The 112,693-nt window shown below is 73.0% G+C and carries 107 protein-coding genes, 1 pseudogene and 1 riboswitch (2 of these 109 running past the window's edge); of the genes and pseudogenes, 73 read left to right on the top strand and 35 right to left on the bottom strand.

Going from position 1 to position 112,693, the window contains the following annotated elements; translation table 11 throughout:
• The 17 genes from rplF to truA all read left to right on the top strand — a co-directional run.
• Positions 1-393 carry the 3' portion of a 50S ribosomal protein L6 gene (gene rplF / locus ACFYOS_RS01890; protein WP_387134940.1) on the top strand. It extends 150 nt beyond the left edge of the window, so the window shows 393 of its 543 coding nt (coding positions 151-543); the start codon falls outside the window, past its left edge; it ends in the stop codon at positions 391-393.
• Positions 390-779 (top strand): 50S ribosomal protein L18, encoded by a 390-nt coding sequence (rplR, locus tag ACFYOS_RS01885; RefSeq protein WP_387134938.1) that lies wholly within the window; start codon positions 390-392, stop codon positions 777-779. The genes rplF and rplR overlap by 4 nt, the downstream gene beginning before the upstream one ends.
• 33 nt (positions 780-812) lie before the next feature.
• Complete coding sequence (gene rpsE, locus ACFYOS_RS01880) at positions 813-1,427, top strand: 30S ribosomal protein S5 (protein ID WP_073834922.1); 615 nt, start codon at positions 813-815, stop codon at positions 1,425-1,427.
• Positions 1,427-1,609: a 50S ribosomal protein L30 gene (rpmD, locus tag ACFYOS_RS01875; protein WP_013473693.1), complete on the top strand. Its 183-nt coding sequence runs from the start codon at positions 1,427-1,429 to the stop codon at positions 1,607-1,609. The genes rpsE and rpmD overlap by 1 nt, the downstream gene beginning before the upstream one ends.
• Complete coding sequence (gene rplO / locus ACFYOS_RS01870; protein WP_387134935.1) at positions 1,609-2,052, top strand: 50S ribosomal protein L15; 444 nt, start codon at positions 1,609-1,611, stop codon at positions 2,050-2,052. Before rpmD ends, rplO begins: the two co-directional genes overlap by 1 nt.
• Before the next feature lie 235 nt (positions 2,053-2,287).
• Positions 2,288-3,616, top strand: coding sequence for a preprotein translocase subunit SecY (secY, locus tag ACFYOS_RS01865; protein WP_387134932.1), 1,329 nt, complete (start codon positions 2,288-2,290; stop codon positions 3,614-3,616).
• Positions 3,617-4,270 (top strand): adenylate kinase, encoded by a 654-nt coding sequence (locus ACFYOS_RS01860; RefSeq protein ID WP_387134930.1) that lies wholly within the window; start codon positions 3,617-3,619, stop codon positions 4,268-4,270. It abuts the gene before it with no gap.
• 91 nt (positions 4,271-4,361) lie between these two features.
• Entirely contained in the window at positions 4,362-5,213 is an 852-nt protein-coding gene (gene map / locus ACFYOS_RS01855; RefSeq protein ID WP_387134927.1) for a type I methionyl aminopeptidase, read from the top strand.
• A 224-nt stretch (positions 5,214-5,437) separates the two neighbouring features.
• Positions 5,438-5,953 (top strand): DUF1707 domain-containing protein, encoded by a 516-nt coding sequence (locus ACFYOS_RS01850; RefSeq protein WP_387134925.1) that lies wholly within the window; start codon positions 5,438-5,440, stop codon positions 5,951-5,953.
• Between the two features lie 268 nt (positions 5,954-6,221).
• Positions 6,222-6,443 carry a translation initiation factor IF-1 gene (gene infA / locus ACFYOS_RS01845; protein WP_007073013.1) on the top strand — a complete coding sequence of 74 codons (222 nt, stop codon included), beginning with the start codon at positions 6,222-6,224 and terminating at the stop codon, positions 6,441-6,443.
• Positions 6,444-6,535: 92 nt separating this feature from the next.
• Positions 6,536-6,652 (top strand): 50S ribosomal protein L36, encoded by a 117-nt coding sequence (gene rpmJ, locus ACFYOS_RS01840; RefSeq protein ID WP_091262778.1) that lies wholly within the window; start codon positions 6,536-6,538, stop codon positions 6,650-6,652.
• Between the two features lie 260 nt (positions 6,653-6,912).
• Positions 6,913-7,293, top strand: a complete 381-nt coding sequence (gene rpsM, locus ACFYOS_RS01835) for a 30S ribosomal protein S13 (protein WP_091262776.1) — start codon at positions 6,913-6,915, stop codon at positions 7,291-7,293.
• 18 nt (positions 7,294-7,311) lie between these two features.
• Positions 7,312-7,719 carry a 30S ribosomal protein S11 gene (gene rpsK / locus ACFYOS_RS01830; protein WP_007073011.1) on the top strand — a complete coding sequence of 136 codons (408 nt, stop codon included), beginning with the start codon at positions 7,312-7,314 and terminating at the stop codon, positions 7,717-7,719.
• A 14-nt stretch (positions 7,720-7,733) separates the two neighbouring features.
• Positions 7,734-8,360, top strand: coding sequence for a 30S ribosomal protein S4 (gene rpsD, locus ACFYOS_RS01825; protein ID WP_387134921.1), 627 nt, complete (start codon positions 7,734-7,736; stop codon positions 8,358-8,360).
• Between the two features lie 96 nt (positions 8,361-8,456).
• A complete protein-coding gene (locus tag ACFYOS_RS01820; RefSeq protein ID WP_013735931.1) occupies positions 8,457-9,479 on the top strand; it encodes a DNA-directed RNA polymerase subunit alpha in 1,023 nt (340 codons plus the stop codon).
• 34 nt (positions 9,480-9,513) lie between these two features.
• Positions 9,514-10,077 (top strand): 50S ribosomal protein L17, encoded by a 564-nt coding sequence (gene rplQ / locus ACFYOS_RS01815; RefSeq protein WP_387134919.1) that lies wholly within the window; start codon positions 9,514-9,516, stop codon positions 10,075-10,077.
• A gap of 74 nt (positions 10,078-10,151) precedes the next feature.
• A complete protein-coding gene (gene truA, locus ACFYOS_RS01810) occupies positions 10,152-10,985 on the top strand; it encodes a tRNA pseudouridine(38-40) synthase TruA (protein WP_387134916.1) in 834 nt (277 codons plus the stop codon).
• A gap of 105 nt (positions 10,986-11,090) precedes the next feature.
• On the opposite strand, the gene ACFYOS_RS01805 is transcribed toward truA, so the two are convergent.
• Entirely contained in the window at positions 11,091-12,263 is a 1,173-nt protein-coding gene (locus ACFYOS_RS01805) for a hypothetical protein (RefSeq protein WP_387134914.1), read from the bottom strand.
• Positions 12,264-12,413: 150 nt separating this feature from the next.
• Between ACFYOS_RS01805 and ACFYOS_RS01800 the strand changes: the two genes are divergently transcribed.
• The 10 genes from ACFYOS_RS01800 (at position 12,414) to thiC (ending at position 21,905) form a co-directional block, all read left to right on the top strand.
• Positions 12,414-13,019: a class I SAM-dependent methyltransferase gene (locus ACFYOS_RS01800; RefSeq protein WP_387134911.1), complete on the top strand. Its 606-nt coding sequence runs from the start codon at positions 12,414-12,416 to the stop codon at positions 13,017-13,019.
• Between the two features lie 41 nt (positions 13,020-13,060).
• Complete coding sequence (locus ACFYOS_RS01795; protein WP_387134909.1) at positions 13,061-14,746, top strand: ABC-F family ATP-binding cassette domain-containing protein; 1,686 nt, start codon at positions 13,061-13,063, stop codon at positions 14,744-14,746.
• 40 nt (positions 14,747-14,786) lie between these two features.
• On the top strand, positions 14,787-15,749 hold the full coding sequence (locus ACFYOS_RS01790) for an aldo/keto reductase (RefSeq protein ID WP_387134907.1): 963 nt from the start codon (positions 14,787-14,789) through the stop codon (positions 15,747-15,749).
• Between the two features lie 235 nt (positions 15,750-15,984).
• A riboswitch (TPP riboswitch) is annotated at positions 15,985-16,094 on the top strand.
• Complete coding sequence (thiE, locus tag ACFYOS_RS01785) at positions 16,089-16,715, top strand: thiamine phosphate synthase (protein ID WP_387134904.1); 627 nt, start codon at positions 16,089-16,091, stop codon at positions 16,713-16,715. It overlaps the preceding riboswitch by 6 nt.
• Positions 16,709-17,803, top strand: a complete 1,095-nt coding sequence (gene thiO / locus ACFYOS_RS01780) for a glycine oxidase ThiO (RefSeq protein ID WP_387134903.1) — start codon at positions 16,709-16,711, stop codon at positions 17,801-17,803. Before thiE ends, thiO begins: the two co-directional genes overlap by 7 nt.
• Positions 17,794-17,994, top strand: coding sequence for a sulfur carrier protein ThiS (thiS, locus tag ACFYOS_RS01775; protein ID WP_387134902.1), 201 nt, complete (start codon positions 17,794-17,796; stop codon positions 17,992-17,994). The genes thiO and thiS overlap by 10 nt, the downstream gene beginning before the upstream one ends.
• A 5-nt stretch (positions 17,995-17,999) precedes the next feature.
• The gene (locus tag ACFYOS_RS01770) at positions 18,000-18,770 is read left to right on the top strand and encodes a thiazole synthase (protein WP_387134901.1); all 771 of its coding nucleotides are present in this window, start codon (positions 18,000-18,002) and stop codon (positions 18,768-18,770) included.
• Positions 18,771-18,871: 101 nt separating this feature from the next.
• Positions 18,872-19,510: a thiamine phosphate synthase gene (locus ACFYOS_RS01765; protein ID WP_387135238.1), complete on the top strand. Its 639-nt coding sequence runs from the start codon at positions 18,872-18,874 to the stop codon at positions 19,508-19,510.
• A complete protein-coding gene (gene thiD, locus ACFYOS_RS01760) occupies positions 19,507-20,295 on the top strand; it encodes a bifunctional hydroxymethylpyrimidine kinase/phosphomethylpyrimidine kinase (protein ID WP_387134899.1) in 789 nt (262 codons plus the stop codon). The genes ACFYOS_RS01765 and thiD overlap by 4 nt, the downstream gene beginning before the upstream one ends.
• 17 nt (positions 20,296-20,312) lie before the next feature.
• Entirely contained in the window at positions 20,313-21,905 is a 1,593-nt protein-coding gene (gene thiC, locus ACFYOS_RS01755; RefSeq protein ID WP_387134896.1) for a phosphomethylpyrimidine synthase ThiC, read from the top strand.
• Between the two features lie 45 nt (positions 21,906-21,950).
• Here thiC and ACFYOS_RS01750 read toward each other — a convergent pair whose 3' ends face one another.
• The 4 genes from ACFYOS_RS01750 to ACFYOS_RS01735 form a co-directional block, all read right to left on the bottom strand.
• On the bottom strand, positions 21,951-24,728 hold the full coding sequence (locus ACFYOS_RS01750) for a hypothetical protein (protein ID WP_387134894.1): 2,778 nt from the start codon (positions 24,726-24,728) through the stop codon (positions 21,951-21,953).
• 74 nt (positions 24,729-24,802) lie between these two features.
• Positions 24,803-25,111 carry a cupin gene (locus ACFYOS_RS01745; protein ID WP_387134892.1) on the bottom strand — a complete coding sequence of 103 codons (309 nt, stop codon included), beginning with the start codon at positions 25,109-25,111 and terminating at the stop codon, positions 24,803-24,805.
• Positions 25,108-26,058, bottom strand: a complete 951-nt coding sequence (locus ACFYOS_RS01740; protein WP_387134889.1) for an LLM class F420-dependent oxidoreductase — start codon at positions 26,056-26,058, stop codon at positions 25,108-25,110. Before ACFYOS_RS01740 ends, ACFYOS_RS01745 begins: the two co-directional genes overlap by 4 nt.
• Positions 26,059-26,060: 2 nt before the next feature.
• The gene (locus ACFYOS_RS01735) at positions 26,061-26,888 is read right to left on the bottom strand and encodes an ABC transporter ATP-binding protein (RefSeq protein ID WP_387134886.1); all 828 of its coding nucleotides are present in this window, start codon (positions 26,886-26,888) and stop codon (positions 26,061-26,063) included.
• Between the two features lie 284 nt (positions 26,889-27,172).
• Here ACFYOS_RS01735 and ACFYOS_RS01730 point away from each other — a divergent pair, with 284 nt between their 5' ends.
• The gene (locus ACFYOS_RS01730; protein WP_387134882.1) at positions 27,173-28,201 is read left to right on the top strand and encodes an ABC transporter substrate-binding protein; all 1,029 of its coding nucleotides are present in this window, start codon (positions 27,173-27,175) and stop codon (positions 28,199-28,201) included.
• A 101-nt stretch (positions 28,202-28,302) separates the two neighbouring features.
• A complete protein-coding gene (locus ACFYOS_RS01725) occupies positions 28,303-29,136 on the top strand; it encodes an ABC transporter permease (protein ID WP_387134879.1) in 834 nt (277 codons plus the stop codon).
• Positions 29,137-29,329: 193 nt separating this feature from the next.
• Here the strand turns inward: ACFYOS_RS01725 and ACFYOS_RS01720 are convergent, their stop codons facing one another.
• Complete coding sequence (locus tag ACFYOS_RS01720) at positions 29,330-30,511, bottom strand: ABC transporter substrate-binding protein (protein ID WP_387134877.1); 1,182 nt, start codon at positions 30,509-30,511, stop codon at positions 29,330-29,332.
• Between the two features lie 448 nt (positions 30,512-30,959).
• Between ACFYOS_RS01720 and ACFYOS_RS01715 the strand changes: the two genes are divergently transcribed.
• The 4 genes from ACFYOS_RS01715 (at position 30,960) to ACFYOS_RS01700 (ending at position 35,437) form a co-directional block, all read left to right on the top strand.
• On the top strand, positions 30,960-34,004 hold the full coding sequence (locus tag ACFYOS_RS01715; RefSeq protein WP_387134874.1) for a nitrate- and nitrite sensing domain-containing protein: 3,045 nt from the start codon (positions 30,960-30,962) through the stop codon (positions 34,002-34,004).
• Entirely contained in the window at positions 34,001-34,408 is a 408-nt protein-coding gene (locus tag ACFYOS_RS01710) for a roadblock/LC7 domain-containing protein (RefSeq protein ID WP_387134871.1), read from the top strand. Before ACFYOS_RS01715 ends, ACFYOS_RS01710 begins: the two co-directional genes overlap by 4 nt.
• A 68-nt stretch (positions 34,409-34,476) precedes the next feature.
• Complete coding sequence (locus tag ACFYOS_RS01705) at positions 34,477-34,839, top strand: DUF742 domain-containing protein (protein ID WP_387134868.1); 363 nt, start codon at positions 34,477-34,479, stop codon at positions 34,837-34,839.
• Positions 34,820-35,437 carry an ATP/GTP-binding protein gene (locus ACFYOS_RS01700; protein WP_387134865.1) on the top strand — a complete coding sequence of 206 codons (618 nt, stop codon included), beginning with the start codon at positions 34,820-34,822 and terminating at the stop codon, positions 35,435-35,437. The genes ACFYOS_RS01705 and ACFYOS_RS01700 overlap by 20 nt, the downstream gene beginning before the upstream one ends.
• Before the next feature lie 87 nt (positions 35,438-35,524).
• On the opposite strand, the gene ACFYOS_RS01695 is transcribed toward ACFYOS_RS01700, so the two are convergent.
• From ACFYOS_RS01695 to ACFYOS_RS01675, 5 genes are all read right to left on the bottom strand, one after another.
• Positions 35,525-36,613, bottom strand: coding sequence for a uroporphyrinogen-III synthase (locus tag ACFYOS_RS01695; protein WP_387134862.1), 1,089 nt, complete (start codon positions 36,611-36,613; stop codon positions 35,525-35,527).
• Positions 36,613-36,960, bottom strand: a complete 348-nt coding sequence (gene nirD / locus ACFYOS_RS01690; RefSeq protein WP_387134860.1) for a nitrite reductase small subunit NirD — start codon at positions 36,958-36,960, stop codon at positions 36,613-36,615. Before nirD ends, ACFYOS_RS01695 begins: the two co-directional genes overlap by 1 nt.
• Positions 36,957-39,488, bottom strand: coding sequence for a nitrite reductase large subunit NirB (gene nirB, locus ACFYOS_RS01685; protein WP_387134858.1), 2,532 nt, complete (start codon positions 39,486-39,488; stop codon positions 36,957-36,959). The genes nirD and nirB overlap by 4 nt, the downstream gene beginning before the upstream one ends.
• Positions 39,489-39,639: 151 nt before the next feature.
• A complete protein-coding gene (locus ACFYOS_RS01680) occupies positions 39,640-41,127 on the bottom strand; it encodes an FAD-dependent oxidoreductase (RefSeq protein WP_387134855.1) in 1,488 nt (495 codons plus the stop codon).
• Positions 41,124-43,283, bottom strand: a complete 2,160-nt coding sequence (locus tag ACFYOS_RS01675) for a molybdopterin oxidoreductase family protein (protein ID WP_387134852.1) — start codon at positions 43,281-43,283, stop codon at positions 41,124-41,126. The genes ACFYOS_RS01680 and ACFYOS_RS01675 overlap by 4 nt, the downstream gene beginning before the upstream one ends.
• A gap of 146 nt (positions 43,284-43,429) precedes the next feature.
• Here ACFYOS_RS01675 and ACFYOS_RS01670 point away from each other — a divergent pair, with 146 nt between their 5' ends.
• From ACFYOS_RS01670 to glmM, 7 genes are all read left to right on the top strand, one after another.
• The gene (locus ACFYOS_RS01670; RefSeq protein ID WP_387134849.1) at positions 43,430-44,125 is read left to right on the top strand and encodes a class I SAM-dependent methyltransferase; all 696 of its coding nucleotides are present in this window, start codon (positions 43,430-43,432) and stop codon (positions 44,123-44,125) included.
• 78 nt (positions 44,126-44,203) lie between these two features.
• Positions 44,204-44,464, top strand: a complete 261-nt coding sequence (locus ACFYOS_RS01665; protein ID WP_265007346.1) for a DUF6364 family protein — start codon at positions 44,204-44,206, stop codon at positions 44,462-44,464.
• Entirely contained in the window at positions 44,454-44,747 is a 294-nt protein-coding gene (locus ACFYOS_RS01660) for a hypothetical protein (RefSeq protein ID WP_387134846.1), read from the top strand. Before ACFYOS_RS01665 ends, ACFYOS_RS01660 begins: the two co-directional genes overlap by 11 nt.
• Positions 44,748-44,869: 122 nt before the next feature.
• Positions 44,870-46,243: an MFS transporter gene (locus ACFYOS_RS01655; RefSeq protein WP_387134843.1), complete on the top strand. Its 1,374-nt coding sequence runs from the start codon at positions 44,870-44,872 to the stop codon at positions 46,241-46,243.
• A 191-nt stretch (positions 46,244-46,434) separates the two neighbouring features.
• A complete protein-coding gene (rplM, locus tag ACFYOS_RS01650) occupies positions 46,435-46,878 on the top strand; it encodes a 50S ribosomal protein L13 (protein WP_387134841.1) in 444 nt (147 codons plus the stop codon).
• Between the two features lie 20 nt (positions 46,879-46,898).
• A complete protein-coding gene (rpsI, locus tag ACFYOS_RS01645; protein ID WP_030501567.1) occupies positions 46,899-47,363 on the top strand; it encodes a 30S ribosomal protein S9 in 465 nt (154 codons plus the stop codon).
• Between the two features lie 117 nt (positions 47,364-47,480).
• Positions 47,481-48,836 carry a phosphoglucosamine mutase gene (glmM, locus tag ACFYOS_RS01640; RefSeq protein ID WP_387134837.1) on the top strand — a complete coding sequence of 452 codons (1,356 nt, stop codon included), beginning with the start codon at positions 47,481-47,483 and terminating at the stop codon, positions 48,834-48,836.
• Between the two features lie 87 nt (positions 48,837-48,923).
• Here the strand turns inward: glmM and ACFYOS_RS01635 are convergent, their stop codons facing one another.
• The 3 genes from ACFYOS_RS01635 to ACFYOS_RS01625 all read right to left on the bottom strand — a co-directional run bounded on the left by ACFYOS_RS01635 (position 48,924) and on the right by ACFYOS_RS01625 (position 52,095).
• A complete protein-coding gene (locus tag ACFYOS_RS01635; RefSeq protein WP_387134835.1) occupies positions 48,924-50,030 on the bottom strand; it encodes a threonine aldolase family protein in 1,107 nt (368 codons plus the stop codon).
• Positions 50,027-51,214: a pyridoxal phosphate-dependent aminotransferase gene (locus tag ACFYOS_RS01630; RefSeq protein WP_387134833.1), complete on the bottom strand. Its 1,188-nt coding sequence runs from the start codon at positions 51,212-51,214 to the stop codon at positions 50,027-50,029. The genes ACFYOS_RS01635 and ACFYOS_RS01630 overlap by 4 nt, the downstream gene beginning before the upstream one ends.
• A 71-nt stretch (positions 51,215-51,285) precedes the next feature.
• Positions 51,286-52,095 (bottom strand): MmpS family transport accessory protein, encoded by an 810-nt coding sequence (locus ACFYOS_RS01625; RefSeq protein WP_387134830.1) that lies wholly within the window; start codon positions 52,093-52,095, stop codon positions 51,286-51,288.
• Between the two features lie 258 nt (positions 52,096-52,353).
• Here ACFYOS_RS01625 and glmS point away from each other — a divergent pair, with 258 nt between their 5' ends.
• Entirely contained in the window at positions 52,354-54,267 is a 1,914-nt protein-coding gene (glmS, locus tag ACFYOS_RS01620) for a glutamine--fructose-6-phosphate transaminase (isomerizing) (RefSeq protein WP_387134828.1), read from the top strand.
• A 65-nt stretch (positions 54,268-54,332) separates the two neighbouring features.
• On the opposite strand, the gene ACFYOS_RS01615 is transcribed toward glmS, so the two are convergent.
• Together ACFYOS_RS01615 and ACFYOS_RS01610 are read right to left on the bottom strand one after the other, a co-directional pair.
• On the bottom strand, positions 54,333-56,066 hold the full coding sequence (locus ACFYOS_RS01615; protein ID WP_387134825.1) for an alpha/beta hydrolase: 1,734 nt from the start codon (positions 56,064-56,066) through the stop codon (positions 54,333-54,335).
• Between the two features lie 76 nt (positions 56,067-56,142).
• Entirely contained in the window at positions 56,143-56,439 is a 297-nt protein-coding gene (locus ACFYOS_RS01610; protein WP_387134823.1) for a hypothetical protein, read from the bottom strand.
• 223 nt (positions 56,440-56,662) lie between these two features.
• Between ACFYOS_RS01610 and ACFYOS_RS01605 the strand changes: the two genes are divergently transcribed.
• The 6 genes from ACFYOS_RS01605 to ung all read left to right on the top strand — a co-directional run bounded on the left by ACFYOS_RS01605 (position 56,663) and on the right by ung (position 62,111).
• Entirely contained in the window at positions 56,663-57,031 is a 369-nt protein-coding gene (locus ACFYOS_RS01605; protein ID WP_387134820.1) for a holo-ACP synthase, read from the top strand.
• Between the two features lie 55 nt (positions 57,032-57,086).
• Positions 57,087-58,556, top strand: a complete 1,470-nt coding sequence (locus ACFYOS_RS01600) for an NAD(P)H-hydrate dehydratase (protein ID WP_387134818.1) — start codon at positions 57,087-57,089, stop codon at positions 58,554-58,556.
• Between the two features lie 90 nt (positions 58,557-58,646).
• Positions 58,647-59,765 (top strand): alanine racemase, encoded by a 1,119-nt coding sequence (gene alr / locus ACFYOS_RS01595; RefSeq protein WP_387134817.1) that lies wholly within the window; start codon positions 58,647-58,649, stop codon positions 59,763-59,765.
• Positions 59,762-60,853 (top strand): alpha/beta fold hydrolase, encoded by a 1,092-nt coding sequence (locus ACFYOS_RS01590; protein WP_387134814.1) that lies wholly within the window; start codon positions 59,762-59,764, stop codon positions 60,851-60,853. The genes alr and ACFYOS_RS01590 overlap by 4 nt, the downstream gene beginning before the upstream one ends.
• A gap of 13 nt (positions 60,854-60,866) precedes the next feature.
• Positions 60,867-61,349 carry a tRNA (adenosine(37)-N6)-threonylcarbamoyltransferase complex ATPase subunit type 1 TsaE gene (tsaE, locus tag ACFYOS_RS01585; protein ID WP_387134810.1) on the top strand — a complete coding sequence of 161 codons (483 nt, stop codon included), beginning with the start codon at positions 60,867-60,869 and terminating at the stop codon, positions 61,347-61,349.
• Positions 61,350-61,409: 60 nt separating this feature from the next.
• Positions 61,410-62,111: a uracil-DNA glycosylase gene (gene ung / locus ACFYOS_RS01580; protein WP_387134807.1), complete on the top strand. Its 702-nt coding sequence runs from the start codon at positions 61,410-61,412 to the stop codon at positions 62,109-62,111.
• Here ung and ACFYOS_RS01575 read toward each other — a convergent pair.
• Positions 62,100-62,822, bottom strand: a complete 723-nt coding sequence (locus ACFYOS_RS01575) for a helix-turn-helix transcriptional regulator (RefSeq protein ID WP_387134805.1) — start codon at positions 62,820-62,822, stop codon at positions 62,100-62,102. The two genes, ung and ACFYOS_RS01575, sit on opposite strands and share 12 nt — an antisense overlap.
• 255 nt (positions 62,823-63,077) lie before the next feature.
• On the opposite strand from ACFYOS_RS01575, the gene tsaB reads away from it, so the two are divergent.
• The 6 genes from tsaB to ACFYOS_RS01545 all read left to right on the top strand — a co-directional run bounded on the left by tsaB (position 63,078) and on the right by ACFYOS_RS01545 (position 69,064).
• On the top strand, positions 63,078-63,755 hold the full coding sequence (tsaB, locus tag ACFYOS_RS01570; RefSeq protein ID WP_387134802.1) for a tRNA (adenosine(37)-N6)-threonylcarbamoyltransferase complex dimerization subunit type 1 TsaB: 678 nt from the start codon (positions 63,078-63,080) through the stop codon (positions 63,753-63,755).
• Positions 63,752-64,204: a ribosomal protein S18-alanine N-acetyltransferase gene (rimI, locus tag ACFYOS_RS01565; protein WP_387134800.1), complete on the top strand. Its 453-nt coding sequence runs from the start codon at positions 63,752-63,754 to the stop codon at positions 64,202-64,204. Before tsaB ends, rimI begins: the two co-directional genes overlap by 4 nt.
• 5 nt (positions 64,205-64,209) lie before the next feature.
• Positions 64,210-65,256 carry a tRNA (adenosine(37)-N6)-threonylcarbamoyltransferase complex transferase subunit TsaD gene (tsaD, locus tag ACFYOS_RS01560; RefSeq protein ID WP_387134797.1) on the top strand — a complete coding sequence of 349 codons (1,047 nt, stop codon included), beginning with the start codon at positions 64,210-64,212 and terminating at the stop codon, positions 65,254-65,256.
• 16 nt (positions 65,257-65,272) lie between these two features.
• On the top strand, positions 65,273-65,527 hold the full coding sequence (locus tag ACFYOS_RS01555; protein ID WP_387134795.1) for a hypothetical protein: 255 nt from the start codon (positions 65,273-65,275) through the stop codon (positions 65,525-65,527).
• A gap of 70 nt (positions 65,528-65,597) precedes the next feature.
• Positions 65,598-67,304 carry an ABC transporter ATP-binding protein gene (locus ACFYOS_RS01550; RefSeq protein ID WP_387134791.1) on the top strand — a complete coding sequence of 569 codons (1,707 nt, stop codon included), beginning with the start codon at positions 65,598-65,600 and terminating at the stop codon, positions 67,302-67,304.
• Positions 67,301-69,064, top strand: coding sequence for an ABC transporter ATP-binding protein (locus ACFYOS_RS01545; RefSeq protein WP_387134787.1), 1,764 nt, complete (start codon positions 67,301-67,303; stop codon positions 69,062-69,064). The genes ACFYOS_RS01550 and ACFYOS_RS01545 overlap by 4 nt, the downstream gene beginning before the upstream one ends.
• 43 nt (positions 69,065-69,107) lie before the next feature.
• Here the strand turns inward: ACFYOS_RS01545 and ACFYOS_RS01540 are convergent, their stop codons facing one another.
• The 6 genes from ACFYOS_RS01540 to ACFYOS_RS01515 all read right to left on the bottom strand — a co-directional run bounded on the left by ACFYOS_RS01540 (position 69,108) and on the right by ACFYOS_RS01515 (position 76,241).
• Positions 69,108-69,839: a DUF4142 domain-containing protein gene (locus ACFYOS_RS01540; protein ID WP_387134784.1), complete on the bottom strand. Its 732-nt coding sequence runs from the start codon at positions 69,837-69,839 to the stop codon at positions 69,108-69,110.
• A gap of 197 nt (positions 69,840-70,036) precedes the next feature.
• Positions 70,037-71,137, bottom strand: a complete 1,101-nt coding sequence (locus tag ACFYOS_RS01535; RefSeq protein WP_387134781.1) for a substrate-binding domain-containing protein — start codon at positions 71,135-71,137, stop codon at positions 70,037-70,039.
• Between the two features lie 52 nt (positions 71,138-71,189).
• Positions 71,190-72,488 carry a multiple monosaccharide ABC transporter permease gene (gene mmsB / locus ACFYOS_RS01530; protein ID WP_387134778.1) on the bottom strand — a complete coding sequence of 433 codons (1,299 nt, stop codon included), beginning with the start codon at positions 72,486-72,488 and terminating at the stop codon, positions 71,190-71,192.
• Positions 72,485-74,005 (bottom strand): multiple monosaccharide ABC transporter ATP-binding protein, encoded by a 1,521-nt coding sequence (mmsA, locus tag ACFYOS_RS01525; protein ID WP_387134775.1) that lies wholly within the window; start codon positions 74,003-74,005, stop codon positions 72,485-72,487. The genes mmsB and mmsA overlap by 4 nt, the downstream gene beginning before the upstream one ends.
• Before the next feature lie 482 nt (positions 74,006-74,487).
• Positions 74,488-74,967: a Cys-tRNA(Pro) deacylase gene (gene ybaK, locus ACFYOS_RS01520; protein WP_387134773.1), complete on the bottom strand. Its 480-nt coding sequence runs from the start codon at positions 74,965-74,967 to the stop codon at positions 74,488-74,490.
• A 47-nt stretch (positions 74,968-75,014) separates the two neighbouring features.
• Positions 75,015-76,241, bottom strand: coding sequence for a methyltransferase domain-containing protein (locus tag ACFYOS_RS01515; RefSeq protein WP_387134770.1), 1,227 nt, complete (start codon positions 76,239-76,241; stop codon positions 75,015-75,017).
• Between the two features lie 250 nt (positions 76,242-76,491).
• Here ACFYOS_RS01515 and groES point away from each other — a divergent pair, with 250 nt between their 5' ends.
• The 4 genes from groES (at position 76,492) to ACFYOS_RS01495 (ending at position 81,553) form a co-directional block, all read left to right on the top strand.
• Positions 76,492-76,806: a co-chaperone GroES gene (gene groES, locus ACFYOS_RS01510; protein WP_109802944.1), complete on the top strand. Its 315-nt coding sequence runs from the start codon at positions 76,492-76,494 to the stop codon at positions 76,804-76,806.
• A gap of 70 nt (positions 76,807-76,876) precedes the next feature.
• Positions 76,877-78,526 carry a chaperonin GroEL gene (groL, locus tag ACFYOS_RS01505; protein WP_387134767.1) on the top strand — a complete coding sequence of 550 codons (1,650 nt, stop codon included), beginning with the start codon at positions 76,877-76,879 and terminating at the stop codon, positions 78,524-78,526.
• Positions 78,527-78,650: 124 nt separating this feature from the next.
• Entirely contained in the window at positions 78,651-80,324 is a 1,674-nt protein-coding gene (locus ACFYOS_RS01500; protein ID WP_387134764.1) for a molybdopterin-dependent oxidoreductase, read from the top strand.
• Between the two features lie 59 nt (positions 80,325-80,383).
• On the top strand, positions 80,384-81,553 hold the full coding sequence (locus ACFYOS_RS01495; RefSeq protein WP_387134761.1) for a low temperature requirement protein A: 1,170 nt from the start codon (positions 80,384-80,386) through the stop codon (positions 81,551-81,553).
• Positions 81,554-81,613: 60 nt separating this feature from the next.
• Here the strand turns inward: ACFYOS_RS01495 and ACFYOS_RS01490 are convergent, their stop codons facing one another.
• The 5 genes from ACFYOS_RS01490 to ACFYOS_RS01470 form a co-directional block, all read right to left on the bottom strand.
• Positions 81,614-81,751, bottom strand: a complete 138-nt coding sequence (locus tag ACFYOS_RS01490; protein WP_387134758.1) for a hypothetical protein — start codon at positions 81,749-81,751, stop codon at positions 81,614-81,616.
• A 12-nt stretch (positions 81,752-81,763) separates the two neighbouring features.
• Positions 81,764-82,858, bottom strand: coding sequence for an SDR family oxidoreductase (locus tag ACFYOS_RS01485; protein WP_387134755.1), 1,095 nt, complete (start codon positions 82,856-82,858; stop codon positions 81,764-81,766).
• A 150-nt stretch (positions 82,859-83,008) separates the two neighbouring features.
• Positions 83,009-83,773, bottom strand: coding sequence for an enoyl-CoA hydratase/isomerase family protein (locus ACFYOS_RS01480; protein WP_387134752.1), 765 nt, complete (start codon positions 83,771-83,773; stop codon positions 83,009-83,011).
• A 180-nt stretch (positions 83,774-83,953) separates the two neighbouring features.
• Positions 83,954-84,868, bottom strand: coding sequence for a LysR family transcriptional regulator (locus tag ACFYOS_RS01475; protein WP_387134750.1), 915 nt, complete (start codon positions 84,866-84,868; stop codon positions 83,954-83,956).
• A gap of 122 nt (positions 84,869-84,990) precedes the next feature.
• Positions 84,991-85,374 carry a WhiB family transcriptional regulator gene (locus tag ACFYOS_RS01470; protein ID WP_387134747.1) on the bottom strand — a complete coding sequence of 128 codons (384 nt, stop codon included), beginning with the start codon at positions 85,372-85,374 and terminating at the stop codon, positions 84,991-84,993.
• 253 nt (positions 85,375-85,627) lie between these two features.
• Here ACFYOS_RS01470 and ACFYOS_RS01465 point away from each other — a divergent pair, with 253 nt between their 5' ends.
• Entirely contained in the window at positions 85,628-86,452 is an 825-nt protein-coding gene (locus ACFYOS_RS01465) for a response regulator transcription factor (RefSeq protein WP_387134745.1), read from the top strand.
• A gap of 7 nt (positions 86,453-86,459) precedes the next feature.
• Here the strand turns inward: ACFYOS_RS01465 and ACFYOS_RS01460 are convergent, their stop codons facing one another.
• The gene (locus ACFYOS_RS01460) at positions 86,460-86,870 is read right to left on the bottom strand and encodes a DUF5319 domain-containing protein (RefSeq protein ID WP_387134742.1); all 411 of its coding nucleotides are present in this window, start codon (positions 86,868-86,870) and stop codon (positions 86,460-86,462) included.
• Between the two features lie 198 nt (positions 86,871-87,068).
• On the opposite strand from ACFYOS_RS01460, the gene guaB reads away from it, so the two are divergent.
• From guaB to ACFYOS_RS01440, 4 genes are all read left to right on the top strand, one after another.
• On the top strand, positions 87,069-88,631 hold the full coding sequence (guaB, locus tag ACFYOS_RS01455; protein ID WP_387134739.1) for an IMP dehydrogenase: 1,563 nt from the start codon (positions 87,069-87,071) through the stop codon (positions 88,629-88,631).
• Between the two features lie 27 nt (positions 88,632-88,658).
• Positions 88,659-89,777 carry a GuaB3 family IMP dehydrogenase-related protein gene (locus ACFYOS_RS01450; RefSeq protein ID WP_387134737.1) on the top strand — a complete coding sequence of 373 codons (1,119 nt, stop codon included), beginning with the start codon at positions 88,659-88,661 and terminating at the stop codon, positions 89,775-89,777.
• 74 nt (positions 89,778-89,851) lie between these two features.
• Positions 89,852-91,243 carry a M1 family metallopeptidase gene (locus ACFYOS_RS01445; RefSeq protein WP_387134735.1) on the top strand — a complete coding sequence of 464 codons (1,392 nt, stop codon included), beginning with the start codon at positions 89,852-89,854 and terminating at the stop codon, positions 91,241-91,243.
• 86 nt (positions 91,244-91,329) lie between these two features.
• On the top strand, positions 91,330-92,793 hold the full coding sequence (locus tag ACFYOS_RS01440; RefSeq protein ID WP_387134733.1) for a M1 family metallopeptidase: 1,464 nt from the start codon (positions 91,330-91,332) through the stop codon (positions 92,791-92,793).
• A 1-nt stretch (position 92,794) separates the two neighbouring features.
• Here ACFYOS_RS01440 and ACFYOS_RS01435 read toward each other — a convergent pair whose 3' ends face one another.
• Positions 92,795-93,892: an LCP family protein gene (locus ACFYOS_RS01435; RefSeq protein WP_387134730.1), complete on the bottom strand. Its 1,098-nt coding sequence runs from the start codon at positions 93,890-93,892 to the stop codon at positions 92,795-92,797.
• A 141-nt stretch (positions 93,893-94,033) separates the two neighbouring features.
• Here ACFYOS_RS01435 and ACFYOS_RS01430 point away from each other — a divergent pair, with 141 nt between their 5' ends.
• Both ACFYOS_RS01430 and guaA read left to right on the top strand, forming a co-directional pair.
• The gene (locus ACFYOS_RS01430; RefSeq protein WP_387134728.1) at positions 94,034-95,731 is read left to right on the top strand and encodes an FAD-dependent oxidoreductase; all 1,698 of its coding nucleotides are present in this window, start codon (positions 94,034-94,036) and stop codon (positions 95,729-95,731) included.
• 90 nt (positions 95,732-95,821) lie between these two features.
• Positions 95,822-97,375: a glutamine-hydrolyzing GMP synthase gene (gene guaA / locus ACFYOS_RS01425; RefSeq protein ID WP_387134725.1), complete on the top strand. Its 1,554-nt coding sequence runs from the start codon at positions 95,822-95,824 to the stop codon at positions 97,373-97,375.
• Between the two features lie 10 nt (positions 97,376-97,385).
• On the opposite strand, the gene ACFYOS_RS01420 is transcribed toward guaA, so the two are convergent.
• Positions 97,386-97,763: a PspC domain-containing protein gene (locus tag ACFYOS_RS01420; protein ID WP_387134723.1), complete on the bottom strand. Its 378-nt coding sequence runs from the start codon at positions 97,761-97,763 to the stop codon at positions 97,386-97,388.
• 144 nt (positions 97,764-97,907) lie between these two features.
• On the opposite strand from ACFYOS_RS01420, the gene ACFYOS_RS01415 reads away from it, so the two are divergent.
• The 3 genes from ACFYOS_RS01415 to ACFYOS_RS01405 all read left to right on the top strand — a co-directional run bounded on the left by ACFYOS_RS01415 (position 97,908) and on the right by ACFYOS_RS01405 (position 101,159).
• Positions 97,908-98,855 (top strand): NUDIX hydrolase, encoded by a 948-nt coding sequence (locus ACFYOS_RS01415; protein WP_387134720.1) that lies wholly within the window; start codon positions 97,908-97,910, stop codon positions 98,853-98,855.
• Positions 98,856-98,989: 134 nt separating this feature from the next.
• Positions 98,990-99,904, top strand: a complete 915-nt coding sequence (locus tag ACFYOS_RS01410; protein ID WP_387134717.1) for an NUDIX hydrolase — start codon at positions 98,990-98,992, stop codon at positions 99,902-99,904.
• Between the two features lie 346 nt (positions 99,905-100,250).
• Complete coding sequence (locus ACFYOS_RS01405) at positions 100,251-101,159, top strand: CDP-alcohol phosphatidyltransferase family protein (RefSeq protein ID WP_387134714.1); 909 nt, start codon at positions 100,251-100,253, stop codon at positions 101,157-101,159.
• Between the two features lie 58 nt (positions 101,160-101,217).
• Here the strand turns inward: ACFYOS_RS01405 and ACFYOS_RS01400 are convergent, their stop codons facing one another.
• From ACFYOS_RS01400 to ACFYOS_RS01390, 3 genes and pseudogenes are all read right to left on the bottom strand, one after another.
• Positions 101,218-102,465, bottom strand: a complete 1,248-nt coding sequence (locus tag ACFYOS_RS01400) for a phosphatidylserine decarboxylase (protein ID WP_387134712.1) — start codon at positions 102,463-102,465, stop codon at positions 101,218-101,220.
• A gap of 381 nt (positions 102,466-102,846) precedes the next feature.
• Positions 102,847-103,119 (bottom strand): annotated as a pseudogene (locus ACFYOS_RS01395) (hypothetical protein); the annotation flags it as partial.
• Positions 103,116-104,852: a PspC domain-containing protein gene (locus tag ACFYOS_RS01390; RefSeq protein WP_387134709.1), complete on the bottom strand. Its 1,737-nt coding sequence runs from the start codon at positions 104,850-104,852 to the stop codon at positions 103,116-103,118. The pseudogene ACFYOS_RS01395 and the gene ACFYOS_RS01390, both read right to left, overlap by 4 nt.
• A 198-nt stretch (positions 104,853-105,050) precedes the next feature.
• On the opposite strand from ACFYOS_RS01390, the gene ACFYOS_RS01385 reads away from it, so the two are divergent.
• On the top strand, positions 105,051-106,295 hold the full coding sequence (locus tag ACFYOS_RS01385; protein ID WP_387135235.1) for a PspC domain-containing protein: 1,245 nt from the start codon (positions 105,051-105,053) through the stop codon (positions 106,293-106,295).
• 2 nt (positions 106,296-106,297) lie between these two features.
• Positions 106,298-106,978 carry a response regulator gene (locus ACFYOS_RS01380; protein ID WP_387134707.1) on the top strand — a complete coding sequence of 227 codons (681 nt, stop codon included), beginning with the start codon at positions 106,298-106,300 and terminating at the stop codon, positions 106,976-106,978.
• 132 nt (positions 106,979-107,110) lie between these two features.
• Here ACFYOS_RS01380 and ACFYOS_RS01375 read toward each other — a convergent pair whose 3' ends face one another.
• A complete protein-coding gene (locus ACFYOS_RS01375; protein WP_387134705.1) occupies positions 107,111-107,845 on the bottom strand; it encodes a PIG-L deacetylase family protein in 735 nt (244 codons plus the stop codon).
• Positions 107,846-108,276: 431 nt separating this feature from the next.
• Here ACFYOS_RS01375 and ACFYOS_RS01370 point away from each other — a divergent pair, with 431 nt between their 5' ends.
• The 4 genes from ACFYOS_RS01370 to ACFYOS_RS01355 form a co-directional block, all read left to right on the top strand.
• Entirely contained in the window at positions 108,277-109,920 is a 1,644-nt protein-coding gene (locus ACFYOS_RS01370; RefSeq protein ID WP_387134702.1) for an ABC transporter substrate-binding protein, read from the top strand.
• 146 nt (positions 109,921-110,066) lie between these two features.
• Entirely contained in the window at positions 110,067-110,993 is a 927-nt protein-coding gene (locus ACFYOS_RS01365; RefSeq protein WP_387134699.1) for an ABC transporter permease, read from the top strand.
• Positions 110,986-111,957 carry an ABC transporter permease gene (locus ACFYOS_RS01360; RefSeq protein ID WP_387134696.1) on the top strand — a complete coding sequence of 324 codons (972 nt, stop codon included), beginning with the start codon at positions 110,986-110,988 and terminating at the stop codon, positions 111,955-111,957. Before ACFYOS_RS01365 ends, ACFYOS_RS01360 begins: the two co-directional genes overlap by 8 nt.
• Positions 111,958-111,982: 25 nt before the next feature.
• A protein-coding gene (locus ACFYOS_RS01355; protein WP_387135233.1) for an ABC transporter ATP-binding protein crosses the window boundary here: on the top strand, positions 111,983-112,693 show its 5' portion. The gene runs 318 nt beyond the window's last position; 711 of the gene's 1,029 nt are visible here — the first part of the coding sequence; it begins with the start codon at positions 111,983-111,985; its stop codon lies beyond the right edge, outside the window.

The following is a 112,693-nucleotide window of genomic DNA, read 5'->3' as shown; positions in this document are numbered from 1 at the left end:
GTGCACGTCAACCGGCCGAACGACGAGCGCAAGGCCAAGGAGCTGCACGGCCTGAGCCGTACCCTGGTCGCCAACATGATCGTCGGGGTCACCGAGGGCTACCGCAAGAGCCTCGAGATCGCCGGCACCGGTTACCGCGTCACCGCCAAGGGCAAGGACCTGGAGTTCGCGCTCGGGTTCTCGCACCCGGTGCTGGTGCCCGCCCCGAACGGCATCACCTTCACGGTGGAGAAGCCGACCCTGTTCCACGTGGCCGGCATCGACAAGCAGCAGGTCGGCGAGGTCGCCGCCAACATCCGGAAGATCCGCCCGCCGGAGCCCTACAAGGGCAAGGGTGTGAAGTACCAGGGCGAGGTCATCCGCCGCAAGGCTGGAAAGGCAGGTAAGAAGTGAGCGCCACGCTGCTCAAGCGCCGCCGCGGCGTCGCCGCCAAGCGCGCCGTCGGGCGTGCGCGCCGGCACTTCCGGGTCCGCAAGAACATCAGCGGCACCGGCGAGCGCCCCCGCCTGGTCGTCACCCGGTCCCTGCGGCACATCGTCGCCCAGATCGTGGACGACACCAAGGGTCACACCCTGGCGTCGGCCTCGACCATGGACGCCTCGCTGCGCGGCGCCGAGGGCGACAAGAGCGCCCTGGCCGGCAAGGTCGGCGCCCTGCTCGCCGAGCGCGCCAAGGCCGCCGGCGTCTCGAAGGTCGTCTTCGACCGCGGTGGCAACCGGTACGCGGGGCGGGTCGCCGCGCTTGCCGACGCTGCCCGCGAAGCCGGGCTCGAGTTCTAGAAACCCCGTCACGAGAGAGAAGGAAGGCTGCTGATGCCAGGTCAACAGCGCCGTGGCGGCGGGTCCGGTGGCAACGAGGGTGGTCGCCGCGACAACCGCCGTGAGGGCGGCCGCGGAAACGCGCCCGTCGAGAAGACCCCGCACCTCGAGCGGGTCGTCGCGATCAACCGCGTCGCCAAGGTCGTGAAGGGTGGTCGTCGCTTCAGCTTCACCGCCCTGGTGATCGTGGGCGACGGCGACGGCACCGTCGGTGTGGGCTACGGAAAGGCCAAGGAGGTGCCCGCGGCGATCGCCAAGGGTGTCGAGGAGGCCAAGAAGCACTTCTTCAAGGTGCCGCGGATCGGCGCCTCGATCCCTCACCCGGTGCAGGGCGAGGACGCGGCCGGCGTGGTGCTGCTCAAGCCGGCCTCGGCCGGTACGGGCGTCATCGCCGGTGGTCCGGTGCGTGCCGTGCTGGAGTGCGCGGGCATCCACGACGTGCTCTCCAAGAGCCTCGGCTCGTCCAACCCGATCAACATCGTGCACGCCACGGTGGCGGCCCTGAAGGCGCTCGAGTCGCCGGAGGCGGTCGCGGCCCGTCGTGGTCTGCCGGTCGAGGACGTCGCGCCGGCCGCCATGCTGGCGTCGCGGGCGGGGGTGGCGTCCTGATGGCGCGCCTGAAGGTCACCCAGGTCCGGTCCGAGATCGGGACCAAGAAGAACCAGCGTGACTCGCTGCGTTCGCTCGGTCTCAAGCGGATCAACGACGTGGTGGTCAAGGAGGATCGTCCGGAGATCCGCGGCATGATCTTCACGGTCAACCACCTCGTGAAGGTCGAGGAGGTCGAGTAATGACGATCAAGGTCCACCACCTGCGCCCGGCGCCCGGGGCCAAGACCGACAAGACCCGCGTGGGTCGCGGTGAGGGCTCGAAGGGCAAGACCGCCGGTCGCGGTACCAAGGGTTCCAAGGCCCGGAAGAACATCTCGCCGGCGTTCGAGGGTGGGCAGATGCCCATCCACATGCGCCTGCCGAAGCTGAAGGGCTTCAAGAACAAGTTCAAGGTCGTCTTCCAGGTGGTCAACCTGGACCGGCTCGCCGAGCTCTTCCCGAACGGCGGCCAGGTCGGCCCGATCGAGCTGGTCGAGGCCGGCGCGGTCCGCAAGGGCCAGCCGATCAAGGTGCTCGGCACCGGCGACCTCGGCGGTGTGGCACTCCAGGTGTCGGCGCACGCGTTCAGCGCGTCGGCCAAGGAGAAGATCGCTGCTGCCGGCGGTTCGGTCACCGAGCTGTAAGGCATGATTTGTGGCGCCCGCTCAGTTGTCCACAACTGGGCGGGCGCCATGGTCTCCACGGCGAATGTGCGCCGGGTAACATCGGATTCGTTTTATGTAGCCGGGCACGTCTGCCCGGACCGGGAGCGGGCTGTTAGAGTCCCTTCCCAGCTATGGATATCGGGCACTCGCCCGGCACCCACCCCGCCCCGCCAGGGATCATCACCGGCGGCCCGCCTCGCGCAGGAGGAAGAAGTTGCTGTCCGCCTTTCTCAGTGCGTTCCGTACGCCTGACCTGCGCAAGAAGCTGCTGTTCACAGTAGGCATCATTGCGGTCTACCGGCTCGGCGCCACGCTGCCCAGCCCGGGTGTCTCGTACGGCAACGTGCAGAAGTGCCTCGACACGATCCAGGGGAGCGGCACCGGTGTGCTGAACCTGCTGGACCTGTTCTCCGGTGGCGCGCTGCTCCAGCTCTCGGTCTTCGCGCTGGGCATCATGCCGTATATCACCGCGTCGATCATCCTGCAGCTGCTGACCGTGGTCATCCCGCGGTTGGAGCAGCTCCGCAAGGAGGGTCAGGCCGGCCAGGCGAAGATCACCCAGTACACCCGCTACCTGACGCTGGGTCTGGGCATCCTGCAGTCGTCGGCGTTCGTGGCGCTGGCCCGCTCCGGGCAGCTCTTCCAGAACCGCTGCGACCAGTTCCCGATCATCCCTAGGGGCACCGGCATCCCGGACTGGCTGACCCTGTCCATCCTGGTCATGACCATGACCGCGGGCACCGGTGTGGTGATGTGGCTCGGCGAGCTCATCACCGACCGCGGCGTCGGCAACGGCATGTCCGTGCTGATCTTCACCTCGATCGCGGCCCGGCTCCCCAGCGAGGGCTGGAAGATCAAGACTACCAAGGGCTGGGGGATGTTCTTCCTCGTCATCGCCCTGGTCCTGCTGGTCATCACCGCGGTCACCTTCATCGAGCAGGCCCAGCGCCGGATCCCGGTGCAGTACGCCAAGCGCATGATCGGCCGGCGGATGTACGGCGGCACCTCCACCTACATCCCGCTCAAGGTGAACCAGGCTGGTGTCATCCCGGTCATCTTCGCCTCGTCGCTGCTCTACCTGCCGACGCTCGCGCTCCAGTTCTTCGACCAGACCAACCCGGGCAAGACCCAGGCCTGGATCCAGAACCACATCGTGAAGGCGAGCGCGCCGGAGCACATCGCGATCTACTTCCTGCTGATCATCTTCTTCACGTACTTCTACGTGTCGATCACGTTCAACCCGACCGAGGTCGCGGACAACATGAAGAAGTACGGCGGTTTCGTGCCGGGCATCCGCCCCGGCAAGCCGACCGCCGAGTACCTCGACTTCATCCTCAGCCGGATCACCCTGCCGGGCGCGCTCTACCTTGGCGTCATCGCGATCCTGCCGAACTTCTTCTTCATCTGGCTCGACAACCAGCAGTTCCAGAACTTCCCGTTCGGCGGCACCGCTGTGCTCATCATGGTCGGCGTCGGTCTGGAGACCGTGAAGCAGATCGAGAGCCAACTCATGCAGCGGAACTACGAAGGGTTCCTGCGGTAGATGCGACTCGTTCTGGTTGGCCCGCCGGGCGCGGGCAAGGGGACACAGGCGGAGTTCATCGCCGCCCACCTCTCGGTGCCGAAGATCTCGACCGGTGACATCTTTCGGGCCAACGTCTCCCAGGGCACGGCCCTGGGGGTCGAGGCGAAGCGCTACATGGACGCCGGCAAGCTGGTTCCGGACGAGGTCACCATCAACATGGTGCGGGACCGGCTCGCCGAGCCGGACGCCGGCGAGGGCTTCCTCCTCGACGGCTTCCCGCGTACCACGCCGCAGGCCGCCGCGCTGGACAAGCTCCTCGCCGACCTCGGCACCGCGCTGGACCTGGTGCTGGAGCTGGTCGTCGACGACGACGAGGTGATCCGGCGGCTGTCCGGCCGGCGTACCTGCCGCGGCTGCGGCAAGATCTGGCACGTCGAGTTCGACGCGCCCACCCGGGAGGGCGTCTGCGACCGCTGCGGCGCGGAGCTGTTCCAGCGGGACGACGACAAGCCGGAGACCATCGCGGCCCGGCTCCGGGAGTACGCCGAGAAGACCGCGCCGCTGGTCGACTACTACGGCGCCCAGGGCAAGCTCGTCGGCATCGACGCGACCGGGCCGGTGGAGGACGTCACGGTCCGCGCCATCGACGCCCTGCGCTCGTACGGCGGCTGACGTCTCGCCGGCGATCCCGGCGGATAGAGTGCGAACAACGGGGTACGTCCGACGTGCCCCGTTGCTCCGCGCGACGAAAGGTAACGCCTCCATGCGTCGTCCCCAGCTGGATATCCAGCTGAAGACCCCCGACCAGATCGAGATGATGCGGGCCGCCGGTCTGGTGGTCGCCCGTGCGCTGCGGCTGATGCGGGAGGCGGTCGCTCCCGGGGTGAGCACCGCCGATCTGGATGCGATCGCCGAGTCCACCATCCGTGAGGCCGGCGCCACCCCGTCCTTCAAGGGCTACCACGGCTTCCCGGCGTCGATCTGCTCGTCGGTGAACGAGCAGGTGGTGCACGCGATCCCGGCGTCGAAGCAGGTGCTCCGCGAGGGTGACCTGATCTCGATCGACTGCGGTGCGGTGTTGAACGGCTGGCACGGCGACTCGGCGATCACGGTCGGCGTCGGCGAGGTCGACCCGGCCCTGCTGAGGATGGCGGCGGTGGCCGAGGACGCGATGTGGGCCGGGATCGCGGCCGCTGCCCGGGGCGCGGCCAGCGGGAAGGGCCGGCTCACCGACATCTCGCACGCGGTGGAGACCGCGGTCCGCAAGGGCGGCCGGTACGGCATCGTCGACGGCTACGGCGGCCACGGCATCGGCACGGAGATGCACCAGGACCCGCACGTGCTCAACCACGGGCGCCCGGGGAAGGGCCCGCGCCTGGTGCCCGGGATGGCGCTGGCGATCGAGCCGATGATCACCATGGGCTCCCCGCGCACGGTGGAGCTGGCGGACGGCTGGACCGTGGTGACCCGGGACGGGTCGATGGCGGTGCACGTCGAGCACTCGATGGCGCTGCTGGACGACGGGGTGTGGGTGCTGACCGCCGAGGACGGCGGCCGGGGCCGGCTCGGCGACCTGGTCACCTCCCGCCAGCCGGCGGACTCCCCGGCGGTCTGACCGGGCCGCCCGCGCCGCGGCGCCCGGTGGGATCGGCCGGGAGCCTCGGGCCGCGGGAAGGCCTGGTGCGCGTACCGAGGACGATTCGTCCGGGTCATCGGGTTCCTAGGCGACGTCGGGAACTTTCTGCCCATCTGGGCGCACCGTGCCGCTCGTCACCGCCGCGCCGGCCGGGCGGGAAGGGCGCTACCGTCCGGTGGCGCACCGGTGGCATGCTTGGCGTCATGGAGGGGCGAAGCGGGATGCGGGCGGCCGACGCCGACCGGGAGGCCACGGCGGAGCGGCTCCGGGTGGCCCTCGAAGAGGGCCGGCTCGGCCTGCACGAGTACGACGAACGACTGGTTCGGGCGTACCAGGCGAAGACGTACGACGAGCTGGACGAGGTCGTGGCCGACCTGCCCGGGACGACGCCCGCGCAGCGCGCCGCAGTGGCCCCGTCGGCGCCGTCGGCGCCGCCTGCGGCAACCGACGCGGGCGGGACGGTCGTGGACAGCGGGCGCGGCACCGGCTGGCTGCTCGCGATCTGGTCGCCCTGGCTGCGGGTCGCCGGGATCCTCACCGCGATCTGGTTGTTCGCCTCGCTCGGCTCCGGGCACCTCGGGCATTACTGGCCGGTCTGGGCGATCGGGCCGTGGGGCTTTTTCCTGCTGATGCGCACGGTGGGCGGCCACGACCAGGGGTGGCGGCACTCGACCGAGCGGCACCGCAAGGATCGGCGGGACCGGCGCCGGCGACGCTGACCGCCGAGGCGGTGGCCAGCGTCACAGCAGGCGAGCGGGGCTTGACGAATTTCCTTCGGCGGGGTGACCGGGCGGGCGGCCGGTTTGGCGACGACCCGCAGGCGGGCGTACACTTTCTGATCGGCGCACAGCGTCCACTCCGGCATGCCCACCCGCGCTTCGGTGGGAGCTGGAGCCGCGGCTGGCGCGGGTTGCCTGATCTTGATCAGTCACCCGTGTAAGACGTTGTGGGCCGTCCGGAGCAACCGACGTCAGGACAGCGGAGGACATGCCGAAAAAAGACGGAGCCATCGAGATCGAGGGTCGGGTCATCGAGCCCCTGCCGAACGCCATGTTCCGCGTGGAGCTCGCGAACGGCCACAAGGTGCTGGCTCACATCAGCGGCAAGATGCGGCAGCACTACATCCGCATCCTGCCGGAGGACCGGGTCGTCGTCGAACTCTCGCCGTACGACCTGACCCGCGGGCGCATCGTCTACCGCTACAAGTAAGCCTGACGACGGCCGGGACGTCCCCGTGTCCGTCTTCGACGTCCGGGTCGCGCTTCGTCGCGCCTCCGGGCCAGATGGGAAGTAAGGCAACCGTGAAGGTCAAGCCGAGCGTCAAGAGGATCTGCAACAACTGCCGGGTGATCCGGCGGCACGGCCGGGTCATGATCATCTGCTCCACCGACCCGCGCCACAAGCAGCGCCAGGGCTGAACCAGTCCCACCGGCCGTGACGGCCGGTCGGATCGGTCCGGGCCGCAGATCCCGACAACACATCATCAGCTCGTCCCAGCCGCGAGCGGTACGCAGCGCGTACTCCCTCGTGGTTGACCCCCGGTCGGAGGCCGGGGCCCGCTCGGGCAACGACCGATCCCGGTCGCCGGCGCGAAACGCGTCGGAAGGACGGGACGGCCGGTAGCGGGGTGGGACGGGTCCACACCTCCGCCACAACATCACGAGGAGTACGCCCGCACATGGCACGTCTAGTCGGCGTGGACCTCCCCCGCGACAAGCGGATGGAGATCGCGCTCACCTACATCTTCGGGGTCGGTCGCACCCGCGCCCTGGAGACGCTCGCCGCCACCGGCATCTCGCCGGACAAGCGCGCTCGGGACCTCACGGACGAGGAGCTCGTGCAGCTCCGCGACCACATCGAGGCCAACTACCAGGTTGAAGGTGACCTTCGCCGCGAGGTCGCCGCTGACATCCGCCGCAAGGTCGAGATCGGCTGCTACGCGGGTATCCGGCACCGCCGGGGCCTGCCCGTCCGTGGCCAGCGGACCAAGACCAACGCCCGGACCCGGAAGGGCCCGAAGCGGACCGTCGCCGGCAAGAAGAAGCCCGGCAAGAAGTAACTAGGAGCGCACAGACTTATGCCACCGAAGGCTCGTGCCGGAGCCGCCGTCAAGAAGGTCCGGCGCAAGGAACGCAAGAACGTCGCCCACGGGCAGGCGCACATCAAGAGCACCTTCAACAACACCATCGTGTCCATCACGGACCCGACCGGTGCGGTCATCTCCTGGGCCTCCGCCGGCCAGGTGGGCTTCAAGGGCTCCCGCAAGTCGACTCCGTTCGCCGCGCAGCTCGCCGCCGAGGCCGCCGCGCGTCGGGCCATGGAGCACGGCATGCGCAAGGTCGACGTGTTCGTCAAGGGACCCGGCTCCGGCCGGGAGACCGCCATCCGCTCGCTGCAGGCCGTGGGCCTCGAGGTCGGTCAGATCTCCGACGTCACCCCGCAGCCGCACAACGGATGCCGTCCGCCGAAGCGTCGCCGGGTCTGAGAGGTTAGAGAGAGATGGCTCGTTACACCGGTGCTGACTGCCGCCGTTGCCGGCGGGAGAAGATGAAGCTGTTCCTCAAGGGCAGCAAGTGCGATGGCCCGAAGTGCCCGTTCGAGTCCCGGCCGTTCCCGCCCGGGCAGCACGGCCGCGGCCGCACCAAGGAGACGGAGTACCTGCTCCAGCTCCGTGAGAAGCAGAAGGCCCGTCGTGTCTACGGCGTGCTGGAGAAGCAGTTCCGCGGTTACTACGAGGAGGCCGTGGGCAAGCAGGCCAAGACCGGTGAGGTCCTCCTGCAGATCCTCGAGTCGCGGCTGGACAACGTGGTCTACCGGGCCGGCTACGCCAAGTCCCGGGACATGGCCCGTCAGCTGGTCAAGCACGGTCACTTCACGGTGAACGGCAAGAAGGTCGACATCCCGTCGGCCCGCGTGAAGGAGCACGACATCATCGAGGTGCGTGCGAAGAGCCGGGAGCTGACCCCGTTCATCGTCGCGCAGGCCGAGGCCGGTTCGCGGACCGTGCCGGCGTGGCTGGAGGCGATCCCCAGCCAGATGAAGATCCTCGTGCACTCGCTCCCGGCCCGCCAGGTGATCGACACCCAGGTCCAGGAGCAGCTGATCGTCGAGCTCTACTCCAAGTAAGGGCTCATTGCGGTGGCCCGCCCTCCGGGGCGGGCCACCGGAACAGTTTGTGTCGTGGGCGTCATATAGCGGGCGCCCCGGAAGAGAAGAGAAAAGATGCTCATCAGCCAGCGACCGACCCTCTCCGAGGAGTCGATCAACGAGACCCGGTCCCGGTTCACCATCGAGCCGCTCGAGCCGGGCTTCGGTTACACCCTGGGCAACTCGCTGCGGCGCACGCTGCTGTCGTCCATCCCGGGTGCGGCCGTGACCTCGATCAAGATCGACGGTGTGCTGCACGAGTTCACCACGATCCCCGGGGTCAAGGAGGACGTGGTCGAGCTCGTCATGAACATCAAGGAGCTCTGCGTCAGCTCCGAGCACGACGAGCCGGTCAGCATGTACCTGCGCAAGCAGGGCCCGGGCGACGTGACCGCCGGTGACATCCAGCCCCCGGCCGGTGTCTCGGTGCACAACCCGGACCTGAAGCTCGCCACCCTCAACGGCAAGGGCCGGCTCGACATGGAGCTGACCGTCGAGCGGGGTCGGGGCTACGTCACGGCGGCGCAGAACAAGCAGGCGGGCGCCGAGATCGGCCGGATCCCGGTCGACTCGATCTACTCGCCGGTGCTCAAGGTGACCTACCGCGTCGAGGCGACCCGTGTCGAGCAGCGGACCGACTTCGACCGGCTGATCATCGACGTCGAGACCAAGCCGTCGATGGGCCCGCGTACCGCGCTGGCCTCGGCCGGCTCGACGCTGGTGGAGCTCTTCGGGCTGGCCCGGGAGCTGGACGAGACCGCCGAGGGCATCGACATCGGGCCGTCCCCGCAGGACGCTCAGCTGGCGGCCGACCTGGCTCTGCCGATCGAGGAGCTGGACCTCACCGTCCGCTCCTACAACTGCCTCAAGCGCGAGGGCATCAACTCCGTTGGTGAGCTGATCGGGCGTACCGAGGCGGACCTCCTCGACATCCGGAACTTCGGTCAGAAGTCGATCGACGAGGTCAAGATGAAGCTCGCCGGGATGGGCCTGGGGCTGAAGGACTCGGCTCCGAACTTCGACCCGGCGCACGTCGTGGACGCCTTCGGCGAGGCCGACTACGACACCGACGACTACCGCGAGACCGAGCAGCTCTAAGTCCGGCTGCCGCCACATCTGAGGAGCACCAAGAATGCCCACGCCCACCAAGGGCCCCCGCCTCGGCGGCAGCCCCGCGCACGAGCGGCTGATGCTGGCCAACCTGGCCATGTCGCTGTTCCAGCACGGCAAGATCCAGACCACCGAGACGAAGGCCCGGCGGCTGCGTCCGCTGGCCGAGCAGCTGATCACCAAGGCCAAGCGCGGCGACCTCGCCTCGCGTCGGCGGGTGCTGGCCGTCGTCAAGGACAAGGACGTGGTCTACACCCTGTTCGACCAGATCGCGCCCCGGTACGCCAACCGCAACGGTGGCTACACCCGGATCGTGAAGACCGGCCCGCGCAAGGGTGACGCCGCTCCGATGGCGATCATCGAGCTGGTGGAGGAGCTTCAGGTCGCCGAGCCGAAGGCGAACAAGAAGACCGCCGCCCGCAAGGCCGCCCAGCAGGACAAGGTCGAGGCCCTGGCCCCGGCCGAGGAGACCCGGCGCTCCATCGAGGCCACCGACCAGGACGCCGATGCCCCGGTCTCGGCCACGGGTGACACCGCCGCCGCCCGCGAGGACAGCGACGAGGCCACCGAGAACGAGAAGGCCTGAGCACAGGCAGCATCGTCGGGCCCGGCACCCCTGCGTGGGGAGCCGGGCCCGACGGCGTCAACGGGAGGTACGAGGTGGACGAGCGGACCCGGCTGCGGCTGGACGTCTCGTACGACGGCACCGACTTCTCCGGCTGGGCCGTCCAGCCGACCCGCCGTACCGTGGCCGGCGTCCTGATTGAGACGCTGGACCTGGTCCTCGGCGCGGGCACCGCGACCGGGCTGACCGTGGCCGGCCGGACCGACGCCGGCGTGCACGCCACCGGCCAGGTGTGCCACCTCGACCTGCCCACCGAGGTCTGGCGGCAGCACGAGGGGAGGCTGCTGCGGCGGTTGGCCCGGCTCCTCCCGACCGACGCGCGGGTACGCGCGATGACCGAGATGCCGGCCGACTTCGACGCCCGCTTCTCGGCCACCTTCCGCCGCTACGAGTACCGGGTCACCGACGCTCCCTGGGGTGCCGAGCCGCTGCGCCGCCGGGACACCCTCGCCTGGCCGAAGCCGCTCGACGTGGCGGCACTGAACGCCGCCGCGGCCGGCCTGGTGGGGGAGCACGACTTCGCCGCGTACTGCCGGCGCAAGGAGAACGCCACCACGCTGCGCGAGGTGACCCGGCTGGACTGGCGGCGCGACCCGGACGGGATCCTGGTCGCCACCGTGCAGGCCGACGCGTTCTGCCAGAACATGGTGCGCAGCCTGGTCGGCGCGATGCTGGTCGCCGGGGACGGCCGCCGCCCGGTCGACTGGCCGGCCGGTCTGCTGACCCGCCGGGAACGGTCCAGCGAGGTCACGGTGGCGCCGGCGCACGGGCTGGCCCTGGTCGAGGTCGGCTACCCGGACGATCCCGCCGGTTACGCCCGCCGCGCCGAACTCACCCGCCGGCTCCGCGTCCCGGTCGCCGAGGGCTGACCGCGTGCCCCGCGCCGGCCCGGGCGGCGGACAGCCTGACGCGCCGGCTCGGACGGGAGACGGCGCGCCGCCCCGGTCGGGACGACGGGCCGTCGCGTTTCGCCGTCAGTTGCCGGGCGAGTTCCGGTCGCCGCTGCCGTCCTGCCCGGTGTCGCCGTCCGTCGGGCTGTCGGTGAGCTGGCTGGTCACCCCGCCGTTCGCCCGGCGCTCCAGCACGCCACGGTTCAGGTAGACCTCGATCACGTCGTACAGGATCTCGCGTGTCCGCGTGTCGGTCGAGCTGATCCTCGCCCCGTCGGCCCGGGTGACCAGGCAGTACGCGATGTAGTGGCCGCGTACCTGCCAGCCGACCCGGGCGGCGGCCTCCTCCACGGCCTGGGTGTCGTTGCCCGCCGCCATGCCCCGGAACCGGCCCTGCCGCTCGTCGAGCATCTGTCGGATCCGGTCCCGGGCCCGTTGGGCGCTGGCCACGTCGGTCAGGTTGAACAGTCCGGCGGTGAGCAGGTGCTGGCCGTCGGGGGAGCGGAGGGTTGCCCGGACCACCTGGTTGCAGCCGAGGCGGACCAACAGGTCGGCGATCTCGCCGGTCGTCGCGACCGCGCAGCTGCCGCTGGAGTTCGTCCTGAGCACCTGGTAGGCCGGTTGGCCACTGTTGATCACCAGCGCCTTGCCCGGGAAGACCTCCTTGGCGGTGAGCGCCAGCTGGTCGGTGTCCCGGGAGTTCAGGCCGGTGTCGTCGGCGGCGCCGGACTGGTCGACCACGGGCTGACCCGTCGGCGTGCCGGCCTGCGGCGTGCCCTTCCGGTCCTGGAGCAGGGCGGCGACGGCCAGGCCGCAGAGCGCGAGCAGCACCAGGACGGCGGCCCCGCCGATCAGCGCCTGCCAGGCCCCTCCTGCGCGGCGTTTGCGCTCGCCCCGGCGGGTGCGGGGCAGGTCCAGCGGGTCGGTCGCGCGGAAGGACGGAGGCGGGGCTGTGGACACGGGTGGGCGCGGCGCGTCGCCGGGCACCGGGAGGGTGGCCCCGGCGAAGTCGGGCTCGGCCGGGGGCCGGGCCGGCGCGCGCGTGGGCCGGCCCGGTGCGGGCACGGGGGCCGGCGTCGGGGTGACGTCGACAGCCGGTCGGGTAGGCCGGACCGGCGGTGGCAGCGACGGGGTGGGGAAGCGGGACGGTGAGGGCCCCGTTGGTGGAGGCGCGGCAGCGCCGGGCACGGACGGGTCCGAACCGGGCCTCGGGTACTCCAGGAAGGCGTCCTCATCGGACTCGTACCGATACACCATGTCGGATACAGTAGGACCGATTATCCCTTTAGAGGGTAATATCGCGGAATCCCGACGTAGTGGCGTCATTCCGGGCGGGCCGCACGCCAGCTCGTCCGCTGCGCCGCACCGTCGCCGGAGCCCTCACGGGCCGGTGCGACAATGCCCGATGTGACCGGCGACCATTACTTCTCCGCTGAACCCACGAGCGCCGCCCAGCCGCGCGAGGTCGAGTTCTCCGTCGCCGGGCGCGACTACACCCTCGCCTCGGCCGGCGGGGTCTTCTCGGCCGACCGGCTCGACCCCGGCACCGCCGTGCTGCTGCGCAAGGCCGAGCTCCCGGGGACCGACGTCACGGGTGAGCTGCTCGACATCGGCTGCGGATTCGGTCCGATCACCTGCGTCCTGGCCAGCGTCGCACCGTCCACCACGGTGTGGGCGGTCGACGTCAACGAGCGCGCCCGCGAGCTCACCGCCGCCAACGCCGCCCGGGTGGGCGCCGCCGAGCGGGTGCGCGCGGTCGCGCCGGACGACGTACCGGCAGACGTCTCGTTCGCCCAGATCTGGTCCAACCCGCCGATCCGGATCGGCAAGGCGGAGCTGCACGAGCTGCTGCGGCGCTGGCTGCCCCGGCTCGCCCCGGACGGGGTGGCCTGGCTGGTCGTCGCGAAGCACCTGGGCGGCGACTCGCTGCACCGCTGGCTGGTCGAGCAGGGCTGGCAGGTGGAGCGGCACGCCAGCCAGAAGGGCTTCCGGGTGCTGCGGGTCACCCGGTAAACGAGTGTCGCCCGTCCCGGCACCTCGGGCAGGATGCCGGCGTGGGATACGTGGACGTAGCTGGTGCCGGGCACATCCTCCCGGACGGCCGGGAGCTCTTCGCCGAGGTGTCGTTCCGGGTTGGTGAGGGCGCCAAGGTGGCCCTGGTCGGGCCCAACGGCGCCGGCAAGACCACGCTGCTCCGGATGGTCGCCGGTGACCTGCCCGTGAAGACCGGCGCGATCGCCCGCTCCGGCGGCCTCGGCGTGATGCGCCAGTTCATCGGCATGATCGGGGACGACTCCACGCTCGCCGACCTGGCGCTCTCGCTCGCTCCGCCGGCGCTGCGCGACGCCGGCCGCCGGCTCACCCTGACCGAGACGGCCATGCGGGCGGCCGAGGTCCGCGGCAAGTACAGCACCGCCGCGAGCAAGGCGCAGCTGGCGTACGCGGACGCGCTGGCCGCCTGGGGCGAGGTCGGCGGGTACGACGCCGAGGTGCTCTTCGACACCGTCGCCACCATCGTCCTCGACCTGCCGTGGGACGCCGCTCGGGACCGTCCGGTGCGGACCCTCTCCGGCGGCCAGCAGAAGCGCTTCGCCCTGGAACTGCTGCTCCGCGGCACCGACGAGGTGCTCCTCCTCGACGAACCGGACAACTTCCTCGACGTACCGGGCAAGCGCTGGCTGGAGGCTCGGCTGCGCGAGTCCGGCAAGTCCGTGCTCTACGTCTCGCACGACCGGGAGCTGCTGGCCCAGACCGCCGACCGGGTGGTCGCCGTGGAGGGCGGCAGCGCCTGGGTGCACCCGGGCGGCTTCGCCAGCTGGCACGAGGCGCGGGTGGCCCGGCACGCCCGCCTCGACGAGTTGCGCCGCCGCTGGGACGAGGAACACCAGAAGCTGCGCGAGCTGATGCTGATGTACAAGCAGAAGGCCGCGTACAACGACGGGATGGCCTCCCGCTACCAGGCCGCGCAGACCCGGTTGCGCAAGTTCGAGGAGGCCGGGCCGCCGCCCGTACCGCCGAAGGACCAGGACATCCGGATGCGGCTGACCGGCGGGCGGACCGGCAAACGTGCCGTGATCGCCGAGCAGCTCGAGCTCGACGGCCTGACCTACCCCTTCGACCTGGAGCTCTGGTATGGCGACCGGGTCGCGGTGCTCGGCGCCAACGGGACGGGGAAGTCGCACTTCCTCCGCCTGCTGGCCCGCGGCGGCACCGACCCGGACCCGGCCAACACCCCGGTCGACGGCGCGGCCGCGCTCGCGCCGGTCGCCCACGGCGGGGTGGTCCGGCTCGGCGCGCGGGTTCGCCCCGGCCACTTCTCGCAGACCCACGACCGGCCGGAGCTGATGCAGAAGACGCTGGTCGACATCCTGTGGCGGGGCGACGAGCACCGGGCCGGGATGGACCGGCACGCGGCCATGGCGGCGCTCAGCCGGTACGAGCTGGCCGGTCAGGGCGACCAGCGGTTCGGCACCCTCTCCGGCGGGCAGCAGGCGCGCTTCCTGGTGCTGCTGCTGGAGCTCTCCGGCGCTACCCTCTTGCTGCTCGACGAGCCCACCGACAACCTCGACCTGGCCTCCGCCGAGGCGCTGGAGGCCGGCCTGAACGCCTTCGAGGGAACGGTGATCGCGGTGACCCACGACCGCTGGTTCACCCGCTCCTTCGACCGGTTCGTGCTGTTCCGGGGCGACGGCGAGGTGGTCGAGACCCCGGAGCCGGTCTGGGACGTGGCGGTGGGTTGAGCGGCGACTCGGCGGCTGGCCGTCCGGCGGCCAGCATAGGGTGGATCTCGTGACTGAGATGACCTACCGCCGGCTGGGCGACTCCGGGCTCGTGGTGTCCGTGGTCGGCATCGGCTGCAACAACTTCGGCCGCAAGCTCGACCTCGACGGCACCCGCGCGGTGGTCGACGCCGCGCTCGACGCCGGGATCAACTTCTTCGACACCGCCGACATCTACGGCGAGCCGCAGGGCGGCTCCGAGGAGCTGCTCGGCCAGGCCCTCAAGGGCCGCCGGGACGACGTGGTGGTCGCCACCAAGTTCGGCATGGACATGCACGGCCTGAACGGGCCGGACTTCGGTGCCCGGGGCGCCCGCCGGTACATCGCCCGCGCGGTCGAGGCGTCGCTGCGCCGGCTCGGCACCGACCACATCGACCTGTACCAGATGCACGAGCCCGACCCGGGCACCCCGATCGACGAGACCCTCGCCGCCCTGGACGACCTGGTCCGCGCCGGCAAGGTCCGCTACCTGGGCAACTCGAACTTCGCCGGCTGGCAGATCGCCGACGCCGACTGGACGGCGTCGACCCAGGGCCGCACCCGGTTCATTTCCGCGCAGAACCACTACTCCCTCCTGCAGCGGAGCGTGGAGGCCGAGGTCATCCCCGCCTGCGAGCGGTTCGGCCTGGGCATGCTGCCGTTCTTCCCGCTCGCCAACGGCCTGCTCACCGGCAAGTACAAGCGGGACGAGGCGCCACCCGCCGGCAGCCGGCTCTCCGGCGGCGGCCGGTACGCCGAGCGGCTGGCCGCGGCCGACTGGGACACCATCGAGGCGATCGACGCGTACGCGGCCGAGCGCGGGCTCACCATGCTCCAGGTGGCCATCGCCGGGCTGGCCGCCCGCCCGGCGGTGACCTCGGTGATCGCCGGCGCCACCACTCCCGAGCAGGTACGCGCCAACGCCGAGGCCGGCGCCTGGCAGCCGACCGACGAGGACCTTGACGCCCTCGACGCCATCCTCTGACCCACCCTTCGCTGCCCTGGTGCCACCCGACGGCCCCGGGGCAGCGTGCTTTCCGCCCCGGCTCGTGACCCCGACCGATCAGTGGAACGCCATGCAGGTCGTGCGGGTGAGGGCACCCGGACAGCATGGCGTGAGTGGATGGTCACGCATTGTCCCTGCCTCCACTCGCGACGGTGGGTGGGAAAAGTGTCACCCGCCCTTGGCGGATCCGGGGGAACGTCGTACGGTAGGCCGCAAGTGACCCACGGGAGCCCGGTGCAACCGGGCTGAGAGGGGGGCTGGAAGCCCCCGACCGTCGAACCTGATCCGGGTAATGCCGGCGCAGGGAGGAGTGTTGCCGTGCCGTCCCTGGGACGACTGCATCTGATCACCGACACCCGGCCGGGGCGGGACCCCCTCGGCGTGCTGCGGGCCGCCCTGCCGGTGGCCCACGCCGAGTTGGTCGTCCAGGTCCGGGTGGAGGACGACGCCACCGACCGCGAGGCCTACGAGCTGGCCCGCCGGGTCGTCACGCTGTGCCGGTCGTACGGGGCGACGTGCCTGGTCAACGACCGGCTGCACGTGGCGCTGGCGGTGGACGCCGACGGCGGGCACGTCGGGGCGGACGACCTGCCGGTGCCGGCCGCCCGCCGCGTGCTCGGGGCCGGCGCCGTGCTCGGCGCGACCGCCCGGGAGCCGGGCGGCGCCGCTGCGGCGGTCGCCGCCGGGGCCAGCTACCTGGGCGTGGGCCCCTGCCACGCCACCACCACCAAGTCCGGCCTGCCCGATCCGATCGGCCCCGCCGGGCTACGCGCGGTCGCCGGGGCGGTGGACGTGCCGGTGATCGCGATCGGCGGGGTGACCGCCGCGGCGGTGCCGGCGTTGCGGGCCGCCGGGGCGTACGGGGTGGCGGTGGTCGGAGCACTCTCCGGGGCCGCCGATCCGGCCCGGGCCACCGCGGCGCTGCTCGCGGCGCTGACGTGCTGACCCGACCGGACGTCGCCATCGTGGGGGCGGGACCGGTCGGGCTGGCGATCGCGTGGCGCTGCGCGTCCCGTGGACTGCGGGTGGCGGTCCACGATCCCGCCCCGGGGTCGGGCGCCTCGCAGGTCGCGGCGGGGATGCTGTCGCCGGTCGCCGAGGCGTACTTCGGGGAGCACGAGCTGACCGGGCTGCTCGCCGAGTCCGCCGCCCGCTGGCCGGGCTTCGCCGCCGAGCTGGTCGAGGCCGCCGGCGCTGACGTCGGCTACCGCACCGATGGCACCCTGGTGGTCGGGTTGACCGCCGACGACCTGGCCGAGGCGCGCCGGCTCTGGTCGTACCAGCAGGGGTTGGGCCTGCCGATCACGCCGCTGCGCCCCTCGGAGCTGCGGGACCGCGAGCCGGCGCTGGCCCCCCGCGTGCGCGGCGGCGCGGTCGCCCCCGGCGACCACCAGGTCGACCCGCGTCGGCTGGTGGCCGCGCTGCGGACGGCGGCGGAGGGGGCCGGCGCGGTGCTGCGCCGGCACCCGGTCGGCGCGCTGTCCGAGGTGGACGCCCCGGTCACCGTCGTCGCGGCCGGCTGCGGCGCGGCGGCGCTCACCGGCCTCCCGGTCCGGCCGGTGAAGGGCCAGGTGCTCCGGCTCCGCGCGCCCGGTCGCGGTGCGCCGGGCTTCCGGCACGTGATCCGGGGGTACGCCGACGGCGAGTCGGTCTACCTGGTGCCCCGGGACAGCGGCGAGGTGGTGGTCGGGGCGACCGTCGAGGAGCGCGCCGACACCGAGGTGACCGCCGGGGCCGTGCTCCGGCTGCTCCGCGCCGCGGTGGACCTGCTTCCCGAGCTGGCCGAGTACGACCTGGTCGAGGCGTCCGCCGGGCTGCGCCCAGGCACGCCGGACAACGCGCCGATCATCGGACCGCTGCCCCGCCGGCCCGGCGTGCTCGTCGCCACCGGGCACCACCGGCACGGCATCGTGCTCACCCCGGTCACCGCCGACCTGGTCACCGGGCTGATCGTCACCGGCGAGCCGGATCCGCTGCTCGCCCCCTTCACCCCCGAGCGGTTCGAAATCGGGAAGGAGCGCACGTGGAACTGATCGTCAACGGCGCCGGGCGGAGCGTGCCCGGCGGAGCGACGGTGGCCGATGTCGTCCGCGAGGTCACCGACCAGCGGCGCGGTCTCGCGGTCGCGGTCAACGGTGAGGTGGTGCCGCGCGGCGGCTGGCCGGCGACCGTGCTGCGCGACGGCGACCGGGTCGAGGTGCTCAGCGCCGCCCAGGGCGGGTGAGCGTGATGGCCCTCGAGATCGGCGGGGTCACGTTCGGCTCCCGACTCATCCTCGGCACCGGCGGTGCGGCCAACCTGCACGTGCTGGAGCAGGCGATCCGGGCCGCCGGCACCGAGCTGGTCACCCTTGCCCTGCGCCGGGTGGACACCGCCCCGGGCGCCGCCGGCGGCCTGTTCGACCTGCTCGACCGCTGCGGCGTACGGCTGCTGCCGAACACGGCGGGCTGCCACACCGCGTCGGAGGCGGTGAAGGTGGCCCACCTCGCCCGGGAGGCGTTCGACACTGACTGGGTGAAGCTGGAGGTGATCGGGGACGAGCGCACGCTGCTGCCCGACGGGGTGGAGCTGGTGCGAGCGGCCGAGGAACTGGTGGCGGACGGGTTCACCGTGCTGCCGTACACCTCGGACGATCCGATCCTGGCCCGGCGGCTGGCCGACGTGGGCTGCGCGGCGGTGATGCCGGCCGGCGCCCCGATCGGCTCCGGGCTGGGGGTCAGCAACCCGCACCACATCCGGCTGATCCGGCAGAGCGTGGACGTGCCGGTGATCCTCGACGCCGGCATCGGCACCGCCTCGGACGCGGCGCTCGCCATGGAACTCGGCTGCGACGCGGTGCTACTGGCCAGCGCGGTCACCCGGGCCGAAGACCCGGTGGCGATGGCCACCGCCATGCGGTACGCGGTGCAGGCCGGGCGGCTCGCCTACCGGGCGGGCCGGATCCCCCGCCGCTTCCACGCCCTGGCGTCCACTCCCGACGACGGGCGGCCGGACCTGTGAGCATGCCGCTGCCGGCGACGCCGGCCGATCTTGGTAACGCCCCGGAGGGGCCGATCCGTACCAGGATCGCGCCTGGTCCGGCCCGGGTGCCCGCCGGCGTCATGGTGCTGACCGATCGGCGGGTGGCGCGGCGGCCGTTGGCCGAGGTCGTCGCGGCGGCGGTCGGTGGCGGAGTGCGCTGGGTCGTGCTGCGGGAGAAGGACCTGCCGCGTGCCGAACGGGCCGCCCTCGCCGCGGAGGTGCGCGCGATCCTCGCCGAGGCGGGCGGCACCCTGATCGTCGCCGGCCCCGACCCCCTCGACGGCGACGCCGTCCACCTGCCCGCCGCCGGCCCCTACCCATCGCCGGCCTGCGGACTCGTCGGCCGCTCCTGCCACGACGCCGCGGAACTCGCCCGACTCGGCACCGAGGACTACGCCACCCTCTCGCCCGTCTGGCCCACCAAGACCAAACCCGGCTACGGCCCACCCCTTTACCCCGGCGGATTGCGCATGCTGGTCGAGATCACCCCGGTCCCGATCCTCGCCCTTGGCGGCGTCGAAACCCCCGGCCAGGTGCGCGAAAGCGTCGAGGCAGGTGCCGCAGGGGTGGCGGTGCTCGGCGCAGTCATGCGAGCCGAAGACCCGGCGGAGGCCGCCACCACGCTGACCGAGAGCTTTCAGAAGGCGGTCACCCCGGTGCCGCAGAGCCCGCGCTTCTCGACGGAGGTCCCCACAAGCGCAACCAGGGGGAGACAATGACGCCGAGAACCGTGCTCACCATCGCCGGATCGGACTCCGGCGCAGGAGCCGGCATCCAAGCCGACCTCAAGGTCTTCGCCGCCCTCGGGGCGTACGGCACCAGCGTGCTCACCGCGGTCACCGCGCAGAACACCAGGGGCGTGGACGCCGTCCTGCCGCTGCCCCCGCAGACCGTCCGCGACCAGCTCGACAGCGTGCTCGGCGACTTCCGGGTAAGCGCGGTGAAGACCGGCATGCTCGGCACCCCGGCGGTCGCCGAGGCGGTGGCCGAGGCGGCGAAGGCGGGCCGGCTGCCGCGGCTGGTCGTCGATCCGGTGCTGGTCGCCACCAGCGGACACCGGCTCGGCGTGGTGGAGGCGGTGGAGCGGCTGCTGCCGTACGCCGAGGTGGCGACGCCGAACTGCGCGGAGGCCGCGGCCCTCACCGGACGCCCGGTGAGCACGGTCGAGGAGATGGCCGCGGCGGCCGAAGCCCTGGCGGCCGGCGGCCCGGCGCACGTGGTGGTGACCGGCGGCGACGTGGACGCCGGCGGCGAGTCGGTGGACGTGCTGGCCGGCGGCGGGACGACCACGCTGCTGCGGGCGTCCCGGGTGGCCACCCGGCACAACCACGGCACCGGCTGCTCGTTCTCGGCGGCGGTCGCCGTCCGGCTGGCGGCGGGCGACCCGGTGCCGGTCGCGGTCGCCGCCGCCAAGGAGTACGTGACCCGCGCGCTGACCGGCGCGCGGGACTGGGAACTGGGCGCGGGACGCGGCCCGCTGGACCACTTCGGCTGGTCCTGTTGACCATCAGGGAGGCTGTCATGCAGGCACGACGCAAGGTCTACGTGGAGGGGTCGCGGCCGGACCTCCGGGTGCCGTTCGCCGAGGTGGACCTCACCGGGGACAACCCGCCGGTCCGCCTCTACGACACCTCCGGCCCCGGCTCGGACCCGGAGGTCGGGCTGCCGCCGCTGCGCGGGCCGTGGATCGCGTCCCGCGGGGACGTCGCTCCGGTGCGGGGCGCCGGGACGCCGCTGGCGGGCGTGACCGGGAAGCGTCCGACGCAGCTCGCGTACGCCCGGGCGGGAGTGGTCACCCCCGAGATGGAGTTCGTGGCGATCCGCGAGGGCATCGCGCCCGAGTTCGTCCGGGACGAGATCGCGGCCGGGCGGGCGGTGCTGCCGCTCAACGTCAACCACCCGGAGTGCGAGCCGGCGATCATCGGCAAGGCGTTCCTGGTGAAGGTGAACGCCAACATCGGCACCTCGGCGGTCACCTCCTCGATCGCCGAGGAGGTGGACAAGCTGACCTGGGCCACCCGGTGGGGCGCGGACACCGTGATGGACCTGTCCACCGGCAAGCGGATCCACGAGACCCGCGAGGCGATCGTGCGGAACTCGCCGGTGCCGATCGGCACCGTGCCGATCTACCAGGCCCTGGAGAAGGTCGGCGGCGACCCGGTGAAGCTCAGCTGGGAGGTCTTCCGGGAGACCGTGATCGAGCAGGCCGAGCAGGGCGTCGACTACATGACGGTGCACGCCGGGGTGCTGCTGCCGTACGTGCCGCTCGCGGTGGACCGGGTGACCGGCATCGTCTCGCGCGGCGGCTCGATCATGGCGGCCTGGTGCCTGGCCCACCACGAGGAGAACTTCCTCTACACCAACTTCCGGGAGCTGTGCGAGATCCTCGCCCGCTACGACGTCACGTTCTCGCTCGGGGACGGGCTGCGGCCGGGCTCGATCGCGGACGCCAACGACGAGGCGCAGTTCGCCGAGCTGAGGACCCTCGGCGAGCTGACCCGGATCGCCTGGGACCACGACGTCCAGGTGATGATCGAGGGGCCCGGCCACGTGCCGATGCACAAGATCAAGGAGAACGTGGACCGCCAGCAGGAGTGGTGCCACGAGGCGCCGTTCTACACGCTCGGCCCGCTGACCACCGACATCGCGCCCGCGTACGACCACATCACCTCGGCCATCGGCGCCGCGATGATCGGCATGTTCGGCACCGCGATGCTCTGCTACGTGACCCCGAAGGAGCACCTCGGCCTGCCGGACCGGGACGACGTGAAGGCGGGCGTGATCGCGTACAAGATCGCCGCGCACGCGGCCGACCTGGCCAAGGGGCACCCCGGGGCGCAGGCCTGGGACGACGCGCTCTCCAAGGCACGCTTCGAGTTCCGGTGGGAGGACCAGTTCAACCTCTCGCTGGACCCGGAGACCGCGCGGTCGTACCACGACGCGACGCTGCCGGCCCAGCCGGCGAAGACCGCGCACTTCTGCTCGATGTGCGGGCCGAAGTTCTGCTCCATGAAAATCACCCAGGAGCTGAAGGACTACGCGGCGCGCGGCATGAAGGACAAGTCCGAGGAGTTCGTCTCCGCCGGGGCGCGGGTCTACCTGCCGCTGGCGTGAGCCTGCGGTGGCCGGGCCGGCCGTGCGGTCGGCCCGGCCACCGGGTCAATCGCGGTGGTGGCGGCCGGTGCGCAGCGTGCGGGTGTCGTCGGTGTCGTCGTCCGAGGCGAGGCCGGCGACCCAGTCGACGTACTCCTCGTCCTTCGCGGGCAGCGGCGCGGACTCGTGGTCGGGCTCCGCCACCTCGGCACCCTTGGCCCGGTTGCGCCGGAACAGGCCCCGCCGTGCCTTCGCCTTCCCGGCGCCCGGCTCTTCGGTCGCCTCGGCCGCCTCGGTCGGGTCGGTCGGGTCGGGGGCCGCCTCGGCGGGTTCGTCCGGGTCGGCGTGCCGGCCGTGGCCCGGCGAGTCACCGGGTACGACCGGCGTGGTGGGTCGGGCGTTGTCGAAGGCGTCCCAATCCGGCCGGGACAGGTCCGGCAGGGCCCGGTGGCGGGGACGTGGGGCCGGTGCGGGCCGAGCCTCGTCCGCCGGGGCGGCGCTGTCGCCGTTTGCGCCGGTCGGGCCCGGAGCGCCCGGGGCGGTGGTGCCGCGCGGGGTGACCGGCCAGCTCGGCCCGGGTGTGATCGGCCAGGCCGGCCGGACCTCGCCCGGCCGGTCGGTCACGTCCTCGAAGATCGGGAAGCGCGGACGGGGCGACGCCGGGGTGTCGAGCGGACCGGGGACGTCGGGTCCGACCGGCTCGTCGGCGAAGAAGTTGCTCGTCGTGCTCGGCTCGGCGGTCGCGGCCTCCGGCCCGGGTGAGCTGCCGCCGAGGGCCGGTGTCCGCTCGTCGTCCGCCCCGGCAGGCTGGGCGCTCGCTGGTTCGGGGAGCGCGGGGGCGACCTCCGGCCGTGCCGGCACGTCGAGCTCGGCGGCCGGCTCGGCCGGTGTCGTCCCGACCGGCTCGGAGCCGGGGACCGCGCCGGTGGTGGCCTTGCGTCCGCGCTTGGACCGCCCGCCCGCGCGAGGGGCGTCCGGCCCGGTCGGGTCCGTTCCGGCGGCGCCCGGTTCCGCCTGGGACGCGGTGGCGCGGCGGGAGCGGCGCCCGCCGGCCGCGCGCGGCGCCGGCGAGGTCGGCAGTTCATTCCCGCCAGCCCGCGGGGTCGCCGGCGCGGTGGACAGGCCGCTGGTGGTCGGGCCCTCCGTGGCCGACGGGACGGCGGCCGCCGGGTCGCTCGTCACGCCGGTCTTGGCCGGGACGCGCCTGTTCCGTGGGGCTGCGCCACCGTCGCCCTCGGACCGCTCAGCTCCGCGCTGCCCCGCACGCGCCGGCGCCGGCGGCTCGGCGGACGCGGCGGTCCGATCCGTGGCCGGCGACGCCGACTCCGGAGGCAGGGCCGGCTGCTCCTCAGCCGGCGGCGCCGGCTCCGGCGCTGCCGCCCCGGCGGCGCTCCGGGGCGGTTCCGGGGTCCGCTCCGGCGGTGCCAGGTCGGCAGACGACGGCGTCGGGCGGGCGGAGCCCCGCCGCTCGCGCTCGGCGGACGGATGGGTGGCCGGGCGACCTGCGGCGAGCACGTCGATGGCGGAGGTCCGCCGGCCCGCGGGCAGCAGTCCCGGCACGGGCAGGTTGCGGGTCAGGTCGTCGGCCTCGCGGGCAGCGACCTCGTCCCGGCCGTCAATCTCCGCCGCGCTCGCCGGCGCCTCCGCCACCGGTACGACCGGGGCGGTGGCGTCGTCCGCCGGCACCATCGGCGGGACACGGTCGTCGGAGGCGGTGTGCCCGGACACCGTCCAGCCGGCCGGTACCGGTGCGGGGGTGACGCCGGACGGCGCCGGCCAGTCCCAGTGGGCGGGGGCGGGCGAGCCGCCATCCGAGGCGGTACCGAACCCGCCCGACCCGTCCGCCGCACCGACGGCAGCCGACGGTGCGGCGAGCGCGGACCCGCTCGCGGTCGCCGACGCGACCGGAGTGGCGGCCGAGGCCGGGAGGGGCTGGAGGATGTCGGTGGGCTCGATCGCGTCGGTGTCGGTGTCGGTGTCGGTGTCGGCGGCCGGCGCGGGTCGGCGCAGCACCGTGGCGGCGGCCGAGCCGAGCGCGCCGGAGGCCACCGCGATCAGCGCGCCGTAGTAGGGGGCGAGCTGGTAGTGGTCGGCCGCGGCGCCGGGGCCGGCGGTAAGGTACGCGAAGGCGAGCAGCGCCGGTCCGGCCACCCCGGCCGCCCCGGCAACCAGCGGAAGGTGGCCCTGCCGGCGGGCCCGCGCGCCGGTCACCGCGCCGGCGAGCAGGGCCATCGTGGGCAGGACCAGCATGGCCAGGCGCTGCGCCGCCGCGGCGTCCAGCCAGGACGGTTCGAGGACCCCGAGGCGTACGGTGCGCAGCGGCCCGTTCGAGGTCACCGTCGGCGCGACGGAGACCAGCGCAAGCACCCAGACGGCCGCGGCGGTCAGCGCGATGTTCCACCCGAACGGCGGCTTGAGCAGGACGGCGATGGCGGCGCCGGCCCCGACCAGCGCGCCGAGGATCGCGCAGATGCCGACCGCCCAGACCGGGTCGACGGTGCCGCCGAGTTCGGCGGTGCGGGCCGGCTGCATGCAGAGCAGCGCGACCACGGTCGCGCCGAGCGCGGCGGCGCCGGCGACGGAGAGCTGTTCGGTGGTGCCACCCGGGGACCCGTCCCGGCGGGCGAGGCGTCCCGTCGCGACGGCGCCGGCCACCGCGGCGATCGCCGCGAACCAGCCGACCCAGGCGAGCTGGGCGGGCCACCGGTTGATCGAACCGTCGGCGAACGCGCCGTTGAGGCGTACGACGCCGAACCCGTACGCGATGCCGAGCTGGCCGGCCCCGGCCAGCACGCTCACTCCGAGCGCCGTGAACGGCAGCCTGCCCCACGTCCGAAAGGCCATGTCGGGCACGTTACGGCCCGGTGCGGTCGATCGCCACTTGCCACTCTTTACGCGAGGCAGTGGCGTCCGGGCGACTACTTCAGCTCGACCAGGCGGGCCAGGTAGGTGGTGTCCCCGACATTGGTCAGCATGTGCACGGCGCCCGGGTCGCGGTAGACCACGCCGCCGGTCGGTTCATCGGCGTCGATCTTCGTGCCGTCGATCGTCTGCACCACGTTCTTCGCGCCCTGGATCGCCACCACCAGGTACGGGTGGTGGTGCCGGTGCAGCGGCTGCCGCTCGCCCGGCTCCAGCCGGATGTGCCAGACGCGCACCCGGTCGTTCTCGTAGACGATCTCCTGGCCCACCGGGCCGAGTTCGAGGTCGGCGGAGAGGCTGGTCATCGGGATCCGTCCAGTTGGGGGAGCACCTCGGCGGCGATGAGCTCCAGGTGGTCGAGGTCGTCGAAGTCGATCAGGCGCAGGTGCACCCGGGTGGCCCCGACCGCGGCGAACTCGCCGAGCCGGTCGACGAGCTGCGCGGGGGAGCCGATCACCGGGTCCTCCGGCGGCAGGGCGCTCTTGACGTGCAGTGGCGCGGCCCGCCGCCGCGCCTCCGCGTCGGTCCGCCCGATGGCCACCACCACCCCGGCGGAGAGCACCAGCGGCGCCCGCCCCGAGGCGGTACGCCCGACCCGCTCGCTTGCCCCGCGTACCCGCTGGTAGGCGGCGGCCGTCTCGGCGACGGTCTTGAACGGCATGTTGAACTCGTCCGCGTACCGGGCGGCCAGCTCGGGGGTGCGCTTCGGGCCCCGGCCGCCCACGATCACCGGCGGACCGGGGCGCTGCACCGGCTTGGGCAGCGCCGGCGCGTCGAGGAGCTGGTAGTGCTCGCCCTTGAAGCTGTACGTCTCGCCGGGCGGGGTGCGCCACAGCCCGGTGACGACCTCGAGCTGTTCGGCGAGCCGGTCGAACCGCACGGCGACACCGGGGAACGGGATGCCGTACGCGGTGTGCTCCCGCTCGTACCAGCCGGCGCCGATGCCCAGCTCGACGCGGCCGCCACTCATCTGGTCGACCTGGGCCACCATCACGGCCAGCGGCCCGGGCAGGCGGAAGGTGGCCGAGGTGACCAGGGTGCCGAGCCGGATCCGGGAGGTCTCCCGGGCCAGCGCGGCGAGCGTCAGCCAGGCGTCGGTGGGGCCGGGCAGGCCCGGCTCGTCACCCATCGACCGATAGTGGTCGGCCCGGAAGAAGCCCTCGAAGCCGGTCTCCTCGACCCGCCGGGCGAACCGGAGCTGGTCGTCGTAGCTGGCCCCGCGGTGCGGTTCGGTGAACACCGACACCCGCATGGTCACTGCCCTCCCGTGCCGGCGGCCGCCGGCGTCTCGGTCCCGTCGGTCGGCTCGGCCTGCCTGGGCGTGGTGGGCTCCCGCTCCATCAGCAGCTCGTGCAGCTCGGCGCTGATCCGGGCTACCTCGGCGAGGTGCTCGTGGCGGCCGAGGGTGCGCGGCCGGGGCACCTTGACCTCGACCACCTCGCGGATCCGGCCGGGGCGTGGGCTGAGCACGACGACCCGGTCGGCGAGCAGCACCGCCTCGTCGATCGAGTGGGTGACGAAGACGATCGTCGCCCGGGTCTCCATGTGCACCCGCTGGAGCTCGCCGGCGAGTTCCTCGCGGGTGAGCGCGTCGAGCGCGGAGAAGGGTTCGTCCATGAGCATCACGCGCGGTTCGCCGATCAGCGACCGGCAGAGCGAGACGCGCTGCTGCATGCCGCCGGAGAGCTCGTGCGGCAGGCGCTTCTCGAAGCCGCCCAGCCCGGCCATCTCCAGCAGCTCCCGGGCCCGGTCGCGGTGCTTCGCCCGGCTCCAGCCGAAGATCTCCACCGGGAGCAGGACGTTGTCCAGCACCGAACGCCAGGGCAGCAGGGCCGGCCGCTGGAACAGCATGGCGATGTCCCGGCGGGGCTTCGTGATCGGCGTGTCGGCGACGGTGATCTCCCCCGCGGTGACCGGCAGTAGGCCGGCGATCATGCGGAGCAGGGTCGATTTGCCGCAACCGGACCGGCCGAGGACGGCGACGAATTCGGCCTCGGCGACGTCGAGGTCGATGTCGCGCAGCGCCTCCACCCGCCCGGAGCGGCCGTCGAAGGTGCGGGACACCCCGGACAGCCGGATCATCTCCCGCCAGCTCCCTTCCACGTCGCGAGTGCGAGCCGGACCAGCGTAGCGGGAGTCGCTCCTCATAGCACCGTTCGGAATGGACGGAGACCCCCTCTCCGTTGGGCAACTTCGTTTCCGTACCGCAACCGGAGGCCGGACGTCGCGGCAAGAAGCTTCTCGTACGCTGTTGCGCGCGAAGAGTCCCCTCACGACGGTCCCGTCGGCTGCCCCTCGTGCCGACACCGTCGGACCCACGACCCGCCCGGGCGAACATGCCTGGTCGGAAAGGACATGGTGCACTGATGAGAAGGCTGACCCGTTCGGTCGCCGCTGCCGCGCTGGCCACCGCCCTCGCCCTGGTCTCCGGTTGCAGCAGCGACTCGGACAAGGCCGCGGACAAGGCCCCGGGTGGCGCGGCGCTGGAGAAGGTGACCTATCTCACCTCGTTCGGCAACTTCGGCCGCGACTCGTACGCCTGGGTGGCGAAGGAGAAGGGCTTCTTCAAGGAGGCCGGCTTCGACGTCGAGATCAAGCCGGGCCAGGGCACGGGCGATGTCATCAAGCTCGTCACCGGCGGCCAGGCCGACTTCGGCCCGATCGACCTGACCGGTGGCATCCTCCAGATGGGCAACGGTCAGGCCAAGGACTTCGTCGCGGTGGCGGCGATCCAGCAGCGCACCATGGCCGCGATCGTCTCGGTCGAGGGCAAGAACATCGCCACGCCGAAGGACCTGGAGGGCAAGAGGCTCGCCGACACCAAATTCTCCGTCGTGTACAACCTCTTCCCGACGTACGCCAAGCTGGCCGGCATCGACGCCAGCAAGGTGACCTGGGTCAACGGTGACGCAGCGGGACTGATCGGGATGCTGGGCGCCGGCTCGGTGGACGGCATCGGCCAGTTCGTGGTCGGCCAGCCGACCGTCGAGGCGGTGACCAAGAAAAAGCCGGTTGTGCTGCCGTACAGCAACGTGATGCAGGACCTCTACGGCAACGCGCTGATCACCTCCAGCAAGATCGCCAAGGAGAAGCCGGAGATGGTCAAGCGCTTCACCGCGGCGCTGATCAAGGGCCTGGAGTACTCCCTGGCCCACCCGGAGGAGGCGGGCCAGATCTTGAAGAAGTACGTGGACGCCGCCAACCCCGCCGCGGCCGCCGCCGAGCTCCAGCTGATGGCCGCGTACGTCCGGTCCAACAACTCCGGCACCGCGCTGGGCACCCTGGACAGCGGTCGGGTCGCCAAGAGCATCGCGCTGCTGCAGGGCGCGGGCGCGCTCAAGCAGAACCTGACCCCCGACCAGATCATCGACTTCAACCTCGCGCCGAAGGCCTGACCGGCCGGCTCGGACAACGGGGGTGCGCACCCGCCGGGGTTCCGGCGGGGCGCACCCCCTTCGCGTGCCGGCCGTCCGGCCGGCGGAGAGAGGAGGACACGTTGACGCAGTTGACCGCAGCCCGGCCGGGGACGTCGGCGCCGGCCACGGCCGCCCCGACCCGGTCCGGCGTACGCCCGGCGGCGGTGGGGCTGCCGGCGCTCGGGCTGGTGATCGCGGTGGCGGCCTGGTGGCTCGTCAGCTCGGGGCTGCACCTGGTCCACCCGGCGGTGCTGCCACCGCCGCAGGCGGTGTGGCAGGGGCTGACCGCCAGCATGCAAGTGCTGCTGCCGGCGCTGGGGATCACCATCTGGATGACCCTTTTCGGCTTCCTGCTCTCGTCGATCGCCGGCGTGCTGATCGGGATGGCCCTGGCCGCCTCCCGCCGGGTGGAGCGGATGTTCGCGCCGCTGCTGGTGGCGGTCAACGCGGTGCCGAAGATCGCGTTCGGCCCGCTGCTCGTGGTTGCCGTCGGCTGGGGGCAGAAACCCATCCTGACCATGGTGTTCCTGCTCTGCTTCTTCCCGATCGTGCTGTCCACCGCGACCGGGCTGACCACCACCCCGGTCGACATGGCCGAACTGGCCCGCTCGCTCAACGCGTCGTGGTGGCAGGCGTTCCGCAAGGTGCGCTTCCCGGCCGCCCTGCCGCAGATCTTCGTCGGGCTGAAGGTGGCGATGCCGCTCGCCGCGATCGGCGCGGTCATCGGCGAGTTCTACTCGGACAAGCCCGGGCTGGGCTACCAGATCATCCAGTACAACGGCATCGGCGACACCGCGACGGCGTGGGCGGCGATCGTGCTGGTCGCCCTGATGAGCATCCTGCTCTACTCCGCCCTCACCCTCCTCGAACGCCTGACCCTCCCCTGGGTAAGAGCCACCACCTCCGCAAGGTAACCACTCGGCGGCGAGGTGCTGCCCGTCGACAGTGGACCTCGGGTCGACCGTAGACACCCGAGGTCCACAGAAACGGACGGACGGACGGACGGCGCGGAACCACCGAAGGTGTGGCCCCACCGCAACCGGCGGAGGGATCAAGCCTGACCGCCCGGGGCCGGTTGCGGTGGGGCCACACCCCCCAGCGCAACCACTACCCGGCGAGACGCCAGCGACCCCCACGCGCCACGAGCGTCGTCAACGCCTGCGGCATCAACCCCGAGTGGTTGTCGGGCGTCATCCGGATCGGCCCGGAGAGCCCGTCGAGCTGCGAGGTCTCCAGCACGTCCCGCAGGGTGTCCCGGTGCGCCGTCCCCGACTCGTCGCCGGCGCGCAGTTCGGCGTCCGCGATGAGCTGGACCGCGTCCGCGGCGAACGAGGAGAAGCCGTTGTAGCCGCCGTAGCGGGCGGTGTAGTCCTGGAACCACTGCCGCCGGGCGGCCTTGGCCGGGGTGGTGGCGATGACGTCGTCGATCACCATGGTCTGAGTGAAGATCAACGTCGCCTTCTCCGTGGAGCGGGCGGAGGCGCCGAGGAAGAGGTCGCCGGCGGCCGAGGCGTCGAAGAACAGGTCGCCGGCGAACCGGTCCTGCCGGGCGTTGGCGGCGGCCAGTGCCGCCTGCTCCGGCGGCGTCCAGACGACCAGCGCCTCGGGCTTCTTCCCGACGAGCTGGCCGACCTGGCCGCTGACGTCGGTGTCGGTGCCGCGTACCGCTTCGGCGCGGACCATTCGGATGCGGGCCTTGTCGAACTCGCCCTGCAGCGCGGCCAGCCCCTCCTGGCCGTAGTTGTCGGCGCTGTGCAGCACGGCCACCTTGGCGAGCCCGCGCCGCTTCAGTTCGGTGGTGAGCGCCGCGGCGCTGTCGGCCGCGTTCGGGGCGAGCTTGAAGACGTAGCGGCGTTCGGCGACCGGTTCGGTGATCGCGGCGGAGGAGGCGAGCGCGACGGTCGGAATGTGCTTTTCGCCGATTGTGCGGGCGGCGCCGACCGCACATTCGTTGCAACCGCCCATGATGATGGCGCTGACCCGGGAGTCGCCGCTGAAATCGTTGATGTTACGCAAGGATTCGGCGGCGTCGGAGCGGTTGTCCTTCACCTTGAGCTCGATCTTCCGGGCACCGAGCGCGCCGGACGAGTTCAACTGCTCGACCTTCAGTTCCAGGGCCCGTTGGTACACCTTGCCGATCGCCGCGGATGCGCCGGAAAGTTCGAGGTCCGCGGCGATCACGATCGGCCTGCTGTCCTGCTGCTCCCCGCCGAACTGGCAGCCGGTGAGCGTGGCGGCCAGCACGGCCGATGCGAGCGCCGCGATGCTCGCGGAGCGGATGGGGCTCAACTCAGTCCTCCAGGTGCGGCGCGGGGTGTACGCCCGATCACCGCCGCTCGTCCGTCCTCAGTGGAGGAACGGGGTTGGTGTGCCGTACGGTGTGCGCGAAGCCTGCAAAACCTTGCCAATGCCGGGCCGTGTGGTCAAGCACGGATGTCGCGAGCCGTTTCGGGACACCCGTCCCACATGTTGGCGACACGGAACGTTAACGAACCATTACCGCTTAGCTGCGACCGACCACTCTGGAGTTACATCCCCAGTTCAGGGGCTTGAGAAAATGAAGGTATTAGTTGACCGCTGCACCGGTTGAGTGGCCGCCGACCGTTTCCTGTCTCACTGCGGCTTCCCAAACAGCAATACGTCTGATGAAATCGCGGCCGTGCCGCGCGCGGCGCCGCCCGCCGCACCAGGCACCGGTCGGCGGGTCAGGCGTGGAAGAATCGACGGAGGCGATGTCGTGAGCACCGGACCTACGACCCTGCCCGAGAGCCCTGGCGTCGACCAACGAAACCGGCGACGACGAGTTCCTCGGCTGCGTGACGCGCGGATCCGTTCCAAGCTCGCCCTCATCCTGGTCGTTCCGGTCGCCGCCGTCATCGCGCTGGCAACCATCCGACTCGTCTCGGTCGGCGAGGGCGCGTACGAGGCCACCCGGATCCGGTCGCTCACCGCACTGTCGATCGACGTCTCGGCGCTCGCCCAGGACCTGCACAAGGAGCGGATGGCGGCGGCCGCGTACCTGGCCGCGCCGGAACAGAAGCCGGACGACTACAACCTGCGGGTCCGGCGTACCGACGAGCGGATCGCGGCGTACCGGGCGGAGCGGGGGCGGCTCGGCGACGTGCCCCGCTCGGTGTCGGACCGGCTCAAGGTCGTCGAGGACCACCTGGCCACGCTGAACGGCACCCGCCAGGAGGTGCTGGACCGGCGGCAGATGCCGGTGGCCGAGGCCAGCCTGCGCTACGGCATCATCCTCAACGACCTCGTCGCGTACGGCGACACCCTCGCCCAGCAGCCCGGCGCCGAGGGCATCGCCGACGCCCGCCGCGCGGTGGCCGCGTTCTCCCACGCCAAGGCGGAGGTCGCCGAGGAGGAGGCGGTCGTCTTCACCGCCCTTTCCACCGGCCAGCTCGACGAGGAGCAGTTCTCCTCCTTCGTGGCCACCCTGACCGGCCAGCAGGAGGCCCTGCTCTCCTTCTCCCGCGCCGCCGAGCCGGAGCAGCGGGCCCTGGTGGACGGCACGGTCTCCGGTGACGCCGTACAGCTCGCCGACCGGGTCGCCACCGACGTGTCCCGCTCGGTCAACCAGAGCCCGCTGGTCGGCCGGGACGACGCCGCGGCGGCCATCGGCGCGGTCGACGACCTCATGCGGTGGGCCGAGATCCAGCTCCAGGACCGGCTGCTCGCCGACGCCGACGCGGTCCGGGCCAACGTCATCCGGCAGGCCGTCGTGGAGAGCCTGCTCGTCCTGCTCACGCTGCTCATCGCCGTGACGCTGGCCGTGGTGCTGGCCCGCTCGCTGAACGACTCGCTGCGCCGGTTGCGCGAGGGTGCCCTGGCCGTGGCGAACCACGACCTGCCGGACGCGGTGAGCCGGCTGCAGAGCGTCAACGCCATCGGCGACGGCGGCGTGGACGAGATCGTCCAGCAGGTCCGGGACCCGATCAAGCTGACCAACCGCGACGAGGTCGGCCAGGTGGCGGCGGCCTTCAACGTGGTCCACCGGGAGGCGGTCCGGGTAGCGGCCGAGCAGGCCGCGCTGCGGACCAGCGTCTCGGCGATGTTCCTCAACCTGGCCCGCCGGTCGCAGAGCCTGGTCGACCGGATGATCGGCGAACTGGACGCGATCGAACGCGGCGAGGAGGACCCGAAGCGGCTCGCCCAGCTCTTCGAGCTCGACCACCTGGCCACCCGGATGCGCCGCAACGACGAGAACCTGCTGGTGCTGGCCGGCGCCGACTCGGCCGTCCCGCGCCGCGAGGACGCGCTCCTGGTCGACGTGCTGCGCGCCGCCCAGTCCGAGGTGGAGCTCTACAACCGGATCGAGTTCGGCACCGTCGACACCGACATCTCGGTCGCCTCGCAGGCGGTCAACGACGTGGTCCGGCTGGTCGCCGAACTGCTGGACAACGCCACCCGCTTCTCTCCGCCGAACACCACGGTGGTCGCGGACGGCCGGCGGATCCGCGACTACGTGCTGATTCAGGTCGAGGACCGCGGTCTGGGCCTGAGCGACGAGCAGCTCGACTCGCTGAACCGGCGACTGGCCGCCCCGCCCACGGTGGACGTGGCCGCGTTCCGGCTGATGGGTCTGGCCGTGGTGAGCCGGCTCGCCTCCCGCTACGGCATTCGGGTGGAGCTGCGGCGCAACGTCGAGGGCGGCACCGTCGCCCAGGTGACCCTGCCCAACTCCGCGGTGGTGCTGCCGGCCAACCGGGGCCAGGCCCCGCTCATCGGGTCGCGCCAGCCGCTTGCCGTCGAGCCGGCCCCGCTGAGCCAGCTCGGCGCCGCCGCCGAACCGCTGGCCGAGCGGGGTGCCACGGCGACCCTGACCGACCAGTGGCGGAGCGCCGCCCCGCCGCCCGCCCGCTGGCAGGCCGCCGCCGAGGCGCGGGACAGTGGTCCGGCCGGGCAGGTGGGCGGGGTGGCCGGCGCGCTGCCGAGCCTGCCGACCGTCCCGACGACCGCCCCGGTCGCGTCCACGCCGCCCGCGCCGGCGACCCCCGTCTCCGGTGCCGGGTACGCGACGACCACGCCGGACCACGCATACCCCCCGCGCGACCCGCTGCCGAAGCGGACCCCGGCTGGCGAGGGCGTCGCCCCGGTCGACCGCGCTCCGCTCGCGCCACCGACCTACCCGCCGGCCCCGACCTACCCGCCGGCCCCGACCTACCCGCCGGCCCCGGCCTACCAGCCGGTCGCGGCGGCCCCGCCCGTCGAGACCGTGCCGACGATGGCCCAGCCGGCCGAGGCGCCGATCTTCCGCGAGATGGAGGCCGTCTGGTTCCGGTCGCACGGGGAGGACGAGACCACCATGTTCGCCCGCCCCCGGTTCGACGATGAGTCGGCAGCCGCCCCGGCGCAGCCGGTCGCCGCGGCCGCGCCGCCGCTGCCGACGCGTACCCCGGGCGCCCAGGCCGCCGGGGTGACCACGTCGCCGCCGTACAGCCCGCCGACCGTGCCGTCCGCCGCCGTCGCTCCGCCGGCGCCACCGGCAGCCGACCCGGGCGCCTGGCGGACGGCGGCGGACGAGGGCTGGTCGCGGGCCAGCCGGGCCGCGGAGCCCAGCACCGGCGGCACCACCCGCTCCGGCCTCCCGAAGCGGGTGCCGCAGGCCCAGCTCGTGCCCGGCGGCATCGAGCCGAAGGGTGGCCGGGCCCAAGCCCGGCGCACGCCGGACGAAGTACGTGGCCTGCTGTCGGCCTACCACCGCGGTGTGCAGCGGGGGCGGACGGCGGGCGCGGACCTGAACAGCACCTCGACCAAGGAGACGAACCGATGAACAGGTCAGCGGCCATGCAGGACATGGGTTGGCTGCTCACCAACTTCGCCGACAGCGTGGCGGGCATCGCCCACGTGGTGGCGGTGTCCGCGGACGGGCTGCTGCTCGCCTCCTCCCGCGACCTGCCGGCGGACCGGGCGGACCAGCTCGCCGCGATCACCTCCGGCGTGGTGAGCCTGACCGAGGGTGCGGCGCGGATGTTCAGCGCCGGCGCGGTGCTCCAGACGGTGATCGAGATGGACAGCGGATACCTGTTCCTCATGTCGATCAGCGACGGCTCGTCGATGGCGGTGCTGGCCGCCCGGAGTTGCGACGTCGGCCAGGTGGGCTACGAGATGGCGTTGCTGGTGGAGCGGGTCGGCCAGGCGCTGTCCCCGCTGCCGAGGGATGCCGTCCGGTCCTGACCGGGCGTCCGGTGTGACTTGGTGATCCGGAGCCGGCCCGGCTCCGTACGGAGGGAGGTGATCGCGAGATGGAACCACGACGGGACCCGCGTGGGGCGCTGGTGCGACCGTACGCGGTCACCCGTGGCCGCACCGAGCCGTTGCAGAACATCGCGCTGGAGGCGGTGCTGTCCTGCACCGCGACCCAGTCGGCCGAGGCGCGGTTCGCCGGGCACGACAAGTACCGCATCGCCTCGGTCTGCGAGAGCCGACCGCAGTCGCTCGCGGAGATCGCCGCGTACACCCGGATGCCGCTGGGCGTCACCCGGGTGCTGGTCGCCGACATGGTGGCCGAGAGCCTGCTGACGCTACACACTGCCGCTCCCGCCACCGGGTTCGCGGCGCGAATGAACCTGCTTGGAAGGGTGCTAAGTGGACTTCGCGAACTATGACCCCGCCGGGGCGAACCGCAGCCGGGAGATCATCTCCGCGAAGATCGTGGTCGCGGGCGGCTTCGGGGTGGGCAAGACCACCCTGGTCGGCGCGATCTCCGAGATCACGCCGCTGACCACCGAGGCGCTGATGACGGCGGCCGGAGTGGGCATCGACGATCCGTCGAAGGTGCCCGGCAAGGAGACCACCACGGTCGCCATGGACTTCGGCCGGATCACCATGGCCGAGGACCTGATCCTCTACCTCTTCGGCACGCCCGGCCAGACCCGCTTCTGGTTCATGTGGGACGAGATCATCCGGGGTGCGGTGGGCGCCGCCGTCCTGGTGGACACCCGCCGGATCACCGACGCCTTCGCCCCGCTGGACTATTTCGAGAACCGCAACCTGCCGTACCTGGTGGCGCTGAACCGGTTCGACGGGGCGCCGCAGTACGAGCCGGAGGAGGTCCGCGAGGCGCTGGCGATCTCGCCGGACGTGCCGCTGGTGATGTGCGACGCCCGGCAGCGCGACTCGGTCAAGCAGGTGCTGGTGACCGTCGTCGAGCACGCCATGCTCCGCCTCCAGGCCGAGCACGGCTACCCGGCCTCGGTCGGCTGACGCAGCCTGCCCGGTGCGGCGGTCCGGGTACGTGTCGACATGGCCCCGTCTCCGCCACCGAAGGCGGCGGCGCAGGGCCCCTCCGGCTTATTCCACCCGGAGCCGATAACCGCGCTTCACCACCGTCTGCACCACGCGCGGGGCGTTCAGTCCGACCCGCAGGCGGGCGACCGCCATCTCCACCGCGTGCTCGTCCGCGCCCCGGGGCAGGGTACGCAGCAGCGCGGTGCGGGACAGCACCTTGCCGGGCGCCGCGGCGAGCGCCCGCAGCACCGCCATCGGGGCCGGGGCGAGCGATCGCAGCTCCCCGTCGACCACGGCCGCGTGCCCGCGCAGGGTCAGCAGGTGCCCGCCGGCCTTCACGGTGACGGTCCGCCGGGGCAGCTCGTCGACGATCGTCCGGACCAGGGCGCCGAGCCGGGCCCGGTTCGGGGCGCTCACCGGCACCCCGCGCCGCACCAGTGGCTCGGCGGTCACCGCGCCGACGCAACTGGCCAGCACGTCACCCCGTAGCGCCGCCAGCACCGTCTCGGTCCGGTCCCCGGCCGCCCGCAGCATCGCCTCCGCCGCCGGGGCGGAGGTGAACGTGACCGCGTCGACCAGCCGCCCCGCGACCAGGTCGATCAGCCGGTGCAGCGGGGCCGGGTCGGCGGGCGGCGCCCACCGGTAAACCGGCACCTCGATCACCGTGGCCCCCGCCGCCTCGAGCGCCTGGGTGCACTCCGGCTGCCGCTCGCCGTGCAGCTGCATGGCGACGACCTGGCCGGCCACCCCCCGCCGGACCAGGTGGTCGATCACCTCGTCGCAGCTCTCCGAGGCCGGCGACCAGTGCTCGCGCAGGCCGGCGGCCCGGATCGCGCCGGTCGCCTTCGGGCCGCGGGCCACCACGTACGACCGGGAGAGCAGGCCGCGCAGCGGCTCGGCCAGCCCCCACCCCTCGGCCGCCTCCAGCCAGCCGCGCATGCCGATGCCGGTGTTGGCCATCAGGACGTCCGGCGGCCGGTCGAGGCAGGCCCGGGTGGCCTCGCGCAGGTCGGTGTCGTCCGCCAGCGGCACGATCCGCAGGGCGGGGGCGAGCACCACCCGCGCACCGCGCCGCTGGAGCAGCGCGGCCAGCTCGTCACGCCGCCGGTCGGCGGTGACCCCGATGGTGAAGCCGGCCAGTTCGTCCCGCATCACTCCTCCTGTCGCAGCCGCACCTCGACCTGTCCGTTCCGACAGCGCGCCTCGTGCCGCCGCAGCGCCACGCCCGGGAGGTCGAGGCACCGCCCGGTGCGCAGGTCGTAGACCTGCTTGTGCAGTGGGGAGGCGAGCGTCGGGACACGGCCGCGGCTGCCCACGATCCCCCGGGACATCACGCACGCGCCGCCGACCGGGTCCAGGTTGTCGACCGCGTACAGCTCGGCACCGGTCCGGAAGAGGGCCACCTGCACCCCGTCCACCAGCGCGGCCACCCCACGATCGGGGTCCAGCCGGTCCAGCGGGCAGACCGGCGTCCAGTCCACGGTGCTCAACGGACTCATCGGCGTACCTCCGGAAGGCCGAGCGCGACCGGCTGGCGACGGCGGTCGGGGCCGGCCCCCGGCGGCACCCCGCGCACCGGCACCGGCTGGCCGCGTTCGACCGCGAACGTGATGGACGGGTCGGGCACGTCGGGCGCATTGACGAAGGAGGTGAAGCGGCGCAGCCGCTCCGGGTCCTCGAGCACGTCCCGCCACTCGTCCGAGTACGACGCGACGTGCCGGGCCATCGCCGCGTCGAGTTCGGCGCAGAGCCCGAGCGAGTCGTCCACGAGCACCGACCGCAGGTGGTCCAGGCCGCCGTCCATCGCCTCGATCCAGGCGGCGGTGCGTTGCAACCGGTCGGCGGTGCGGATGTAATACATCAGGAATCTGTCGATCAGCGGAATCAGCGCTTCTGTGGACAGATCGGTGGCGAACAGGTCGGCGTGCCGGGGGCGGAAGCCGCCGTTGCCGCCCACGTAGAGATTCCAGCCGGTCTCGGTGGCGATGATGCCGAAGTCCTTGCTGCGCGCCTCGGCGCACTCCCGGGCGCAGCCGGAGACCGCCGACTTGAGCTTGTGCGGGGCGCGCAGCCCCCGGTAGCGCAGCTCCAGGGCGACGGCCAGCCCGACCGAGTCCTGCACGCCGTACCGGCACCAGGTCTCGCCGACGCAGGACTTCACCGTCCGCAGCGCCTTGCCGTACGCGTGGCCGGACTCGAAGCCGGCGTCGACCAGCCGCCGCCAGATCTGCGGGAGCTGCTCGACCCGGGCCCCGAACAGGTCGATCCGCTGCCCGCCGGTGATCTTGGTGTAGAGCCGGAAGTCCCGGGCCACCTCGCCGATCACGATCAGCTTCTCCGGGGTGATCTCCCCGCCGGGGATCCGCGGCACCACCGAGTAGCTGCCGTCGCGTTGCAGGTTGGCCAGGAAGTGGTCGTTGGTGTCCTGGAGGGACGCCTGCTCGCCGTCGAGCACGTGCCCGGTGCCGAGCGAAGCGAGGATCGAGGCCACCACGGGCTTGCAGATGTCGCAGCCGCGCCCCCGCCCGTGCTCGGCGATGAGCTGGGAGAACGTCCGGATCCCCCGGACCCGGACGAGGTCGAACAGCCCCTGCCGGCCGGCGTCGAAGTGCTCGCAGAGCGCGGTGGACTGCCGCACCCCGGCCGCGTCGAGGAGCTGCTTCAGCATCGGCGCGCAGGAGCCGCAGCTCGTGCCGGCCCGGGTGCACGCCTTCAGCGCCGGCACATCGGTCGCCCCGCCGGCGATCGCCGCGTCGAGATCCGCCCGGGTCACCGCGTTGCAGGAGCAGACCTGCGCGGCGGCCGGCAACGCACCGGCCCCGGTGCCCGCGCCGCCGGCCGGGGCCAGCAGCGCCAGCGGGGGAGCGGGCAGCGGCCCGCCGACGCTCGCCCGCAGCGTCGGGTAGGCGCTCGCGTCGCCGACCAGCACGCCGCCGAGCAGCGTCCGCGCGTCGTCGGAGAGCACCAGCTTCGCGTACGCGCGGGTGGCCGGGTCGGTGAAGGTGACGTCGAGACAGCCCGGGGTGGCGCCGTGCGCGTCGCCGAACGAGGCCACGTCCACCCCGAGCAGCTTCAGGTTGGTGGCGGTGTCCGCGCCGGGGAACGTGGCCGCCCCGCCGAGCAGCCGGTCGGCGACCACCTCGGCGGTCGCGTACCCGGGGGCGACCAGGCCGTGGCAGGTGCCGTCCACCGCCGCGCACTCGCCGACCGCCCAGATCCGCTGGTCCGCGGTCCGGCAGGTCGCGTCGACCAGCACCCCGCCGCGCGGGCCGAGCGGCAGCCCGGCCGCGCGGGCCAGTTCGTCCCGGGGCCGGATGCCGGCGGCCACCACGACCAGGTCGGCGTCGACCGTGCGCCCGTCGGAGAGCTCCAGCACGGCGACCGCGCCGTCCGGGCCGGAACGCAGCGCGCTGGTGGCCACCCCGAGGTACGGGGTGACACCCAGCTCCGCCACGTAGCGGCGCAGCATCGCCCCGCCCGCCTCGTCCACCTGCACCGGCATCAGCCGGGGCGCGAACTCGACCACGCTGGTCACCAGCCCCAGCAGGCGCAGCGCGTTCGCCGCCTCCAGGCCGAGCAGACCGCCGCCGATCACCGCGCCGGTCCGCCGGCGGCCGGCGTACTCCCGGATCGCCGCCAGGTCGTCCAGCGTCCGGTAGCCGAAGACCCCGGGCAGGTCGGTGCCGGCCACCGGCGGCACGAAGACGGACGAGCCGGTGGCCAGCACCAGCGCGTCGTACGGGTGCTCGCCGGCCGCGGTGCGCACCACCCGCCGGTCCCGGTCGATGCCGAGGGCCGGCTCGCCCAGACGCAGCTCCACCCCGTCGTCGGGGGTGTGCAGGTTCAATTCCTCGGCGCTGACCCCCTCGAAGAAGGCCGAGAGCCGTACCCGGTCGTACGCCGGCCGCCGCTCCTCGGCGAGCACCGTCACCCGCCAGCGCCGGTCGTGGTCCCGGGCCCGCAGCGCCTCGACGAAGCGCTGTCCGACCATGCCGTTGCCGACGACCACCAGCCTGCCGCCGCTCATGCCGGCACTCCGCTTCGCCGAACGGTCCGAGCCCCGGCCGCATCGGACGGTGCAGCACCGTCGCCGCAGCCTCGGCCGGGGGTCGGACCGCGAGCAGTGCCGGCATGCGGCACCGTCGCACTGAGCCGGCTGATTCGCTCGCTTCGCTCGCTCATCGCGTCACCTCCACGCGGTCAGTCCCGTCACCTGCCCGGGCGCGTCCGGATCGGGCCGCCACCGGGTCCGCCTCGGCGAGCCAGTCGGCAATGCCGGCCACCGCGTCCCGGCAGCCGCCGCAGCCGGTGGCGGCCCGGGTCGCCGCCGACAGCTCCGCGACGCTGCGGGCGCCGGAACGCCAGCACGCCACCAGGGCGCCCTTGCTGACGTCGTTGCACTGGCACACCGTGGCCGCGCCCGGCATCAGCGCCGGGGACGCGGCCGGAGTGGCCGGCGCGGTGCCGAACGCCCGCCCGAGCAGCAGCGACCGCCGGTCCGCGGGCACCGGGGCACCCCGGTCGAAGAGCTGCACCACGGTGCCGACGGCCGGGTTGTCCCCGAGCAGGATCGCCCCGGTCAGCCGCTCGTCGCGGATCCGCAGCCGGGCGTAGGTGCCCCGGGCCGGGTCGGCGAAGGTCAGCTCCTCGACCGGCCCGCCGTCGACCGTCCCGCCGGCGGCGTCGCCCATCGCGGCCAGATCGATGCCGGCCGCCTTCAGCCGGGTCACCGCCGGCCGGGGCCGGTACCGGGCGAGCGGGTCGCCGCCGGACAGCACCTCGGCCACCACCCGGGCCTGCGCCCAGGCCGGGGCGACCAGCCCGGTCAGCGTCCCGGCATGCTGTGCGCAGTCGCCGATCGCCGAGATGTGCCGGTCGCTGGTCCGCATCCGGTCGTCCACCACCACGCCCCGGTCCACGGCCAGCCCGGCCGTGGCGGCCAGGGCGGTGTCGGGGCGTACGCCGCAGGAGAGCACCAGCAGGTCGGCGCCGAGGGACTCGCCGTCGGCCAGGTCGAGGCGGACGCCGTCGGCGTCGGCGGCCACGCCGGTCGCGGTGACCCCCAACCGGGTCCGCACCCCGAGCCCGGCGAGGGTGTTGGCGAGCACCGCCCCGGCCGTCGGGTCGAGCTGCCGTTCCATCAGGTGCCCGACGGGGTGGACCACGGTCACGTCCAGTCCCCGGGCGGCCAGCCCGCGGGCCGCCTCCAACCCGAGCAGACCGCCGCCGAGCACCAGCACGCTGCGGGCGTCCCGGGCGGCGGCGAGGATCCGTCGGCAGTCGTCCAGGGTGCGGAACGGGACCACCCGGTCGGGCGGCGGGTCGAGTCCGGGCAGCGGCGGTACCACGGCCCGGCTGCCGGTGGCGAGGATCAGGTGGTCGTAGCCGTACCGGACGCCCTCGGCCGTGCGTACCTCGCGGGTAGCCCGATCGATCGCGGTGACCGCCATCCCGGTCCGGACGTCCACGCCCTGCCCGGCGACCTCGGCCAGTTCCACGTCCGGCTCGTCGATCTTCCCGGAGAGCAGGGTGGACAGCATGATCCGGTTGTACGCCCGGTGCGGCTCCGCCCCGAGCACGGTGACCTTCCGGTCCCCGCCCCGCGCGTGCAGCTCGGCGGCGACCCGCGCCCCGGCCATCCCGTAGCCGACGATGACGATCCTCATGCCCTCTCCACCCGGACGGCGCAGATCTTGAACTCGGGCATTCCCGAGACCGGGTCGACGGCGTCGTTGGTGACCGAGTTGGCCCGGGCCGCGCCCGGCCAGTGGAACGGTGCGAAGACGGTGTCCGGCCGGATCGCCGGGCTGAGCCGGGCCGGGGCGCGCAGCTCGCCGCGGCGGGAGACCACCCGCACCTCGTCTCCTTCGGCCACGCCGAGCCGGTCGGCCAGGTCCGGGTGCAGCTCGACGAAGCCGCCGGGGGCCGCCCGGCGCAGCGCGGCGACCCGCCGGGTCTGCGCGCCGGACTGGTACTGGGCGAGCACCCGGCCGGTGGTGAAGTGCAGCGGATAGTCGGCGCAGACCGGTTCGGCGGCCGGCCGGTGGGTCACCGCCCGGAATCGGGCCCGGCCGTCGGGGGTCGGGAAGGACTCGGCGAAGAGCCGGGGCGTGTCCGGCCCGTCCGGGTCCGGGCAGGGCCAGAAGACGCCCTCGTCCCGCTCGATCCGCTCCCAGCTCACCCCGGCGTAGTCCGCCGGCCCGCCGGCCGAGGCCCGCCGCAGCTCCGCGAACACCGCACGCGGATCGATCGCAAAACCCTCGACCGGTGTCAGGAAGGGTCCCCTGTTGTGCGGAATGCGACAAGAAGGGGCCCCTCCTCGCAGGCGGGCGGCGAGGGCGGCGAGGACGGCGAGGTCGGTGCGGACCCCGGGCGGCGGTTCGCGCAGCGCGCGGCGGCGCAGCACCCGACCCTCCAGATTGGTCATCGTGCCGTCCTCCTCGGCCCATTGGGCGACGGGCAGCACCACGTCGGCCAGCTCGGCCGTCTCGGAGCGCAGGAAGTCGGCCACCACCAGCAGGTCCAGGTCGCGCAGCCGGGACTCGATCCGGGCCGCGCGGGGCGCGGAGACCACCGGATTGGAGCCGAAGACGAGCAGCGCCCGGGGGCCGGTCGCGGTGCCGAGCGAGTCCAGCAGGGCGTAGGCGGGCACGCCGGGCCCGGGCAGGTCCTCTGCGGCCACGCCCCAGACCCGGGCGACGTGCTCGCGGGCCGCCGGGTCGTCGATCCGCCGGTAGCCGGGCAGCTGGTCGGCCTTCTGTCCGTGCTCCCGGCCGCCCTGCCCGTTGCCCTGGCCGGTCAGGCAGCCGTAGCCGGAGCCGGGGCGGCCGGGCAGGCCGAGGGCGAGCGCCAGGTTGATGAAGGCGGTGACCGTGTCCACGCCCTTGGCGTGCTGTTCCGCGCCCCGGGCGGTGAGGATGATCGCGCGGTCGACAGTGGCGAGCGCCCGGGCGGTCGCCTCCAGGTCGGCCACCGGTACGCCGGAGAGGCGTTCCACCTCGGCCGGCCAGTAGCCGGTCACGGTCCGGCGCACCTCGTCGAAACCGGTCGTGCGGTCGGCAACGTACCCCCGGTCGATCCAGCCCTCGGTGAGCGCGACGTGCAGCAGCGCGTTGGCCACCGCCAGGTCGGTGCCGGGCAGCGGTTGCAGGTGCCGGTCGGCCTGGCGGGCGGTGGCGGTGAGCCGGGGGTCGACCACGATCAGCCGCCCACCCCGGCGCTGCTGGTCGGCGAGGTGCCGCATCAGCGGCGGCATGGTCTCGGCCGGGTTCGCCCCGACCAGCAGCAGGGTGTCGGCCCGGCCGAGGTCGGCCACCGGGAAGGGCAGCCCCCGGTCGACGCCGAAGGCGCGCAGTCCGGCCGCCGCGGCCGAGGACATGCACCAGCGTCCGTTGTAGTCGATGTGCCGGGTCCGCAGCGCCACCCGGGCGAACTTGCCGAGGGCGTACGCCTTCTCGTTGGTCAGCCCGCCGCCGCCGAAGACCGCGACCGCGTCCCGCCCGTACCGGTGCTGGGTGGCGCGGATGCCGGCGGCCACCCGGTCGAGGGCGTCGTCCCAGCTCGCCGGGCGCAGCTCGGCGCCGGGCCGGTCGCGCAGCAGCGGGGTGGTCAGCCGGTCCGGGTGGTCGAGCAGCTCGGCGGCGGTCCAGCCCTTCTGGCAGAGGCCACCCCGGTTGGTGGGGAACTGCCGGGGGACGACCTCGGTCCGGCGATCGGTCTCGCGCAGCACCATGCCGCACTGGAGGGCGCAGTACGGGCAGTGGGTGGCCGCCTCCCGGGGGCGCGCCGCGGGTCGCGTCGCCACGTGTGCACCGTCCGTCATGTCCGAAGAGCGTGCCGGCGGGCGGTTTCCGGTCCGGGTCCCTGCTGTTTCGGTCCTGTCAAGAGCGCCTCACACCGCACGGGACTGACGAGCCGGACCGCTGGGTTTAGAATGTGGGAAAAGAATCCTGAATGCTGGGAGGCGCGATGAGTGTGGCGGACGCGTTCGACGCGGTGGCGGGGAGCTACGACGAGGCCCGACGCCGGCTGGTGCCCTGCTTCGACGCGTTCTACGGCACGGCGGTCGAGGTGGCCGCACCGCCGCTGCGAGCGGCGCTCGCCGCGGGGCGTACCCCCGAGGTGCTGGACCTGGGCGCGGGGACCGGCCTGCTCTCCCTGCTGCTCGCCGCGGCGGTCCCCGGGGTGCGGCTGACCCTGGTCGACGCGGCGCCCGGCATGCTCGCGGTGGCCACCGGCCACCTGGCCGCCCGGGACGTGCCGCACCGGACGGTGCTCGCCGACCTCACCGACCCGCTGCCCGCCGGCCGGTACGACGCGGTGATCTCCGCCCTGGCCATCCACCACCTCGACGACGACGGCAAGCGGGCGCTCTACCGGCGGGCGGCCGAGGCGCTGGCGCCCGGCGGGGTCTTCGTCAACGCCGAGCAGGTGGCCGGCCCGACCCCCGCCCTGGACCGGCGCTACGACGAGATCTGGACGGCCCGGATCACCGAGCTCGGCTCGGACGCCGAGGAGATCGCGGCGGCCCGGGAGCGGATGCGGCACGACCGGCCGGCGCCGGTGGCCGACCAGTGCCGCTGGCTCACCGACGCCGGCCTGGCCGACGTGGACTGCTTCTTCAAGGAGTGGCGGTTCGCGGTGTTCGGAGGCCGCCGTCGCTGAGCGTGCCCGGGTGTCCGGTTCGGCGACCGGCGCGAGCGGGGATGACTGGCAGTCATACCGATGGGTAATCTCTCCGGCATGACCGCAAAGGTGACACTGTCGTTCTCCGACGAGACGATCGAGGAAGCGCGCCGGTTCGCCAAGCGGGAAGGGCTCTCCCTCTCCGCCTGGATGGACCAGGCCGCCCGGGAGAAGGCGCTGCGCGAGGTCTTCACCGCGCACGCCGCCGCCGTCGGCCGCGCCGGCCTCGACCTGGAGTCCGCAGCCCTGGCCGACGCCCAGGAGGCCGCGATGGTCGACGACGCCCTCTTCGGCGGCGGGCGTCCGCGTGCTGCGTAGGGGAGAGGTCTGGCGCATCTCCGGCGCCCGGGAACGTCTCGGTCTGGTGATCAGCTCCGACGTCTACAACTCCACCGACGTGCCGATCGTCATGGTGGCCGAGGTGGTCGAGGAGTCACTGCTGCGCGACTCGCCCCTCGCCGTGCCGATGGGCGGGTACGTGGTGATGCCCGACCGGCTCTCCTCGCCCATGAAGAAGTGGTTCACCGAGTGCGTGGACGTGGCCGACACCGAGACCATGCAGCGGGTCGGGCGGGCGCTGCGCATCCTCCAGGAGATCTGACCGGCTCACCACGGATCCCCGGCGGACGTGCGCTCTCCGTTTCCGGAACGACCCCTGACGGGCATGGTCGGGAAACCCCCCGTTCCTAGCGTCCCCCTCGTCGCCGACGAGGAGGAGTCGCCGTGAGTACGCTCGTTTCCCCCACGACCCTGGCCCCGGCCGCCGCCGGGCGCCGGGAGCCGATCACCGACTGGCGCCCCGAGGACCCCGAGTTCTGGGAGGGCACCGGCGCCCCGGTCGCCCGCCGCAACCTGTACGTCTCGATCTTCGCCGAGCACGTCGGCTTCTCCGTGTGGAGCCTCTGGTCGGTGATGGTGCTCTTCCTGGGCCCCGAGTACGGCATCGACCCGGCCGGGAAGTTCCTGCTCACCGCCGTGCCGGCCGCGCTGGGCGCGGTGCTGCGCCTGCCGTACACCCTGGCGGTGGTCCGGTTCGGCGGGCGGAACTGGACCGTGGTGAGCGCGCTGCTGCTGCTGGTGCCGGCGGTGCCGATGGCGCTGCTCATCGAGCCCGGGGTGTCGTACGCCACGCTGATGGTGCTGGCCTGCCTGGCCGGGGTCGGCGGTGGCAACTTCGCCTCCTCGATGGCGAACATCAACCTCTTCTTCCCGGAGCGGCTCAAGGGCCGGGCGCTCGGCCTCAACGCCGGCGGCGGCAACCTGGGGGTGCCGGCGGTCCAACTCGTCGGGCTGGCGGTGCTGGCCACCGCCGGGGCCGCGTACCCCCGGCTGGTGCCGGCGGTCTACCTGCCGCTGATCGTGCTCGCCGCCCTCGCGGCGGTGCGCTGGCTGGACAACATCCCCGGAGCGCGCAATGAGCCCGGTGCCCTGCGCGCGGCGGCCCGGGAGCCGCACACCTGGGTGATGTCCCTGCTCTACGTCGGCACCTTCGGCTCGTTCATCGGCTTCGGCTTCGCCTTCGGCCAGGTGCTCCAGCTCCAGTTCCAGGACCGGTTCCCGACGGCGGTCGACGCCGCCTGGCTGACCTTCCTCGGGCCGCTGGTCGGCTCGCTGATCCGGCCGCTCGGTGGCCAGCTCGCCGACCGGCTCGGCGGGGCCAGGGTCACCTTCTGGAACTTCGTCGCGATGGCCGCCGGCGCCGGGCTGGTGCTGTACGCCGCCCGGGACCGCTCCTTCCCGCTCTACCTGGTCGGGTTCCTGGCGCTCTTCGTCTTCTCCGGGTTCGGCAACGGGTCGACCTACAAGATGATCCCGGCGATCTTCCGGGCTCGGGCCGCGGCCGAGGCGGAGCTGACCGGGGACCGGGCGGCGGCCGAGCGGCGGGCGCGGCGGCTGTCCGGGGCGCTGATCGGCATCGCGGGGGCGGTCGGCGCCTCGGGCGGGGTGCTGGTGAACGTGGCCTTCCGGCAGTCCTTCCTCGCCTCCGGCACCGCGGACGCGGCCTACCTGGCCTTCATCGGCTGGTACGCGCTCTGCTTCGCGGTGACCTGGGTGGTGTACCTGCGCCCGGGGCGGCGTAAGCTGGCCGACGTGTGACCTCCGCCATGGTGAAGGCGCAGGCTACGCGGGGCGGGACCCCGTTTTGACCTGCCGCGGGGCGGCCGGGTATCGTTGCCTGCTGTTGTACGACATTCAGAGGCGTGCCGCATCAGGTACGCTTGGTCGTTCGTGCGCGCCTGGTCACCTCGGCGCGCGACCCCAGACCGACGACGAGACAAGGTAGACCTGTGCGTACGTACAGCCCGAAGCCGGGTGAGATCGAGCGTCAGTGGCACGTCATCGACGCCTCTGATGTCGTGCTGGGCCGCCTGGCGACCCACGCCGCCACGCTGCTGCGTGGCAAGCACAAGCCGACTTTCGCGCCGCACGTCGACACGGGCGACTTCGTCGTCATCGTGAACGCGGGCAAGGTCGCGCTGACCGGCAACAAGCGCCAGCAGAAGATCGCCTACCGCCACTCCGGTTACCCGGGTGGTCTGAAGCGGGTCGGCTACGACGAGCTGCTGACCAAGCGGCCCGAGCGGGCCATCGAGCTGGCCGTGAAGGGCATGCTCCCGCACAACAAGCTGGGCCGTCAGATTCTCAAGAAGCTGAAGGTCTACGCCGGTGCCGAGCACCCGCACGGCGCGCAGCAGCCGGTGCCGTTCGAGATCAAGCAGATCGCGCAGTGAGCGCGGGCGAAGGAAGCAGCATGACCGACATCACCGCCACCGAGGTTGCCCCCGAGGCCACCGAGGCGCCGGCGCCCGTCGCCCGCGCGCCTCGTGGCGACCGCCCGATCCAGACCGTGGGTCGGCGCAAGGAGGCCATCGTCCGGGTGCGCATCGTCCCCGGCAGCGGCAAGATCACCTGCAACGGCCGGGACCTCGAGGCCTACTTCCCGAGCAAGGTGCACCAGCAGCTCATCAAGGACCCGCTGGTCACCGCCGAGAAGGCCGAGGCCTTCGACGTGATCGCCAACCTGCGTGGCGGCGGCACCACCGGCCAGGCCGGTGCGCTGCGCCTCGCCATCGCCCGGGCGCTGATCGTCAGCGAGCCGGACGACCGACCGGCCCTGAAGAAGGCCGGCTTCCTGACCCGTGACGCCCGGGTCAAGGAGAGCAAGAAGTACGGCCTCAAGAAGGCCCGTAAGGCTCCTCAGTACTCGAAGCGCTGATCACCAGCAGCGCCTTGTACTTCTGACGGACGGCCGGGTCCGCCTCCCTTCACCGGGGAGGTGGCCCGGCCGTTCCGCTTTCTCCTCTCAACGGCAGTTCATCGGAGGTTGGCGGGTATGGGCCGGTTGTTCGGCACGGACGGCGTACGCGGGCGCGCGAACGCGGATCTCACCCCGGAGTTGGCGCTCGCGGTGGCGGTCGCCGCCGCGCACACGCTGGCCGAGTCGGACAAGAGTCATCCGCCGCTCGCGGTGGTCGGCCGGGACACCCGGGCCAGCGGCGAGATGCTGGAGGCCGCCGTGGTGGCCGGACTGACCAGTGCCGGCGCCAACGTCGTCCGGGTGGGCGTGCTGCCCACCCCGGCCGTGGCGTTCCTCACCGCCGAGGCCAAGGCCGACCTGGGTGTGATGCTCTCCGCCTCGCACAACCCCATGCCGGACAACGGCATCAAGCTCTTCGCCGCGGGCGGGCACAAGCTGCCGGACGAGATCGAGATGCGGATCGAGGCGGCCGTCGAGGCGAACGCCACCACCGCCTGGGAGCGCCCGATCGGCGCCGGCGTCGGCCGGGTGCACGACCTGCTCGACGGGGCCGACCACTACGTCCAGCACCTGGTCGGCACCGTGCCGCACCGGCTGGACGGGATCAAGGTCGTGGTCGACTGCGCCAACGGCGCGGCCGCCGAGGTCGCCCCGGTGGCGTACCAGGAGGCGGGCGCCGAGGTGATCGCGATCTGTGCCGAGCCGGACGGGCTCAACATCAACGACGACTGTGGCTCCAACCACCTCGACGCGCTGCGCGCCGCCGTGGTCGAGCACGGCGCCCACCTCGGCATCGCTCACGACGGGGACGCCGACCGCTGCGTCGCGGTCACCGCCGACGGCGAGGAGGTCGACGGCGACCAGGTGATGGCGATCCTTGCCCTGGCCATGCGGGAGTCCGGCGAGCTGACCCAGGACACCCTGGTCGCCACCGTGATGAGCAACCTCGGCCTGCGGCTGGCCATGTCCGCGCAGGGCATCCGGCTGGTCGAGACCAAGGTCGGCGACCGGTACGTGCTGGAGGAGCTGCGCGCCTCCGGCCTGGCCCTCGGCGGGGAGCAGAGCGGCCACATCGTGATGCCCGCGTACGCCACCACCGGCGACGGCGTGCTCACCGGGCTGCACCTGATGTCCCGGCTGGCCGCCACCGGCAAGTCCCTCGCCGAGCTGGCCTCGGTGGTCACCAAGCTGCCCCAGGTGTTGATCAACGTGCCGGTGGGCGACCGCACCGTGGGCGCCGCCGCGCCGGCCGTTCGCGCCGAGGTCGAGCGGGCCGAGGCCGAGCTGGGCGAGACGGGCCGGGTGCTGCTCCGCCCCTCCGGCACCGAGCCGCTGGTCCGGGTGATGGTCGAGGCGGCCACGGAGGCTGTCGCCCGCGAGGTCGCCGAGCGGATCGCCGACCAGGTCCGCACCGCCAGCCCGGCCGCCTGACCCCGCTTTCGTCGATCAAGGAGTTTGCGTCGGGATCCGGTCCTCCGGTGACGCAACCTCCTTGATCAACCGGAATCGGTGCGGCGGTCAGCGGGGGAGCCGGCGGAGGAAGCGGTCGGCCAGGTCGACGACCTGGCCGGCGTCCAACTCCAGGGCCGGGGCGGCCATCGTGACCTCCGCCAAGGCCAGGTCGGGCACCTCGCTGTCCCGCCAGCCGCCGACGAACCACGCCTTCTCCTCCTCGGCGAGGGCGAGGTTGGCCTCGTTCAGAGCCTCCGCCGGGTGCGGCAGCCAGAGCCGGAACTGGTGGGTGTGCGGAGGCGCCGGGTGGATCCGCGCACCGGGCAGCGTCGCCAGCGCGGCCGCCACCACCTGCGCGTGCGCCACATAGCCGGGCAGCCGGGGAAGCTCCCGCTCCAGGCCGGCGAGCGCGGCAAGGGCGGCGGGCCACTGCTGGAACAGGCTCCCGCCGTAGCGGTGCCGCCAGGCGCGGGCGTAGCTGACCAGCGCCGCGTCGCCGGCCAACGCCGCCCCCGAGTGGCCGCCGAGGGACTTGTAGAACGAGACGTACGTGCTGTCGGCTAGGCCGGCGATGTCGGCCAGCGAATGCCCCAGGTGGACGGTCGACTCCCAGAGCCGGGCACCGTCCAGGTGCGCCCGGGCGCCCCGGTCCCGGGCCGCCGCGACGACCGCGGTCAGCTCCTCCCAGGTCGGCAGGACGAACCCGGCGTCGCGGAGCGGCAGCTCCAGCATCAGCGTGCCGACCGGCTCGTCGAGCGCGACCACCTCCTCGGCGGTCGGGTTGCGCGCCGCGTCCGTGGTCCGCACCGCCCGCAGCCCGCCGAGCACCGCGTACGCGTCCCGCTCGTGCAGCAGCGGGTGGCTGAGCGGGTGCAGGCCGACCGCGTCCCGGCCGGTCAGCTCGGCGCCGTACCGCATGGCGACCTGCTGGGCCATGGTGCCGGTGGGGAAGAAGGCGACCGATTCGGTGCCGAGCAGCTCGGCGACCCGGCCCTCCAGCTCCTCGACCGCCCCGCCCTCGCCGTAGAAGTCGAGCAGCAGGTCGTCGCCGACGGCCCCGCCGATCACCGCCAGTTGTTCCCGCACCGACGCCGGCCGGACACCGGAGAGCACGGTGTCGCAGCCGCGCTGGGCGGCGATCCGTCGGGCCCGGTCGGCGTACGCGTCGGTCATCGCTCCTCCGTCAACCGGCGCAGCCGGGTCACTGCCTCGGTGAGCACCTCGGGTCGCTTGCAGAAGGCGAACCGGACCAGACGCCGCCCCGCCTCCGCGTCGTCGTAGAAGACCTGGGTCGGCACGGCCACCACCCCGCAGCGTTCCGGCAGCGACCGGCAGAACTCCACCCCGTCCCGGCCGCCGAGCGGGGTGACGTCGGCGGTGACGAAGTACGTGCCCTCCGGTGCGAGCACCCCGAACCCGGCATCGAAGAGCCCGGCGACGAGCTGGTCCCGCCGCCGCTGCATGCCGTCCGCGAACTCGGCGAAATAGGAATCGGGCAGGCCCAGCGCCACCGCGACGGCCGGCTGCAGCGGCCCTGCGTTGACGAAGGTGAGGAACTGTTTCACCCGCAGCACCGCGTTGACCAGCCGGGGCGGACCGCTCACCCAGCCGACCTTCCAGCCGGTGCAGGAGAAGGTCTTGCCGGCCGAGGAGATCCGTAGCGTCCGCTCGCGCATCCCGGGGAGCGTCGCCAGCGGCACGTGCGGCGCGACGGCGTCGGTGAAGACCAGGTGCTCGTAGACCTCGTCGGTGACGGCGTACGCGTCGTACTCCCGGCACAGCTCGGCGACCAGGGCCAGCTCGTCCGGGGTGAACACCTTGCCGGTCGGGTTGTGCGGCGAGTTGAGCAGCACCAGCCGGGTCCGCGGCCCGAACGCGGCGCGCAGCTCCGCGGGGTCGAAGGCGTACCGGCCGTCGGCGGCGGGACGCAGCGTGACGGGGCGGCGGACCGCGCCCGCCAGGGTGATCGACGCCGCGTACGAGTCGTAGTACGGCTCGAAGCAGACCACCTCGTCGCCCGGCTCGCAGAGGGCGAGGATGCTGGCGGCGATCGCCTCGGTGGCGCCGGCGGTCACCACGATCTCGCCGTCCGGGTCGTACTCCAGCCCCCAGAACCGGCGCTGGTGGGCCGCGACGGCCGCGCGCAGCGCCGGGATGCCCGGGCCCGGCGGGTACTGGTTGTGGCCGGAGCGCAGCGCCTCGGCGGCCGCGGCGAGCATCTCCGGCGGACCGTCCGTGTCGGGGAAGCCCTGCCCGAGGTTGACCGCGCCGGTCCGTACGGCGAGCGCGGACATCTCGGCGAAGATGGTGGTGCCGAACGGCCGCATCCGGGCCACCAGCGGATCGGTCGTCGTCACGCCGGCCAGCCTACGGGCCGGTGCCGGCACCGCAAGCCCGCCGTCGGCCGCCGCTGGTGCCCGTGCGTCTCCTACCAGCCGAAGCAGGTCGCCCCGTATTCGCCCGAGTCCTGGGAGACCACCTTTCCGCCGATGGTGATCCGGCAGGTCACCGCGTCCGTCCCGTCGCCGGGCGAGGCGATGATCTGCACCCGCTCGCGGTCGTTGGCGCTGAGCGCGAGCCGCCAGGGCGACGGCACCCCGTAGACCTGGAGGAAGTCGGCGTTGGCGTCGTAGAACTCGACGTCCACCGGGCCGGTGCCGGTCACCTCGTACACCACCTGCAGCCGGCCGGGCCCGCCGGAGGGAGTGGTGGCCGGGCTGGGGACGGGCTCGCCGGTGACCAACCCGCCGTCCCCGGCGTCGCTCTGGTCCGGTTCGCCGTAGCCCGGGTCGTAGTACGGGTCCCCGGACGCCACGGGGTCCGCGGTCAGGCTGCCGATCGCGGCCAGCCCGACGCAGCCGCAGACGACCAGCATCAGGAACGCGGTCACGGCGATCACGATCGCCGCGATCCGGCCGCCGCTGCTCGGCCGCGGGGGAGCGCCGGGGTACGCGTACGGGGGCGGATAGCCGGGTGGCGGCCAGCCCGGCGCGGCGTACCCGGGCCAGGGGTGTGCGACCGGCGTGGGCGGGGCGAGCGGCGGCAGGGCGGGGCGCGGCGCGCCCGGCGGCGTTGCGCCGCTCCCCGACGCGTCGGGCGACCACGGGGTCGGCGGGGCCCACGGCTGCGGGGCGGCCAGCGGGTCCCGCGGGGTCCAGGGCGCGGGTGCCGGTGCGGCGGTGGGATCGGTCGGGTCCCCGCTCGCCGACGGGTCGGGGGAGGGCGTCGTCTCGGACATCGGCTCAACTCGCAGGGGACGGGCGCGGGCAGGACCGCGGGGGAGTGGGTGTCACGTCCCGGGATCGGGGTACGCCCCGACCAGGTCCCTCAATGTAAGGGGCGGCGGCCAGTCCGGGTGACCCCCGGTCGGTCACCCCGCCTACCTGGCTGTTTTGTCCGATCCTCACCCTCCGCTCGCCCGTTCGCTCAAATTCAGTGATCGTTTACCCGGCTTCCGAGCACGCAAGATGAGCGAAACTGGGTTAGGCTGCGGACCATGTGTGGAATCGTGGGTTACGCCGGCTCGCGCCCGGCGCTCGGCATCGTGCTCGACGGACTGCGGCGGCTGGAATACCGCGGCTATGACTCGGCCGGCGTGGCCATCGTCTGCGACGACGAGCTGCTGATCGAGAAGAAGGCCGGCAAGCTGGCCAACCTGGAGAAGGTCCTGGCCGAGCGGGCGGCCACCGACCCGGAGTCCTGCGCGGCCAGCCCGATCGGCATCGGCGACGGGACCACCGGCATCGGCCACACCCGGTGGGCCACCCACGGCGGCCCGACCGACCGCAACGCCCACCCGCACCTGTCCCCCGACGGCCGGGTCGCGGTGATCCACAACGGCATCATCGAGAACTTCGCCAAGCTCCGCGCCGAGTTGGAGGCCGACGGCGTCGAGTTCGCCAGCGACACCGACACCGAGTGCGCCGCCCACCTGCTCGCCCGGTCGCTGGCCGACCTCCGCTCGGCCGGCGAGGTGGACAGCCCGCAGCTGCTCGCCTCCGCCATGCGGCTGGTCTGCCAGCGGCTGGAGGGCGCCTTCACCCTGCTCGCCGTCGACGCCGGCATCCCCGGCGCGGTGGTCGGCGCCCGGCGCAACTCGCCCCTGGTCGTCGGCCGCGGCAACGGGGAGAACTACCTGGCCAGCGACGTGGCCGCGTTCATCGAGCACACCCGCGACGCGGTCGAGCTGGGCCAGGACCAGATCGTCCTGATCACGCCGGAGAGCATCGAGATCACCGACTTCGCCGGGCAAGCCGCCACCGGCAAGGACTTCCACATCGACTGGGACTCCTCGGCCGCCGAGAAGGGCGGCTACGACTGGTTCATGCTCAAGGAGATCGAGGAGCAGCCGCAGGCCATTGCCGACACGCTGCTCGGCCGGCTCACCGAGACCGGCGAGATCGCCCTCGACGAGGTCCGCCTCAGCGAGCAGGACCTGCGCGACGTCGACAAGATCTTCATCGTCGCCTGCGGCACCTCCTACCACGCCGGCCTGGTCGCCAAGTACGCCATCGAGCACTGGACCCGGATCCCCTGCGAGGTGGAGCTGGCCAGCGAGTTCCGCTACCGCGACCCGGTGCTGGACCGGTCCACCCTGATCGTGGTGATCTCGCAGTCCGGCGAGACCATGGACACCCTGATGGCGCTGCGCCACGCCAAGGAGCAGAAGGCCCGCGTGCTGGCCATCTGCAACACCAACGGCTCCACCATCCCGCGCGAGTCCGACGCGGTCCTCTACACGCACGGCGGCCCGGAGATCGCGGTCGCCTCCACCAAGGCGTTCCTCACCCAGGTCGTCGCCTGCTACCTGATCGGCCTGCACCTGGCCCAGGTGCGCGGGATCAAGTTCGCCGACGAGGTGGGCGCCGTGGTGGCCCAGCTCCAGGAGATGCCCGGCAAGCTGCGCGAGCTGCTGGACCGGATCGAGCCGGTCCGCGAGCTGGGCCGTGAGCTGAAGTCCGAGCCGACCGTGCTCTTCATCGGCCGGCACGTGGGCTACCCGGTGGCGCTGGAGGGCGCGCTGAAGCTCAAGGAGCTGGCGTACATGCACGCCGAGGGCTTCGCCGCCGGCGAGCTGAAGCACGGCCCGATCTCGCTGATCGACAAGGGCACGCCGGTCATCTGCATCGTGCCGTCGCCGGTCGGCCGGGGCATGCTGCACGACAAGGTCGTCTCCAACATCCAGGAGGTGCGCGCCCGGGGCGCCCGCACCATCGTGATCGCGGAGGAGGGCGACGAGGCGGTCGTCCGCTACGCCGACCACCTCATCTACGTGCCGCGTACGCCGACGCTGCTGGCGCCGCTGGTGACCACGGTGCCGCTCCAGGTGCTCGCCGCCGAGATCGCCGCCGCCCGCGGCCACGACGTCGACCAGCCGCGCAACCTGGCCAAGTCGGTCACCGTCGAGTAGTCGCCCCCGCCGAGGCCCCTCCGCCGCACGGCGGAGGGGCCTCGGCAGGTCCGGCCCCGGCGCGCTCATCGGCCCAGCACGATCCGGGCCATCCCGTCCAGCGCCGGGTTGCCGGGGTCCCAGTAGCCGGTGTGGCCGCGCCGGCCGCTGGGGAAGCGCCGGCCGCCGAAACTCGGGTCGGCCGGGTCCCGGCCGAACCACAGCTCGTGGTCGTCGGGCAGCACCGCCGCCAGCGGGCCGAGTGGCGTCCCCGCCAGCACCGCCCGGCCGGCCAGTTCCGCCGGCGGCCGGGCCAGCCGGATCACGTCGTCCGGCGCGGTGGCGGCCCAGACCTGCCCGGGCGGCAGCCGCAGCTCGGTGGCGCGGTCGACCCCGACGCCGGGGGAGCCGACGAAGACCAGCGCGTCGGCGCTCAGCCCGTGGTCACGGGCGGCGGTGCCGACCACCAGCGAGCCGTAGCTGTGGCCGAGCACGGTCTGCCGGGCCGGCGGACCCTCGTGCGAGGCGCGCAGCCCCTCCTGGAACCGGTGCAGCGCCGGCCCGGCCTCCTCCGCCTGCCGGGCCCGGGACGCCTCGGGCAGGAAGTCCGGGGCGTCGTAGTCCAGCCAGAGCACCGCCGCCGCCTCGTCCGTCGGGACGAGCGCCGCGCACCGGTCCAGCACCCGGGCGGCCCGGCCCAGCTCGCCGGGGGCGTCGGCGAGGTCCGAGGTCATCCCCGGCACGTACGTCAGCACCGCGCCGGCCCGGTCCGGGTTGCCCAACGCCACCACCGCCCGCCCGTCCCCGGTCGGGTCGAGCCCGAGCAGGTACGCGCGGGGCCCACCCGCCGACGCCAGCCGCTCGCCGAGCCCGTCGAGGCCGCCCAGGGTCGCCTCCACCCGGGCGAGCCGAGCCAGCCGGGCCAGCTCGGCCGGACCGGGCGGCAGCGGGCGCAGCAGCCGGCGGCGGAGGGCCAGCAGCTCCTCCCGCCGCTCGGTCAGCAGCAGGCGGTTGGCCTGGTCCCGGGCCGCCACCGGTACCCCGTCGAGGCGACCCACCCGGTCCGGCTCGTGGCGGACCAGCCAGCGGCGCTCGGCCGGGGTGAGCTCGGCCCACCAGCGGCTCACCTCCGCCGGGCCGGCCCCGGGCGCCGGCCGCCAGGCGGGCGGGACGCTCAGCCAGCCGGTGACCGCCGCCGTCGCCAGGTCGGTCAGCCGGACGGCCGCATCCCGGTCCGCCGCGCCGGCCAGCGCCAGCGCGCCGCGTATCTCGGCGGCCACCTGCGCCACCCCGGGACCGACCTGGGCGGCGGGGCGGTGGCGGGCCGGGTCGGGCCGGACCGTCCCCGCCCGGTCCACCAGGAGGCCGCCCACGTCGGCGTCGGCGACCGCGCCGGCGAGCCGGGCCTTCGCCACCCGCAACCGGGCGGCGAACTCGGCGAGCGCCTGGTCGACCTCCACCAGCGTGGGCAACACGTCGGTGAGGGTGTCCCGCAGCGCCCCGATCCGCTCCCGGGCGGCCGTGGCCGCCCCACCGGACCAGCCGGGGCGCAGGGCGGTGGCCCGGCCGGCCAGCCCGTCAGCCCGCCGCCGGACCGGAGCGGTGAGTCCGCACCAGGCCGCTCCGGCTGCGGCCCAGGCGCCCGGGTCGGCCCGCCAGAGCTGGGCGTACCGGACCGGATGCGGGGCCTCGGGGTCGGCCGCCGATCGCCGGCCGGCCCCGGCCGCCGGCCGGATCGGGGAGGCCGCCGGTGGGCGGCCCGGTCCCGTCCCGGCGGGCGGCTTGGCGCGGGCCGGGGAGGTTGGCGGGCGGCCGCTCACCGGGACACCCCGGCCGACGAGGTGCGCGGGCCGCTCACCGCGGGACCCCGACCGACCAGGGTGCGCGGGCGGCCGTTCACCGGACGAGCCCGGTCAGCCGCCCGGCGGCCCGTTCGTCCACCGCCTCGTAGCCGTCGGCGGCGCTGCGGACCGCAGCGGCGGTCGCCGCCACTCCGGCGGCCAGGTTGCCGCACCAGCCCTGCACAGCGGCCTCCAGCTCGGCCAGCGCGGCCCCGGCCCGCCAGCCGTCGGCCGGCACCAGCAGCCCCGGCGCGGCGGCCAGCCCGTGGGCCAGCCGGTACGCGTCGTCGCCCAGCTCCCGGGCCACCCCGCGCAGCAGGTCCGGCTCGACGGTGAACGGCTCCTCGGACATCGCGCTCTCCCCACTGGACGGCGGCCGGCGGGTTACGCCGGCAGCGACGGACGGACGGCCCGCCCCGGCTCCGCGGAACGGACACCGGGACGTTAGGCGCCCCGGGAGCGTCGGCACCGGCCCTGTGGACAACGGGCGGCGGCCGCACCCCCGGGGTTGTCCCCAGGCGTTGTCCACGGTCGGACCCGCTGGCTAATGTGCCGCCGCCGGTAGGGTGAGCCTCGTGATCGTGGCTGTCGGTATCGACGTCGTGCTGGTGGACCGGTTCGCCCGGGCCCTGGCGCGGACGCCGCTGCTCGCCGACCGCCTCTTCACCGAGGGTGAGCGCTACACCCGCTCCGGCAACCCGCGCTCGCCCGAGTCGATGGCCGCCCGCTTCGCCGCGAAGGAGGCGGTGGCCAAGGCGCTCGGCGCGCCGACCGGGCTGAGCTGGCACGACTGCGAAGTCGTGCCCGACCCGGACGGCCGGCCGTGGCTGACCGTCTCCGGCACGGTCGCCGCGGCCTCGGCGGAACGCGGGATCAACCGCTGGCACCTGTCGTTGTCGCACGACGGTGGGATCGCGTCGGCGATGGTGGTCGCGGAACGCTGAGTTGACCGGCGGGCCGGCCGGGCCCGACCGGGACGAACGGACGGGACGGGGTGGCATGAGACCGGTGTGGCGGGTCGCGGACGTACGCGCGGCGGAGGCGGGACTGATGGCCACCCTCCCGCCGGGGACGCTGATGCAGCGGGCCGCCGCCGGGCTGGCCCGCCGTTGCGCGCTGCTGCTCGCCGATCGGGGCGGCGTCTACGGTGCCCGGGTGCTGCTGCTGGTCGGCTCCGGTGACAACGGCGGCGACACCCTGTACGCGGGTGCCCACCTGGCCCGGCGGGGCGCGGCGGTGTCCGCCCTGCTGCTCACCCCGGATCGGGCGCACGCCGAAGGGCTGGCCGCGCTGCGGGCCGCCGGCGGGCGCCTCGTCGACCGGCCGCCGGCCGTGGTGGACCTGGTGCTCGACGGCATCGTGGGGATCGGCGGCACCGGCGGGCTGCGGGAGACCGCCGACCAGCTCGCCGCGAGCCTGGCGGCGCGCATCGGGCGGGACGGCACCCGCGCCACCGTGGTGGCGGTGGACGTGCCGAGCGGCGTCGCGGTGGACACCGGGCACGTGCCGCTCACCGCCTCCGGCCGGCCCTGCGCGGTCCGCGCCGACGTGACCGTCGCCTTCGGCGCGCTGAAGCCGGCCCTGGTGGTCGGTCCGGCCGCCGCGCTCGCCGGGCACGTGGAGCTGGTCGACATCGGGCTTGCGCCGTGGCTGCGCGGGACGCCCGCGCTGCGGGTCGTCGAGTGGTCGGACGTGGTCGACTGGTGGCCCCGGCTCGGCCCGTCGTCGGAGAAGTACAGCCGGGGCGTGATCGGGGTGGCGACCGGCTCGGCCATCTACCCGGGCGCGGGCGTGCTCTCGGTCGGCGGCGCGCTGGCCGGCCCCACCGGCATGGTCCGCTACGCGGGCGGGGCCCGGGAGGAGGTGCTGCACCAGCACCCCTCGGTGATCGCCACCGGGCGGGTCGCCGACGCCGGCCGGGTGCAGGCCTGGGTCTGCGGCGCCGGGCTGGGCACCGGCGAGGAGTCCGCCGCCGAGCTGCGGGCGGTGCTCGCCGCCCCGGTGCCGGTGGTGCTCGACGCCGACGCGCTCACGCTGCTGGTCGACGGCAGGATGGCGGAGCGGCTGCGCGACCGGGACGCCCCGATCGTGGTGACCCCGCACGACCGCGAGTACGCCCGGCTCTGCGGCGAGGCCCCGGGCGCGGACCGGGTGGCAGCCGCGCTGCGGCTGGCCGCCTGGATGAACGCGGTGGTGCTGCTCAAGGGCGACCGCACGATCATCGGCACCCCGGACGGCCGGGTGTACGTCAACCCGACCGGCACCCCGGCGCTGGCGACCGGAGGCACCGGCGACGTGCTGGCCGGGCTGCTCGGCTCGCTGCTCGCCGCCGGGCTGTCGGCCGAGCGGGCGGCCGCCGCCGCGGCGTACCTGCACGGGCTGGCCGGCCGGGAGGCGGCCCGCGGCGGGCCGGTGACCGCGCCCGACGTGGCGACCGCGCTCCGCCCGGTGATCGCTCGCCTGGGCTGACCGGGGACGGCGGCCGGCCGGCCCGCGCGGAGCGGACCGGTCGGGCGGCTCACGGCCCACGGTGATCACCGGCGGAAGTAGGCTGGGGGCATGTGGCAGACGGAGGTGCGCGTCGACCTGGACGCGATCCGGGAGAACGTGGCCCGGCTCAAGTCGGGCACCAGCGCCGAGCTGATGGCGGTGGTGAAGGCCGACGGGTACGGCCACGGCATGGTCCCGGCCGCCCGCGCGGCGCTCGACGCCGGCGCGGACTGGCTCGGGGTCTGCACCCTCGACGAGGCGCTCACCCTGCGCCAGGAGGGGGTCACCGCGCCGGTGCTGGCCTGGCTGCTCGACCCGGGCCTGCCGCTGCACGACGGCGTCGCCGTCGGCGTCGACCTGGGCTGCGCCAGCCTCACCCAGCTCGACGAGATGATCGAGGCGGGCCGCCGGGCGGACCGCCCGGCCCGGCTGCACCTGAAGATCGACACCGGGCTGTCGCGCGGCGGGGCCACCGTCGCCGACTGGCCCACCCTGCTGGAGGCCGCCGCGAAGGCCCAGGCCGACGGCCTGGTCGAGGTGGTCGGGGTGTGGAGCCACTTCGTGTACGCGGACTCGCCCGGCCACCCCACCACCGACCGGCAGCTGGCGGTCTTCCACGAGGGGCTGGAGATGGTGGAGCGGGCCGGCCTGCGCCCCCGCTACCGGCACCTGGCCAACTCGGCCGCCACGTTGACCCGCCCGGACACCCACTTCGACCTGGTCCGTCCCGGTCTGGCGGTCTACGGCCTCTCGCCGATCGCGGGCGAGCAGTTCGGCCTGCGCCCGGCGATGACCGCCCGGGCCCGGGTGATGTTGACCAAGCGCGTCCCGGCCGGCACCGGCGTCTCCTACGGCCACACCTACCTCACCGAGCGCGAGGCCAACCTGGCGGTCGTCCCGCTCGGCTACGCCGACGGGGTGCCCCGGCACGCCTCGAACACCGGCCCGGTGCAGCTCGCCGGCAAGCGGCGGACCATCTCCGGCCGGGTCTGCATGGACCAGTTCGTGGTCGACTGCGGCGACGACGAGGTGGCGGCCGGGGACGTGGCGACCCTCTTCGGCAGCGGCGCGGACGGCGGGCCCACCGCCGACGACTGGGCCGAGGCCGTCGGCACGATCAACTACGAGATCGTGACGCGGTTCGGCGGGGTCCGGGTGCCCCGCGTCTACGATGGCGAGCGTCCGTGAGTCAGCGCTTCCGGATCCCCCGGCCGCGGACGGCCGCCGGCCGGGTCGCCGGGGTGGTCGGCGCCGCCGTCGGCGTGGCCGCCGCCGGGCTCGCCGCAGGCGTGGTGAGCGAGCGGGTCCTGGTCCGCCGGCTCAAGCGCGACCCCACCGATCGGTACGCCCACGAGGTCTTCGGCGAGCAGCGGTACGACGAGGCGTACACGCTGGAGATGCCGGACGGTACCGACATCCATGTGGAGGTGGTCGAGCCGACCCGGCCCGTCGCCGGGCACCCGACCGTAATGCTGGTGCACGGCTTCTGCCTGGACATGGGGACCTTCCACTTCCAGCGCCAGTTGCTCGCCGCGCGCGGCGACTACCGGGTCGTCGCGTACGACCAGCCCGGGCACGGCCGCTCCGGGAAACTGGAGAGCGGCGACTACGACCTCGCCACGCTGGGCCGGACGCTGCGCCGGGTGATCGACGAGGTGGCTCCGGAGGGGCCGCTGGTGCTGGTCGGCCACTCGATGGGCGGCATGACGATCATGGCGTTGGCCGAGCTCTACCCGGAACTGTTCGGCGACCGGGTGGTCGGCACGGTGCTGATGGCCACCTCGGGCGGTCTGCTCGCCGAGACCAAGCTGGTGGCCCCGGCGCTGCTCGGCCGGGTCGGCGCGCCGGTGCTCTACATGATGAGCAACGCCACCCGCTACGGCGGCACGGTGATCGACAAGGCCCGCAAGTCGACCTCCAACGTGGCCTGGCTGCTCACCCGCAGGTACGGCTTCGGCACCTCGAAGCCCAGCCCCGCCCTGGTGTCGTACGTCGAGACGATGAACTCGCGGACCTCGGCCGACACGGTCACCCGCTACCTGCGCACCCTGGCCACCCACTCCCGGTTCCCGGCGCTGGCCGCGCTGGCCGGCACGCCGGTGCTGGTGATCGTGGGGGACAAGGACATGATCACCCCGGTGACCCACTCCGAGGAGATCGTCCGGCGGCTGCCGCACGCCGAGTTCGTCAAGATCCACGACAGCGGGCACGTGGTGATGCTGGAGCACGCCGAGGAAGTGAATGCGGCGCTCGAACATTTTCTTGAAGAGCTATGAGCATGGAGGCGCTGTGACGGTCGTCGTCGAGCTGAAGACGGTCGACGACACCCACGAGTTCGGCCGCCGGCTGGCCGGGGTGCTGCACGCCGGGGACCTGCTGCTGCTCAGTGGCCCGCTGGGGGCCGGGAAGACCGCGCTGACCCAGGGCATCGGCGCCGGCCTGGGCGTACGCGGCGACATCACCTCGCCGACCTTCGTGATCGCCCGGGTGCACCGGCCGGACCCGGCCCGGGGCGGGCGGGTGACCCTGGTGCACGCCGACGCGTACCGTCTGGGGGAGTCGGCCGACCCGCGGGCCGAGATCGACGACCTCGACCTGGACGCCTCGGTGGACGAGGCGGTCACCGTGGTCGAGTGGGGCGAGGGCATGGTCGAGCAGCTGGTCGACGCCCACCTGCGGGTGCGGATCGACCGGCGGGAGGACGACACCCGGACGGTCACGCTGGAGCCGGTCGGCGGCGACTGGGCAGCGCGGCTGACCACCCTGGACTGACGGCTGTCGTACCCGCTGCCTACAGTGCCGAGGACCGATCCGACCGGCGAAAGGTTGCCGATGCCCGACGACACCCCCACCCTCGACCTGCTGGCGCTCCTTCCCGATGCCTGGCGGACGGTGCTCACCCCGCACCTCGACCCGGCCCGCACCGCGGCGCTCACCGAGTTCGTCGCCGGGGAATACGCGACCCGGACCGTCTTCCCGCCGGTCGAGGACCTGTTCTCCGCCTACCGGCTGTGCGGGCCGGCGGAGACCCGGGTGCTGATCCTCGGGCAGGACCCTTACCACAAGGCGGGGCAGGCGCACGGGCTCAGCTTCAGCGTGCGTGAGGGGGTGTCGGTGCCACCGTCGCTGCGCAACGTCTTCAAGGAGCTGGGCGAGGACCTGGGCGTGCCGAAGCCGCGCAGCGGCAACCTGGACGGCTGGGCGGCGCAGGGCGTGCTGCTGCTCAACTCGGTGCTCACCGTCCGGCAGGCCACCCCGGGCGCGCACGCGAACAAGGGCTGGGAGGAGTTCACCGACGCCACCATCCGCGCCCTGGACGCCCTCGACCAGCGGGTGGTCTTCCTGCTCTGGGGCGGCTACGCCCGCAAGAAGGCGGCCCTGGTCACCAACCCGCAGCACGTGGTGCTGGAGGCGGGCCACCCGAGCCCGATGAACCCGCGCGGCTTCCTGGGCAGCCGTCCGTTCAGCGCGGCGAACAAGGCCCTCGCCGACGCCGGCCTGCCCACCATCGACTGGGAGCGCTCAGCCGGCTGAGCCGGTGCCGGGCGGCCCGGGGGCGAGGCGCTGCCGGTGGCGGCGCAGCAGCTCGGCGGTGTGCGGGTCGGTCAGCTCCACCCGGATCAGCGGCTCGACCGGGTAGCTCCGGTCGCCGTGCCGCACCTCGACCGGCTCCGGCAGCTCGTCGCACATCCGGGCTCGCAGCTCGCCGTACCGGGTCTGCCAGCGGTGCTCGCCCCGCTCTTCGGGCTCGACCCGCAGGCCGCCCCACTCCTCCCAGCGGGCGTTCCAGCGCTGCGCGTACGCCTGCTGGAGGAAGGCGGTGAAGCGCGGCGAGTCCCGCCAGCGCACCGCGACCTCGACCGCGTCCACCGGCAGCGGTGCGCCCTGGAGCAGCGCCGCCGTGCTCCCGGTCAGCACGTACGGCAGCTCGCCCAACGCGTCGAGCATCCGGTCCAACCCGAGTACCCGGATCCGCTCGACGCCTGATCCTTCGGCCAGCGCGTCGAGGGCGGCGTCCAGGTGGCTGTCCAGCGGTTCCACCTCGATGCGGAGCTGCCGCCCGAGCGCGGCGAGCAGGCGCTCCACCATCGGCAGGCTCGGCAGCCGGTCGCCGCGCTCGACGTGGGCCACCGTGCCCTGGCTGAGCCCGATCAGGTCGGCCAGAGCCTGCTGGGTCAATTCTCGGCGGTCCCGCTCGTGCCGGATTGTGGTGGCGATCTGGCGGGCCAGGCGGTTCTCGGTCACTCCGCGATGATGACGAAGATTTGAGAGCAACATGCCTCTCAGTCATATTCATGTCTCCCAGACATGTGGCTCATAAGTGGTGTGCCTCCCAGCCCGCGTCACCGGGAGTAACGGACGTGGCTGGGTAGGAGCCGTCTCTGGCGGCCAAAAGAGCCGGCTTCCCGCCGCCATCCGGCGGCGCCGGGCAGCCGGTCGTCGTCGCGCCGGGACAGGCCGTGACCGGTGGTGACCGGCCGGCGGCTAGGCTGGCACATTGTGCTCGTACTGGTGGTGGACTCCTCGACGCCGGCGGTGACCGCGGCGCTGGTCGAGGTCTCGGCGGACGGTGTCGTGACTCGCGCGCAGCGGTGCACGGTCGACGCCCGGGCGCACGGCGAGCTGCTCGCCCCGCAGGTCGACGCGGTGTTGGCCGATGCCGACGCCCGTCCGGCCGACCTGGCCGCGATCGTCGCCGGGCTCGGCCCCGGGCCGTTCACCGGGCTCCGGGTCGGCCTGGTCACCGCTGCCACCATGGGCCAGGTGCTCGGCATCCCCACGTACGGTGTCTGCTCGCTGGACGGGATCGGCCACCCGGCGGCCGCCGGCGAGCCGGTGCTGGCCGCCAGCGACGCGCGGCGCCGGGAGGTCTACTGGGCCGTCTACGACGGCGCCGGCGAGCGCATCGCCGGGCCGGACGTGGACGCTCCCGCGGTCGCCGCCGAGCGGGCCCGGGGCCTGGCCGTCACGGTCGCGGTCGGCGACGGCGCGCACCGGTACGCGGACGTCCTCGGCCTGCCGGTGCGGGAGGAGCCCCGCTACCCGGACGCGACGGCGCTGGCCCGCCTCGCCGCCGAGCGGATCCGCGCGGGCGCCCCCGGCGAGCCGCTCACCCCGCTCTACCTGCGCCGTCCGGACGCCGTCGCGCCGACCGGCCACAAGCCGGTCCTGCCATGAGCGAGGTGCGTCTCGGCCGCTTCCGGTGGTGGCACGTCGACCAGGTGCTGCCGATCGAGGCGGACCTCTTCGGGGCCGAGCAGTGGTCCCCGGCGATGTTCTGGAACGAGCTGGCCAACCGGCACTTCTACCTGGTCGCCACCGACGACGACGGCAGCCTCCTCGGCTACGCCGGGCTGATGGTGGCCCCGCCCCACGAGGCCTGGGTGCAGAACATCGCGGTCCGCCGGGACGCCCAGCGGCGGGGGGTCGGCCGGACGTTGCTGGAGGCGCTGCTCGCCGAGGCGGCCCGACGCGGCGTCCGCAGCACATTGCTGGAGGTCGCGGCGGACAACGCCGCGGCGCAGCGGCTCTACGCGATGTACGGCTTCGAGCCGATCGGCGTGCGCCGCGGCTACTACCAACCGAGCAACACCGACGCGCTGGTCATGCAGCGCAACGAGGACTGACGAGCATGGCTGACGAACCACTGATCCTCGGCATCGAGACGTCCTGCGACGAGACCGGGGTCGGCATCGTCCGCGGGCACACCCTGCTCGCCGACGCGCTGGCCTCCAGCGTCGAGGAGCACGCCCGGTTCGGCGGCGTGGTGCCCGAGGTGGCGAGCCGCGCCCACCTGGAGGCCATCGTGCCGACCATGGACCGGGCGCTGCGGGAGGCCGGGGTGACGATCGCGGACATCGACGCGATCGCCGTCACCTCCGGCCCGGGCCTGGCGGGCGCGCTGCTCGTCGGCGTCGCCGCCGCGAAGGGGTACGCGGTCGCCGCCGAGAAGCCGGTGTACGGCGTCAACCACCTGGCCGCCCACGTCGCGGTGGACACCCTGGAGCACGGTCCGCTGCCCGAGCCGGCGATCGCCCTGCTGGTCTCCGGAGGGCACTCCTCGCTGCTGCGCGTCGACGACCTGGCCCGGCAGGTCACCCCGCTCGGCTCGACCATCGACGACGCGGCCGGCGAGGCGTTCGACAAGGTGGCCCGGCTGCTCGGGCTGCCGTTCCCGGGCGGCCCGTTCATCGACCGGGAGGCGCGGGCCGGCGACGCGGGGGCGATCGCCTTCCCGCGCGGCCTGACCGCCGCCAAGGACCTGGTCGCCCACCGGTACGACTTCTCCTTCTCCGGCCTGAAGACCGCGGTGGCCCGCTGGGTGGAGGCGCGGCAGCGGGCCGGCGAGCCGGTCCCGGTGGCCGACGTGGCCGCGTCCTTCCAGGAGGCGGTCTGCGACGTGCTGGTCGGCAAGGCGCTGGACGCCTGCCGGAGCAGCGGGATCGAGACGCTGGTGATCGGCGGCGGAGTGGCGGCCAACTCGCGGCTGCGGGCGATGGCCGAGCACCGGGCGGCGAAGCACGGCGTGCGGGTGCGTACGCCGCGGCCGAGGCTGTGCACCGACAACGGCGCGATGGTGGCCGCGCTCGGCTCGCACCTGGTCGCCGCCGGCGTCGCGCCGAGCCGACTCGACCTGCCCGCCGACTCGGCGATGCCGCTGACCGTGGTCAGCGTCTGAGCGGGGTGGGGACCGAGTGATCGTCCGGATGTGGGAGGCGAAGGCCGAGCCGTACGGGTTCGCCGACCTGATCACCTGGGTCTGCGAGACCGCGCTGCCCGAGTTCGAGCACGACCCACTGCACCTGGCCAGCGAGGTGTTCTCCTCCACCGACCACCGGCTCGTGGTGATCTCCAAGTGGCGGAGCAACCCGCGGGAGCTGCCCGAGCCGCCCATGCGGCTGGTCGCCCGCCCGCCACACACCTGGGACTTCACCCAGGTCGACCGCTGACCCACGGCCGGCCTGACCGGCGGGAATTGGTTGGCGTCGGACCCCGCCCGGCACCTAGCGTCGGCTCGTCATGCGCTTCTTACCCGCCGGCGATCCCGGCACCCCCGACGACCGGTCCGCCACCCGTTACCTGCTCTGGCTGGCCGGTCGGCACCCCGTGCTGTTCGGTGCCGGCATCACCCTCGGCGTCGTCTGGATGGTGGCGCAGGCGCTGATGCCGGCCGCCGTCGGCCGGGCCGTCGACGCGGGGCTCGCCCACCGCGACCCGGACGCCCTGCTGCGCTGGGGGCTCGTGCTGCTCGGGCTGGGCGTCGTCCAGGCGCTGGCCGGCGTCCTGCGCCACCGCTGTGCGGTGCACAACTGGCTCGGCGCCGCTTACCGGACGGTGCAGGTCACCGTGGACGCCACCAACCGGCTCGGCGCCGCGCTACCCCGCCGGGTTGCCGCGGGCGAGGTGGTGAGCATCGGTACGGCCGACATCGAGCACATCGGCAGCGCGGTCGACATCACCGCCCGGGGTACCGGCGCGGTGGTGGCCATCGGCACCGTGACGGTGATCCTGCTCACCGCGTCCCTGCCGCTCGGACTGGTGGTGGTGCTCGGGGTGCCGCTGCTGATGGGGCTGGTCGCGCTGCTGATCCGGCCGCTGCACCGGCGGCAGGCCGCGTACCGGGACTCGACCGGGCAGCTCACCGCCCGCGCCGCGGACATCGTCTCCGGGCTGCGGGTGCTGCGCGGGGTGGGCGGGGAACCGGTGCTCGGCGCCCGGTACCGGGAGCAGTCCCAGGCGCTGCGTGCCGATGGTCTGCGGGTGGCCCGGGTGGAGTCGCTGCTCCAGGCGGCGCAGATCCTGCTGCCCGGTGTCTTCGTGGTGCTGGTGACCTGGCTCGGGGCCCGGTTCGCGCTGCGCGGCGAGATCAGCGCCGGCGAGCTGGTCTCCTTCTACGGCTACACCGCCTTCCTGGTCAGCCCGCTGCGCAACCTCACCGAGGCGGCCGACAAGCTGACCCGGGGACACGTCGCGGCCCGCCGGGTGGTGCGACTGCTTCGGCTCGCCCCGGAGTTCACCGACCCGGCCCGCCCGGTGCCGCTGCCCGCGGGGCCGGGCGAGCTGGTGGACGTCGGCTCCGGGCTGGTGCTGCGGCCGGGTCGGCTCACCGCGCTGGCCGCCACCGCACCCGAGGACGCGGCCGAGATCGCCGACCGCCTCGGCCGGTACGTCGACGGGGACGTGACACTGCACGGCGTACCGCTGCGCGACGTGGCGCTGGCGACGGTGCGCGAGCGGATCCTGGTGGCCGACAACGACGGGCAGCTCTTCAGCGGCGCGCTCCGTGCCGAGCTGGACCCGCACGGACGGGGTGACCACCACGCGGTCGAGGCGGCGCTGGTCGATGCGAGCGCGACGGACATCGTCGCGGCGCTGCCCGACGGTCTGGACGGCCCGGTCGCCGAGCGCGGCCGGGAGTTCTCCGGCGGGCAACGGCAGCGGCTGCGGCTGGCCCGGGCGCTGGTCGCCGACCCGGAGACGCTGATTCTGGTCGAGCCGACCAGCGCGGTGGACGCGCACACGGAGGCACGGATCGCCGACCGGCTGGGCGCGGCGCGACGTGGCCGGACCACGCTGGTCTGCACCACCAGCCCGCTGGTGCTCGGCCGGGCCGAGCACGTGGTCTTCGTGGAGGACGGCAAGGTGGTCGCCGAGGGCCGCCACGACGAGCTGCTCGCCGCCGAGCCCCGGTACGCGGCCACGGTGAGCAGGGAGGAGGACCAGTGAGCAACGCGCTGCCCGTCGCCGACGCCCGCCAGGTCCGCCGGTACGCGCGGGCGCTGGCCCGCCGGCACCCGCGCGGCCTGGCCACCGCGCTCGGCCTGCACGCGCTCGCCGCGGCCGCCGGTCTGGTCGCGCCCCGGCTCCTCGGTGACCTGGTGGAGGGGATCTCGCGCGGTGTCGCCGCGGTGACCGTCGACCGGGTCGCCCTGGCCATCGCCGGCTTCGTCGTGGTCCAGTCGGTACTGGTCCGCTTCGCCCACCTGGCCTCGGCCCGGCTCGGCGAGCGGGTCCTCGCCGAGCTGCGCGAGGAGTTCGTCGACCGGGTGCTCGCCCTGCCGCTGTCCACCGTGGAGCGCGCCGGCACCGGTGACCTGCTCACCCGTACGTCCCGGGATGTCGCCGCGCTGTCCCGGACGGTCCGGTTCGCCGCGCCGGAGACGCTGATCTCGGCGGTCACCGTGCTGTTGATCCTCGGCGCGCTGGTGCTGACCGGCCCACTGCTGGTGCTGCCGTGCCTGCTCGCGGTGCCGATGCTCTGGGCCGGCACCCGCTGGTACCTGCGCCGGGCTCCGGAGGGGTACCTGCGGGAGAACGCCGCCTACTCGGACATCACCGACGGGATCAGCGAGATCGTCGAGGGCGCGCGGACGACCGAGGCGCTGCGCCAGCAGGCCCGCCGCCGGGCGCGCAGCGACGCCGACATCCGCCGCTCGTACGCGGCCGAGCGCTACACCTTGAACCTGCGGACGGTCTTCTTCCCGGTCGCCGAGATCGGCTATCTGCTGCCGGTGGTCGGGACCCTGCTGCTCGGCGGCTGGTGCTACCTCGAGGGCTGGGTGACCCTCGGGCAGGTGACCGCGGCCACCCTCTACGCCCAACAGTTGGTGGACCCGGTCGACCGGCTGCTCTCCTGGCTGGACGAGTTCCAGGTCGGCGGTGCCTCGCTGGCCCGGCTGCTCGGCGTGACCGTCGACCCCGCCGCCGGATCCCCCGCCGCTCCGGCGGACGCCCCTGCCGCCCTGCGGCCGGTGGCCGGCGACGGCCGGCTCGCCGCCCAGGACGTCCGGTACGCGTACCGGACCGGCCACGACGTGCTGCACGGGGTGACCCTGGTGCCCCGGCCGGGGGAGAAGCTGGCCATGGTCGGCCCGTCCGGCGCGGGCAAGTCCACCCTGGGCCGGCTGCTGGCCGGGGTGCACGCGCCGCGGGCCGGCTCGGTGACCGTGGACGGCCGGCCGCTCACCGAGCTGCCCCTGGCCGAGCTGCGGACCCACGTCGCACTGGTCAGCCAGGAGCACCACGTCTTCATCGGCACGCTGGCCGACAACGTGGCGATGGTCCGCCCGAGCGCCGGCGCGCCGGAGGTACGGGCGGCGCTGGCCGCGGTCGACGCGCTGGGCTGGGCGGAGGCGCTGCCGGACGGGCTGGACACCCGGGTCGGGGCGGGCGGGCATCCGCTCTCGCCGGCCCAGGCGCAGCAGCTCGCGCTGGCCCGGCTGGTGCTCGCCGACCCGCACACCCTGGTGCTGGACGAGGCCACCTCGCTGATCGACCCGCGGGCCGCCCGGGCGCTGGAACGCTCGCTGGCCGCGGTGCTCCAGGGCCGGACGGTCATCGCCATCGCGCACCGGCTCTTCTCCGCGCACGACGCGGACCGGGTGGCGGTGGTCGAGGACGGTCGGATCACCGAGCTGGGCCCGCACGACGAGCTGGTCGCGGCCGGCGGCTCGTACGCCGCCCTCTGGCGCTCCTGGCACGGCTGAGCGAGCGGCAGGACTCCCGGCGGAGCCTGTCCCCGGCGCGGCGTCAGGTACGGCGCAGCAGGCGCCAGGTCGCGTAACCGCCGGTGAGCAGGGCGACGAGGAAGACCGCCCACACCACGGTGGTGCTGACCTGGACGCCGCCGCCGCTGCCGACGTTCGCCTCGGCCGCGGCGACCAGCGAGTCGCTCTGCGCCGGGGGCAGCGCGGCGGGCGGGAGTTGCTGCCAGCGGACCAGCCCGGTGCTCTCCAGCATCGTCATGTGGTCGTTGACGAACGTGTTCGCCGCCTCGGCGAGCTTGCGCACGATGGGGTCCCGGGTGCTGGCCCGGACCGCGCCGATCACCGGGAAGATCTTGCCGTGGGCGACCCGGAGCCGGGTCACGAAGATCTGGTCGAACCGGGCGCCGGTGGCGTTCTGCAGCTCGCTCAGCCACCCCTTCTGCTCGGTCGTCGGATCCGTCGGCAGGGTCGCGCCCAGCTTGTTCGCCGCCTCGACCACGAGCTGGTCCAGCACGCCGTGCTGGCGGGCGATCTCCGCGCCGATCTCGCGTACCCGGGCGGACCGGCCCTTCTCGGCGGCCATCTGCCCGGCGGGCATCTCCCAGAGGCCGGCCAGCCGTACGCCGTTCAGCAGGGTCATGTCGGCGGCGTTGAGCTGCTGACCGGGCGCGGCCGTCGCCGGGCCGGGAAGGACGCTGATCCCCGCGACGAGCGCGACGAGCAACAGCGCCACCCGGTGCGCCACCCGGCGACGTACGGATTCCAGCGGTGCCATGGTTGCGGTGCCTCCTCGGTCCGTACCGGTACGCGGATGTCCCCGGTCGGCCGCACCCGACGGCCGGCCGTCCGGACACTGGTACGGATCACCGGCCCGCTCGGTTCAGCGCCGATCGAGCCGGCGGGCGGATCCCGCAACGACGAAGGGCCCCGGAGCGGACTCCGGGACCCTTCGTGGCGACGAGCGCCGTGGTGTTACTTGGTCAGCGGCGCGAGCTTCGGGTCGTTCGCGTACGCCTCGGCCGCGTTCGCCTTGGTGACGGCGACCGGCGGGAGCAGGTACGTGTCGACGACCTTGACGCCGTTGTTGTAGGACTTGGTGTCGTTCACCTCGGGGGTGTTACCGGCCTGCAGCGCCTTCACCATTTCGATGGTCTGCTTGACCAGGTTCCGGGTGTCCTTGTTGATCGTCATGTACTGCTCGCCAGCCATGATCGACTTGACCGACTCGACCTCCGAGTCCTGGCCGGTGACGACCGGGACCGGCTTGCCGGCGCTCTTGACCGAGGTGATGATCGCGCGGGCGAGGGTGTCGTTCGGCGAGAGGACGCCGTCCAGCGTCTTGCTGCCGTAGGCCGAGGTCAGCAGCTGGTCCATGCGGGCCTGCGCACCCTCGGCCTTCCAGCCCTGGATGGCGGTCTGCTTGACGTCGGTCTGCTTCGAGGCGACGACCACGTTGCCCTTGTCGATCTCCGGCTTGAGCACGCTCATCGCGCCGTCGAAGAAGACACCGGCGTTGTTGTCGTCCGGCGAGCCGGAGAAGAGCTCGATGTTGTACGGGCCGTTCGGCTTCTTGGCCTTCATGCCGTCCAGCAGGGCCTGACCCTGGAGCTGGCCGACCTTGAAGTTGTCGAACGCGACGTAGTAGTCGAGGTCCGGCGTGTTCTTGATCAGCCGGTCGTAGGCGATGACCTTCGCGCCGGCCGCGTGCGCCGCGGCGACCTGGGTCGACAGCTGCGCGGCGTCCGTCGCACCGATGACGATGACCTTGGCGCCCTTGGTGACCATGGCGGTGATCTGCGCCTGCTGGTCGGCGACCGTGGTCGACGCGCCCGCGTACTGCACGTCGCTCTTGAAGCCGGCCTCCTTCAGGCCGTTGGTGAACAGGTCGCCGGCGAGAACCCAGTTCTCCGAGGTCTTGGACGGCAGGGCCACGCCGATCAGCGAGTCCGCCGCGAAGCCCTTGGCGTCGGCCTTCGATCCGTCGGAGCCCCCGTCGCGGCCGGAGCCGCAAGCGGTCAGAGCAAGCGCCGCGATGGCACCGATGGCCACCGACTTGCCGATGAGATTGCGCATGACTAGGGAGTGCCCTTCTGAAGTGGTGATACGGGGTGGAGGTCGGTGACCGTCAGCCGGGCACCGAGGCCTTGGCGGGCTCGCGGTCCACGTCGGACGACGACGTGGGTGTTCGGGTTCCGTCGCGGCGGAAGTTGCGCGTGATGCTGCCGATGACGGAGAACCGTCCCTGGCTCTTGTTGTAGACGTCGAGCGCGACGGCCAGCAGCAGGACCAGGCCCTTGATGATCTGGACCCGGTCGGTGCCGACGCCGAGGAGCTGCAGGCCGTTGTTGAGCACGGCCATGACCAGACCGCCGACGACCGAGCCGCTGATGGTGCCGATACCGCCGGAGACGGCCGCGCCACCGATGAAGACCGCGGCGATCGCGTCCAGTTCCCAGCCGTTGCCGTCCTGCGGGCCGGAGGCCGCCGACCGGGCCACGAAGATCATGCCGGCCAGTGCGGCCAGGACGGACATGTTCATCATGACGAAGAAGTTGACCCGCTTGAGCTTGACACCGGACAGCTCGGCGGCTCGCGAGTTGCCGCCGACGGCGTAGATGTGCCGGCCGCCGGCGGTGTTGCGGGTGTAGAAGGAGTAGGCGAGGAGCAGCGCCACCAGGATGATGCCGGAGACCGGGAAGCTGGTGCCGACGCGGCCGCTGGCGAAGCGCAGCGCGACGAAGACGATGACGCCGACCATGACGGCCATCCGCAGCACCGAGATCCACATCGGGGCGGGATCGGCGTCCATCTCCCGGCGCGTCCGGCGGGCCTTGAGCTCCCGCCACACCACGGCCACGCACCCGGCGAGGCCGAGCAGCAGCGTCAGGTTGTTGTAACCCGTGTCCGGGCCGACCTCGGGCAGGAACCCGGCGCCGATCGCCCGGAAGCCTTCGGGCACCGGGATGGTGTTCGCGTTGCCGATGAACTGGTTGCCGCCGCGGAAGAGCAGCATGCCCGCCAGGGTGACGATGAATGCCGGAACCCCGATGTAGGCCACCCAGAAGCCCTGCCAGGCGCCGATCACCGCGCCGATGAGGAGGCCGAACAGGATGGCCGCGGGCCACGGCAGCGACCACTCCGCCATCGACTTGGCCACCAGGATGCCGGCGAAGGCGGCGATCGAGCCGACCGACAGGTCGATGTGCCCGGCGACGATCACCATGAGCATGCCGATGGCCAGGATCAGGATGTACGAGTTCTGCTGGAACAGCGCGATCAGGTTGTCCGACCGCAGGGTCAGGCCGTCGGTCAGGATCTGGAACAGGACGACGATCGCCACCAGCGTGAAGATCATCCCGAACTGACGGGCGTTGGAGGTGGTGCCTCCGAAGAGGTTCTTCTGCAGGTCCTTCAGTCGGCTCATCGTGTCTGCATCTTCTTCGTCGAGGTCATCTGCTTCATGAGGGTTTCCGGGTCCGCGTCCTGCCGGGCGATCTCGCCGGTGATGGTGCCTTCGAACACGGTGTAGATGCGGTCGCACAGCCCGATCAGCTCGGGCAGTTCCGAGGAGATGACGACGACGCCCTTCCCCTGGTCGGCGAGCCGCTGGATGATGCCGTAGATCTCGTACTTGGCGCCCACGTCGATGCCGCGGGTCGGCTCGTCGAGGATCAGCAGGTCGGGGTCCGTGAACATCCACTTCGCCAGCACGACCTTCTGCTGGTTGCCGCCGGAGAGCTTGGAGACGCTCTCGTCGACGGTCGGGGCCTTCGTCCGCAGTTCCTTGCGGTACGACTCGGCGGCCCGGTACTCCTCGACCTCGTCCAGCACGCCGTGCCGGGTGATCTTGGACAGCTTGGCGGACACCGTGGACGCCTTGATGTCGTCGAGCAGGTTCAGCCCGATGGCCTTGCGGTCCTCGCTGACGTAGGCAAGGCCGTGGGCGATCGCGTCGGCGACCGACTTCAGGACGATCGGCTTGCCGTCCTTGACGATCGTGCCGGACTCGTACACGCCGTAGGAGCGACCGAAGACGCTCATGGCCAGCTCGGTGCGGCCCGCGCCCATGAGCCCGGCGAAGCCGACGATCTCTCCCCGGCGTACGACGAAGCTCTCGTTCTTGCAGACCTGGCGCTCGGCGGAGATCGGGTGCCGGACGTTCCAGTCGCGGACCTCGAAGAAGATCTCGCCGATCTTCGGCGTGTGGTCCGGGAACCGGCTGCTCAGCTGGCGGCCGACCATGCCCCGCACGATCCGGTCCTCGTCGACGTCGCCCGCCTTGACCTCCAGCGTCTCGACCGTCTTCCCGTCCCGCAGGATGGTGATCTGGTCGGCGATCGCCTCGATCTCGTTGAGCTTGTGCGAGATCATGATCGAGGTGATGCCCCGCTCGCGGAAGCCGCGCAGCAGGTCCAGCAGGTGCTGGGAGTCGGCCTCGTTCAGCGCGGCGGTCGGCTCGTCCAGGATGAGCAGCTTGACGTCCTTGGCGAACGCCTTGGCGATCTCCACCAGCTGCTGCTTGCCGACACCGATGTCCTTGACCAGGGTGTCCGGGTCCTCACTCAGACCGACCCGGGCCATCAGTTCGAGCGCCATCCGGTTCGCGGACTTCCAGTCGATCGCGCCTCGTTTGCGAGGCTCGTTACCGAGAAAGATGTTCTCGGCGATCGACATGTCCGGAATCAGGGCGAGTTCCTGGTGGATGATGACGATCCCGGCGTGCTCGCTGGCCCGGATGTCGGAAAAACGAGTTTCGGCCCCCTGATAGAAGATGTCGCCGTCGTACGTGCCGTACGGGTAGACCCCGCTGAGCACCTTCATCAGGGTGGACTTGCCGGCACCGTTCTCGCCGCAGATCGCGTGGATCTCGCCGACGCGCACCAGAAGGTTGACGTCGGAGAGAGCCTTGACCCCGGGGAACTCCTTGGTGATGCCGCGCATCTCCAACAGGATCGGCGCCTCGCTCACTGCTCGGCCCGCCGCACGACCGTCATGGATGCCTCCGCGAGGGACTGGTTTCCACTTGCCTTAGTTGCCAGTGCAACCTATTGCGGCTGGAAGGACTTTCACAAGCTTCGGGCCTGTAAAAAGGGTAACAATCCTGCAATAAAGGGCGCGGCCAGGCAAGTTCAATATCGGACTGGCACCTGGATGTGAGCAAGGTCACAATTCCTTCGACTCTCCTCCCGGTGTCCCGTCCGATGCAGGTCAATGCGTGCCGTCTCGAACTTCGGGGCGCGGTCGTGGATCCGTCCGGTGGCGATGTCCGGCGGGCCGTCGGGGTGTGCCGCGCAGGTCTGCTCGACATCATCGGCAATGGTGGCGCGGAGCGGTAGAGGGCCCCGGTTCCGGAACTTCTCGGCGGCATCGCCCGCCGGGCGGGTGGCAGCGTGCGGGCAGGTGCCTGGTTGCCGGCCGGTCGTTCAGCGGGCGGCGATGGGCGCGGTGACGGCGTCGGTGAGCGCGACCAGGTCCGCCGGGGCGAGTTGCACCTGCAAACCCCGGCGGCCCGCCGACACGTAGACCGTCGGGTGGTCCAGCGCGGACGCGTCGACCACCGTGGGCAGGCGCCGGCGTTGGCCCAGCGGACTGATTCCGCCGCGCACGTACCCGGTGGCCCGCTCGGCGACCGTCCGGTCGGCCATGGTCGCCCGCTTGCCGCCGGCCGCGGCGGCCAGTGCCTTGAGGTCCACCTCCCCGGTGACCGGTACGACCGCCACGGTGAGCTCGCCGTCGACCACGGTGACCAGCGACTTGAACACCTGCTCCGCCGGCACCCCGAGCGCCGCCGCGGCCAGCGCGCCGTAGTTCGGCGCGTCCGGGGAGACGTCGTACGGGTGGGTGCTGTGGGCGATCTTCCGCTTGGTCAGCAGTGCCGTCGCCGGAGTGCCCTGTCCCGCCATGCCCGACAAGCTAACCCGGCTCGCGGCCGGCGGGCGAGGGGAAACCGTCAGCCGGGAACCGGCCGGCAGACCAGGACCGTCGGCGCGCCGGCCACCCGGGTCAGGACCAGGCTGGCCGCACCGTCACCGGCCAGCTTCAGGTCCCGGCGCAGCCGCTCCGGCTCCAGCGCCGAGCCGCGCTTGAGGATCTCCACCCGGCCGACCCGGCGCTCCCGGAGCAGGGCGCGCAGCCGCTTCAGCGAGAACGGCAGCACGTCGGTGATCTCCAGGCAGCGGGCGAACGGACTCGGTCGTGCCTCGTCGGCGTACAGGTAGGCGATGGTCGGGTCCGCCAGCGTGGCGTCCAGTTCGCCGGCCAGTTCGGCGACCAGGTGCGCGCGGACCACCGCCGGGTCCGGGTCGTACAGGAACCGCCGGACCGGCCCGACGCTCGCCTCGATCTCGCCCGAGCCGGTCAGCTGATAAGCGGCGACCCCTGCTCTGCCGGAGGCGGCAGGAAGGGGCCCTTCCTTCTCCCGCAGCAGGGTGGCGCGGCGGGGGACCTCGGCGAGGGCGCCGCACCAGAGGGCCGCCTCGACCAGGTCGCCGTCGACGCTGACCCACTCGGCCTCGGCGCCCGCCGGGATCAGCGCGTGGTCCAGGCCGGGGGCCACCTTGACCACCGTGCGCGGCACCCGCTCGGCCAACCCCGTGACGAAGTCCCAGGGCGGCGAGTAGGCGTTCGGGTCGAAGATCCGCCGTCCGGTGCCCGCCGCCCGCCGGGCCGGGTCGCAGAAGACCGCCTCCGCCCGGGTCACGTCGAACGCCGTCGCGTCCCCGCACTCCACGGTGAACTGTGCGGCAAGCCCGGCCGCCTCGGCGTTCGCGGCAGCCATCGCGGCGGTCACCGGGTCGGCCTCCACCCCGTACGCCCGGATGCCGGCACGGGCGGCGGCGAGCGCGTCCGCGCCGAGGCCGCAACCCAGGTCGGCGAGGGTGCGCACCCCGGCGGCGCGTAGCCGGGCCGCCCGCCGGTCGGCGACCACCCGCCGGGTGGCCTGCTCCAGCCCTGGGCGGGTGAGGAACATGCCGGCGGCCTCCGGACCGAACTTGCCCACCGCCCGGCGGCGCAGCTCGGCCTGGGTGAGGGCGGCGGCGGCCAGTCCGGCCGGGACGCCGGCCGAGCGGAGCGCGGCCGCCGCGGTCAGCGGGTCACCGCCGGCCACCCCGGCGGCCGCCGCGAGCGCGGCCGACCCCTCGGGGGTACGCAGGGCGGCGAGCTGGTCGGCATCCACCCGGTCATTGTCCCGGTCGCCCGCGACGCGCCGGGCGGCGGGTTGGCACTCTCCTTGACGGAGTGCTAGCCGAGGAATAACCTGCGATTAGCACTCTCACCCTGAGGGTGCCAACGCCCGGGCCCTGGTGCCCGGGGGTTGAACGCCAGGCGGACCGGCACCCGCGACGACGGCCCCGCCCGGTGGCATGTGGCAGATTGACGCGGGTCGGCGCGCCGACCCGCAACGACACCAAGTACCCCAGGAGGGTATGCCCGTGACTACCGCGACCAAGGTTGCGATCAAGCCGCTCGAGGACCGGATCCTGGTCCAGGCGAACGAGGCTGAGACCACCACGGCGTCGGGCATCGTGATCCCCGACACCGCCAAGGAGAAGCCGCAGGAGGGCACCGTCCTCGCTGTCGGCCCGGGCCGCATCGACGACAAGGGCAACCGGATCCCGGTTGACGTCAAGGTCGGCGACACCGTCATCTACTCGAAGTACGGCGGCACCGAGGTCAAGTACGCCGGCGAGGAGTACCTGGTGCTCTCCGCCCGCGACGTCCTCGCGGTCATCGAGAAGTAAGCAACCGATCAGTGTCGTTGCCCCGGTCCGGCTCGCCGGGCCGGGGCAACGACGCTTCGAAGGGATATTGATGGCGAAGATCCTGAGCTTCTCGGACGACGCCCGACACCTGCTGGAGCACGGTGTCAACGCCCTCGCGGACGCGGTCAAGGTCACTCTCGGCCCGCGCGGGCGCAACGTCGTCCTGGACAAGAAGTTTGGTGCGCCCACGATCACCAACGACGGCGTGACGATCGCCAAGGAGATCGAGCTCACCAACCCGTACGAGAACCTCGGCGCGCAGCTGGTCAAGGAGGTGGCGACCAAGACCAACGACGTCGCCGGCGACGGGACCACCACCGCGACCGTGCTGGCCCAGGCGATGGTCCGCGAGGGCCTGCGCAACGTGACCGCCGGAGCCAACCCGACCGGCCTCAAGCGGGGCATCGACGCGGCGGCCGGCAAGGTCTCCGAGGCGTTGCTCGGCAAGGCCGTCGAGGTCTCCGACAAGGAGTCGATCGCGCACGTCGCGACGATCTCCGCGCAGGACGCCACCATCGGCGAGCTGATCGCCGAGGCGATGGAGAAGGTCGGCCGCGACGGTGTCATCACTGTCGAGGAGGGCTCCGCCCTGACCACCGAGCTGGACGTGACCGAGGGTCTCCAGTTCGACAAGGGCTTCATCTCGCCGAACTTCGTCACGGACGTGGAGGGGCAGGAGGCGGTCCTGGAGGACCCGTACGTCCTGATCACCACGCAGAAGATCTCGGCGATCGAGGAGCTGCTGCCGCTGCTGGAGAAGGTCCTCCAGAACAACAAGCCGCTGCTGATCATCGCCGAGGACGTCGAGGGCCAGGCCCTGTCCACGCTGGTGGTCAACGCGATCCGCAAGACCCTCAAGGTCTGCGCGGTGAAGGCCCCCGGCTTCGGTGACCGCCGCAAGGCGATGCTCCAGGACATGGCGATCCTGACCGGCGCCGAGCTGGTCGCGCCCGAGCTGGGCTACAAGCTCGACCAGGTCGGCCTGGAGGTGCTCGGCACCGCCCGGCGTGTGGTGGTCGACAAGGAGACCACCACCGTCGTGGACGGTGGCGGTCAGGCCTCCGAGGTCGCCGACCGGGTCGCCCAGATCCGCAAGGAGATCGAGGCCTCGGACTCCGAGTGGGACCGGGAGAAGCTGGCCGAGCGGCTGGCGAAGCTCTCCGGCGGCATCGCGGTGATCAAGGTCGGCGCGGCCACCGAGGTCGAGATGAAGGAGCGCAAGCACCGCATCGAGGACGCCATCGCGGCGACCAAGGCCGCGGTCGAGGAGGGCACGGTCCCGGGTGGCGGCGCCGCCCTGGCCCAGATCCTGCCGGTGCTCGACGGCGACCTGGGCCTCACCGGCGACGAGAAGGTCGGCGTCTCGATCGTGCGCAAGGCGCTGGTCGAGCCGCTGCGCTGGATCGCCCAGAACGCCGGCCACGACGGCTACGTGGTGGTGCAGAAGGTCGCCGGCCAGAAGTGGGGCAACGGCCTCAACGCGGCCAACGGCGAGTACGTCGACCTGGTCAAGTCCGGCATCATCGACCCGGTGAAGGTGACCCGCAACGCGGTCGTCAACGCCGCCTCGATCGCCGGCCTGCTGCTCACCACCGAGAGCCTGGTGGTGGAGAAGCCGGAGAAGGCCGAGCCGGCCGCCGGTGGCCACGGCCACTCGCACGGTCACGGTCACGGCCACCAGCACGGCCCGGGCTTCTGATCCCACGCCGTACGGCCTGAGTCAGGGCGCACCGCCTTCCCGGCGGTGCGCCCTGATCCGTATCTGGTTACGGAACGCTGACATGGTTGGCGATCGCCCGGTTTGATCGTCAACACTGGTCGGCGTGAGCAGCATGTCCCGCGGCTACGCCGCGCTGGCCGGGGTCACCGCCGCGGCCGTTGCCGTCGGTGCCGCCGAACCGGTGGCCGTCCTCACCGGCCCCCGCTCGGCGCCGCTGATCGCGGTCGGCGGGCTGGTGGTCGACCTGGTGCCCGAGTCGCTCAAGCACTTCGCCATCTCGCTCTTCGGCACGCACGACAAGATCGCGCTGCTGATCGGGACAGGGGTGCTGCTGGCCGCGTTCGCCGCGCTGCTCGGCGTGCTGGCCGCCCGGCGGTTCTGGATCGGCCTGGCCGGCATCGCCGCGTTCGCCGCGCTCGGCGTGGTCGCCGCGCTGACCCGGCCCGGCGCCGACCCTGCCGCGGCGCTGCCCGCGCTGGTCGGCGGTGGTCTCGGTGCGCTGACGCTCTGGGCCTTCGTGGCCGGCCCGCTGGCCCCCGACCTCTGGCCCTGGTCCCCACCCACCCCCGCCGGACCCGCGAGGCCGGCCGAGCCGGGGGAGCGGGGCACCCCCGCGGGCGGGGGCGCGGCACCCGAAGGCCGGCCGGTGGCGCCGGCCCCCGTGGCGCCGGTCGGCGTCCGGGCCGCCGGCCGCGGCGAGGAGACCGATCCGGAGGGGCGGCGGCGGTTCCTGCGCGGCGTCGGCGTGCTGGCCGGCGCGGCGGCGGTGGCCGGGCTCGGCGGGCACTGGCTGGCCGGTCGGCGCGGCGTCTCGGCGGCCCGCCACGCGGTCACCCTGCCGACCCCGTCGGCCGCCGCGCCGGCGGTGCCGGCCGGCGCGGACCTGTCGCTGGCCCAGCTCGCCCCGTATGTGACTCCGAACAGCGGGTTCTACCGGATCGACACGGCCCTGGTGGTGCCGCAGGTGGACCCGGCGACCTGGCGGCTACGGATCCACGGCCGGGTCCGCAACCCGATCGAGCTGAGCTTCGCCGACCTGCTCGCCCGGCCCCTGGTCGAGCGGTACATGACGCTGGCCTGCGTCTCCAACGAGGTGGGCGGCGACCTGATCGGCAACGCGCGCTGGCTGGGCGTACCGATCAAGGAGCTGCTGGACGAGGCCGACCCGGAGGAGGGCGCGGACCAGGTGGTCGGGCGCTCGGTCGACGGCTGGACCTGCGGCACCCCCACGGCGGTGCTCCGGGACGGGCGGGACGCCCTGCTCGCGGTCGGGATGAACGGCGAACCGCTGCCGGTGGCGCACGGCTTCCCGGTGCGGATGGTGGTGCCCGGGCTCTACGGCTACGTCTCGGCGTGCAAGTGGGTGACCGAGCTGGAGCTGACCAGCTTCGCCGACTTCGACGCGTACTGGGTGCCGCGTGGGTGGTCCGCCCAGGGGCCGATCAAGACCCAGTCCCGCATCGACGCGCCCCGGCCACGGAACCGGCTCACCGCCGGCCCGGTCACGGTCGCCGGGGTGGCCTGGGCCCAGCACCGCGGCATCCGCGGGGTCGAGGTACGCGTCGACAGCGGCCCGTGGCAGCCGGCCACGCTCGCCCCGGCGGTCTCGGTGGACACCTGGGTGCAGTGGTCGTGGCGCTGGGACGCCACCCCGGGCGAGCACGCCCTCCAGGTGCGGGCGACCGACGCGGACGGGGTGACCCAGCCGGGGAAGCGCAGCCCGGTCGCGCCGGACGGCGCCACCGGCTGGCACACCGTCCGGGTGACCGTGCGCTGACGGGGCAACCTGCCGGTCAAGTCGGACATCAGCGGCTTCGTCCCCGTTAACCTCGTCGGGTGGAGTCGGGCCGGGGACGCAGGCGCTCGCTGATCCACGGCTACGGGGCGGCCCGGCGGGCCAGCTGGCTGGAACTCTTCTTCGACCTGGTCTTCGTGGTCGCGGTGTTCCGCCTCGGCCAACTGCTGCTGGACGATCCGTCGGCGCACGGACTGCTGGTCTACGCCGGGCTGATCGCCACGATCTGGTGGTTGTGGTTCAGCTTCTCCTACTTCGCGGACCTGTTCGACGACGACCGCCCGCCGAGCCGCCTGGTGCAGCTGACCGCGATGCTGGGCGTGCTGGCGCTGGCCGCCTCCCTGCCGAGTGCGAGCGCCGCCGACGCGAACCGCTTCGCCGTGGCGTACGCGCTGCTGCTCATCCTGCTCACCGGGTCCTACCTGGTCGTGGGCGGGATCGACGTCGAGGCCCGGGAGTTCTGCTGGTGGAACGCGGCGGGCTTCCTGCTGGGCGCGCTGCTCTGGTTCGGCTCGCTGCCGGCGCACCCGCCGCTGCGGTACGCGGTCTGGGCGGTCGCGGTGTTGGTGAACGCCGCGATCGCCGGGCCGCTGGCGTACGCCGCGGTGCGCCGGGCGCCCACCCAGAAGTCGCACATGCCGGAACGGTTCGGTCTGTTCACCATCGTGGTGCTGGGCGAGGCGGTGCTGGCGGTCGCCAACGGCATCGACGCGAGTGGCTGGCGACCAGCCTCGGTGGCGATCGGGGTCGCCGGGTTCGTCATCGCGTGCGGGGTGTGGTGGGTGTACTTCCTCGCCACGTACGACCCGGAGGCGGGCAACCGGGTGCTGCGCGCCGGGCGGCAGGCGACGGTACGCAGCTACTTCTACGCCTACGGCCATCTGGTGGTCTACGCGGCCATCGTGACCGCGGGCGTCGGCGTGGAACTGGCGGCGAAGGCGGCGGCGCACCAGGAGCCCGGCCCCGAGGTGGCCGCGCGGCTGCTCGGCGGCGGCCAACTGGCCATGATGGCCGGCTGCGTGATCATCTATCGGGGGATCGGCGTGTCGGTCACCCGGCCGGTCGCTTTGACCCAGACCGGACTGGCCCTCGTCGCGCTGGTGATCGCGCTGGCGGCACCGCCGCCGCTGGTGGCGGTGGCGCTCAGCGCAGCGGCCTGGGTAGTGCTGGCGGTCGTCGAGCAGGTTTCCGCCTCGCACCGGTCCCGGTGACGGCCGCGGCCCACCCCACGACATGCGCGGAGCGGGCCGCGGCGCTGCTGCCGGACGGACTCAAACGGCGCTGCGTCCGCCAACGGCGGGCCGGATCACGCCGAGCACGAAGCGCGCCCGGCCGGTGACCAGGAACGTGATCGCCTCGGCGACCCCTCGGCCGACCTGGGACGTCCGGCCGGGCCCATTGCCGGGCAAGCTCGGGACCTATTAGTGGCCCAGGTCAGCCGGAGGGAGGAGCTTGCGGTCGATGAGGGACTGCAGCGAATTGCGGAACGCGTCCTGGGTGTCGATCGTGTTGGTGAATCCAGCCTGACGCAGCTTGATCGTGCTCACGAACGCTCGTGGCCCTGCCGGGGCGCCGTGCGCGAAGGCGAAGTCCGCGTGCTGGTCCCCGTACCCGACCAACTCGCGAAGGTTGTGTGACCGAAGGTCGTACTTCGCCACGATGCGGTCCCAGACCGCCGCGTTCTCGACAATGTAGGCCGCCAGGCTGGTCGGTACGTCCGGACCGGCGTCGACACCAAGCGTCTGCGCGAGAGCTGGCCACACGTTGCGCCACTCGAACACGTCGCCGTTGGTGATGTTGAACGCCTGGTTGGCCGCTTGGGGTGACTGCGCGGCCCAGACCATGACGTCGCCGACAAGATTCGCGTCAGCGGCTTCCCAGACGAACGACGGGCCGCCGGGGAACCCGAACGGTTGACCCAGCTCGCGACGGATGGCCGCGTAGACACCGATGGCCGGCAGGACGTTCAACGCACCTGGTGTCGCGCCGGTGACCAACTGTGGGCGCAGCGCCGTGTAGGCGAAGCCATGTTTGGCGCTCATCGTCCGTACGTAGTCTTCGTGGTCGAAGAAGAAGTTCTCATGGTCGTGCCGGGCGTCCGACTCGCGGGCCGGGATCGGGATCGGGTGCAGATGCACTCCGTAGATCTTCGTTCCCTGCAGGATGCTGATGTGCTGGAAATTGGTGGCGTTTGCCACGATCGGCTCCACCACGTTGCGCAGCATGGCGTTGTTGGTGTCGATCTGCGATCGCCGCGACCAGCCGGAGACCAGCTCCGGCTCCTCGTAAATTGCCGTGTAGGCGATGTGTGTGATGTCGGTCAACGGCTCGAGCGCAGCCCGGGTGGCGGCCTCGTCGCGCAGATCGACCGAAAGGAACTCGATCGAACGCCCGCTGGGTAGGTCGGGCTTGCGTCGAGAAACGCCAACAACCTCCCAACCCGCGGACAGGAACTGTTCGATCGCCGCGGTCCCGAGCAGCCCGCTCGCGCCCGTGACCAGCACCTTGTTACGCATGGTTACTCCTTGAGATTTATGTGATGTGTCAATTGAATGACGTGACATGAGCGCTGGGTCGCGTTGCCCGGCCCTTCGCCAGGGCAGGTCACCTTCGGGGTAGCGGATCGCCACGGATGAGGCGTCCGCTACCCCGACTGGCTGCGACCTTTACTGCTGCTGCTGGTACGCGAGGTCGGCGGCAGTCAGACCCTCCAGGGCCATGCCGAACGGGACACCCTCGACGATGCGCCGCAGTAGCCGCTGGTTGAGGGTCTGCTTCTGCAGCGATCGGTACAACCGTGGCTTGCTCGCGAGCTTCCGCGCGATTTCCAATCCACGGGCGTACGCCTGCTCGTGCGGCACCACCTCGTTGACCACGCCCCACCGCTCGGCCGTGGTCGCATCGATGGTCTCGCCCGTCCACAGCAGCCACTTGGCGCGCGCGGTGCCAACAGCTTCTTCCCACACGACCTGAAGTCCGTCGCCTGCCGTGATGCCGAACGTGGGGTGGGGGAAGTCCCCGTACGTCGCCCGCTCGGACGCGATGTGGATGTCGGTCAGCAGTAGGTACTCCGAGTGGACGGTCGCTGGGCCGTTGGCCACGCCCACCACGGGAATCGGCAAGCTGAGCAACCGCTGCAGCACATTGAGCCCTTCGGTGCGAATCTTCTCCCACACCGCGGGCTTGAAGATCTCGCCAAGGCTGGGCCCGTCGATGTTGTCCATGAACACATCGCCGGTACCGGTGATGATCATCGCCCGGTTGTCGGCGTCGAGCGCGATTTCCTCGAGGGCCTTGGGAAGGTCCTCGTGCGTCTGGCCGGTGAACACGACCGGACCGCCGCGGGTCTGGAACCGGAGCGTGAGGATGCCGTCCCTGGTGCGTTCGAAAGCGAGGTCTTTGAACTTGTTGAAGTAGGTCGGGTCAGACATCAGGACTCCGGGTCTGTTCCGTTCCGCGAGTCGCGGTGGCCGGGTCCGTCCCGGCCAGTGGGTGCAAGTCGGTGCCGGGCCCGGATTTTCCCGTCCGGCTCGTCGAGGAACTTATGGCCGCCATAAGGGGGCCGGCCCCGGCCGGGGAGAGGACCTGCTCCGGCGCCTCCAGGGCGGCGATCAGCCGGCGGGGGCGAGCAGTTGCTCCGGCGCCTCCAGGGCGGCGACCAGCCGGCCGAGGTCGCGCCGGCGGGAACTGGCCGGCCACGCCGCCCAGGTGCGCCGGACCAGGGGATGCCCGACCAGCGGGGACCAGGTGATCGAGGCGGGCAGCGGCGCCGACCAGCCGGGCGGCGCCAGGGCGAAGGCCGCACCGGCGGTCACCGCCGCCAGCTTCACCTCGGGGATCAGCTCCTGCCCCTCGGGTGCGGCCGGTCCGAGATCCAGCCCGTGGCTGCGCAGGACCGCGGTGAGCTCGTCGTACCAGGCCGGGCTGCCGGAGCGCGGGAAACCGACCCAGTCGAGCCCCGCCAGGGCGTCCAACCGGATCCCGTCCGGCCCGGCGAGCGCCGCCGCCCGCTCCGCGGCCAGCAGTACGCCCAGCCGCTCCTCGACCACCAGGACCGCGTCCAGGTCGGTGCCGATCGGGTGTTCCCGGACCAGCCCGACGTCGAGCTCGCCGGCGCGCAGCGCGTCGAACTGCGCCGCGGTGGACATGTGCCGGGCCTGGACCCGCGTGCCCGGGTGGGCGGCGGCGAGGTCGGCGAGCGGGCGGGTCAGCAGGTCGGCGGGGAGTTCCAGCGGGATCCCGAGCCGCAGCACGCCGCCGCCCGTCGCGGCGTGCCGGCTGACGGCGGCCACCGCCCGGTCGTACCGGGCGAGCACCGCCCGGGCCTCGGCCAGCAGGGTCATGCCCGCCTCGGTGGCCCGTGCGCCGGTGCTGCCGCGGATCAGGAGTCGCACCCCGAGCTCGCGCTCCAGGGCGCTGATCGTCTGAGAGAGCGCGGGCTGCGTCAGGTGCAACCGTCGGGCCGCGCCGGAGAGGCTTCCTTCCTCGACGACCGCGACGAACGCCCGCATCTCCCGTAGGTCCACGGGCCCATCAGACCACGCGCGTGTCCCGCCACCGGGCGGAAGCCGGGCCCGCGCGGGCGGCGGACACGCACCGACGCCGCGCCCGGAGCGGGGCGCGGCGTCGGATGTCGTGGTGGGCCGGGTCAGGCGACCTTGCGCTGGTCCGGCACGGCGGACTTGTGCGGCCGGCCGAGGCGGGCCTCCAGCCGGGCCACGTCCACCCGGGTCTGCCGGCGGTCGGCCAGGTCCTCCCAGCCGAGGGCGAGCAGCCGGAGCCGCTCCGCCTCGCTGAACCCGCCCCAGACGCCGTACGGCTCGCGGACCGACAGGGCGTGCGCGGCGCACTCGGCGCGCACCGGGCAGGCCCGGCAGACCGCCTTGGCGCCGGACTCGCGGCGCAGCCGCGACGAGCCACGCTCGCCGTCCGGGTGGAAGAACTGGGCACTGTCGCGGCCCCGGCAGGCACCGAGACGCTGCCAGTCCCAGAGGTCGACGATGGGTCCAGGCAGCCTACGTACGTTCGACATCAGCACCCCTCCTCCCGCGCGGCACCGCGGAGAATTCTTCTGGCGAGTAACCGGGCGGCGGTCCGCGCGGGACACCGGTTCCGGCCTGGACCCCTCGGTACCCGGGCTTTCCCGCGCTCACACATCTGTGATCGAAAACCTCGGACAGTCGGCGGCATATGCCCCATATGCCGGAAAAGTTCGGATGATTGCCCGGAACCTCCTCCCCGGCACACCCCGCCGTGGTCTGCTCTGAGGCGGAGAGGAGACCACTGTGCGTAGCGTTCTTGTGTGCGTTCGGACACCACTCGCGGCCCAGCAGCTGACCTCCGCGGCGGCGCGACTGGGGCTGTCCGGTGCCGTCCGGACCGCCGTCTCCGATCCCGAGGTGATGTTGCGGCTCGCCGAGCGACCGGTCGACGTGGTGCTCGCCGACACCGCCCTCACCCGACCGGACAGCGCGGGCTTCGTCCGCCGGGTGCTCGCCCGGGCGCCGCAGGCCGCGGTGGTGCTGCTCGGCACGGAGGAGTCCGAGGCGGCGGCAGCCAGCATCAACGCCGGGGCGCGTGGCCTGATCCAGGGCGCCGACCACGACCTGACCAGTGCGGTGGCGAAGGCGCTGCTGCTGCTCTCCGCGCCCGGACGGCCGGCCCGGAACAGGGTGACCGACCCGGCCCGGGACGCCGCCGCGGTCGGCGGGCCTGCCCGGTCGGCCGCGCCGGGGCGTACCCCGGGTGGACCGGCGCCGGCCTGGTCGGCGGGGCCGGCGGAGGGGCCGGGCAACCTGCCCACGATGGTGCCGGTGCAACGCGGCGACGACCCGGCCGAACCGGCGGCCGGTGAGCCGGAGCCGACGCCGCCGGCCGCCGCCCCGCGGGCCGGCACGCGAGGCGCCCGCAGCGCGATCGGGCTGACCGAGCGGGAACTCCAGGTGCTGCTCGGCATGGCCGAGGGGAAGAGCAACGCGGAGATCGGGCGGGAGCTGTTCGTCTCGGAGGACACCGTCAAGACGCACGCCCGGCGGCTGTTTCGCAAGCTGGGTGCCCGCGACCGGGCGCACGCGGTCGCGGCGGGCTTCCGCGCCGGCCTGGTCGCCTGAGCGCCGGTCAGTCCGCGGCGGGGGTCTCGTCCTCGGTGCCCTCGGTCAGGGTGTCGTGCACGCCGTCGGCGTACCCGCGGGCGTAGTCCCAGCTGACGTAGTGGTCCGGGTCCGGGTCGTAGGCCGGCTCGTGCACCCGGGGGCGACCGGAGTTGAGCAGGTGACGCAGGTTGCCGCGGAGCAGGTCCCAGTCGAAGTAGTGCGGCTCGCGGCAGTCCTCACACTCGATGACCAGGCCACGCACCCCGATCGGCTGGAGCAGGGCCTGGTAGATCTCCAGGTCGGCGAGGTCCTCCAGGACGTCCTGCCGCTCGACCTCGGTCAGCGGGTCGAGCGGGTCGTCCTCGCGCGGGTCGTGCAGGCCGGCAGCCGGATCGGCCGGGTCGCCGTTGAACGGGTCCATGGGCTCGTCGTGCACTCCCTCACCGTAGTCCCCGACGCGCCGGAAAGTCCGCCCCCGGGGACTCGCTGTGGCGCCGCCTACCCGTGCCCGCCGCTGCCGGAGGCGGCGCAGCTCAATGGGTACGATGAAGCGACGCGCCGTCACCCGGTGTGCGCCGGTTGCCCGCGCGCGCCGCCTCGCTGAAGCCCGTCCGAACAGCTCAGGGGAGCAAACGTGGAGAATTCGCCCAGCATCGAGATTCCGGCCGGCGTCAACGGCGGCGAGCTGGGTGGTCACCTGCCCGAGTTGCCCGCCGGCTCGGCCCGGGTGGTGCCGCTCGGGCTGACCTTCGACGACGTGCTCCTCCAGCCCGGCGAGTCGGACGTGGTCCCCAGCCGGGTCAACACCCGCACCAAGCTCACCCGCACCATCGAGCTCAACGTCCCGCTGCTCTCCAGCGCGATGGACACCGTGACCGAGGCGCGGATGGCGATCGCCATGGCCCGCCAGGGCGGCATCGGCGTGCTGCACCGCAACCTCTCGGTGGAGGACCAGGCGCTCCAGGTCGACCTGGTGAAGCGCTCCGAGTCCGGCATGATCACCAACCCGGTCACCGCCAGCCCGGACGACACCCTGCGGGAGGTCGACGGCCTCTGCGGCCGCTACCGGATCTCCGGCGTCCCGGTCGTCGACGGGCAGGGCCAGCTGGTCGGCATCGTCACCAACCGGGACATGCGCTTCGTCTCCGACCCGGCCACCCCGGTCCACGAGATCATGACCCACACCCCGCTGGTCACCGCCCCGGTCGGGGTGAGCAAGGACGAGGCACTGGACCTGCTGCGTCGGCACAAGGTCGAGAAGCTGCCGATCGTCGACGACTCGGGCAAGCTGCGCGGGCTGATCACCGTCAAGGACTTCACCAAGAGCGAGCAGTACCCGAACGCCACCAAGGACGAGGCCGGTCGGCTCCGGGTCGCCGCCGCGGTCGGCGTCGGCGAGGACGCGTACAAGCGCGCCCGCACCCTGGTCGACGCCGGCGTCGACGTGCTGATCGTGGACACCGCGCACGGCCACCAGCGGGCCGTGCTGGAGATGGTGGCCCGGCTCAAGAAGGACGTCGCCATCGACATCGTCGGCGGCAACATCGCCACGTACGCGGGCGCGAAGGCGCTGGTCGACGCGGGCGCGGACGGCGTCAAGGTGGGCGTCGGCCCGGGCGCCATCTGCACCACCCGGATCGTCGCCGGGGTCGGCGTGCCGCAGATCACGGCCATCATGGAGGCCGCCCGGGCGGCCCGCCCGGCCGGCGTGCCGGTGATCGGCGACGGCGGCATCCAGTATTCCGGCGACATCGCCAAGGCCCTGGTGTCCGGCGCCGACACCGTGATGCTCGGTAGCCTGCTGGCCGGCTGCGAGGAGAGCCCGGGCGAGCTGATCTTCATCAACGGCAAGCAGTACAAGGCCTACCGCGGGATGGGCTCGCTCGGCGCGATGCAGTCCCGCGGCCAGGCCAAGTCCTACTCCAAGGACCGCTACTTCCAGCAGGATGTGACCAGCGACGAGAAGCTGGTCCCCGAGGGCGTCGAGGGCCAGGTGCCCTATCGAGGGCCGCTCGCCCAGGTCGCCCACCAGCTCACCGGCGGTCTGCGACTCGCGATGGGGTACGCCGGCGCGGAGAGCATCCCCGAGCTGCACCAGCGCGGCCAGCTCATCCGGATCACGGCGGCCGGGCTCAAGGAGAGCCACCCGCACGACATCCAGATGACCGTCGAGGCGCCCAACTACCACACCCGCTGATCATCCCCCAACCACCTGGAGTCCCCCATGCGTGACGTGGTCGAGATCGGGCTGGGCAAGACCGCGCAGCGCGGCTACCACCTGGACGACATCGCCATCGTGCCGAGCCGCCGTACCCGGGACGTCGACGACGTCTCCACGGCGTGGCAGCTCGACGCGTACCCGTTCGGCATCCCCTGCGTCGGGCACCCGTCCGACGCCACGATGAGCCCCACCTCGGCGGTGAAGCTCGGCCAGCTCGGCGGCCTCGGCGTGCTCAACGTCGAGGGCCTCTGGACCCGGTACGAGAACCCGACCAAGGTGCTCGAGGAGCTGGCCGGCCTGGACGAGGAGGCCCGGGCGACCAAGCGCCTCCAGGAGGTGTACGCGGAGCCGATCCGTCCCGACCTGATCGCCGAGCGGGTCCGTGAGCTGCGGGCCGGCGGCGGCACGGTGGCCGTCCGGGTCTCCCCCCAGCACACCCTCGCGCTCGCCCCGGTGGTCCTCGACGCCGGCGTGGACATCCTGGTCATCCAGGGCACCATCGTCTCCGCCGAGCACGTCTCCACCACCGAGGAGCCGCTGAACCTCAAGGAGTTCATCGCCGACCTCGACCTGCCGGTCATCGTCGGCGGCTGCACCGACTACAAGACCGCGCTGCACCTGATGCGGACCGGCGCCGCCGGCGTGATCGTCGGCATCGGCGGCGACGACTGGTCCACCACGGACTCGGTGCTCGGCATCCGGGTGCCGATGGCCACCGCCATCGCCGACGCCGCCGCGGCCCGCCGCGACTATCTGGACGAGACCGGTGGCCGGTACGTGCACCTGATCGCCGACGGCGACATCCAGACCTCCGGCGACATCGCCAAGGCGCTCGGCTGCGGCGCGGACGCGGTGATGATCGGCGAGCCGCTCTCGCTCTGCGAGGAGGCCCCGGCCGCTGGCGCCTGGTGGCACTCGGCGGCGAGCCACCCGTCGCTGCCGCGCGGCGCGTTCGAGGTGGCCGGCGAGCCGCTCGGCTCGATGGAGAAGCTGCTCTTCGGCCCGGCCGACGAGCCGGACGGCCAGCTCAACCTCTTCGGCGGCCTGCGCCGGGCGATGGCCAAGTGCGGCTACCGCGACCTCAAGGAGTTCCAGAAGGTCGGCCTGGTGCTCGACCACTGAGCCTGCGGCGAGCGACCGACGGCGCGGGTGCGGATTCCGTCCCACCCGCGCCGTCGCGCGTCTAGGCTCGGCGGATGACACGGGGGCGACGGTGGCACACCGCCGCGCTGGCCTGCGCGCTGTTGGTCGCGGGGTGCACCGGGGACGACGGGCGGTTCCGGCCCGGGGCGGCCGACGCGGGTGACCCGTACGTGCCGGGAGCCGGCAACGGCGGCTACGACGTCGACCGGTACGGGCTGAAGATCCGCTACGACCCGGCCGACGATCGGCTCACCGGCCAGGCCACCGTCACCGCCACCGCCACCATCGGGCTGTCCCGGTTCCACCTCGACCTCGTCGGCCTCACCGTCGACCGGGTACGCGTCGACGGCACGCCGGCCAGTCACCGGCGGGACGGCAACGAGCTGGTGGTCACCCCGGCGCACGGCCTGCCGGCGGGGAAGCGGTTCACCGTCGAGGTGGCGTACGGCGGGGTGCCCCGGCCGCTGCCCAGCGGCGAGCTCGGCGACGGCGGCTTCCAGTCCACCCCGGACGGTGCGATCGCGCTCGGCCAGCCGGAGTCGGCGAGCACCTGGTTCCCGGTCAACGACCACCCCTCCGACAAGGCCACCTACGACATCCAGGTGACCGTGCCGGACGGGCTCGCCGCCCTGAGCAACGGCGTGCCGCGCGGGACGGAGAGCCGGGACGGCTGGACGACCTGGCGCTGGTCCGAGGGGTCGCCGATGGCCAGCTATCTGACCACCCTGGTGATCGGGAACTACCGGGTGTCGACCGGCACTCACGCCGGGAAGCCCCTGGTCGCGGCGGTCGCCGCCGGGCTGCCGGCGGACGGGCCGGCCGCCGCCTCGGTGGCCCGCACCGGCGAGGTCGCCGACTTCCTGGCCGCCCGGTTCGGGCCGTACCCGTTCGACGCGTACGGCGGGATCGTGGTCGCCGACCAGCGGATCCGGTACGCGCTGGAGACCCAGACCCGCCCGGTCTACGGGCCGGGCTTCTTCCGGGGCGACCGGCCGAACACCGTGGTGGTCGCGCACGAGCTGGCCCACCAGTGGTTCGGCGACAGCGTCTCGCTGGCCCGGTGGGGCGACATCTGGCTCAACGAGGGCTTCGCCACGTACGCGGAATGGCTCTGGGACGAGCACGACGGGGGCCGCACCGTCGCGCGGGCCTTTGCCGCCGCCTACGCGACGACCGACTGGAGGAAGCCGACGGTCGACCCGGGCCGGGCGGCGATGTTCGGCGAGGCGGTCTACCAGCGCGGCGCGCTCGCCGTGCACGCGCTGCGCCGTGCGGTCGGTGACGAGAGCTTCTTCCGGATGCTGCGCGCCTGGGTGGCCGAGCGGCGGGACGGCACCGCCACCACCGCCGACTTCGTCGGATACGCCGAGCGGGTGGCCGGCCGGCCGCTGCGCCCGCTCTTCGACGCCTGGCTGGCCGGGGCCACCGCGCCCGCCCTGCCGTGACGCGGGCGTGATCGTCGATCGGTAGGCTGCCGCGGGCGGAGCGGTCACGTGGGGTGCGCTCGCGCGCCCGGGGAGGGATCGAGGCGATGACGGTGGCGCGGCGGGGCGGACGACGATGGCTCGGACTGCTGGTCTCCGGCGTGCTGCTGCTCACCGGCTGCGGCGCCCCCGACGCCGAGCGGGCCGCCACGACGTCGGGGCCGCCCACCCCGACGGCCGCACGCAGCTTCGCCCCCGGCGCGCCCGGTGCCGGCGACGCCTACTTCCCGAGCTACGGCAACGGCGGGTACGACGTCGCCCACTACGCCGTGAAGGTCCGCTACGACCCGGCGACGGACCGGCTTAGCGGCACCACCACCCTGCGCGCCACCGCCACCGCCAACCTCTCCGCGTTCAACCTGGACCTGGCCGGGCTGACGGTGCGGTCGGTGACGGTGGACGGGGTCCAGGCCCGCCACGCCCGCACCGGCGACGAGCTGGTCATCACCCCGGCCGCCGGCCTGACCTCGGGCAACGGCTTCGTCGCCGAGATCCGGTACGACGGCGAGCCGGCCGCCCTGAAGAACGACGTGCTGGGCGAGGGCGGCTGGCTGCACACCTCGGACGGCGCCATCGCGCTCGGCCAGCCGGAGTCGGCGAGCACCTGGTTCCCGGTCAACGACCACCCCTCCGACAAGGCCACCTACGACGTCGAGATCACCGTGCCGAAGGAGCTCACCGCGGTCAGCAACGGTGTGCCGAAGGGACGGACGATCCGGGGTGACTGGGACACCTGGACCTGGTCCGAGGACGCGCCGATGGCCAGCTACCTCGCCACCGTGGTGATCGGGAAGTTCCGGGTGACCACCGGGGAGCACAAGGGACGACCGGTGTTCAGCGCGGTCAGCACGAAGGTGGCGGGCGGCGCCCCGGACCGGTCGATCGCGCGGACCATCGAGGTCGCCGACTACCTGGAGAGCGTTTTCGGGCCGTACCCGTTCGACGCGTACGGCGGGGTGGTGGTCGCCGACGACCGGATCCGGTACGCGTTGGAGACGCAGACCAGGCCGGTCTACTCGGCCGGGTTCTTCCGGCAGGGCGACAACACCGGCGTGGTCGCGCACGAGCTGGCCCACCAGTGGTACGGCGACAGCGTGTCCCTGGCGAAGTGGCAGGACATCTGGCTCAACGAGGGGTTGGCCACCTACGCCGAGTGGCTCTGGGCCGAGCACGCCGGCGAGTCGACTGTGCAGCGCACCTTCGACCAGAAGTACGCGACCGCGCCCGGGGAGGTCTGGCGTACCCCGCCGGGCAAGCCGGGGGTGTCGAACCTGTTCGGCCAGTCGGTCTACGAGCGGGGCGGGATGACCGTGCACGCGCTGCGGGTCGCCGTCGGCGACAGCGCCTTCTTCACCATCCTGCGGACCTGGGCGGCGGAGCGGAAGAACGGCAACGCCACGACCGCCGACTTCGTGGCCCTCGCCGAGCGGATCTCCGGCAAGAAGCTGGGCAGGCTCTTCGGCGCCTGGCTCTACGACACCGAGCGGCCGGCCCGGCCGAAGCCGCGCTGACTCAGGTCTTCACCCGCAGCGACGGGTGGGCGGCGAGGAACCGGTCGGCGGTGCCGCCGCGCAGCGCCGCGAGAAACTGCCGGCCCACCGGTTTGAGCTGTTCGCCCCGGTACGACCCGCCGCTGCCCACCGCGCCGCCGGGGAGCCCGACCAGCACGAAGCCGTCGGCGGGCAACCCGCCCAGGGCGTACGCGAAGTCCACCAGCTTCCGCCCGCCGCCGACGTACACCAGGGTCTTGCCGAGCGCGGCGACCACCTGCTCGACCTGGTCCGGGTCCCGGGCCAGGCCCTGGTCCAGGATCTTCCGGGCCAGCGCCCGGATGAGCTGCTGCTGGTGGCGCTGCCGGGTGTAGTCGCCGCCGGCCGTGTAGCGCTGCCGGGCGTAGTCCAGCGCCTGCCAGCCGGTCAGGTGGCGGTTGCCCTTCTCGTAGACCATCTGCGGTCCGACATAGCCGCCCGCGCCCCGGTCCCGGTACCGCCCGTCCGGCCGGCGGTGCTTCGAGGCGACCCGCTGGTCCACGTAGAGGTCGACCCCGCCGAGGGTGTCCACCAGCTTGTCGAAGCCGCCGAACGTGATCACCGCGCCCGCGTCGATGCGCAGTCCGGTGTACCGGCTGACGGTGGTGCGCAGCAGTTCGTACCCCTGGGCGGTGCTGGGGTGCGCCTTGTCGCCGGGGACCCGGCTGCCGTAGCTCATCGCGTGGGTGAGCTTGGTCCGGCCGCCGGGGTAGCCGGACTTCGGGTAGGCCGGGATGTCCACCACCAGGTCGCGGGGGAGGGAGAAGAGGTACGCCCGGCCGAGCCCGGCCGGCACGTGCAGGACCAGCACCGCGTCGGCGTGCGGCTCCCAGCCGGGCACGCTGACCCGGGTGTCCACGCCGACCAGCAGCAGGTTGAGCGGGCCGGTGAGGTCGGCGCCCGGCGGCGGGGTGGCCGGGGCCGGGGCCGACGGGCTGGCCGACCCGGTGGGCGCGGCGGAGCCGGCGACCGGGGTGGGCGACGGGCGGGAGAGCAGTCGGCTGGCCACCACCGCGCCGGCGGCGACCAGCAGCACGGCCACCAGGGCGGCCGTTCCCAACAGCCAACGTCGTCTCGTCATCGGTTCTCCTTCCCCTGTCCACTCGACGCGCCAAGGGGTGACGCGGGTTGCAGTGGCGGGATATTCGATCATCGAGCGCTCTGCATGATCTGCGAAAGACTCGCGCTGGCGCTATAGCTACTCGTCGGTAATGATGCGTTCATGCGGTACGACGTGGTCGTCATCGGGTCCGGCTTCGGCGGCAGCGTCACCGCGCTCCGCCTCGCCGAGAAGGGCTACACGGTCGGCGTGCTGGAGGCCGGGCGGCGCTTCGCCGACGACGAGTTCCCGGAGACGTCCTGGCGGGCCCGGCGGTTCCTGTGGGCCCCGAAGCTCGGCTGCTACGGCCTGCAACGGATCAGCCTGCTCCGCTCGGCGGGCCGGAAGGCCGGCGGCGGTGTGCTGGTGCTCTCCGGTGCCGGGGTGGGCGGCGGCTCCCTGGTCTACGCGAACACCCTCTACGAACCCCTCGACGCGTTCTACGCCGACCCGCAGTGGCGGGACATCACCGACTGGCGCGATGAGCTGGCCCGCCACTACGACCAGGCGAAGCGGATGCTCGGCGTCACCACGTACCCGATGGTCACCGGCGCCGACCGGGCGATGCGGGCGGTGGCCGAGCGGATGGGGGTGGGGCACACCTTCCACTCCACCCCGGTCGGCGTGCACATCGGCCGGCCCGGGGAGCGGGTCGCCGACCCGTACTTCGGTGGGGTCGGGCCGGAGCGGACCGGCTGCAACCACTGCGGCTCGTGCATGACCGGCTGCCGGCACGGCGCGAAGAACACCCTGGTCAAGAACTACCTCTGGCTGGCCGAGCGGTTGGGCGTCCAGGTCCACCCGCTGACCACAGTGACCGCGGTCCGGCCCGCGGCCGGCGGTGGCTACGACGTGCACGCCGAGCGCACCGGCGCCTGGGTGCGCAGGCGCCGCGAGGTGATCCACGCCGACCAGGTGGTCTTCGCCGCCGGAGCGCTGGGCACCCAGCGGCTGCTGCACGAGATGCGGGCCACCGGCGCGCTGCCCCGGCTCTCGCCCCGGCTCGGCGAGCTGACCCGGACCAACTCGGAGGCGATCCTCGGCGCCTCGGTCGGGGCCCGGCAGGCCCGGCAGCGCGGGCTCGACTTCACCGCGGGGGTGGCGATCACCAGCTCGTTCCACCCCGACCCGCAGACCCACATCGAGCCGGTTCGCTACGGCAAGGGCTCCAACGCGATGGGGTTGCTCCAGTCGCTGCTGGTCGACGGGGGTCCGCGCCGGGTCCGGCGCTGGCTGGGCAGCATCGTCCGGCAGCCCGGCCTGGCCGCCCGGATGCTCTCCGTCCGCGGCTGGTCCGAGCGGACCGTGATCGCCCTGGTCATGCAGTCGGTGGACAACTCGCTCACCACCCGGTTCCGGCGAGGAGTGTTCGGCCGGCGGCTGGTCTCCGGCCCCGGCCATGGCGCGCCCAACCCGACCTGGATCCCGGCCGGCAACCAGGCGGTCCGGCTGCTCGCCGAGGAGATCGACGGGACGCCCGGGGGAGCGCTCACCGAACCGTTCAACATCCCGATGACCGCGCACATCCTGGGCGGCGCGGTGATCGGCGCCACCCCGGAGCATGGGGTGATCGACCCGTACCACCGGGTCTACGGCCACCCGGGGCTGCACGTGGTGGACGGGGCGGCGGTCTCGGCGAACCTCGGCGTCAACCCGTCGCTGACCATCACCGCGCAGGCCGAGCGGGCCATGTCGTGCTGGCCAAACAAGGGCGAGGAGGATCCCCGCCCGCCGCTCGGTGCGGCGTACCGGCGGCTGGACCCGGTCCCGCCCCTCGGGCCGGCGGTCCCGGCGCACGCGCCCGCCGCGCTGCGCCCCTGACCAGGACGGCTCCCCGCCGGGGGCGACGCGGCGCGCAACACACCGGGGCGCGGCCCGGTCGGGCGGTGACTGTCGGTAGGCTTTCTGCACATGAGCACGCCTCGCCCCGTCCTCGTGGTGGACTTCGGAGCCCAGTACGCCCAGCTCATCGCGCGTCGCGTCCGCGAGGCGAAGGTCTACTCGGAGATCGTCCCGCATTCCATGCCGGTGTCCGAGATGCTGGCCAGGAACCCGGCCGCGATCATCCTCTCCGGCGGCCCGTCCAGCGTCTACGCGCCGGGCGCCCCGCAGATCGACGCCGGCATGTTCGAGTCCGACGTCCCGGTCTTCGGCATCTGCTACGGCTTCCAGGCGATGGCCCAGGCGCTCGGCGGCACCGTGGCGAAGACCGGCAACCGGGAGTACGGCGGCACCCCGCTGCACGCCCGCCCGGAGGCCGGCGTGCTGCTCCGCGACCTCCCGGACGACCTGCCGGTGTGGATGAGCCACGGTGACTGCGTCACCGAGGCGCCGGCCGGCTTCACGGTCACCGCCGAGTCGGCGGGCGCGCCGGTCGCCGCGTTCGAGGATCTGGCCGGCCGCCGGGCCGGCGTGCAGTTCCACCCGGAGGTCGGGCACACCGCGCACGGCCAGGAGATGCTCGCCCGCTTCCTGCACGACATCGCCGGGATCGAGCCGACCTGGACGCCCGAGAACATCATCGACGAGCAGGTGGCCCGGATCCGGGAGCAGGTCGGCGACAAGGAGGTCATCTGCGGCCTGAGCGGCGGCGTCGACTCCGCGGTCGCCGCGGCGCTGGTGCACAAGGCCGTCGGCGACCAGCTCACCTGCGTCTTCGTCGACCACGGCCTGCTCCGGGCCGGCGAGGCCGAGCAGGTCGAGAAGGACTACGTGGCGGCCACCGGCATCAAGCTCAAGGTGGTCGACGCCCGGGAGCGGTTCCTCGGCGCGCTGGCCGGGGTGACCGACCCGGAGCAGAAGCGCAAGATCATCGGCCGGGAGTTCATCCGGGTCTTCGAGGCCGCCGCCCGGGAGATCGCCTCGCACGGCGACGTCGAGTTCCTGGTGCAGGGCACCCTCTACCCGGACGTGGTGGAGTCCGGCGGCGGCACCGGCACCGCCAACATCAAGAGCCACCACAACGTCGGCGGCCTGCCGGAGGACCTGAAGTTCGCCCTGGTCGAGCCGCTGCGCACGCTGTTCAAGGACGAGGTCCGTGCGCTCGGCCTGGAGCTGGGGCTGCCCGAGGCGATGGTCTGGCGGCACCCGTTCCCCGGCCCGGGCCTGGCCATCCGGATCATCGGCGCAGTCGACGAGGAGCGGCTCGCCGTGCTCCGGAAGGCCGACCTGATCGCCCGGCAGGAGCTCACCGCCGCCGGACTGGACCGGGGCGTCTGGCAGTTCCCGGTGGTGCTGCTGGCCGACGTGCGCAGCGTCGGCGTGCAGGGCGACTTCCGCACCTACGGCCATCCCGTGGTGCTGCGCCCGGTCTCCAGCGAGGACGCCATGACCGCCGACTGGTCCCGGCTGCCCTACGAGGTGATCGCCAAGATCTCCACCCGGATCACCAACGAGGTCGCCGAGGTGAACCGGGTGGCGCTGGACGTGACCAGCAAGCCGCCGGGCACCATCGAGTGGGAGTGATCACCCGGCCTCAGGCCGCCGGCGGAGTCGGCGGCTGAGGCGCGGGGCGGGGCGCCGGCTCCGGCGTAGGTCCGGCCTGCGGCGCCGGTCCGGCGGTCGGGTGCGGCGCGGTCGGCGGGACCGGCGGCCAGCCCGGTGCGGTGCTCGCCGGGTGCGGCCAGGCGGGCGCGTCCGCCGGCTCCTCCGGCATCAGGAACCACATGATCGGGTACGCCAGCGCGGCGAGCCCACCGGTGAGCAGGGTGACCACGGCGAAGACCACCCGGACCAGGGTGGGGTCGACGGCGAAGTAGCGTCCGACACCGCTGGCCACCCCGGCGATCATCCGGTCGGTGACGGGTCGGCGGAGCTGCTTGTACGGGGCGTGAGGGGTACTGGTGTAGGTCATGTCCCCACGGTCGCGCGCGGGCCGGCGGACGACCTCGGTGACCGCCCGGACTCCTACCCTGATGGATCCCTGAGGTGCCAGCCAAGTGTCAGGAATCTGACTCTTTTCGATGGAGTTAACCGGCGCCGGGGAGAATTTCCTCCCGTGACCACCTCGCTGGAGCCGCTCCGCAGGATCGCGGCATACGCAGTTTGTGCTGATTCAGCCGGCCGAGTGTTGCTGGTCCGGGCGTCGGAGCGCTCCGGCACCCCCGGCACCTGGTCGCTGCCTGGCGGGGCGGTCGACCACGGTGAGGACCCGAACCACACCGTCGTGCGGGAGACCGCGGCGGAGACCGGCCTCTCGGTCGCCGTGTCCGGCCTCCGCGACGTGCTCGCCGACATGCGGGCGCTGCCCGAGCGGGGCATCACGATCCACACCGACCGCCTGCTCTACACGGTCGCGGTGCGGGGCGGGACGCTCACCGACCGGGTCGACCGGCCGACCGACCAGGCCCGCTGGTTCACCCTCGACGAGGCCCGGGGGCTGCCGCTGCGGTCGTTCGCCGCCCGCGCCCTGGGCCTGCCCAGCTCCACGGCCGACATCGTGCCGGAGGAGGTGCCCGAGTTCCCCTCGTTCTACGCGGTTCCCGGGCCGGACGGGCTGCACCGGGCGCAGCGCTTCGCCGCGTATGCGGTGGTGACGGATCCGGAGGAGCGGGTGCTGCTCACCCGGGTCTCCGACGGCTACCCGGGGGCCGGCTGCTGGCACCTCCCCGGCGGTGGCACCGACTACGGGGAGCAGCCGGGCGCCGCGCTGATCCGGGAGCTGGTCGAGGAGACCGGGCAGACCGGCCGGCTGGTGGAGTTGCTCGGGGTGGCCAGCCACCGGGACGCCGCCTCGCTCGGCCCGGAGGGCTACCCGATCGACTGGCACGGCGTCCGCGCCTTCTACCGGGTGGTCGTCGACCAGCCGGCCCCGCCCACGGTGGCCGACGTCGGTGGCTCCACCTGCGAGGCCCGCTGGTTCCGCCGCGAGGAGCTCGGTGCCCTCCCCACCGACCGCCTCACCGAGGTGACCGCCGAAGCCGTCCACGCCGCCCAACTCATCTAACGCGCAACCCCAACCCCAACCCCGCCCCCACCCCACCGCTCCCCGTTGATCATGAGGTTGACGGGGTGAAATGTCCGCCCTGGTGCCGCTAACCTCATGATCGACGGGACAACGGGTCGGGGGAGAGGGTGCGGGTGGAGGAGCGGCGGCGGATCGGGGCGTACGGGGTGCTGCGGGACGACGGCGGGCGGGTGCTGCTGGCGCGGGGTTCGGACCGGTGTCCGTACCCGGGGGTGTGGCAGCTCCCCGGCGGCGGGGTGGCGCACGCGGAGCATCCCGCCGGCACCGTGGTGCGGGAGTTCGCCGAGGAGACCGGACTGACCGTCGAGGCGGACGGGATCCGCGCGGCGGTCGCCGACGTGGCCGTCTTCCGGGAGGCCGGCGTCGCGGTGCACACCGACCGGCTGGTGTTCGACGTGACGGCGCGGGGCGGCACGCCACGTCCGGAGCCGGCCGGCGGCAGCGACGAGCTGGCCTGGTTCACACCCGAAGAGGCGGGCGAGGTGCCACTCATGCCGTTCACCGCCGAGCTGCTCGGGCTGCCGGTGACCCCCCTCCCGGCGGACCTGCCCCGGGTCCTCCCGCCCGCCCAGGCCGGCCCGCCGGCGACCGATCGCCGCCAGCGCTTCGCCGCGTACGGGCTGGTCACCGACCCGGCCGAGCGGGTGCTGCTCACCATGATCGCCGACGGGTACCCGGGGGCCGGGAAGTGGCACCTGCCCGGCGGGGGCACCGACCACGGGGAGCAGCCGGCGGCCGGGCTGCTCCGCGAGCTGGTGGAGGAGGCCGGCCAGCTCGGGCGGGTGGTCGACCTGCTGGCCGTGGACAACCTGCACAACCCCCGTGCGCTGGGCCCGGAGGGACGGCCGCTGGACTGGCACAGCGTTCGGGTGATCTACCGGGTACGCGTCGACGCCCCCACCGAGGCGGTGGTGACCGAGCTCGCGGGCGGCTCCACGGCGCGGGCCGCCTGGTACGCCCCGGAGCAGGTGGGCGGCCTGGCGATGACCGACGTGGCGGCCCGGGCAACCGGACAGCGGGTGAGGTAGCGCCCGCTCGCCGAGCCGGACTGGGTCCCCTCCGGTACAGTCGGGAGTTGGGGTTGGTCGACGAAATCGGGCGATGAGGCCCGAGATGGGAATAAGTGAGCAGTTCGCGCGGTTAAGGGAGTTATAAGTACCGCCGGCAGCTATCGCCAAGCCCCTATCCCCTGTGCAATGGTGTACTCCGCAAAACGGGCTGCCGGACCAGAGAGGTCCGGCACGAGACAGCCGGACACCCGCCCCCGTGGCGGTCACCCGATCCGGTGATGGAGGAAACGTGCCGAGAGCCCCTTGGCGCCGGCGTCGTACGACTGACAGCCCGCGCCCCGCAGGGCGTCGCTGGGCGGGCAGATTGCGCCGCAGCAGCACGTTCGCCCGCCAGGTGCTGCTGGTCCGGGTGGGCCGCCGGGAGGGCACCGCGTCCGCGACCGACCTGGTCACCCCCGACCACCGGTGGACCGACCGCCAGCGTCGCCGCTACGGCCGGTTCGACGCCGAGGTGGAGGCGGTGATGCCGGTCAGCCCGGCGCTCGCCCCCACCGCGCCGGTCGACGAGGCGCCGGCGATGTCGATCCCGCTGCTGCCCGGCGAGCGGACCGCCGCCCGCCGGGTCAAGTTCGCCCTGGTCAACGCCTGCACCCTGAGCAGCCTGATGCTCGGCATGCTGGCGATCTTCCTGGCCATGCAGGGCGGGGTCCGGGCCGCTGCGCTCTGCCTGATCGCCTGCGTCGCGTTCGACGGCCTGGACGGCGCGCTCGCCCGCAAGCTCGGCGTGGCCAGCCCGTTCGGGGCCCAGATGGACTCGCTCGCCGACATGTGCTCGTTCGGCCTCGCCGCCCCGGTCGTGGTCTACGCCTCGCTGGCCGGCTCGGTCCCGCCAGCGGCCGCCGCGGTCGCCTGCGCCCTGGTGGCGGCCTGCGCCGCGATCCGGCTCGCCCGGTTCAACGTCTCGCCCAAGGACGGCCGCTTCTTCTGCGGCGTACCGACCACCATGGCGGCGGCCGTGCTGGCCCTGACCGTGGCGATCGGCCTGCCGGTCTCCGGCCTGGTGATGGTCGGCGGGGTGGCCCTGCTCGCCTTCGCCATGGTCTCCAGCTTCCCGTACGCGAAGCTGGCCCGGCTGGTGAAGCTGCCGCCGTGGATCTGGCTGGCCCCGGTGGTCGGCGCGCTGGTCGACATCCGGCTCACCTTCGCCCTCGTGGTGGTGGGCTACCTGGTCAGCGGCCCGGTGCTCTGGCTGCACCAGCGCCGCACCGCCTGACCCGTACCACTCAAAAGGGGCGCCGCGACGAGCGGCGCCCCTTTTCGCGTCTGCGGGATCAGACCCAGCGGGCGATCACCGTCGAACCGCCGACCACCTTGTCGCCCGGGCCGACCAGCGGCTCGGCCGCCTCCACCGGCAGGTAGACGTCGGTGCGCGAGCCGAACCGGATCAGGCCGAACCGCTCACCCTTCGCCAGCAGCGCGCCGACCGGCGCCCGCTGCACGATCCGCCGGGCGATCAGGCCGGTACGCTGCGCGACCACCACCGTGCCGTGCTCGGTCTCCAGCACCGTGTACGCGGCCACGTTGTGCTCGGCGTCCGGCTTCATGGCGTTGACGAAACCGCCGTCCGCGACGAAGTAGTCGACCACCTTGCCGGCCACCGGGGCGCGGTTGACGTGCACGTCCAGCACGGAGAGGAAGACCGCGATGCGCAGCCACTCCCCGTCACCGAAGCGCTCGTCGTGCAGCCGCTGCACCGAGAGGACCTGGCCGTCCGCCGCGGCGACCACGGCCGACGGGTCCTCCGGCACGTCCCGCTCCGGGTCGCGGAAGAACGCGGCCACCGGCGCGGCGGCCAGCGCCGGGAGCAGCCAGAGCTTCGACTTCGGCCGGGCCACCCGGGCCAGCGCGGCCAGACCGAGGCTGATGCCGGCCGCGGCGACGCCGTTGGAGTCGATGTGCATGGTCCGGGTCAGCGGCACGCTCGACGGCCGGTACGCCGGGGCGAGCTTGGCCGCCAGCGCCGCGCCGGCCGGGGTGAAGCGGAGGTGGTGCACCCGCACCGGCGGGGAGTTGCGCAGCACCAGGTCGGTGCGGACGCCGTGCAGCACGGCCTGCCGGTCCAGCTCGGCACCGGCGCCCTCGGTGCGGAACACCGGTGCGGCCACGCTGAGCACGGCGCCGTCGGTGAGGTACTTCGACAGACCGTCGACGGCCCCCCGGGCCTCGTCGGCGGTGCCGGTGAACGGCTCGGCGGCGATGACCACCTCGGCGGCGTCCGCCTCGGCGAGGGTGTCAACCACCCGTACCCGGTCGGCGACCCAGCGGCCCTGGGCCGTCACGTGCTCGCGGAGCGCGGCCGCGGCGGCGCCTTCCGCCGGCACGACGGTGAGCCGGTCGCCGGGCAGCAGCGCGTCGATCGCCGCGGCGAGCACCGCGGACTGCGGGGTCGCGCCGATCAGCAAGCCGGCCTTCGGGTCGTTGCGCCGGGCGAGCTCGGAGACGAGGGTACGGGCGGCGCGCTCGCCGATGCGGACCGGACCGGACGGGCCGGGGGTGCGCACGGCGGGGGACTGGGTCATGTCGGACGGGCTCCTGACGGGGTAGAGGCGGGACGCGGCGGGACCGCCACGGCGACCTGGCCGGCCGGGGGCCGCGCACGGGGGCCCGGCGACCGGGAGCGCCAGCCGCGGCCGGGGGGGCGCCGGCCGGTGGAGGCGAGATCTCCACCAGCCAGCATAGGCGGCACCGCCGGAGCGCCGCAGCGCCCGTGCTCAGCCCGGCGCGCGCTCCCCGACACCCGGCTCGTCCCCGTCCGTACGCCGGCCGCCGGCCGGCCACTCCGGAGCGTCCGCGACCGGCAGTTCCCGGGTCACCGGCTCGCCCCCGGACGGGCGGTCCTCCCGCGCCTCGACGAGGTCGTCGGCGACGGCGTCCGTGGCCCACTGGTCGGCCTCCGGCGCGGCGGGCCCGCCGCTGGTCGGGGTGCCCTCCACGTAGGGCGCCGCGACCGTGGCCTCCGGTCGATGGTCGGCCGCCTCCCGGTCGGGGTGCCGACCGGAGCGCAGCGCGCCGGCCAGGCCCAGCAGCCCGACCAGGATCAGCGCGCCGGCCAGGAACCAGCCCACCGGGGGCAGGGTGAGCCCGAGGATCCGGGCAAGCAGCCACCAGACGGCGAGAGCCAGGAAGACCAGCCCGAAGGCGAACGACACGACGTCGGTGCGGTGGGCCTTCACCGGGTCACCTCCAGGTTTCCGGCGTTGACGTGGACGATCAGCCGCAGGGTGCCGCCGCCCCGGCCGTCCGCCCCGAGTTCGGTGCTCTCCCACTGGCGGCCGTCGAGCCCGCCGGTGCGCCGGCCGAAGACGGTGGCGTCACCGGCGTTCACGTCGGCCACGGTGGTGACGTCGACGTTCGGAGGTACGACCACCGTGGCCTGGCCGAAGTTGACCTCCACGGTGATCTGGGTGTCCTTCTTGTCGAGGTCGACGGCGCGCAGGTCCAGCACCGCGTCGCCGAAGTTGTTCTGGTAGCGGGTCGCCAGGTCGCGGTAGTCGACCGGGGCCCAGGTGACGTCGCCGTCGATGCCGCGTACCCGGTCGTAGGACTCGGCGACGGTGGCGATGCCCAGCGCCGCCGCGGTCACCAGGCCGAGGGCGATCAGCCAGCGGGCCCGGCCGAACCAGGTGCCCACCAGCAGCCCGAGCCCGATGGTGGCCAGCGCCGCGGCGAAGTATCCGGCCGCCCCGACCGGGAAGACGTCGAGCAGGTCGAGCATGCCCACCACGCCCAGCGCCAGGAAGATCAGCGAGAAGGTCACCGCGCCGAGGGCGGAGCGCTCCTTCGGCCGCTTCGGGGCGCGGACCGGCCGGGCCGGGGCCGGCGGTGCCGGCGGGTAGGGCCCGGCGTACGGGCCGTGCGGTGCGAAGGGTGGCCGGTAACCACCGGGCAGCGGCGCGGTGACCGGCGACGGGGGCGGTGCCGAGACCGGCTCCCCGAGCGGGGCACCCGTCGTCGGCGCGCCCGGCCAGGCCGGCTGCGCGACGGTAGGTTCGGCCGGCGGCGGGGCGACCTGCCCGGTCTCCGCCCAGGCGGACTGCGCGACCGTGCGGTCGGCGCCGAACTCGGGCGCCGCCGGTGCGGTGGCCGGGGTCGGCGGTGCGCCGGGTGCCACCCCGGCCGCCGGTACGGCGGCGCCGGCCTGCGCCACGGTCCCGCCGGCCGGAGCAGCCTCCTGCCAGTAGGTGGCGGCCGGGGCCGCGCCGGGCCAGGCCGGGCCGCCGGTGGGGCCGGCCGGCGCGGTGGCGGGACCGGGCGTCGGCCAGCCCGCCGGCGGCACCGGACCCGGTGCCGGGCCGGGCGCGCCGGGGGTGGGCTGCCCCGCCACCGGGCCACGCTGGTCGCGGTTGAGCAGCAGCGCACCGCCGATCAGGATCACCGCGCCGAGCAGGATCGCCCGGAACGCGTTGGTGACCACGTAGCCGAAGCCGACGGCGACCACGATGCTGAGCACGATCACGGTGACCGGGGACATGCTCGACCGGCCCCGGCCGAGCATCGACTCCACCGGGGAGGCGGTGTCACCCTCGCCGGGGATGATCAGCCAGGCGGTGACGTACACCAGAATGCCGATCCCGCCGAAGAAGCCGAGCACGGCGAGGAGCACCCGCCAGAGCACCGGATCCGTGTTGGTGGCCCGGCCGATGGCCGCGCAGACGCCGGCCAGGTACCGGCCTTCGCGGGGGCGGACCAGCCCGTACCGGGAGGTGAAGCCGGCGCCGCCGGGCGGCGGGCCGTACCCGGCCGGGGGTGCGCCGGGGAACGGCGCGGAACCGGCGCTCTGCGCGCCGGGTGGTGGGGGCGCCGCGGAGGCGGCGGCGGTGGGCGCCGGCCCCGGCGGTGGGGGTGGCGGTGGCCCGTCCTGTGCTGCCGCCCCGGGGCGGGGCGGACGGGCAGCGTCCTCGGTCATGCCTCCGATCCTGCTGCCCCGGTCGCCCGAGCGTCCTCAGGACCCGACCCTGACGCCACCCTGAGATCCCGGGGGCCCGAATGTCGGGGGCGTCCCCGTGGCCGGGACGGGTTCGGCCGTGTGACGATCGGGAAGGCGCCGGCGGAGACCGGCCCGCACCGCCGCCCCTCGACCCGGGAGCCTCCGATCAGCAGCACCGTGACCCCGCACCCGCCCCGGCTCTACCGGGCCACCGAGCACCGGTTGGCTGCGGGGGTGGCCGCCGGCATCGCCGAGCATCTCGGCATCTCGGTGCTCCGCGTCCGGATCGCCTTCATGGTGCTGCTCGGGCTGAACGGTCTCGGGCTGCTGCTGTACGCCGCGTTCTGGGCGGTCGTACCGCCGCGACCCGGCGACACCGGCGTGCCGCCCCGCCGCGACCTCGGCCAGCTCCTGCCCTTCGTGGCCATCGGGCTGGGCGTGCTGATGATCCAGGTGCTGGCCTTCCACTCGGTCGGGGCGGCCGGCACGGCCGGCTGGCTGGTCGCGATCATCGCGGTTGGCGCCGGGGTGATCTGGCATCAGTCCGCGCCGGAACGCCGCTGGCAGTGGGGCGGGTCCATGCCGGTGCCCTGGCTGGGCGCGGTGGTGGAGGAGAGTGACCGGCGGTCGTTCGTGCTCCGCTTCATCGGCGGCGGGGTGCTCGTCGCCGTCGGCATAATCGGCGTGGCCGCGGTCTACTCGCCGGCGCAGAACTTCGACGCCGTGCTCAACGGGGTGATCTTCGCGCTGGTCGGGCTGGCCGGGGTCGGCGTGGTGACCGGCCCGGTGCTGTGGCGCACCTGGAACCAGCTCCGCTCGGAACGCGAGGGACGCATCCGGGAGCAGGAGCGGGCCGAGCTGGCCGCGATGGTGCACGATCAGGTGCTGCACACCCTCGCCCTGATCCAGCGCAACGCCAGCGACGTCAAGACGGTGCAGCGGCTGGCCCGTGGTCAGGAACGGTCGCTGCGGAACTGGCTCTACAAGCCGACCGCCTCGCCCACCGAGCGCTTCGCCGCCGCCTTGGAGCAGGCCGCCGCCGAGGTGGAGGACACCTTCGCCATCACCGTCGAGGCGGTGGTGGTGGGCGACCGGGAGACCGACGAGCGCGTCGGCGCGCTGGTCGCCGCGGCCCGCGAGGCGCTGGTCAACGCGGCCCGGCACGCCGAGGTACGCACCGTGTCGCTCTACGCCGAGGTGGAGCCGGACCAGGTCAGCGTCTTCGTGCGGGACCGGGGCAAGGGCTTCGACCCGGATACCGTGGAGGATCATCGGCACGGCGTCCGGGGCTCGATCATCGGGCGGATGACGCGGCACGGCGGCCGGGCGGAGATCCGGTCCGGCCCGGGGGAGGGGACGGAGGTCCGGCTGATCCTGCCGATCGGCAGCGGCACCGGCTCCACGGCGGAAAGGGACAGATGACCATGGCCGAGCAGGGACCCGTCGAGCCGGCGGCGCCGCGGGACGGGCGGCTGCGGGTGTTCCTCGTCGACGACCACGCCATGTTCCGCGCGGGCGTACGCGCGGAGCTCGGCGCGCACGTCGAGGTGGTGGGTGAGGCGAGCACGGTGGCCGAGGCGGTCACCCGGATCGCGGCCACCCAGCCCGACGTGGTGCTGCTGGACGTGCACATGCCCGACGGCGGTGGCCGGGCGGTGCTGGAGGCGATGCGGCGTACCCATCCGCAGGTGCGGTTCCTGGCGTTGAGCGTCTCCGACGCGGCCGAGGACGTGATCGGGCTGATCCGGGCCGGCGCCCGGGGGTACGTCACGAAGACCATCTCGCCCGACGAGCTGACCGACGCGATCCGCCGGGTGGCCGACGGGGACGCGGTGTTCAGCCCCCGGTTGGCCGGGTTCGTGCTGGACGCCTTCGCGGCCCGTCCGGACACGCCGGTCGCCGACCCCGAGCTGGACCAGCTCACCAACCGGGAGCGCGAGGTGCTCCGGCTGCTGGCCCGGGGGTACGCGTACAAGGAGATCGCCAAGGAGCTGTTCATCTCGATCAAGACGGTCGAGACGCACGTCTCCAACGTGCTGCGCAAGCTCCAGATGTCCAACCGATACGAGCTGTCCCGGTGGGCGGCCGACCGTCGGCTGGTCTGAACCCTCATCGCCGGGCGGCAGCCTCGGCGATGACAAATGATCATCGAATCGTCCATGATGGTCCGCCGGTGCCCGCGTGGCGCCGGGGTCGCGCGCGGTCCGGGTCCGCCTGATCGGTTCCGGTCAACCGGCTCACTCGGTGCGGAACACGGTGAACGCCTCGGCCAGCCGGCCGGCGGGGAGTCCGGCGTTGTCGGCGATCATGCCGAGCCGCTCGTGGACCCAGGTCTCCACGTCCAGGTGCGCGGTCTGCGAGCGGTGCGCCCGCATCGCGGCGATCTTGCGGGCGCCCTGGTCGGTCACGTCGACGACGTGGTCCGGCGCGGGGCCACCCGCGTACCAGATCTCCCGGACCACGCACGGCTCCAGCCCCTCGGCCAGCAGCTCGGGGAAGGCGAAGCGGTTGCGGGAGTCGGGGTAGACGGCGCAGGTGGTCGCCTCGCCGACCGCCAGGTGGTCGGGGTGGCTCGGGCCGGTGAGGTGTTCCCAGCGGCGCAGCGGCGAGCTGGTCAGCACCCGGTCCGGCCGGAACCGGCGGATCGCGGCGGTGATCTGGCGGCGCAGCTCCACGCTGGGGGTGAGGGTGCCGTCGGGGTGGCCGTCGAGGAACTCGACCCGGTGCACGCCGACCGCGGCCGCGGCGGCCCGCTGCTCTGCCTCCCGCAGGGCGGGCATCTCCTCGCGCGGAGTGTCGTCGAAGCCGCCGGAGTTCCCCCGGGTGACGATCAGGTACGCCACTTCGATACCCTCATCCACCCAGCCGCCGATGGTGCCCGCACAGCCGAAGTCGACATCATCCGGATGGGCAAAAACGGCAAGGGCCCGGTGGACGTCGGGAAGCGGCGGAGCGGAGGCAGGGAAGCTCACAGCGCCTGAGCCTACGCGCCCGGTCTCGCGCGGTCTGGTCGTGTCTTACCTGTTCAGAGCGGTACGACCAGGGCGTTTCATGATCTTTTCTCAAGTATCGGCAACGTGGCGGCCAACTAACGGCTTGATAACGGCACCTTCACGGAAAGGGCCGGTGAGTGTCACAGTGGCAGCACCTCACCCTCGGTGTGGGGCACCCCGTCGGGCCCGCCGACCACGTGACGCCGCCTCTTCGCGACGGCGCGTGGCCGTCGACCCTGCGCGGTGTCTTTCGCCGAGAGTGCGGTGCCCGGCGGATCGGTACCCCTGGGGTGTCCCGATTTCCTCTGCGGTAGACCGACGATCTGTGGTTCGGGTCGGCGGTGGTGTCACCCCCCAGACGTGCGTGAATCCCACGACGGAACCAGGTTAGAAAGAGGAGGCCCCTCGGAATGAGAGTCTCGAAGCGGGCGAGCGGCGCGCTCGCGGTGGGCGCGGCGTTCGCGCTCATCGCGTCCGGCTGCTCCAGCGGGAACAACGACGGCGGGAACGCCGGCGCCAGCTCGGACGGCGCGATCGTCGTCGACGGCGGCCAGCCGGAGAACCCCCTGGTTCCGGCGAACACCACCGAGACCCAGGGTGGCAAGGTCATCGACTGGATGTGGACCGGTCTGGTCGAGTACCCCAACAACGGTGGCGCTCCGCAGAACGCGCTGGCCGAGTCGATCGACACGACCGACTCCAAGGTCTTCAAGATCAAGATCAAGCAGAACACCAAGTTCCACGACGGCACCACCGTCAAGGCCGAGAACTTCGTCAAGGCCTGGAACTGGGCTGCGTACGGCCCGAATGGCGCGCAGAACGCCAGCTTCTTCTCGGACATCCAGGGCTTCAACGACACCTTCACCGAGGACCCGGACGGCCCGGACGGCCCGCAGAAGGCCCCGGAGCCCAAGGCCAAGGAGATGTCCGGCCTGAAGGTCATCGACGACTGGAACTTCGAGGTCACGCTCTCCGCGCCGACCGCCGTGTTCCCGACCAAGCTCGGCTACAGCGCCTTCATGCCGCTCCCGGACGTCTTCTTCACCCAGAAGCCCGAGGAGTTCGGTAAGAAGCCGGTCGGCAACGGCCCGGTCAAGTTCGTCTCGTGGCAGGACAACGTCGAGATCAAGCTCACCCGCTTCGACGACTACAACCTGCGCGACAAGATGAAGATCAAGGACGTCACCGTCAAGCTGTACCAGGACGACACGGCGGCCTACAGCGACCTGGTCTCCGGCAACCTGGACTTCCAGCAGCAGGTTCCGGTCTCCTCGCTGGCCGGTGACAAGTGGAAGACCGACCTGGGCGACCGGGCGATCGCGTCGACCACCCCGACCACCGGTATCATCGCCTTCCCGATCTACGACCCGAAGTTCAAGAACCCGAAGCTTCGGGCGGCGATCTCGCACGCGATCGACCGGCAGCAGATCACCGACAAGATCTTCTTCGGTAACCGCAAGCCGGCCGACAGCTGGGCCAACCCGCTGACCCCGGGCGCCGAGCCGGGCAACTGCACCGCCTGCAAGTTCGACGTGAACCTGGCCAAGCAGCTGCTCCAGGAGGCCGGTGGCTTCACCGGTAAGCTGACCCTGTCGTACAACGCGGACGCCAGCCACAAGGAGTGGATGGAGGCCGTCGCCCAGCAGATCAAGACCAACCTGGGCATCGACGCCGTCGCCGTCGGCGTGCCGACCTTCGCGGTCTTCCGGGCCAACATCAACGCCCACAAGATGACCGGTGCCTACCGTGCCGGTTGGCAGCAGGACTACCCGGACGTGGAGAACTGGGTCAACCCGCTCTACGTGACCAACGGTTCCTCGAACGACGGTCTGTACAGCAACCCGGAGGTCGACGCCAAGGCCAAGGCGGCCTCCTCGGCCCCCAGCATCGAGGAGTCGCACAAGCTCTTCGGTGAGGCCGTCAAGCTCATCGACCAGGACGTTCCGTCCATGCCGATCTACTTCGGTGGCCAGCAGTCCGGCCACTCGGAGAAGATCAAGAAGATGGAGCTGACCAACGTCGGCGAGCTCGACATCACCTCGGTCGAGCTCTGATCCGAACGGTCTGACCCCGGGTCGGGCTCGCCTACCGGTGAGCCCGACCCGGGGCCGTTCCGCGAGGGGGTGTACAACGGACCCCTCGCACGTTTGTCACCGCCGTGTCGGCCGTCCGACGCGCCCCCTGTCTGGAGGACCACCCCATGGGCCGTTATCTCTTGAGACGGCTGCTGCAACTAGTGCCGGTGTTCATCGGTACGACGTTCCTGATCTACTGGCTCGTCTGGTCGGTGCCCGGCGACCCGTTCGCCGGCAAGTGCGGCGACCGCGGCTGTCCGGACAACTTCCGGGCGCTGATGACCGAGAAGTACCATCTCGACCAGTCGATCTGGGTGCAGTACGCCAGCTACATGAAGAACCTTTTCCAGGGTGACTTCGGCACCACCTTCGGTGGTCGGCCGATCAGCGACATCATCATGACGTCGTACCCGAACACCCTGAAGCTGGCGGTGGTCGCGCTCACCATCGAGGCCGTCATCGGTCTCAGCGCGGGCGTGCTGACCGGTCTCCGGCGCAACGGCTTCCTGGACAACCTGGTCCTGATCTCCAGCCTCTTCCTGATCGCGCTGCCGGTCTTCGTCATCGGCTTCGTGCTCCAGTGGCTCCTTGGCGTCAAGTGGGGGATCGTCCACCCGACGGTCTCCAACGAGATGCGGATCTCCGAGCTGATCCTGCCCGGCTTCGTGCTGGGAAGCGCCTCGATGGCCTACATCGCCCGGGTCGCGCGCACCAGCATCGCCGAGAATCGGCGGGCCGACTATGTCCGCACCGCCATCGCCAAGGGCCTGCCCATGCGCCGGGTGGTGGGCGTGCACCTGCTGCGCAACTCGCTGATCCCGGTCGTCACCCTGCTCGGCACCGACCTCGGTGCCCTGATGGGTGGCGCCATCGTCACCGAGGGCATCTTCAGCATCAACGGGATCGGCCGCCAGGTCCTCCGGTCGATCGTCACGAAGGAGAGCGCTACCGTTGTCTCCATCGTGGTGGTCCTGGTGGTCGTCTATCTCCTGATGAACCTGCTGGTGGACCTGCTCTACGCCGCCCTGGACCCGAGGATCCGCTATGAGTGACCCGAGTACCGCGTCGATCGTCTCGACGCCGACCGCGACCATGCCGACCGAGGCGCCCGTCACCGGCCTGCCGGAGAGCGCCCAGAAGCAGCAGAAGCCGCGCAGCCTGCTCGGCGACGCGTGGCGTGACCTGCGCCGCAAGCCGCTGTTCTGGATCTCGGCGGTATTCATCGTGCTCTTCGTGCTGATGGCCGCGTTCCCGTGGATCTTCACCTCCGGTGACCCGGTCAACGGCTCGCTGGACCGCAGCCGGGTGGAGCCGTCCGCGGCCGCCTGGTTCGGCTACGACGTGCAGGGCCGGGACGTGTTCGCCCGCACCATCTACGGTGCCCGTGCCTCGATCATGGTGGCCCTGCTCTCCACCACCGGCACCCTGCTGATCGGCGGCACGATGGGCATCATCGCCGGCTACCGCGGTGGCTGGGTCGACGCCCTGCTCTCCCGGGCCGCGGACATCTTCTTCGGCCTGCCGTTCGTGCTCGGCGCGATCGTCATCCTGACCACCTTCAACGGCTCGGGCACGGACAACGGCGAGTGGACGATCATGGGCCTGGTCATCATGTCCCTGACCGTGCTGAGCTGGCCGGTGGTGATGCGGCTGATGCGCTCCTCGGTGCTGGCCACCAAGGAGGCCGACTACATCGTCGCGGCCCGGGCGCTGGGTGCCGGCACCGGCCGGATCATCCTCAAGCACCTGCTGCCGAACTGCCTGGCCCCGCTGCTGGTCTACGGCACGATCATGGTCGGCTCGTTCATCGGCGCCGAGGCCACGCTGTCCTTCCTGGGCATCGGCCTGAAGACCCCCGTCGTGTCCTGGGGCATCATGATCAGCGAGGCGCAGAACTACATCCGGGTCTCGCCGTACCTGCTGTTCTTCCCCTCCGCGTTCCTCGTCACCGCGGTGCTGAGCTTCGTCATGCTCGGCGAGGCGGTCCGCGAGGCCCTCGACCCGAAGCTCCGATAGGGGAACTGAGTTGTCCGACATTCTCGTGTCCGAGCAGTCCGCGCCGGGCGCCGACGGTTCCGGTCGCCCCTCGGGCCGGCTGCTCGAGGTCGACGGCCTCCGGGTGGAGTTCCGTACCCGGGACGGCGTCGCCAAGGTGATCAACGGAGTGACGTACCACGTCGACGCGGGGGAGACCCTCGCCGTGCTCGGCGAGTCCGGCTCCGGCAAGAGCGTCACGGCGCAGACCATCATGGGCATCCTCGACACCCCGCCCGGCTTCGTCACCGGCGGCCAGGTCCGCTTCCACGGCAAGGACATGCTCAAGATGTCCGCCGAGCAGCGACGTCGGATCCGGGGTGAAGGCATTGCGATGATCTTCCAGGACTCGCTCTCTGCCCTCAACCCGGTTTTCACCGTCGGTTTCCAGATCGCCGAGCAGTTCCGGGTCCGCCGCGGCATGAGCCGCGCGGACGCCAAGAAGCGGGCGATCGAGATGCTCGACCAGGTGAAGATCCCGAACGCCAAGGGTCGGTTCAGCAACTACCCGCACCAGTTCTCCGGCGGTATGCGGCAGCGAGCGATGATCGCCATGTCGCTGGCGCTCGACCCGGAGGTGCTGATCGCGGACGAGCCGACCACCGCGCTGGACGTGACCGTGCAGGCCCAGATCATGGACCTGCTCGGCGAGCTCCAGCGGGAGCGGCAGATGGGCATGATCCTGATCACCCATGACCTCGGCGTGGTCGCCGACGTC

Source organism: Micromonospora sp. NPDC005806, from assembly GCF_042871425.1.
In the GTDB taxonomy this organism is placed as follows: Bacteria; Actinomycetota; Actinomycetes; order Mycobacteriales; family Micromonosporaceae; genus Micromonospora.
Note: the sequence above shows the minus strand (reverse complement) of the source record. Positions and strands in the feature narration are given on the sequence as shown.

Excerpts from the sequence above, each read along its gene's own strand:
- rpsK (WP_007073011.1), top strand. The coding sequence starts at position 7,312 with ATGCCACCGAAGGCTCGTGCCGGAGCCGCCGTCAAGAAGGTCCGGCGC.
- ACFYOS_RS01750 (WP_387134894.1), bottom strand. The coding sequence starts at position 24,728 with ATGGCCTTTCGGACGTGGGGCAGGCTGCCGTTCACGGCGCTCGGAGTG.
- thiC (WP_387134896.1), top strand. The coding sequence starts at position 20,313 with ATGCAGGCACGACGCAAGGTCTACGTGGAGGGGTCGCGGCCGGACCTC.
- ACFYOS_RS01430 (WP_387134728.1), top strand. The coding sequence starts at position 94,034 with ATGCGGTACGACGTGGTCGTCATCGGGTCCGGCTTCGGCGGCAGCGTC.
- groL (WP_387134767.1), top strand. The coding sequence starts at position 76,877 with ATGGCGAAGATCCTGAGCTTCTCGGACGACGCCCGACACCTGCTGGAG.
- ACFYOS_RS01550 (WP_387134791.1), top strand. The coding sequence starts at position 65,598 with ATGCGCTTCTTACCCGCCGGCGATCCCGGCACCCCCGACGACCGGTCC.
- ACFYOS_RS01535 (WP_387134781.1), bottom strand. The coding sequence starts at position 71,137 with ATGCGCAATCTCATCGGCAAGTCGGTGGCCATCGGTGCCATCGCGGCG.
- ACFYOS_RS01400 (WP_387134712.1), bottom strand. The coding sequence starts at position 102,465 with ATGACCCAGTCCCCCGCCGTGCGCACCCCCGGCCCGTCCGGTCCGGTC.
- infA (WP_007073013.1), top strand. The coding sequence starts at position 6,222 with ATGCCGAAAAAAGACGGAGCCATCGAGATCGAGGGTCGGGTCATCGAG.
- ACFYOS_RS01470 (WP_387134747.1), bottom strand. The coding sequence starts at position 85,374 with ATGTCGAACGTACGTAGGCTGCCTGGACCCATCGTCGACCTCTGGGAC.
- ACFYOS_RS01745 (WP_387134892.1), bottom strand. The coding sequence starts at position 25,111 with ATGACCAGCCTCTCCGCCGACCTCGAACTCGGCCCGGTGGGCCAGGAG.
- ACFYOS_RS01820 (WP_013735931.1), top strand. The coding sequence starts at position 8,457 with ATGCTCATCAGCCAGCGACCGACCCTCTCCGAGGAGTCGATCAACGAG.
- rpmD (WP_013473693.1), top strand. The coding sequence starts at position 1,427 with ATGGCGCGCCTGAAGGTCACCCAGGTCCGGTCCGAGATCGGGACCAAG.
- glmS (WP_387134828.1), top strand. The coding sequence starts at position 52,354 with ATGTGTGGAATCGTGGGTTACGCCGGCTCGCGCCCGGCGCTCGGCATC.
- groES (WP_109802944.1), top strand. The coding sequence starts at position 76,492 with ATGCCCGTGACTACCGCGACCAAGGTTGCGATCAAGCCGCTCGAGGAC.
- nirB (WP_387134858.1), bottom strand. The coding sequence starts at position 39,488 with ATGAGCGGCGGCAGGCTGGTGGTCGTCGGCAACGGCATGGTCGGACAG.
- ACFYOS_RS01765 (WP_387135238.1), top strand. The coding sequence starts at position 18,872 with ATGGTGCTGACCGATCGGCGGGTGGCGCGGCGGCCGTTGGCCGAGGTC.
- ACFYOS_RS01380 (WP_387134707.1), top strand. The coding sequence starts at position 106,298 with ATGGCCGAGCAGGGACCCGTCGAGCCGGCGGCGCCGCGGGACGGGCGG.
- ACFYOS_RS01390 (WP_387134709.1), bottom strand. The coding sequence starts at position 104,852 with ATGACCGAGGACGCTGCCCGTCCGCCCCGCCCCGGGGCGGCAGCACAG.
- ACFYOS_RS01480 (WP_387134752.1), bottom strand. The coding sequence starts at position 83,773 with ATGTCTGACCCGACCTACTTCAACAAGTTCAAAGACCTCGCTTTCGAA.
- ybaK (WP_387134773.1), bottom strand. The coding sequence starts at position 74,967 with ATGGCGGGACAGGGCACTCCGGCGACGGCACTGCTGACCAAGCGGAAG.
- ACFYOS_RS01445 (WP_387134735.1), top strand. The coding sequence starts at position 89,852 with ATGACACGGGGGCGACGGTGGCACACCGCCGCGCTGGCCTGCGCGCTG.
- mmsA (WP_387134775.1), bottom strand. The coding sequence starts at position 74,005 with ATGCGCGGCATCACCAAGGAGTTCCCCGGGGTCAAGGCTCTCTCCGAC.
- ACFYOS_RS01805 (WP_387134914.1), bottom strand. The coding sequence starts at position 12,263 with ATGGTGTATCGGTACGAGTCCGATGAGGACGCCTTCCTGGAGTACCCG.
- rplO (WP_387134935.1), top strand. The coding sequence starts at position 1,609 with ATGACGATCAAGGTCCACCACCTGCGCCCGGCGCCCGGGGCCAAGACC.
- ACFYOS_RS01675 (WP_387134852.1), bottom strand. The coding sequence starts at position 43,283 with ATGACGGACGGTGCACACGTGGCGACGCGACCCGCGGCGCGCCCCCGG.
- tsaD (WP_387134797.1), top strand. The coding sequence starts at position 64,210 with ATGGCTGACGAACCACTGATCCTCGGCATCGAGACGTCCTGCGACGAG.
- guaA (WP_387134725.1), top strand. The coding sequence starts at position 95,822 with ATGAGCACGCCTCGCCCCGTCCTCGTGGTGGACTTCGGAGCCCAGTAC.
- ACFYOS_RS01610 (WP_387134823.1), bottom strand. The coding sequence starts at position 56,439 with ATGTCCGAGGAGCCGTTCACCGTCGAGCCGGACCTGCTGCGCGGGGTG.
- mmsB (WP_387134778.1), bottom strand. The coding sequence starts at position 72,488 with ATGAGCCGACTGAAGGACCTGCAGAAGAACCTCTTCGGAGGCACCACC.
- rpsD (WP_387134921.1), top strand. The coding sequence starts at position 7,734 with ATGGCTCGTTACACCGGTGCTGACTGCCGCCGTTGCCGGCGGGAGAAG.
- ACFYOS_RS01740 (WP_387134889.1), bottom strand. The coding sequence starts at position 26,058 with ATGCGGGTGTCGGTGTTCACCGAACCGCACCGCGGGGCCAGCTACGAC.
- rpsM (WP_091262776.1), top strand. The coding sequence starts at position 6,913 with ATGGCACGTCTAGTCGGCGTGGACCTCCCCCGCGACAAGCGGATGGAG.
- ACFYOS_RS01860 (WP_387134930.1), top strand. The coding sequence starts at position 3,617 with ATGCGACTCGTTCTGGTTGGCCCGCCGGGCGCGGGCAAGGGGACACAG.
- rpsI (WP_030501567.1), top strand. The coding sequence starts at position 46,899 with ATGACCGACATCACCGCCACCGAGGTTGCCCCCGAGGCCACCGAGGCG.
- map (WP_387134927.1), top strand. The coding sequence starts at position 4,362 with ATGCGTCGTCCCCAGCTGGATATCCAGCTGAAGACCCCCGACCAGATC.
- ACFYOS_RS01695 (WP_387134862.1), bottom strand. The coding sequence starts at position 36,613 with ATGCGGGACGAACTGGCCGGCTTCACCATCGGGGTCACCGCCGACCGG.
- ACFYOS_RS01485 (WP_387134755.1), bottom strand. The coding sequence starts at position 82,858 with ATGCGTAACAAGGTGCTGGTCACGGGCGCGAGCGGGCTGCTCGGGACC.
- ung (WP_387134807.1), top strand. The coding sequence starts at position 61,410 with ATGCCCGACGACACCCCCACCCTCGACCTGCTGGCGCTCCTTCCCGAT.
- ACFYOS_RS01360 (WP_387134696.1), top strand. The coding sequence starts at position 110,986 with ATGAGTGACCCGAGTACCGCGTCGATCGTCTCGACGCCGACCGCGACC.
- thiD (WP_387134899.1), top strand. The coding sequence starts at position 19,507 with ATGACGCCGAGAACCGTGCTCACCATCGCCGGATCGGACTCCGGCGCA.
- ACFYOS_RS01850 (WP_387134925.1), top strand. The coding sequence starts at position 5,438 with ATGGAGGGGCGAAGCGGGATGCGGGCGGCCGACGCCGACCGGGAGGCC.
- ACFYOS_RS01420 (WP_387134723.1), bottom strand. The coding sequence starts at position 97,763 with ATGACCTACACCAGTACCCCTCACGCCCCGTACAAGCAGCTCCGCCGA.
- ACFYOS_RS01625 (WP_387134830.1), bottom strand. The coding sequence starts at position 52,095 with ATGTCCGAGACGACGCCCTCCCCCGACCCGTCGGCGAGCGGGGACCCG.
- ACFYOS_RS01670 (WP_387134849.1), top strand. The coding sequence starts at position 43,430 with ATGAGTGTGGCGGACGCGTTCGACGCGGTGGCGGGGAGCTACGACGAG.
- alr (WP_387134817.1), top strand. The coding sequence starts at position 58,647 with ATGTGGCAGACGGAGGTGCGCGTCGACCTGGACGCGATCCGGGAGAAC.
- ACFYOS_RS01635 (WP_387134835.1), bottom strand. The coding sequence starts at position 50,030 with ATGACCGACGCGTACGCCGACCGGGCCCGACGGATCGCCGCCCAGCGC.
- ACFYOS_RS01680 (WP_387134855.1), bottom strand. The coding sequence starts at position 41,127 with ATGAGGATCGTCATCGTCGGCTACGGGATGGCCGGGGCGCGGGTCGCC.
- ACFYOS_RS01665 (WP_265007346.1), top strand. The coding sequence starts at position 44,204 with ATGACCGCAAAGGTGACACTGTCGTTCTCCGACGAGACGATCGAGGAA.
- ACFYOS_RS01540 (WP_387134784.1), bottom strand. The coding sequence starts at position 69,839 with ATGGCACCGCTGGAATCCGTACGTCGCCGGGTGGCGCACCGGGTGGCG.
- ACFYOS_RS01710 (WP_387134871.1), top strand. The coding sequence starts at position 34,001 with ATGAACAGGTCAGCGGCCATGCAGGACATGGGTTGGCTGCTCACCAAC.
- ACFYOS_RS01365 (WP_387134699.1), top strand. The coding sequence starts at position 110,067 with ATGGGCCGTTATCTCTTGAGACGGCTGCTGCAACTAGTGCCGGTGTTC.
- rpsE (WP_073834922.1), top strand. The coding sequence starts at position 813 with ATGCCAGGTCAACAGCGCCGTGGCGGCGGGTCCGGTGGCAACGAGGGT.
- ACFYOS_RS01435 (WP_387134730.1), bottom strand. The coding sequence starts at position 93,892 with ATGACGAGACGACGTTGGCTGTTGGGAACGGCCGCCCTGGTGGCCGTG.
- ACFYOS_RS01440 (WP_387134733.1), top strand. The coding sequence starts at position 91,330 with ATGACGGTGGCGCGGCGGGGCGGACGACGATGGCTCGGACTGCTGGTC.
- ACFYOS_RS01735 (WP_387134886.1), bottom strand. The coding sequence starts at position 26,888 with ATGATCCGGCTGTCCGGGGTGTCCCGCACCTTCGACGGCCGCTCCGGG.
- glmM (WP_387134837.1), top strand. The coding sequence starts at position 47,481 with ATGGGCCGGTTGTTCGGCACGGACGGCGTACGCGGGCGCGCGAACGCG.
- rimI (WP_387134800.1), top strand. The coding sequence starts at position 63,752 with ATGAGCGAGGTGCGTCTCGGCCGCTTCCGGTGGTGGCACGTCGACCAG.
- ACFYOS_RS01600 (WP_387134818.1), top strand. The coding sequence starts at position 57,087 with ATGAGACCGGTGTGGCGGGTCGCGGACGTACGCGCGGCGGAGGCGGGA.
- ACFYOS_RS01730 (WP_387134882.1), top strand. The coding sequence starts at position 27,173 with ATGAGAAGGCTGACCCGTTCGGTCGCCGCTGCCGCGCTGGCCACCGCC.
- ACFYOS_RS01705 (WP_387134868.1), top strand. The coding sequence starts at position 34,477 with ATGGAACCACGACGGGACCCGCGTGGGGCGCTGGTGCGACCGTACGCG.
- nirD (WP_387134860.1), bottom strand. The coding sequence starts at position 36,960 with ATGAGTCCGTTGAGCACCGTGGACTGGACGCCGGTCTGCCCGCTGGAC.
- ACFYOS_RS01370 (WP_387134702.1), top strand. The coding sequence starts at position 108,277 with ATGAGAGTCTCGAAGCGGGCGAGCGGCGCGCTCGCGGTGGGCGCGGCG.
- ACFYOS_RS01450 (WP_387134737.1), top strand. The coding sequence starts at position 88,659 with ATGCGTGACGTGGTCGAGATCGGGCTGGGCAAGACCGCGCAGCGCGGC.
- rplQ (WP_387134919.1), top strand. The coding sequence starts at position 9,514 with ATGCCCACGCCCACCAAGGGCCCCCGCCTCGGCGGCAGCCCCGCGCAC.
- ACFYOS_RS01770 (WP_387134901.1), top strand. The coding sequence starts at position 18,000 with ATGGCCCTCGAGATCGGCGGGGTCACGTTCGGCTCCCGACTCATCCTC.